Below are 113,154 nucleotides of genomic sequence, written 5' to 3'. Positions count from 1 at the left end.
ACCTGATCGAGCTGCATCCCGGCTTCTACGAGAGCAATCGCAGCTCGGAGATCCAGTCGCGGTTGACCGCCGATACGACGCTGCTGCAGTCGGTGATCGGCTCGTCGCTGTCGATGGCGCTACGCAACCTGATCATGCTGATCGGCGGCAGCGTGTTGCTGGTGATCACCAACCCGAAACTCAGCGGTATCGTCCTGCTGGCCCTGCCGCTGGTGGTGGCACCAATCCTGCTGTTCGGCCGCCGTGTGCGCGCGCTGTCGCGGCAGAGCCAGGACCGCGTGGCCGATGTCGGCAGCTACGTCGGCGAGGTGCTGGGGCAGATCAAGACGGTGCAGGCCTACAACCACCAGAACGAGGATAAGCGACGCTTTGGCGAGTCCGCCGAGGCCGCTTTCGATGTCGCGCGTAAACGCATCGCTCAGCGTTCCTGGCTGATCACTGTAGTCATCGTGCTGGTGCTCGGGGCGGTGGGCGTCATGCTCTGGGTCGGCGGCATGGACGTGATCGCCGGACGCATTTCCGGCGGCGAGCTGGCGGCCTTCGTGTTCTACAGCCTGATCGTCGGCTCGTCCTTCGGCACCCTGAGCGAGGTGATCGGCGAGCTGCAGCGCGCAGCCGGAGCGGCGGAGCGTATTGGCGAACTGCTGCGCTCCAGCAATGCCATCGTCGCGCCGGAGCAGCCTCAGCATCTGTCGCAGCCGGTGCGTGGGCATATCGAGTTGCAGGGCGTGCGTTTCGCCTATCCGTCGCGGCCCGACAGCTACGCCATCGATGGCATCGACCTGCAGGTGGCGGCCGGTGAAACGCTGGCGCTGGTCGGGCCGTCCGGGGCGGGCAAATCGACGCTGTTTGATCTGCTGCTGCGCTTTTTCGACCCGCAGGCCGGGCGCATCCTCATTGACGGTGTGCCGATCGATCAGCTCGATCCGCGCGAGCTGCGCGCCTGCTTCGCTCTGGTGTCGCAGAATCCGGCGCTGTTCTTCGGTTCGGTCGAGGACAATATTCGCTATGGCCGCCTCGGTGCCACTCGGGCAGAGGTAGAAGCTGCCGCGCGGGCAGCGCATGCCCACGAGTTCATCGAGCGTCTGCCGCAGGGCTATCGGACCCACCTGGGTGAAGCCGGGCTCGGGCTGTCGGGCGGGCAGCGCCAGCGTCTGGCGATTGCCCGGGCATTGCTGGCCGATGCGCCGATCCTGCTGCTCGACGAGGCCACCAGCGCCCTGGATGCCGAGAGCGAACACCTGATCCAGCAGGCACTGCCGTCGCTGATGGCCGGGCGCACCACCCTGGTGATCGCCCATCGTCTGGCCACGGTGAAACAGGCGGACCGCATCGCCGTGGTCGAACAGGGGCGCCTGGCGGCCATTGGCAGCCATGCCGAGCTGATCGAAAGCAGTTCGCTTTATGCGCGCCTGGCGGAGCTGCAGTTCGGCAACTAGCGCTTGGGTCTGATGGTGGCGGCAGCGCCGGCCGAGGCGACGATGATCGCGCCGACGGCCAGCCACTGGCCCCAGAGCAGCTTCTCGCCGAGAAAAGCCAGGCCGCACATGGCCGCGATTGCCGGCTCCAGGCTCATCAGAACGCTGAAGGTGCGCGCTGGCAGGCGCGTCAGAGCCACCATCTCCAGGCTGTAGGGCAGGGCTGAGGACAGCACTGCGACGCCTAAGGCAATGGGCAGCAGGTCGAGGCTGAGCAGATCGCCGCCTGCGTGCCAGGCGCCGATGGGCAGCACCAGCAACGCGGCGACCCAGGTACCCAGCGCGACGGTATGGCGGCCATGCTGGGCGCCAGCTTTCTGCCCGAAGATGATGTATAGCGCCCAGCAAACGCCTGCGCCAAGGGCCAGAGCCGCGCCGAGTGGATCGATGGCGCTCTGCGTGGCGCCAGTTGGCAGGAGCATCCACAGGCCGATGACGGCCAGGATCACCCAGACGAAATCCAGCAGGCGGCGCGAGGAAAACAGCGCCAGGGCCAGCGGGCCAGTGAATTCCAGTGCTACGGCGATACCCAGCGGGATGCTCTGCAATGACATGTAGAACAGCAGATTCATGCCGCCCAGCGCCAGGCCGTAGGCAAGCAATGACTGGCACTTGCGCAGGTCCAGCCTGGCGCGCCAGGGCTGCATCACCAGCGACAGAATGATTGCCCCTAGCACCAGGCGCAGGGTGGTCGTGCCTTCGGCGCCGACTATCGGGAACAGGTTCTTGGCCAGCGACGCGCCGCTCTGGATCGAAACCATGGCCACCACGAGCAGCGCGATGGGGGCGAGAAGGGCGGAGCGTGGCATGGGCGGGTGTCCTGATGGTGATCAAAGAAAAAACCGGCCGCTGGGGCCGGTTCTTGAAACGCTTTGCGGCTGCCAGGCCTTTGAAAAAACGTAGGCGAGGCAGGCAAGACAAGGCAAAAACGACCGAAAAAGCGGAGTTTATGAGCTGTAAATGAGCATTTTGAGGTCGTTTTTAACGCGGGATTGCCAACGCAGGTAGTTTTTTAAACGGCCTGTTAGCGGTATTCGCAGAGGTAGGCGGTATCAACGGCCACCTTGAGCTGGAACTTGCTGTTGGCCTCGACGGTGAACTTGCTGCCGGCCTCATAGGTGTTCCAGCTGTCGCTGCCCGGCAGTTTCACGGTCAGGGCACCGGCCACTACATGCATGACTTCCAGCTGGCTGGTGCCGAACTCGTATTCGCCCGGGGCCATCACGCCGATGGTAGCGGGGCCTTCGGCCATGGCGAAGCCGATGGATTTGACGGTGCCGTCGAAGTACTCGTTGACCTTGAACATCTGCGATTCCTCAGAGGGGGGTGAATAGTTTGCCGGGAGCCGTTCGTAACACCGCCTTGCGACGGGACGAAGAGTGGCTGCCATAAGTGGCGGGCCATAAAAGGGTCGCCAGTATGCCCAAGCGGCTTTTCTTCGTCATCAGTCTTTGAGCGGCAGCACCAGCGGCAGCAGGCGCGCGGTATTACGGGCGTCCTCGAGGGCTCGGTGCTGTTGCCCCTGAAACTGCATGCCGGCCAGCTGCAGTGCGCTGTGCAGGCCGACCGGGCGTTGCAGTTGGCGGGCCTTGGCGAATGCCTGTTTCAGATTCAGATGGGGCACGTCAGCCAGCAGGCTGTGCACGTGATGCCGGCGCCATTCCTGCTCCAGCTGGCGGCGGTCGTAGTCGCCCCAACTGCTCCAGCCGACCAGGCGCGGTGCGTGCTGCGTCAGCCAGCGCTCGAACTGGGTCCAGACCTGTGGCATTGGCGCGGCGCTGTCGATATCGGCCTGGGTGATGTGGGTGAGCTCGCGGCAGAAGTCTGTCAGGCATGGGCGCCGCTGTGGTTTGACGAAGCGCTGAAAGTGATCACGCTCGTGGCCGTCAGCGCCGACCAGGCTGGCACCGATCTCGATGATTTCCATTTCTTCCATCGGCCAGCCACCTTCGTCGGTTGTGGCTTCCAGGTCGATGACCAACCAATGTCCCATTGGCGCTCCTAATCGTTCGCAAGGCCTCGCTCGGGGCCGATTGGCAGGCAGTATGGAAGGCCTTTCCGGCCAGGGCAAACGTCGTGTTAGGCTCTGCGGCCTATGTCCGCAGGAGGTTGTTATGGCAAAGGTCGCATTTATCGGCTTGGGCGTTATGGGATATCCGATGGCCGGGCATCTTGCCCGCAAGGGGCATCAGGTGACGGTCTACAACCGTTCGCCGGGCAAGGCCGAGCAGTGGGTGGCGGAATATGCCGGCAGCAGCGCGCCGACCCCGCGCGAGGCGGCGGCAGGTGCCGAGCTGGTGATGTGTTGCGTCGGCAACGATGACGACCTGCGCAGCGTGATTCTGGGTGAGCAGGGCGCCTTTGCCGGTATGGCCCCGGGCGCCATTCTGGTCGATCACACCACCGCTTCGGCCGATGTGGCGCGCGAGCTGGCGGCGGTCGCGGTCGAGCGTGGTCTGGGGTTTCTCGATGCGCCGGTGTCCGGTGGCCAGGCTGGTGCGGTCAATGGCGCGCTGACCGTGATGGTCGGTGGCGAGCAGCAAGCCTATGCAGTGGCAGAGCCGGTGATCCAGTGCTATGCACGGATGATGCGGCTGATGGGGCCGGCTGGCAGCGGCCAGCTGAGCAAGATGGTCAACCAGATCTGCATCGCCGGCCTGGTGCAGGGGTTGGCCGAGGCCTTGAACTTCGCCCAGTGCGCGGGCCTCGATGGCCATGCGGTAGTCGATGTGATCAGCAAGGGTGCTGCGCAGTCGTGGCAGATGGAGAACCGCTACAAGACCATGCTGGCTGGCGAGTTCGACTTCGGCTTCGCAGTCGACTGGATGCGCAAGGACCTTTCCATCGTGCTCGAGGAGTCGCGTCGCAATGGCGCGCAGCTGCCGGTGACGGCGCTGGTCGATCAGTTCTATGCCGACGTTCAGGGCATGGGTGGCGGCCGCTGGGATACCTCCAGTCTGGTGGCGCGTCTGCAGCGTAACCGCTGATCGCAAAAGGCCTCGACGGACGGCGCGCGCCTCATTAGGATCGCCGCCGTTCGTTTGTAGTCGAGGTCGTTTCATGGAGTGTCGTGCCGGTTGCGGTGCCTGCTGCATCGCGCCTTCCATCAGCTCGCCGATTCCAGGTATGCCCAATGGCAAGCCGGCTGGCGTGCGCTGCATTCACCTCAATGCCGAGTTTCTCTGCGCCATTTTCGGTCGCCCGGAGCGTCCCGCGGTCTGCTCCGGGTTCAAGGCCGAGGCTGAGCTGTGTGCCGACGGACGTGAAAGCGCCATTCGCCTGCTGGGTTGGCTGGAGCAGGCCACTGCCTGAGGATCTGAACCGTTTGCGACCCGTTTGGGTCGAATCGCAAACAGTCCCACCGGGAGTTGCTTGAAGATGATGCGTTATTCCGTTCTGGCCATGCTGTTGTGTGCGACTGCTGCCCAGGCTGCCGAAAGGCAGTGGCAGCTGGAGCGTGAAGAGGAGGGCGTCAGCGTGTATCTGGCTGACGTACCGGGTTCGAAATACAAGGCTTACCGCGGTGTGGTGACGATCAGTGGCGATCTGGCTGCCGTGCAGGCTGCGCAGGAGGATGTCGAGGGTTCCTGCGCCTGGATCTTCAGTTGTCAGCAACAGCGCCTGCTGGAAACCAAAGGCGATGTGAGCGAGCTGTACACCCGCTTCGAAATGCCCTGGCCGGTGAAAGCGCGTGATTCGGTGATTCAGGTGACGACTCGAACCGATGCCGATGGCAGTGTTACCCGGCTGCTCAAGGCGGTGCCGGATCGCCTGCCGGAGGAAAAGGATTTCGTGCGCGTGCAGCGCGTCGATGGGCAGTGGCACCTGAAACCTTTGGATGGTGGCAAGGTGGAGGTGACGTACGAGGTGCATACCGAGCCGGGCGGCAGCGTACCGTCGTGGCTGGCCAACAGTTTCGTCGTCGATGCGCCGCTGCAGACGCTGCAGGGTTTGCGGGCGAAAGTGGAAAAGCGCTGAAGCACGAGTTCTTCGCCAAATAAAAAAGGCTGCCAGATTGGCAGCCTTTTTTGTCTCGCGGCGCTATCAGTCGCGGTCGGCGGGCAGGTCGCGCTGCTCGTAACCGGTGTACAGCTGGCGCGGACGGCCGATCTTGTACGGGCCGGAGAGCATTTCCTTCCAGTGCGAGATCCAGCCCACGGTGCGTGCCAGGGCGAAAATCACGGTGAACATCGAGGTCGGAATGCCGATGGCCTTGAGGATGATGCCCGAGTAGAAGTCCACGTTCGGGTAGAGGTTGCGCTCCTTGAAGTAAGGATCGTTACGCGCGATCTCTTCCAGCTTCATCGCCAGTTCCAGCTGCGGATCGTTGATGCCCAGCTCGGCCAGGACTTCGTCGCAGGTCTGCTTCATGACCTTGGCGCGCGGGTCGAAGTTCTTGTACACGCGGTGGCCGAAGCCCATCAGCTTGAACGGATCGTCCTTGTCCTTGGCCTTGGCCACGAACTTGTCGATATTGTCCACGCTGCCGATCTCGTCGAGCATGGTCAGCACCGCTTCGTTGGCGCCGCCGTGTGCCGGGCCCCACAGCGCGGCGATGCCGGCAGCGATACAGGCGAACGGGTTGGCGCCCGAGGAGCCTGCCAGGCGCACGGTAGAGGTGGAAGCGTTCTGCTCGTGGTCGGCATGGAGGATGAAGATCTTGTCCATCGCCTTGGCCAGCACTGGGCTGATCGGTTTGATCTCGCACGGGGTGTTGAACATCATGTGCAGGAAGTTTTCCGCGTAATTCAGGTCGTTGCGCGGGTACATCATGGGCTGGCCCATGGAGTACTTGTAGGTCATGGCGGCGATGGTCGGCATCTTGGCCACCAGGCGCATGGCCGATACTTCGCGGTGCTGCGGATTCTTGATGTCCAGCGAGTCATGGTAGAAGGCGGACAGGGCGCCGACTACACCACACATGATGGCCATCGGGTGGGCATCACGACGGAAGCCGTTGAAAAAGGTCTTCAGTTGCTCGTGAACCATGGTGTGGTTCTTGATGGTGCTGACGAACTTGGCCTTTTCTTCCTTGCTCGGCAGTTCGCCGTTGAGCAGCAGGTAGCAGGTTTCCAGGTAGTCGGACTTCTCGGCGAGCTGCTCGATGGGGTAGCCGCGGTGCAGCAGGACCCCTTTGTCGCCGTCGATGTAGGTGATCTTCGACTCGCAGGAGGCGGTCGACATGAAACCAGGATCAAAGGTGAACCGACCCGTGGCGGTCAGGCTCCGCACATCTATTACTTCGGGACCAACAGTGCCGGTCAGAACGGGCAGTTCGACGGGGGCATTGCCCTCGATGATCAACTGCGCTTTTTTGTCAGCCATATGTGGCCTCCTAGTTATGCTTGAAATCATCAGACAGCCCCCCACGCAGGGCCCGCACCACTATAGTGGGATAAATCCGAAAGTCAATTTGCGAGAACCCTGACAGTAGAAGGGTTTGCGCGGGGTTTTCAGCGAAAAAAGGCCGCTATTTACGCCATTTGTTTAAAGGCTGCAATGCGCTTTTTGGGGTAGGGCATTGCATTGTCATTAGTCTGCTAACTGTCTATACTCTGCGCCCGACCGCCAGGGGCTTTGCGGCCATATCATGGCGGTCGTCACTCCTTGGGTGATGGGTACCTGACCAGTGCACTTCCCAACAACTTTGCCCTGATAGTTAGGGGCTCTCAGTGTGATAAAAAGCCGTGAATAGCCAACGACCTGTAAACCTAGACCTTAGGACTATCAAGCTCCCAGTCACCGCTTACACCTCCATTCTTCACCGTATCTCCGGTGTCATCCTCTTTGTCGGTATCGCCATTTTGCTGTTCGGCCTCGACAAGTCGCTGACCTCCGAAGAGGGCTTCGCCCAGGTGAAAGAATGCCTGGCCAGTCCGCTGGCCAAGTTCGTGATCTGGGGTCTTCTGTCCGCTCTGCTGTATCACCTGGTGGCCGGCGTGCGCCACTTGATCATGGACATGGGCATCGGCGAGACGCTGGAAGGCGGCAAGCTGGGCTCGAAAATCGTCATCGCCGTTGCGGCGGTCGTGATCGTGCTGCTGGGGGTGTGGATATGGTAACTAATGTCACGAATTTCTCGCGTTCGGGCCTCTATGACTGGATGGCGCAACGCGTTTCTGCGGTCGTTCTCGCGGCTTATACGCTGTTCTTGCTGGGCTATGTGATCTGCAATCCGGGCATGGGCTACGCCGAATGGCATGGTCTGTTCTCGCATACCGCAATGCGCATTTTCAGTCTGCTGGCGCTGGTTGCACTGAGTGTGCACGCCTGGGTCGGCATGTGGACCATTTCCACCGACTACCTGACGCCGATGGCGCTGGGCAAGTGGGCGACTGGTGTGCGTTTCCTGTTCCAGGCCGTGTGTGGCATCGCCATGTTCGCGATGTTCGTCTGGGGCGTGCAGATTCTGTGGGGTTTCTGATTCATGGCTAGCATTCGTACTCTTTCCTATGACGCCATCATCGTGGGTGGCGGCGGCGCCGGCATGCGTGCTGCTCTGCAGCTGGCTCAGGGCGGTCACAAGACTGCCGTAGTTACCAAGGTGTTCCCGACTCGTTCGCACACCGTCTCCGCTCAGGGTGGCATTACCTGCGCCATCGCCTCGGCCGACCCGAACGATGATTGGCGCTGGCACATGTACGATACCGTCAAGGGCTCCGATTACATCGGTGACCAGGACGCTATCGAATACATGTGCTCCGTCGGCCCGGAAGCCGTGTTCGAGCTCGAGCACATGGGTCTGCCGTTCTCCCGTACCGAGCAGGGCCGCATCTATCAGCGTCCGTTCGGTGGTCAGTCCAAGGGGCCGGACAATCCGACCCAGGCTGCCCGTACCTGCGCTGCCGCCGACCGTACCGGTCACGCGCTGCTGCACACCCTGTACCAGGCCAACCTGAAGGCCGGCACCTCGTTCCTCAACGAGTGGTACGCCGTTGACCTGGTGAAGAACCAGGACGGCGCCATCGTCGGTATCATCGCCATCTGCATCGAGACTGGCGAAACCGTCTACATCCGCTCCAAGGCCGTGGTTCTGGCCACTGGCGGTGCCGGTCGTATCTATGCCTCCACCACCAACGCCCTGATCAACACCGGTGACGGCGTGGGCATGGCCCTGCGTGCCGGTGTGCCGGTGCAGGACATCGAAATGTGGCAGTTCCACCCGACCGGTATCGCCGGCGCCGGTGTACTGGTTACCGAAGGCTGCCGTGGTGAGGGTGGTTACCTGATCAACGCCCATGGCGAACGCTTCATGGAGCGTTACGCGCCGAACGCCAAGGACCTCGCCGGTCGTGACGTGGTCGCCCGTTCCATGGTCAAGGAAGTGATCGCCGGCAACGGCTGTGGCCCGAACAAGGATCACGTGCTGCTCAAGCTCGATCACCTCGGTGAAGAAGTGCTGCACAGCCGCCTGCCGGGCATCTGCGAACTGTCCAAGACCTTCGCCCACGTCGACCCTGTGGTCGCGCCGGTTCCGGTCATCCCGACCTGCCACTACATGATGGGCGGCGTTGCCACCAACATTCACGGCCAGGCCATCACTCAGGACGCCAACGGCAACGACAAGATCATCGAAGGTCTGTTCGCCGTGGGTGAAGTCGCCTGCGTATCGGTGCACGGTGCCAACCGTCTGGGCGGCAACTCGCTGCTGGACCTGGTGGTGTTCGGCCGCGCTGCCGGTCTGCACCTGGAAAAAGCGCTCAAGGAAGGTGTCGAGGTGCGTGGCGCCAGCGAGACCGACATCGAGCAGTCGCTGGCCCGCCTGGCCGGCGTCAACGAGCGCAGCACTGGCGAAGAAGTCGCGCCGCTCAAGCGCGAGCTGCAACAGTGCATGCAGAACTACTTCGGTGTATTCCGTACCGGCGAATACATGCAGAAGGGCATCCAACAACTGGCCGACCTGCGCGAGCGTATCGCCAAGGTGAAAATCTCCGACAAGAGCCAGGCGTTCAACACTGCGCGTATCGAAGCGCTGGAACTGCAAAACCTGCTCGAAGTCGCCGAAGCGACCGCGGTTGCGGCCGAGGCTCGTAAAGAGTCCCGTGGCGCCCACGCTCGTGAAGACTTCGAAGAGCGCGATGATCAGAACTGGCTGTGCCACTCCCTGTACTTCCCGGGCGAGAAGCGCGTAGCCAAGCGTGACGTGAACTTCGCGCCGAAGACCGTTCCGGCATTTGAACCCAAGGTTCGGACTTATTAAGGGTGACTGATATGTTGCAAGTCAGTGTTTATCGCTACAACCCGGAGAAGGACGCTGCTCCGTTCATGCAGGACTTCCAGATCGACACCAACGGCAAGGACATCATGGTCCTGGACGTGCTGGCGCTGATCAAGGAACAGGATGAAGGCTTCTCCTATCGTCGCTCCTGCCGTGAGGGCGTTTGCGGCTCCGACGGTATGAACATCAACGGCAAGAACGGTCTGGCCTGCATCACCCCGCTGTCCGCAGCTGGGCTGAAAGGCGGCAAGCTGGTAATCCGTCCGCTGCCGGGTCTGCCGGTTATTCGTGACCTGGTCGTTGACATGAGCATCTTCTACAAGCAGTACGAGAAGGTGCAGCCGTTCCTGCAGAACGACACGCCGGCACCGGCCATCGAGCGCCTGCAGTCGCCGGAAGAGCGCGAGAAGCTCGACGGTCTGTACGAGTGCATTCTGTGCGCTTGCTGCTCGACCAGCTGCCCGTCGTTCTGGTGGAATCCGGACAAGTTCCTCGGTCCCGCTGCGCTGCTGCAGGCCTATCGTTTCCTGGCCGACAGCCGTGACACCAAGACCGCCGAACGTCTGGCATCGCTGGACGATCCGTTCAGCGTGTTCCGCTGCCGCGGCATCATGAACTGCGTGAACGTGTGCCCCAAGGGTCTGAACCCGACCAAGGCCATCGGTCACGTGCGTAACATGCTGCTGCAGAGCGGTACCTGATTCGCGACTTGCTATACCTGTAACACCTGCGAGTCCGGCTTCGGTCGGCCTCGCAGTAAAGCCAGAGCCTCAGCCCACAAAGCCGCGGCTCATACTCGAAAAATATGACGACCAGCAGGGGCATCCGGGCTGGTACCCGGACTATCTGCGGGAACCCAATTGGCTTTATCCGAGTCGCAGCAACATGACTTTGATTGGAGCCATGCGGTATTCACGCCGGTGGTGTCCCCTTACCGAGGGTGACCAAGCATGCAAGAAAGCGTGATGCAGCGCATGTGGGACAGTGCCCACCTATCCGGTGGCAACGCTGCCTACGTGGAAGAGCTCTACGAGCTCTACCTGCACGATCCCAACGCTGTGCCAGAAGAGTGGCGCACATACTTCCAGAAGTTGCCGACCGGCAGCGCTGCAACGGACGTGTCGCATTCGACCATTCGCGATCATTTCGTCCTGCTCGCCAAGAATTCGCGTCGTGCCCAGCCGGTTTCCGCCGGGGCCGTCAGCAGCGAGCACGAAAAGAAGCAGGTGGAAGTTCTGCGTCTGATCCAGGCCTACCGCATGCGTGGCCATCAGGCCGCCCAGCTCGACCCTCTGGGTCTGTGGGTGCGCACTGCGCCGTCTGACCTGTCGATCAATCACTACGGCCTGACCGACGCGGATCTGGACACCACTTTCCGCACCGGTGAGCTGTACATCGGCAAAGAGGAGGCAACGCTACGCGAAATCCGCGATGCGCTGCAGCAGACATATTGTCGCACCATCGGTGCCGAGTTCACCCATATCGTCGATTCCGGTCAGCGCAACTGGTTCGCCCAGCGCCTGGAAAGCGTGCGCGGTCGCCCGCAGTTTTCCGCTGAGGTGCAGGCGCACGTGCTCGAGCGCGTTACCGCTGCCGAAGGTCTGGAAAAGTACCTGGGCACCAAGTACCCGGGCACCAAGCGTTTCGGCCTGGAAGGCGGCGAAAGCCTGATTCCGCTGCTGGACGAGATCATCCAGCGTTCGGGTTCCTACGGCACCAAGGAAATCGTCATCGGCATGGCCCACCGTGGCCGTCTGAACGTCCTGGTCAACACCTTCGGAAAGAATCCGCGCGACCTGTTCGACGAGTTCGAAGGCAAGAAGACCGAAGGGCTGTCCTCCGGTGACGTGAAGTACCACCAGGGCTTCTCGTCCAACGTCATGACTGCCGGCGGCGAAGTGCACCTGGCGCTGGCGTTCAACCCCTCGCACCTGGAAATCGTTTCCCCGGTGGTCGAGGGTTCGGTACGTGCCCGTCAGGATCGCCGCAACGACGCCAGTGGCGACAAGGTGCTGCCGATCTCCATCCACGGCGATGCGGCATTCGCCGGTCAGGGCGTGGTCATGGAAACCTTCCAGATGTCGCAGACTCGCGGCTACAAGACTGGCGGTACCATCCACATCGTGATCAACAACCAGGTTGGTTTCACCACCAGCCGTCCGGAAGATGCGCGCTCCACCGAGTACGCTACCGACGTCGCCAAGATGATCCAGGCGCCGATCTTCCACGTGAATGGCGATGATCCGGAAGCCGTGATGTTCGTCACCCAGCTGGCCGTCGATTACCGCATGCAGTACAAGCGCGACGTGGTCATCGACCTGGTCTGCTACCGCCGCCGCGGCCACAACGAGGCTGACGAGCCGAACGGCACCCAGCCGCTGATGTATCAGCAGATCGCCAAGCAGCGCACCACTCGTGAGCTGTACGCCGACGCCCTGATTGCTGCTGGCTCGCTGAGCAGCGATGACGTGCAGGCCAAGATCGATGACTACCGTACTGCGCTGGACAACGGCCAGCACGTGGTCAAGAGCTTGGTCAAGGAGCCCAACAAGGAACTGTTCGTCGACTGGCGTCCGTACCTGGGCCACGCCTGGACCGCGCGTCACGATACCCGTTTCGACCTGAAGACCTTGCAGGATCTGTCCTCCAAGCTGCTGGAAATTCCGGAAGGCTTCCTGGTTCAGCGTCAGGTGGCGAAGATCCTCGAAGACCGTCAGAAGATGGGTGCGGGCGGCTTGCCGATCAACTGGGGCTTCGCCGAAACCATGGCTTATGCCACGCTGCTGGTCGAGGGTCACCCGATCCGCATGACCGGCCAGGACATCGGGCGCGGCACCTTCTCGCACCGTCATGCGGTGCTGCATAATCAGAAGGACGCCTCGACCTACGTTCCGCTGAAGAACCTGTACGAAGGTCAGCCGAAGTTCGAGCTGTACGATTCCTACCTCTCCGAGGAAGCCGTACTGGCATTCGAATACGGCTATGCCACCACCACGCCGAATGCGCTGGTGATCTGGGAAGCCCAGTTCGGCGACTTCGCCAACGGCGCCCAGGTGGTATTCGACCAGTTCATCTCCAGCGGCGAGACCAAGTGGGGCCGTCTCTGCGGTCTGACCGTTCTGCTGCCGCATGGCTATGAAGGGCAGGGGCCTGAGCACAGCTCGGCGCGTCTGGAACGCTACCTGCAGCTGTGCGCCGAGCACAACATGCAGGTTTGCGTGCCGACCACCCCGGCGCAGGTCTACCACATGCTGCGTCGCCAGGTGATCCGTCCGCTGCGCAAGCCGCTGGTGGTCCTGACTCCGAAGTCGTTGCTGCGTCACAAACTGGCCATCTCGACCCTGGAAGATCTGGCCGAAGGTTCCTTCCAGACCGTGATCGGCGAGATCGATTCGCTGGATCCGAAGAAGGTCGAGCGCATGATCCTGTGCAGCGGCAAGGTTTACTACGACCTGCTGGAGAAGCGTCGTGCCGAGGGTCGCGAAGACATCGCCATCGTGCGTATCGAGCAGCTCTATCCGTTCCCGGAAGACGACCTGGCCGAAGCACTGGCGCCGTACAAGAACCTCAAGCACATCGTCTGGTGTCAGGAAGAGCCGATGAACCAGGGCGCCTGGTACTGCAGTCAGCACCACATGCGTCGTGTCGCCACCGCACACAAGAAGTCGTTGTTCTTGGAGTACGCCGGTCGTGATGCGTCGGCAGCGCCGGCTTGCGGTTATGCCTCGATGCACGCGGAGCAGCAGGAAAAACTGCTGCAGGACGCCTTTACTGTTTAACGCCTTCATCCGTCAGGTGGCAGGTGCCACCTGGCGGTAAAACCGAATTTAAGGAAACGCATACAATGGCTATCGAGATCAAAGCCCCAACCTTCCCGGAATCGGTTGCCGACGGCACCGTGGCCACCTGGCACAAGAAGCCGGGCGAAGCGGTCAAGCGCGATGAGCTGATCGTCGACATCGAAACCGACAAGGTGGTGATCGAAGTCCTGGCCGAGGCCGATGGTGTCCTGGCTGAAATCATCAAGAACGAAGGCGACACCGTTCTCTCCAACGAGCTGCTGGGCAAGCTGACCGAAGGTGGCGCTGCCGCCGCTGCTCCGGCAGCCGCTCCGGCCGCCGCCGCTGCTCCAGCCCAAGCCGAGGCTGCTGCTCCGGCTGCCGCCGCAGGCGACGACGCCATCCTCTCGCCGGCCGCGCGCAAGCTGGCCGAAGAGAACGGCATCGACCCGAACAGCATCGCCGGCACCGGTAAAGGTGGCCGCGTGACCAAGGAAGACGTGGTCGCTGCTGTCGAAGCCAAGAAGAACGCTCCGGCTGCCGCTGCCAAACCAGCCGCTGCTCCGGCTGCTGCCGCTCCGGTCGTCGCCACTGGCGATCGCACCGAGAAGCGTGTGCCGATGACCCGCCTGCGCGCCAAGATCGCCGAGCGCCTGGTCGAAGCTCAGTCTTCCATGGCCATGCTGACCACCTTCAACGAAGTGGACATGACCGAAGTCATGGCGCTGCGTTCGAAGTACAAGGACCTGTTCGAGAAGTCCCACAATGGCGTGCGCCTGGGCTTCATGTCGTTCTTCGTCAAGGCTGCTACCGAGGCGCTGAAGCGCTTCCCGGCCGTCAACGCGTCGATCGACGGCAACGACATCGTTTACCATGGCTATGCGGACATCGGCGTTGCCGTTTCCAGCGACCGTGGCCTGGTAGTTCCGGTACTGCGTAACGCCGAGCTGATGAGCCTGGCTGAAATCGAAAGTGGCATCGCCACCTTCGGCAAGAAGGCGCGCGACGGCAAGCTGTCGATCGAGGAAATGACCGGCGGCACCTTCACCATCACCAACGGTGGTACCTTCGGCTCGATGATGTCGACTCCGATCGTCAACCCGCCGCAGGCTGCGATCCTGGGTATGCACAACATCATCCAGCGTCCGATGGCCATCAACGGTCAGGTGGTGATTCGTCCGATGATGTACCTGGCGCTGTCTTACGACCATCGCCTGATCGATGGTAAGGAAGCCGTGACCTTCCTGGTGACCATCAAGAACTTGCTTGAAGACCCGGCTCGCCTGCTGCTGGAAATCTAAAAGCCAGTCTCCTCCACGACGGCCCTGTTTTCAGGGCCGTCCGGTTTATTCGAGAAGGAATACGTTATGACCCAGAAATTCGACGTGGTAGTCATCGGTGCCGGCCCTGGTGGCTACGTAGCCGCCATCAAAGCAGCGCAGCTCGGTCTGAAGACCGCCTGCATCGAGAAATACCAGGGCAAGGACGGCAAGATCGCTCTCGGTGGTACCTGCCTGAACGTCGGCTGCATTCCCTCCAAGGCGTTGCTGGACAGCTCCTGGAAGTACCATGAGGCGAAGGAAGGCTTCGCCGTGCACGGCATCGAAGCCAAGGGCGTCACCATCGACGTTCCGGCGATGATCGGGCGCAAGGCCAACATCGTTAAGAACCTGACCGGCGGCATCGGCGCACTGTTCAAGGCCAACGGCGTGACCCTGCTCGAAGGCCACGGCAAGCTGCTGGCCGGCAAGCAGGTCGAAGTCACCGGTACCGACGGCAAGACCCAGGTGGTCGAAGGCGCCCACGTGATCATCGCCTCCGGTTCCAAGCCGGTCGAGATCCCGCCGGCCCCGGTCGATCAGGACGTGATCGTCGATTCCACCGGCGCCCTGGAATTCCAGAGCGTGCCGAAGAAGCTGGGTGTGATCGGTGCGGGCGTGATTGGTCTGGAGCTGGGTTCGGTCTGGGCCCGCCTGGGCGCCGAAGTGACCGTGCTGGAAGCCATGGACAAGTTCCTTGCCGCCGCCGATGAGCAGATCGCCAAGGAAGCTCAGAAGACCCTGACCAAGCAGGGCCTGGACATCCGCCTGGGCGCGCGCGTCACCGCTACCGAAGTCAAGAAGAAGCAGGTGACCGTCACCTTCACCGATGCCAATGGCGAGCAGAAGATGGTGTTCGACAAGCTGATCGTGGCCGTCGGCCGTCGCCCGGTGACCACCGATCTGCTGGCTGCCGATAGCGGCGTGGATCTGGACGAGCGTGGTTACATCTTCGTCAACGACCAGTGCGAAACCAGCGTTCCGGGCGTATACGCCATCGGTGACGTGGTGCGCGGCATGATGCTGGCTCACAAGGCGTCGGAAGAGGGCGTGATGGTCGCCGAGCGCATCGCCGGCCACAAGGCGCAGATGAACTACGACCTGATCCCGTCCGTGATCTACACCCACCCGGAAATCGCATGGGTCGGCAAGACCGAGCAGCAGCTCAAGGCCGAAGGCATTGCCGTCAATGTCGGCACCTTCCCGTTCGCTGCCAGCGGCCGTGCCATGGCTGCCAACGATACCGGTGGTCTGGTCAAGGTCATCGCTGACGCCAACACCGACCGCGTACTGGGCGTTCACGTGATCGGCCCAAGCGCTGCCGAACTGGTGCAGCAGGGTGCGATCGGCATGGAATTCGGCACCAGCGCCGAAGACCTGGGCATGATGGTCTTCTCCCACCCGACTCTGTCCGAGGCGCTGCACGAAGCTGCCCTGGCGGTGAATGGTGGCGCGATCCATATCGCCAACCGCAAGAAGCGCTAAGCGTCAGAAGTGGCTGGGCCGTCAGCCCAGCCACACAAATTGTTGTAAGCCGCCATGGTAGGCGGGGCGTCGCGTAATCGCCCCATCGCTGCGGCGGTGTTTGCAAGCAGAACCACGTCGGGTGGCCCGCGTCGAGTTCGACTCGCGGCGGAAGGCCCGGCGGACTGCTTCGGCAGTCACAGGTGGCGCGGTATCACAAGTACAGCGCCGAATGCGCAATACCTAAACGAAGACGGTAGACAAGCATGAATCTTCACGAGTATCAGGGTAAGCAGCTGTTCGCTGAATACGGCCTGCCCGTATCCAAGGGCTTCGCGGTAGACACCCCCGAAGAAGCCGCAGAAGCCTGCGAAAAGATCGGCGGCAGCGAGTGGGTCGTCAAGGCTCAGGTCCACGCTGGTGGCCGCGGCAAAGCCGGTGGCGTAAAGCTGGTCAAGAGCAAAGAAGACGCCAAGGCCTTCGCCGCCAATTGGCTGGGCAAGCGTCTGGTGACCTACCAGACTGACGCCAATGGTCAGCCGGTCAGCAAAATCCTGGTCGAATCCTGCACCGACATCGCCAAGGAACTGTACCTGGGCGCCGTCGTGGACCGCTCCAGCCGTCGCATCGTGTTCATGGCTTCCACCGAAGGTGGCGTGGACATCGAGAAAGTGGCCCACGAAACCCCTGAGAAGATCCTCAAGGCCACCGTCGATCCGCTGGTCGGCGCGCAGCCGTACCAGGGCCGCGAGCTGGCTTTCCAGCTGGGTCTGGAAGGTGATCAGGTCAAGCAGTTCACCCACATTTTCGTTGGCCTGGCCAAGCTGTTCCAGGACTACGACCTGGCTCTGCTGGAAGTGAACCCGCTGGTGATCAAGGCTGACGGCAACCTGCACTGCCTGGATGCCAAGATCAACATCGACTCCAACGCCATGTACCGTCAGCCCAAGCTGCGCGCCATGCACGACCCGTCCCAGGACGATCCGCGTGAAGCCCATGCGCAGAAGTGGGAGCTGAACTACGTTGCGCTGGAAGGCAACATCGGTTGCATGGTCAACGGTGCCGGCCTGGCCATGGGCACCATGGACATCGTCAACCTGCACGGCGGTCAGCCGGCCAACTTCCTCGACGTAGGTGGTGGCGCGACCAAAGAGCGCGTGACCGAAGCGTTCAAGATCATCCTCTCCGATGACAACGTCAAAGCCGTTCTGGTGAACATCTTCGGCGGTATCGTTCGTTGCGACATGATTGCCGAAGGCATCATCGGCGCCGTGAAAGAAGTCGGCGTGAAGATCCCGGTGGTCGTCCGCCTGGAAGGTAACAACGCCGAGCTGGGCGCCAAGGTCCTGGCTGACAGCGGTCTGAACATCATCGCGGCAACCAGCCTGACCGACGCTGCCCAGCAGGTCGTCAAGGCCGCGGAGGGTAAGTAATGAGCATCCTGATCAACAAAGACACCAAGGTCATCTGCCAGGGCTTCACCGGCTCGCAGGGCACCTTCCACAGCGAACAAGCCATCGCCTACGGCACCAAGATGGTCGGCGGCGTTACTCCGGGCAAGGGTGGCAGCACTCACCTGGGCCTGCCGGTGTTCAACACCGTCAAGGAAGCCGTGGAAGCCACTGGCGCTGAAGCGTCGGTGATCTACGTTCCGGCTCCGTTCTGCAAGGACTCGATCCTGGAAGCGGCCAACGGCGGCATCAAGCTGATCGTCTGCATCACCGAAGGCATCCCGACCATCGACATGCTGGAAGCCAAGGTCAAGTGCGACGAACTGGGCGTACGCCTGATCGGCCCGAACTGCCCGGGCGTGATCACTCCCGGCGAGTGCAAGATCGGCATCATGCCGGGTCACATCCACCTGCCAGGCAAAGTCGGCATCGTGTCCCGTTCGGGCACCCTGACCTACGAAGCCGTGAAGCAGACCACCGACGCCGGCTTCGGCCAGTCCACCTGCGTGGGCATCGGCGGTGATCCCATCCCGGGTTCCAACTTCATCGACATCCTGAAGCTGTTCCAGGAAGATCCGAAGACCGAAGCGATCGTCATGATCGGTGAGATCGGCGGTTCGGCGGAGGAAGAAGCGGCTGCCTTCATCAAGGCCAACGTCACCAAGCCGGTGGTTTCCTACATCGCTGGTGTGACCGCTCCTCCCGGCAAGCGCATGGGCCACGCTGGCGCCATCATCTCCGGCGGCAAGGGCACTGCAGACGAGAAGTTCGCTGCACTGCAGGACGCGGGTGTGAAAACCGTGCGTTCCCTGGCTGACATCGGCAAGGCCCTGGCCGAGCTGACCGGCTGGGAAGTCAAGAACGCCTAAGCGTTTCTGACCCTCGCAAAAAGGCCACCTTCGGGTGGCCTTTTTGTTGCTGACGCTTTTATGCAAGCCGGCTTTTCTGGCCAGGAGCAGGTTGAGAAGGCAAGAATTGTGCGATTGGCCTTGCGCCAACTGTTATCGATGCGACAGGCAGTTACGCCAGTTCGACAGCTCGCCCCGCAACTGTGCTGCTGCAGAGCGCTTTTCGTTAGTATTCGCGGCTTACCGTGTCCGTGGCGCCACAAGCGCCTGGCGATGCATGCAGTGGTTCGAGCCATACGCTCGGGCGACGTTTCCCGAATCCCTCAAGGAAACCTCCCGCAACTCTTCGATTTCCTGCTTGTGGTATTTCCCCTTATGACTCGTTTGAAAGGCTCGGACCTCCTGGCCCTCGGCTTTATGACCTTTGCGCTGTTTCTGGGCGCCGGTAATATCATCTTTCCGCCCAGCGCCGGTCTGGCGGCTGGCGAGAATCTGCTTCCCGCAGCGCTCGGCTTTCTGTTGACCGGCGTCGGCCTGCCACTGCTGACCGTTGTGGCCTTGGCGCGTGTCGGCGGCGGCATGGACCTGCTCACAGCACCCCTGGGCAGGATTGCCGGCGCCATCCTCGCGGTAGCGGTGTACCTGGCTATCGGCCCGCTGTTCGCCACGCCGCGCACGGCTGTGGTTTCGTTCGAGATGGGCATCGCGCCGTTCACCGGTAACGAAGGCACGCCGCTGCTGATCTACACATTGGTGTACTTCGCTGCGGTGTTGTTCCTCTCTCTCAATCCGGGGCAACTGGTCGATCGCATCGGCAAGTTCATCACCCCGGTACTGCTGGCTGCGTTGCTGGTGCTGGGCGGCGCTGCCTTGTTCGCTCCGGCCGGCGAGATCGGCGTGGTCGCCGAGAATTATCGTGAGGCGCCGCTGGTGCAGGGCTTCCTGCAGGGTTACCTGACCATGGATACCCTGGGTGCACTGGTCTTCGGTATCGTCATCGCCAGCGCCATTCGTGATCGCGGCATCAGCGATGCCGGGCTAGTGACCCGCTACTCGGTGATCGCCGGCATCATCGCCGCCATCGGTCTGTCGCTGGTGTATCTGGCGCTGTTCTACCTCGGCGCCACCAGCCAGGGTATCGCCGGTGATGCGCAGAACGGTGTGCAGGTACTGACCACCTATGTGCAGCACACCTTCGGTACCACTGGCAGCCTGCTGTTGGCTGTGGTCATCACCCTGGCATGCCTGACCACCGCGGTTGGCCTGCTGACCGCCTGTGGCGAGTTCTTCAGCAAACTGCTGCCGGTGTCCTATCGCAGCGTGGTGATCGTCTTTGGGCTGTTCAGCCTGGGCGTGGCCAATCAGGGCCTGACCCAGCTGATCAGTTTCTCCATTCCGGTGCTGGTCGGTCTGTATCCGCTGGCCATCGTTCTGGTTGCCCTGAGCCTGGCCAATCGTCTGTGGCTTTCCCAGGCGCTGGTGTTCATGCCGGTGATGGCCGTTACGCTGGTCTTCGGTATTGCCGACGGTGTTGCCGCGACCCCTTGGGCAGACAAGGTTCCCGCCTGGTTCGGACAATTGCCGCTGGCCGGTCAGAGCCTGGGCTGGCTGGTGCCGGTGGCGGTAACCCTGGCCGTGGTGGTGGTGCTGGATCGCATCCTCGGCCTGCGCCAGAGCGCCACGGCTTAACTCCTGAGCGAAACAAACAAGGCTGCCCACAAGGCGGCCTTTTTTGTGGCGCAAGAAAACGGGGCGGCTGGCTATAATCGGCAGCAGTCTTACAAGGAGTTGGCATGCTCAACAGCTATCCGTACCTGCCTCATATTCTGGCTGCACTCTGGTTCGTCATCTGCTGGGGCGGCTATACCCGCTACGCTTCGGTCAAGGCGCAAACCACCCCGTGCCTTGCCAGCGTCCTGCATCTGTACCGTGAAGACTGGATGCGCCGCATGCTGCTGCGTGACAACCGCATCGCCGATGCCAACGTGATCGGCAACCTCGAGCGCAACGCGTCGTTCTTCGCCTCCAGCACGCTGATCATCCTGGCCGGTATTCTCACCGTGCTGGGTGCCTCCGACCGTGCGCTGTCGCTATTGGCCGACATTCCCTTCGTGCAGCAGGCCAGTCGTGGGCTGTCGGAAATCAAGCTGTTGTGCCTGGGTATCATCTTCGTCTATGCCTTCTTCACCTTCAGTTGGTGCATGCGCCAGTACAACTTTGCAGCGGTGCTGGTGGGCTCGGCGCCGATGGTAGGGGAGCGGCACGTGACCGAGCAGGAACGCAAGGCCTTCGGCGAGCGCACGGCTCGCGTGATTTCCATGGCCGCCAACCAGTTCAACTTCGGCTTGCGCGCCTATTATTTCGGTATGGCGACACTGGCCTGGTTCATCAACCCCTGGTTCTTCATGCTGGTGACTGCCGGTGTGGTGCTGGTGCTGTATCGCCGAGAGTTTCATTCGGATGTGCTGGAAGTGATGGTCTATACCCCAACGCCGGCCGCCGAGGTGGCCAAGGAGAAGAGTGAATGAGCATTCCGTTCTGGTGCGTGTTCATCAGCGCCTTGTTGATCTTCATCGCCAAGGCGCCGCTGGCCAAAGCCATGGCCGAAGAGGGCGGCGGGCGCTATGACAATCATCATCCGCGTGCGCAGCAGGCGCGCCTGACCGGGTTCGGTGCCCGTGCCCTGGCCGCCCATCTCAACAGCATCGAGGCATTTCCCTTGTTCGCGGCTGGCGTGTTGATGGCGCACACCACGCAAACCTACGGCTTTCTGATCGACGCGCTGGCGATCACCTTCGTCGTCAGCCGCGTGCTTTATCTGCTGTTCTACTGGTGGGACCTGCACTGGCAGCGCAGTCTCGTGTGGGTGGTGGGTCTGGCCTGCAGCCTGCTGCTCATGCTCAGTTCGGCGCTGTAAAACGCGATTGGCAGAAACGACAAGGCCCGCTTCGAGCGGGCCTTGTCGTTCCAGCGAAGAAGAGGGGGCTTATCGGCCTTCGGCCGCGTCACTGATCTCGTCACCGGCGTCGTCGATCGCGTCGGCAGCGTCGTCAGCGGCATCCTCGATCTTCTCGCCCGTGGTCGGTTCGGTGCCCATCACTTCATCGGTTTTCTGTTCGATGGCTTCACCGGCTTGCTCAGCTGCTTCACCCATGGATTCGGCCGCTTCGGAAACGGACTCTTTGGCGGACTCCATCTTGTCTTCAGCGGATTGTTCACAAGCCGCCAGGCCTAACATGGCCGCGAGCAGCAGGGCATAGGTAAATGGTTTTTGCACGGTTACGTCTCCAAGTGTGATGCGGATGATGGCATGTGGCGTCATCCGTGCTACTTGGAGCGAGCAAGCGAAGCGAAGTTCCGAGGCGCAGAAAAACCGAACCCGCACAGTGGGTGCGGGTTCGGCGCTGAGTCAGTGCGGATTACTGATTGGCCGGCTCGGCTGGCGCTGCAGATGGGGTGGCCGGCTGTCCCGATTCATTCTGAGGGGCTGGCATCGGCTCCGGAGTTTGTTGGCGTTGCTCCTCGGCCCGTTCCTGGGCCGCTTCGTTACGCTCCTCAGCCGCTTCGTTCAGCGACTCCTGCGCCTCGGACTGCGCTTCACGGGCGTCTTCGGCGGCATTCTCGGAGGGTTTGTCACAGGCAGCCAGGCCCAGGGTGGCAGCTAGCATGACGGCATAAGCGAGTGTTTTCTGCATGTTGTTCTCCTTGGGAAAAATGCCATTACATTTTTTCGAAAGAGCAGAGCGTCATAAGTTCATTGTCGTTGCGTTCGACAGGTCGTGCCGCGTCCGTTACCTGGCGCTATCATGCGCGACCTTGCGTCGCCATCATGAGGTAAGAGGATGAGCACTTCCCCAGTTCTGGATCGCGCCCAGCGCTTTCTGTCGGCCCTGCGCCATTGCCAGGTGCTCGGCCTGCAGGTGCATACGGCAGGCGCCGAGGGCCTGACGCTGCGCCTGCCGTACAGCCAGCATATCGTCGGTAACCCGGACAGCGGGGTGATCCACGGCGGTGCGATCACCACATTGATGGACACTACCTGCGGCATTTCCACCGTGTGCGTGCTGCAGGAGTTCGAGATCTGCCCGACCCTGGATCTGCGCATCGACTATATGCACCCGGCCGAGCCGGGCAAGGATGTGTTCGGTTTCGCCGAGTGCTACCGGGTCACGCCTCATGTCATCTTCACCCGCGGCTACGCCTATCAGGACGATCCCGAGCAGCCCATCGCCCACGTGGTCGGAACCTTCATGCGCATGGGCAAGGTCAGTGCGGGCAAGGGAGCAAAGGCATGAGCGAGCTGAATCTGGAGCAACTGGTGGCGCGCGCCCATCAGGAAAATGACTACGACCCGCTGATCAACCTGATTCCCTATGCCAAGCTGCTCGGCATCGAGTGCCTGCGCCTGGGTGACGACATGGTCTTCCGCCTGCCAGCCAACCAGGACTGTATCGGCAACCCCATGCTGCCGGCGCTGCACGGCGGGGTGATCGCCGGTTTCATGGAGCATGCCGCCATGCTGCATCTGCTGATGTTCATGGGCATTCCACATTTGCCGAAAATCATCGACTTCTCGATAGATTACCTGCGCGCCGGTCATTATCGTGACACCTATGCGCAATGCCAGGTCTGGCGCCAGGGGCGGCGGGTGGCCAACGTGGCGATCACCGCCTGGCAAACCACCCAGACCGAGCCCATCGCCACCGCCCGCGCCCACTTCAAGGTCGATGAACCCTGAGTTGTGCCTGGCAACCTGTGCGGCTTGGCAGCGCAGCAAATAAAGACAAGGACTCTGTAGATGGATGCGTTGCTGATTATTGGTGGCCTGCTGCTGATGCTGGCCGGTCTGGTCTGGCTGGTGATGCGCGCTTTCGCCACCAGTCTGTTGTGGGGGTGGGGCAGTCTGATACCGCCGATCACGCTGTTCTACATCATCCGTCACTGGGCGCGTGCCCGCAGCGCGGTCGCGCTGGTCGGACTTGGCGTCATTCCCCTGGTGGTGGGTCTGACGCTGCTCGCCAGCAAGGACGCCGAGCGTCTGGCAGCGATCATTCGCCTGGACTGGCTCAAGCCGGAAGTACAGGCGCCGGCGGAGTTGGCCATCGATCTGGCCGGTGAGCTCAATGGCCAACCATTTCGACCGCAGCAGGGTGAGCTGATCGACGGCGTGCTGGTGCTGCGCGAGGGGCTCGACTTCTTCGCCCAGCGCGAACTGAACATTCGCCTGCCGCAGCCTGTCGACGGCCCGGTGCGTGTCGACGTCCTGCCGCAGGACAACGGCAACTTGCCGGAGGTGGAGCTGAGCTGGTTGCTGCCGGAGCAGGACTTGCCCGAGGCGCGCCGTCTGAGCCGAGGTTACACCCTACATCTGGATCTGCAGCCCCAGGCGCCGAACCGCCTTGTCGGCGACTTCCATCTGGTATTGCCGCCTCGCTTCAAGACCAGCCTCAGTGGTCGTGTCGAGCTTTACCGTGATCGTCTGCGTTATGTCGATGGCCAGGTCGATGCGCGTTTCGATTCCCGCGACACCATCGCCCATGTGTTGCACGATTACCTGCAACGGCGCTTCGCCACACGCGAAGTGCGCGAGTTGAAGCTGCCGGTATTCACCTTCGAGGGTGATGCTCTGGAGCTGCAGGTCGAGGCGCAGATCGACGGGCGTAGCGAGCGCCTGCCGGTGCGTCTGCAAAAGCGTTCCGAGCAGGGTTGGGCCGTGGATGGGGATCGTTTCCCACCGTTGCCAGCCATCGGCGCGGCCCAGGCCGAGCGGCCGCGGGAAGTGGCTACGGGCGAGGAACGTCTGAGCCGCCCGGCCGACCGTCGGCAGCGCTTCAGCCTGGCGCGTCTGCAGCGCAACCCGGAGCAGTATCGCAACCTCAGCATGCGCCTGAGCCGTGCCAGCGGCGGCACGGTCGAGGGCCGTTTCGTCGGCATCGACGTCGACGGCAGTATTCGTCTGGCCCAGCAGATGGGCAGTGGCGGCGGGCAGGCCAGTTTCAGTTTCCGGCCGGAAGAAATCGGCCGTCTGGAGCTGCTCGAACCCTAAGCCCTTGAAATTGATCATACTGCCCCCATCTGCAGGACATCCGCCGCTCGCGCGGCATAGTCCTGCATGTGGAGTTAGACGACCATGAGTGTGGAAACTCAAAAAGAAACCCTGGGCTTCCAGACCGAGGTGAAGCAGCTGCTGCACCTGATGATCCATTCGCTGTACTCGAACAAGGAAATCTTCCTGCGCGAGTTGATCTCCAACGCCTCCGACGCCGCCGACAAGCTGCGTTTCGAGGCGCTGGCCAAGCCCGAGCTGCTCGAAGGCGGCGCCGAGCTGAAAATTCGCCTGAGCTTCGACAAGGACGCCAAGACCGTCACCCTTGAGGACAACGGCATCGGCATGAGCCGCGAGGAAGTGATCACCCACCTGGGCACCATCGCCAAGTCCGGCACTGCTGATTTCCTGAAGAACCTCTCCGGCGACCAGAAGAAGGATTCGCATCTGATCGGCCAGTTCGGCGTAGGCTTCTACTCGGCCTTCATCGTCGCCGACAAGGTGGAAGTTTTCACCCGTCGCGCCGGTCTGTCGGCCGCCGAGGGCGTGCACTGGGCGAGCCAGGGCGAGGGCGAGTTCGAGGTCGCCACCATCGACAAGGCCGAACGCGGCACGCGTATCGTTCTGCACCTCAAGAGCGGCGAAGAAGAGTTCGCCGATGGCTGGCGCCTGCGCAACATTGTCAAGAAGTACTCCGACCATATCGCGCTGCCCATCGAGCTGCCGAAGGAGCACCACGGTGACGACAAACCCACGGACGTCGAGTGGGAAACCGTCAACCGTGCCAGCGCCCTGTGGACCCGTCCGCGTACCGAGATCAAGGACGAGGAATACCAGGAGTTCTACAAGCACGTCGGCCATGACTTCGAGAATCCGCTCTCCTGGAGTCACAACAAGGTCGAAGGCAAGCTGGAGTACACCTCGCTGCTGTACGTGCCGGCTCGTGCGCCGTTCGACCTGTACCACCGCGAAGCGCCCAAGGGACTCAAGCTCTACGTGCAGCGCGTGTTCATCATGGATCAGGCCGACCAGTTCCTGCCGCTGTACCTGCGCTTCATCAAGGGTGTGGTCGATTCCAACGACCTGTCGCTGAACGTTTCCCGCGAAATTCTGCAGTCCGGCCCGGTCATCGATTCGATGAAATCGGCGCTGACCAAGCGCGTGCTGGACATGCTGGAGAAACTGGCCAAGGACAAGCCGGACGACTACAAGACCTTCTGGAAGGCATTCGGTCAGGTGCTCAAGGAAGGCCCGGCGGAAGACTTCGCCAACAAGGAGAAAATCGCCAGCCTGCTGCGTTTCGCCTCCACCGCTGGTGAGGGTGACGAGCAGTCCGTATCGCTGGCCGATTACCTTGGCCGCGTCAAGGAAGGCCAGGACAAGATCTACTACCTCACCGGCGAAAGCTACGCGCAGATCAAGAACAGCCCGCATCTGGAAGTCTTCCGCAAGAAGGGCATCGAGGTGCTGCTGCTCACCGATCGCATCGACGAGTGGCTGATGAGCTACCTGACCGAGTTCGACGGCAAGCAGTTCGTCGACGTGGCGCGCGGCGATCTGGATCTGGGCAAGCTGGACTCGGAAGAGGACAAGAAGGCCCAGGAAGAAGTCGCCAAGGCCAAGGAAGGGCTGATCGAGCGCCTCAAGGGTGCGCTGGGTGAGCAGGTTGCCGAGGTGCGTGTTTCGCATCGCCTGACCGACTCGCCGGCGATCCTCGCCATCGGCGAGCAGGACCTGGGCCTGCAGATGCGCCAGATCCTCGAGGCCAGCGGCCAAAAGGTGCCAGACGCCAAGCCCATTTTCGAGTTCAACCCGGGCCACCCGCTGATCGAGCGTCTGGACGCCGAGCCAGATGAGGATCGCTTCGCTGATCTGTCGCACATCCTCTTCGATCAGGCTGCACTGGCCGCAGGAGACAGCCTGAAAGACCCGGCCGCTTATGTGCAGCGCCTGAACAAACTGCTGGTCGAACTCTCCGCCTGATCGACAAAGCTACAGACAAGCCCGCTTCGGCGGGCTTTTCTATGGGTGCGATAGATCAGCTTTGATTGACAAGCGCGGCCCCGTCGTTTCAGATGCTGGCAATTAGCCGGCGTCCTGTCGCTTCCTGGGGTTGTATGTCGATTTTCGAGCTGTTCTTCATCATGGGCGCGGATCCCGGTGTCCTCGTGCTCAGTCGTTACGACACCTCACTGGTGCTGCTGTCGCTGGCCATTGCCGTGTTCGCTGCCGGCATGGCCTTGCAACTGGCCGGCGAGGCGCGTGACAGTTCGCACCCGCTCGCTCGGCAGGTCACCATCTTCACCGGCTCACTGGCTCTGGGCGGCGGTATCTGGTCCATGCACTTTCTTGGCATGCTCGCATTCGAGCTGTGCGCAGCCGTGCGTTTTGACCTGGGTATAACCCTGCTTTCCATGTTGCCTAGCCTTGGCGCCTCCTGGGTTGCCCTGAGTCTTCTGGCGCGGCGTGATTTGACCCTGCTGCAACTGTGCGTCGGCGGCGTGCTGGTTGGAGCCGGTATCGGTGCCATGCATTACAGTGGCATGGCAGCGATGCAGATGGCACCGCTGCTGCGCTATGACCCCTGGATGTTCGCATTGTCGATTGTCGTGGCTGTAGCCCTGGCGATTCTGGCGCTATGGGTGCGTTTCGGCCTCGAAGGACGCTTGCCGGCACGCTGGACGCTCGTCCTGAGCGCCTTGGTGATGGGGCTGGCGATCAGCAGCATGCACTACACTGGCATGGCGGCGGCGCGTTTCGTAGGCATGCCTGAATCGTCAGCGCCGATGGCCGTGGTCGACAGTGGTTATATCGCCATCGCCATTACGCTATTGACGGTTGCGCTCACGGTCTTCGTCGTGGCCGTCAATACGCTGTTGCGCTATCGACGCATGAGCCTTCAGCTCAAGGCCAGCGAACAGCATTTGCGCTCGATCTTCGATACGGCACTGGATGCCATCATCACCGTCGATCACAGAGGCACGCTGCGTTCGGCTAACCGTGCGGTATCGCGTCTGTTCGGCTGGACGCCGCAAGAGCTCGTAGGCATGCATATGAGCTTGCTGATGCCGGCTCGCCATGTCGGTCAGGTGGAAGGATTGATGGCTGACTACCTGCGAACGGGGCAGCTGACCTTACCCGCGGGTGAGCAGGAGCTGGTCTGCCTGACCAGGGATGGCCAAGAGAAGCCGGTGCGCATCAGCGTCGGCGTCACGCATGCCGGTAGCCGTCCTCTATTCGTGGTGTTCGTTGCCGATATCAGCGACAGACAATCCATGGAGAAGGCGCTGCGTGACAGTGAGCTGCAGTACCGCTCGTTGATCAGCAATATTCCGGGGGTCTCGTTTCGCTGTCTGCTGGATCGGGACTGGAGCATGCTTTTCATCAGCGATGCGGTGCAGGCGCTGACGGGGTGGAGCGCCGAGGATTTCATCAGCCGTCGCTGCTCGATCTCCGACATGTATCACCCTGACGACTACTCGCGCGTCGCCATGGAGGTCACGCAAGCCATCGAACAGGGGCAGAACTATTCCGTCGAGTATCGCTTGTTCGACCGCCAGGGTACCGAGCACTGGGTCTGGGAAAGCGGCAGTGCCGTATGCGACGAACAAGGCATCCCGCGCTGGATCGACGGCGTGCTGATCGATCAGTCAGAGACCAAACGGCGTAATGCCGAATACGAAGGCAAGGTCACGGCCATCAGCAAGGCCATGGCGCTTATCGAATTCGACCTCGACGGCAACATCCTCGATATAAACGATAACGCCCTGGCGCTGTTTGGCTACGAGCGTGATGAGGTGGTCGGGCACCATCACGCCATATTCTGCGACCCCGAGCTGGTTGCCAGTGACACCTATCGCCAGGTTTGGCAGGATTTGCGCGCCGGACAGTTCCGCACGGGCGAATACCGCCGTATCAGCAAGGGCGGCGGTGAGGTCTGGATTCAGGCCAGCTACAACCCGATCCTCGACACCGACGGCAAACCGTTCAAGGTGGTGAAGCTGGCGACCGACCTGACGCCCCGCCGTGTAATGGAGCAGGAGCTGCGTACCGCGCGTGATCGTGCCGAAGCGGCGGCTGCCGCACGCAGCAGCTTCCTGGCCAATATGAGCCACGAAATTCGCACGCCGATGAATGCCATCATCGGCTTTACCGATCTGCTGCTGGAAACGCCCTTGTCCCCGGAGCAGCGCCGCCACTTGAGCACCGTGCAGCATTCTTCGCGTTCGCTGCTGGGGCTGCTCAATGACATTCTCGACACAGCCAAGCTCGACCGTGGTGCCATCGAGCTGGAGCAACTGGATTTCTCCCTGCGCGAACTCTGCGAACAGGTGCTTGCAACGCAGCGCCTGACGGCAGAAAGCAAAGGACTGCAGCTGTATCTGGATTATCCGCCAGCGGTCTGCGAGTTCTTCAATGGCGACCCGTTGCGGCTGCAGCAGGTGCTAGCCAACCTGCTGGGCAACGCGGTCAAGTTCACATCGCAGGGTGAGGTATGCCTGAAGGTGTCCGGCGAGCCGGGGGCGATGCGCCTGGCGGTGAGGGACACCGGCATCGGCATCGCTGCCGACCGCCTGGAGAAGATCTTCGAGCCTTTCGCGCAGGCTGACGCGTCGATGAGCCGGCGCTTTGGCGGTACTGGCCTCGGTACCACCATTTCGCGGCAACTGGTCGAGCTCATGGGCGGACGCCTGAAGGTAGAAAGCAGCGAAGGGCAGGGCAGCTGCTTCAGCGTCGAGCTGCCGCTGCGTGCCGGCAAGCGCCTGGCGTCGCAGCCGCGTGCGCAACTGCCTGAGCTGGGCCGGCTGCGTATTCTGGCCGCCGATGACGTGCCGCAGAACCTGGAGCTGTTACAACTGTTGCTGGAGAGCCTCGGCCATCGTGTGCGGGGTGTCGCCGACGGCGAGGCAGCGCTGCAGGCCTTCACCGAAGAGCGCTTCGACCTGATCCTGATGGACGTACAGATGCCTGGCGTCGACGGCCTGGAAGCCTCGCGCCGGATTCGACAACTTGAAGCTGCCGGCGGTGGCGCGCCAATACCAATCATCGCGCTGACCGCCAGCGTGCTTGACCACGACCGCCAGGCAGCGCTCGATTCGGGCATGAACGGCTTCGCCTCGAAGCCGCTGGATATCAGTGCGCTGCTCTGGGAAATCGCGCGCCTGCTCGGGCCCACAGCAGTAACCGGTGCGGTGAGCGGCGCCACGCCGGTCATCGAGGATGGCCTGTTCGACTGGGTACGCGGCAGCAGCCTGTGGGGTGGGCCGTTGCGTATGGCTCAGGCGATCAAGGCCTTCATTGACGAGCAGCAGGACCTGGCCTTGCGCCTTGGTCAGCTTCTGGCTGTACGCGACTGGGAGGCGGGCAGGGCCCTGGCGCATCGTCTGCACGGTGCGGCCGGCAACCTGGCCATGAACAATCTCGCCGCCCTGGCGCGCTCCATAGAGCGGGCGTTCGAAGCGCAGGATGAGCGCGTGCTGCATGCCTTGCTCGAAGAGCTCGAGCAGTCCCTGAGGACGGTCAGGGAAGTAGTGCCGCAGGTGCCGGAGGCGTCAAGCTCGGCCAACAGCTCGGCCGTCGATCTTTCCCTCTTGCGTGAGCAGGCGAACCACTTGCGACGTGCGCTACAGCGTGGCGGTCTGGACGACGAAACTCTGGCTGCAATGGTGCATGCTACGGTTGCTACACCCTACTACGCTGTCCTGAATGACCTGCGTCAGGTGCTGGATGACTTCAATTTTGACCAGGCACTGCGGCTGCTCGATCAACTGTTGCTGCAATTGCAGGACGAGGAAACCACTCCATTATGACCTTGGCTGCCGATACTCGCCCGCTGTTGCTGCTGGTCGATGACGAACCCACCAACCTGCAGGTGCTGCGTCATATCCTGCAGGACGACTATCGCCTGCTGTTCGCCAAGGAAGGCGCACGGGCGCTGGAAATGGCCGAGCGCGAGTTGCCTGATCTGATCCTGCTCGATGTGATGATGCCGGGCATGACCGGCTACGAGGTGTGCGAGACGCTCAAGGCCAATCCGCTAGTGCAGGCAATTCCGGTTATCTTCGTCACTGCGCTGGGCGATGTCGACGACGAAGCGCGCGGCTTCGAGGTCGGCGCGGTGGACTACATCACCAAGCCGGTCAGCCCGCCCATCGTTCGTGCTCGCGTGCGGACTCATCTGTCGCTGGTGCGTGTCGATGAGCTCAAGCAGACCCGCCTGCAGATCGTCCAGCGTCTGGGGATGGCCGCCGAGTACAAGGACAACGAGACCGGCCTGCACGTCATTCGCATGAGCCATTTTTCCAAGGTGCTGGCGTTGGCCGCAGGCTTCAGTGAAAGCGCCGCCGAGGAACTGCTCAACGCCGCACCGATGCATGATGTCGGCAAGATCGGCATTCCCGATGCCGTGCTGCGCAAGCCTGGAAAGCTCAACGACGAGGAATGGCAGGTGATGCGTCAGCATGTCGAGATCGGTGCGCGGATCATCGGCGAGCACAGCTCCGGGCTGCTGCGCACGGCGCAACGGATCGCTCTGTCGCACCATGAGAAGTGGGACGGCAGCGGCTATCCCAACGGTCTGCGTGGCGAAGACATTCCGCTTGAGGGGCGTATCGTCGCCATCGCCGACGTGTTCGATGCGCTGACCAGCGTGCGTCCTTACAAGCAGGCCTGGCCCGTGGACGATGCCGTAGCTTTCCTGCGTGAACAAAGCGGTCGCCACTTCGATCCGCGGCTGGTTGAGCTGTTCATTGGCTGCCTGCCGGAAATCCTGCTGATCAAGGAACGTTGGGCTGAGCAGCCTTCTGCTTGAAACCTCCTGTGTGAATCCTGCTGGCGGCGCATTTGGCGATTGTGCTGCGCGCGGCTATTGTTAGGGGCCTACCATTGCCAAGGGCAGGCCTCACCATGCAGAAGAAGACACTGGTTCCCCTGTTGTGCGCCGCTTTCGCCGGTCTTGCCGATGCGGCCGTCGTGACCAAGACGATTCCCTACGAGATCGATGGCGAAGCCTTCGAAGGCGTGCTGGTATACGACGACTCGGTGACCACGCCGCGGCCCGGGCTGCTCGCCGTTCCCAACTGGATGGGAGTGAACGAGGACACCGTGGCCAAGGCTGCCCGCGCAGCGGGCGACAAGTACGTGGTGTTCGTCGCCGATATGTACGGCAAGTCCATTCGCCCCAGCAATGCCGAAGAGGCTGGTGCTGCGGCCGGCAAGGTACGCGCCGATCGCCCGCTGATGCGCAAGCGCGCCCAGGCCGCAGTGGACGTGCTCAAGGCGCAAAGCAACGAGGTGGCGCTGGACCTCGACCGGCTGGGCGCCATTGGTTTCTGCTTCGGTGGCGGTACGGTACTGGAACTCGCGCGTTCGGGCGCGCCGTTGAAAGGCTTCGTGTCCTTCCACGGCAATCTGGATACGCCCAACCCGAGTGATGCGAAGAACATCAAGGCGCCAGTGCTGGTGCTGCACGGGGCAGATGACCCGGCCGTGCCGCAGGAGCAGGTCGACGGTTTCATTGCCGAGATGAAGGCGGCCAAGACCGACTGGCAACTGGTCAGCTATGGCGGCGCGGTGCACTCGTTCACAAACCCCAAGGCCAATGTTCCCGGGCGCAACGAGTACCATCCGGTGGTGGCCGCGCGGGCATTCAAGGCGATGAACGATCTGTTCGATGAGGTGTTCGCCGAGCAGTAACAGCGGTTTGTCACGCGTTGCACAAAAGGCTGCGCCCGCTGAGCGCAGCCTTTTTCATCTTACTTCGCGGGCAATGCGGCGATGTCGATGATGCCCTCCGGAAGATCGGCGATGTCACCCAAGGTGGTGGGCTTGCCGCTGGTCAGATCCAGCTGATGCAGGGTCTTGCCGGTCAGCACGTAGGCGGTGTTGCCACCCTTGCCATCGCTGACGATGTCCATGGCGGCCGCCTCGAGGCCATCGGCGATCTTGCCGACTTCCTGCTGCACGCCATCGTTCGGCGGGTTCTGCAACATCAGGCTGCCGCTGGCCAGGTCGATATTATACAGCGCCGTGCTCTTCGTTCCGGCATAGGAGTTGGTGTAGGCGCCCGCCACGACTTTTGCCTGCTTGCCGGCGTAGGGGCCATCGGCTGCATAGGCCAGCTTGCCGTCCACGGCCGCTTCTCCGGTGTCGACATTCACCCTCAGGTTGGTGCCGTCCGGGCTCATCAAGCGCAGACGGTCGGCCACCGGATTGAAGTCGACCACCGCCTGGCCGCTGCCTGGCAGCGCGGTTTGCAGCTTGCTGCCTGCGGTTGCCTTACCGCTGGCTGCGTCCAGGGTATAGAGCTGATCGGTGCCGCCGAGGAGGTAGACCTGGCCGCTGGCCGGGCGCACATCCAGGCCGCGCAGATCGCTGGCGCCGCTGACCTTCATGCTGGCAGTGACCTTGAGGCTGGCGACATCGACCTTGAACAGCTTGCCATCGGCGCTCAGTGCGAGCAGTTCGGTGGCGCTGGCGGCACCTGCGCTCAGGGTCAGCAGGCCGGCGGCGCAGAGGGTAGTGATGCTTTTCATGGTTGTTCCTCATAAAAGGTTTAGCATCGAGACGAAACCGGCGAGCCGGTTTCGCAGGTGCCTCGACGAAACACCTGTGAGCTATACCCGCGAGGAACGGTGCTGGATGTCGGGAGATGAAAATATTTTCTCGCTGAGCGCTTGGCTGCTTGAAAGGCTGCCGGCCGCCTGGCCGGCAACTTCCTCAGTTGGCGCTGGACAGTACGGCTCGACCGATGTACAGCACCGGGCCGCTAGGCCGGTCGTATGGCGAGCCACCGGCCGGTTCCAGGGTCAGCTCGAAGAGCTGGCCGGCCTGCACGGCGCCGATTTGCTCGGCTGACAGGCGCAGCGGCTGGCCGGCTTCGACCAGGCCCAGCGAACGCGGGCCGTCGGCCGGATCGATCAGCGTCCAGAACTGCAAGGTGCGCCCTTCAGGCACCTGGTCGGCAACCAGCGGATCGAGCAGCAGCGCGCCATCGCGATCGACCTGGATGACCCAGCCTGGCTTGGCCGCTTCGCCCGGTTGCTGCAGCACCACGGTAAAGCGTTCGCCGGTGATATCCGGGGTGCGCAGCAGCGGCATCAGCACGGCGACCAGCAGTGCCATCGCCAGCGCGGCGGCGGTCAGGCGCCAGGTCAGCAGGCTGTTCCACCAGTGAGCCAGCGGGCTGGCGCGTGGCGCATCGCGAAGGCCCAGACTTTGCCGAATGCGCGGCCAGAGTGCCGATGAGGGGGCTTGTGCCGGCACCTGGTCGCTCAGTTCGAGAAAGTACCGTTCCCATTCCAGTGCCATACGGGCGGCCTGTTCATCCTCTTCGAGCAACTGGCGTAGCTCGGCCGCCTCCTGCCCATCGAGCAGACCTAGCAGGTACTCGCCGATCAGGGCGCGACGTTCTTCGGGGTCATGCGGAATCATGCTTGCAGACACTCCTGCAGCGCGCGCAGGCCGGCGCGAATACGGCCTTTGATGGTGCCCAGCGGTGTGCTCAGGCGGCTGGCGATCTGCTCGTGGGTCAGGCCACGGTAGAAGGCCAGCAGAATCGGATGGCGGCGGGGCTTTTCCAGACGTTGCAGGCAACTGCGCAGCAGGCGTCGCTCGGATTGCTGCAGCGCCTGTGCTTCGGCCTGCGGGCTGTCGTCCAGCACGCGCTCGATGAACTCATCGTCGACCTCGGCATGTCGGCCGCCACTGCGCAGGGCATTGAGCACGCGGTAGCGCAAGATGCTGTGCACCCAGGCACGGCCGCTGCCCAGATCGCGTCGATAACGCGCAGCGTGTTGCCAAATGCGTACGAAGGCGTCGTGCAGACAGTCCTCGGCAAGGTCGCGTCGGCCCAGCATACTGATGGCCAGGCCGAGCAGTTGTCCGGCCTCCTGCCTGTAGAGAGCCTGGAAGGCATGCTCGTCTGCACGTGCGCAGGCTTCCAGGGTACTTTCGTAATCGAACTCGCGATCTGCCATGGGTCATCCGTTGGCCTGGGAAATCCGCATGCAGCTTATACCCTTGAGCGCGCGTCCCGGATCACGCAGTCGTAACAAAAAAGACGATCACCGTTCACCGCTCATAAGCCTCATCGAGTGACACCCAGCGCTCCAGCGTGCCCTTGCGCGAGTCGTAGCGGATCAGCAGCCAGTTTCCTTGCTGGTCCAGCACCTCGCAGACATCGCCCTCGATCAGGTAGGCCCTGCTCCGACTCGCTTCGTCCGGGCGCTCATGCAGGTACAGGCGCGCGTTGGGTACCGTCCAGGTTTGCGGGCGGTCATCGTCGTCGAGGGCGCGACTGGCGATGATCCTGCCTTGAGGGTCGAGCGTTTTCTCGAACACTGGAAAGAACACCGGGACGTCAGGGTCGTAGCCTTGGTTGACGTGCAGGGTCTTGTACAGCCATGGGGCGCCCGATTCATCGAAACGATAGGCGTCGTAATACCAGCGCGGCCCGCTGCGGCAGTGACTGTAGAGCGCTCGTTCCTCATTGTTGGGCTGCAGTTCCGACAACCACGAACAGTTGGCGCGCTCCATCAGCGCCGACGGCATCTGTAACTGCTCGAAGCGGCGCAGGGCCGGACGGTAGAGATAAACGTGGTAGGCAGAGTTGACCATCCCGACTGGCACGCGGATCGCCAGGTCCGGGTAATCGTCGAAGTCGTAGTCCTCGATATCGAAGCTTGGCGCCTCCTCTGCATCGTTGCCTTCGGGAATGCTCAGTTCGAGGCGGCTGCCGTCGGGTTGCTGCAGAAAATAGCGTTCGCCTTGCTGCTGTACCTGGGCAAGGTGTCCTGGTTCAGGTTCGAATCGGGGAAGGTCGGCCAGGGCCAGCGTGGGCAACAGCAGCAGGCCGAAGAAAGGGCGATAGAGGGGCAAGAGGGCAGTCCTTTGCGAGTGACAGGCGCTTTGTGCGCCTGTCGCCATTGGCGTCAGCGCGGCAGTTCGATGCGCGTGGTTTCACCGGGTACCTGTGGCCAGTCGCCTGCGGCCCAGCGCTGGCGCGCCTGGTCGATCAGCTCTGGAGTGCTGGCGACGAAGTTCCAGTTCATCCGCCTTGGGCCGATGGGCTCGCCGCCGATCAGCGCCAGATGGCATTCACCGCAGGCGCTGAGCAGTGGCGTTGCGCCGGCTGGTATAACCGCCATGGCGTGCGCGGGCAGGGGTTCGCCGTCGAGCTCGGCTTCGCCGTCGATCAGGTACAGGGCCCGCTCGCTGTACTCGTCCGGGATCAGCAGGCTGGCTCCGGCAGTCAGGCGCAGTTCGGCATAGAGCGTCGGAGAGCGAACCGGCACCGGCGACGCGAGGCAGAAGCCGCTGCCGGCGATCAGGGTGATCTGCACGCCCATGGCATCGCTGCGTGGCAGCGACGCGGCAGGATGATAGCTGTAGGCCGGTTCGCACTGTTCCTCGGCTTCCGGCAGCGCCAGCCAGACCTGCAGGCCGTGCGCGCGCTTGTTCTGCCCGAGCTGTGACGGTGGTGTGCGTTCGACATGCGCTACCGCACGTCCGGCGGTCATCCAGCTGACGTCGCCAGGGCCGACCAGTTGATCGGAGCCCAGGCTGTCCTTGTGCTGCAGCTGGCCTTCGAACAGATAGGTGAGGGTGGACAGACCGATATGCGGATGTTGGGCAATATTGAGGCCGCTGCCGGCCGGGTAGTCCTGCTCGAGCATATGGTCGAAGAAGACGAAGGGGCCAATGCTGCGAAAACGCGCCGAGGGCAGTGGGCGCAGAATCGGCTGGCCGGCGATGTCTTCGGCGCGCGGGCGGATCAGCTGCAGCTCGCTCATGCCTCGGCTCCGCTCAGGCGGGTTTCCACCTGGATATCGGTGGTGGTCATCAGCTTGTGGATCGGGCACTTGTCGGCCACGCGCAGCAATTGCTGGCGCTGTGCCTCGTCCAGCGGCCCCTTGAGCGAAAGCTCGATGATCAGGCGGTAGTTACCTTCACGCTCCTCGCTGTCGTCACGTTCGACGCTGACGTCGATGCCTTCCAGCGGCAGGCCGCGCTGGCGTGCATAGAGCAGAAGGGTCATGGCCTTGCAGGTACCGAGCGAGGCGTCGAAGAGATCGTGCGGATCGGGGCCCGCGCCGTCACCGCCAAGTTCGGTCGAGACATCGCCGAGGAGCTGGTGGGTACCGATTTCGATCTGCTGCTGCAGGCCTTTGCTGTTGTGGATACGGATCATGGGGCTTCCTTGTAGGCGTGACGGCGATGCCGCCAGCCTAGCCCAGGCAGGCCCGATCATACCAGCGGCGGTATTCTACAAAGTTAGTTGGTTTGTGATGTTCGTTGCGGCGCGCTGTTTACCGACGCCCATGGGGCGCGAACTTGCGCTGCGGGTTGGCGGTCTATGCTGCTCGTACTGTCAGGAGGACTCGCCTTGCTCAAATCTCGTTCGATGCCATGGATACTCGCGCTCAGTGCGATGCTCGCCTGCGGCGCTCAGGCCAGGGAATACCGCTACAGCGATGCTCACCTGCACTACGTCGACTTCTTCCAGGAAAGCGCTGGCATGGACGAGTTGCTGGAAAAGATGGCAGAGAATAACGTCGATCATGTGATGTTTTCCGGCATTCCGGTGGCCAAGAAGTGGGACGAGGACGAGCCCAAACGTCCGCGCTATTACGCGGGTGACGACGCCAATGCCTACTGGTACAGCGCGACCGACGTGTTCATCGCGGCGGCCTACAAGCGCCTGCCAGCCGAGCAGCGCAAGCGCTTTCATCCGTTTCTTTCCGGCTTCAACCCCAACGACAAGAATGCCGATGCGCATATCCGCCGCATGCTGGAACTGGATCCCGGCCTGTGGCAGGGCATCGGCGAGATCTTCACTCGCCATGACGATCTCACCGCGTTGATTCATGGCAGTGCGCCGCGTGCCAACAACGAGGCGCTGGCGCGGGTCTTCCATCTGGCTGCCGAATACGATCTGCCGGTGATGCTGCATTCGAACATCACCTCCAAGCGTGAGCGCGAGCCTATCTATCTGGAAGAAATCGAGGCGCCGCTGCGTAATCATCCGCATGTGCGTTTCATCTGGGCGCATGCCGGCACCAGTGCCGAGATTCATCGCCATCAGGAGAAGCTCGACTTTCTGCTCGATACGGTAGAACGCATGCTGGGCCAGTACCCGAATCTGTATATCGACCTGTCCTGGACCATGCTACGGCCCTATCTGCTGGACGCGAATGGCAAACCCGACGAGAAATGGGTGCATCTGGTCAGCAGCTATCCGGAGCGCTTCATGCTCGGCTCCGACGTGGTTGGGCGCTTCGGTAACCTGGGCGAGTACATGAAGGGCTTCGATCCCTTCCTCGATGCACTGCCCGAGGACGTCGCGCACAAGGTCGCGCGTGACAACTTCCTTTCCATTCTGCCGCGCCGCGTGCAGGCCGAGCTGGATCGTTAGCAGGGCTGTCATCAGGCTGTCACTCAGGCGTCATAGGCTCGCGCTCATCTCAACGAGGAGCGCACCATGCATTACACCCGAGTGGCCATGATGGCCGGTCTTTTCGCCTTTGCCGGCCTGGCTCAGGCCGAGGTTCGCGTAGAAGGGCCGGTGGAATACGGCATCTTCACCAGCCAGTATCAGGACTACCAGCCGGGCGAGCGCGTGCTGACCCGCAGCAACCAGGATATCGAACGCACCGAACAGATTCCCGCCAAGCTCGGTACCAAGTTCGGCATGCGCTACAGCCTGGCCGGCAAGCGCGAAGGCGATGCACCGCTGACATTGCTGTACCTCACGCCCGGTGTGGTCACCCCGGATGGTCAGCGCCACGACAAGTTCGAGGTGCAGCAGAAGCTGGTGGTCGGTGCTCCGCAGGACGTGATGGCCTTCGAATTCACCGAACACCACGAGGTGGTACCCGGTGAGTGGCATTTCATCGTCTACCAGGGCGACCGCAAGCTGGCCGAACAGCGCTTCATGGTGCGTTGATCAGAGCAGGATGATCGCCCAGGTCAGGGCGATCATCAGCAGCGCGACCATCTGCGCCGCGCTGCCCATGTCCTTGGCCTGCTTGGACAGCGGGTGCAGGTTCAGCGAGATGCGGTCGACCACCGCCTCGATGGCGGAATTGAGCAGCTCCACCACCAGTGCCAGCAGCGGCACTATTACCAGTAACGCGCGTTCGGCGCGGCTGACATCGATCAGGCAGGCCAGCGGCAGCAGGAGCAGATTCAGCCAGACCAGCTGACGAAAGGCCGCTTCGCCCTGATAAGCCGCACGCAGCCCGGCCAGCGAGTAGCCGGTGGCATCGAGGATGCGCGCCAGGCCGCGGCGCCCCTTGAAGGACAGGGCGTCCAGATCGGAACTGTCGTTCATGGTTGCAGCCCACCCCAGGGATCGTTCAGGGCCTGCTGATAGGCCTGGCGCAGGTAACTCAGGTCGACGTCGGGCATGGCGCCACGATGTCGGTCCAGCTGGCGCAGGTCGCGCCGTGAGGCGCTGGCGACGCGCAAGCGTCGGCGGCTTTTTTCCAGATCCAGCAGGGCGATATCCACGTCGCCATCGCTACGGGCTTTGACGAACAGGTGCTTGGCATAGCAGCAGCCGTGTTGCCAGCCGCCCAGGTGCAGACGTGCAAGTGTTACCGCCAGGCGTCGCAGCATGACCTGATTGAGCTGCGCCACACGGGGCTCGCTGTACCACTGCTCCAGGCTGACGAACCCCGGCAACGCCTCGGTGACCAGTAGTGCCTGCCACTGCCCGGCCTGTTTGCGCGCTGAGCAGTAAACGATGTTCGGTGTGCGAATGCCGAGGCGGGCGAAGGCGCGATAGGCCTGTAGCTCACGCACAATGGTAGGCCTGCCCAAAGGATGGCGTAGCGAGCGGTAGGTGTGCCCGCTCTGGCGTTTGCAGTAGAGCAGCGGCCTGCTGCTGTCCCAGTGTTGCAGCAGGCGTACACCGCTTTCGCCGCCGCGCCGCTGGTTGGCCGGCTCGACCCATTGACCAGGGCTGTGCCACCAGCGATCGAACTCGGTAGAGGGCAGGGCGGCCAGTGCCTGTTCGCTGAGAACCCCCATTTCAGGCCACCTTGCGCAGCACGTAGGTGCGCCACATGGCATAGCCGGGCAGGAAGTCCAGGTGGCCGAGTATGGCGAAGCCGGCCTGACGGAACTCATCCTCCAGCGTCTTGCGGGGAACGACGAAGCGGTTCTGGTTCTGCGCCGCACGGCCCTGAGCGGCGCGCCTGGCCTCCAGGCGCCGACGTTTCCAGGCCTTGTAGTTGCCGTCGACCCACAGCGAGACGATCACCGTGTCGCGGCTGACGCGGTGGAACTCGCGAAGGATGGCCAGACGGTGTTCGGCCGATTCGATGTGATGCAGCAGGCGAATGCAGAAGATGCAGTCCACTGCATTGGCACTCAGATCGATAGCGAAGGCCGAGGTGCGAAAGCTGTTGACCCTCGCCACCACCTCGGGCACCTGCGCGGCACGCGCGGTGGCGAGCATGTCGGCGGAGTTGTCGGCGGCGAAGATCACCCGGTTCGGCTGTTCGCAGAGCATTGGCCAGAAGCGGCCGGCGCCGCAGGGCAGGTCGAGTACCAGGTTCGGCTGATCGGCCAGCTGCAGCGCGCGGCGCGCCACCTGCACGTCGCGCCAGTGGGACAGGCGCCGAAACAGGCCGTCCTGGTGCTTGTGCAGGTATTGCTGGGCGTGCTCGAAATCGTACTTGCGGGAAAAATTCAGTTCGATGGGGCTTGGCTTGGGCATGACGAACGTCCCTTGATGGCTACGTTCGCCACCTTAGAGAGCCGCGCATCAAGGTCCCGTCAAAGGGACGTGAAAATTTCGTCAAGCGCCATTGTTGAGTGTCACGCGAAAGCGCGTATGGCCCGGCTCACTCTCCAGGCTGACCTGCCAGCCCTGTTTGGCGCAGATGCGCTTGACCAGCGACAGGCCAAGGCCGAGGCCCTCGCCGCGGGCCTGGGCGCCGCGTACGAACGGCTGGAATATCCGCTCGTGCTGCTCGGCAGGAATGCCGGCACCACTGTCCTCGATGCGAAAGGCGCCGGATTCGAGAATCAGACGCACCTCGCCGTGCTCGGTGTAGTGCAGGGCGTTGCGCAGCAGGTTGCTCATCACCGTGGCGAGAAAGGTGGCGTTGTACAGACCAGCGTCCTGGCCTTCCTCCATCACCCGGAAATCCAGCCCCTTTTCCTTGATCAGGTCGCCCCAGCGGCTGGCTTGTTCATTGGCGATGGCGGCCAGGCTGCGGTCGCCAACGAATGCCGCTTCGTTGCTCTTGTCCCGCGCGAGCTGCAGGAAGGTCTGTACCAGCTCACGCATCTCTTCGCTGGCGCGGGCAATGCGTGCCACCTGTTCCTTCTCGCGCGGGCTCAATGGCGCCTCGGCGAGCAGCTCGCAGGAGGAGGCGATGACCATCAGCGGCGTGCGCAGCTCATGGCTGACATCGCTGGTGAACAGGCGCTCGCGTTCCAGGGACTGGCGCACCTGGCCCAAGGTGCTGTCGAAGGCAGCGGCCAGCTGACCGATCTCGTCGTTGGGGTAGTCGGGGGCCAGGGGCGGCGCCAGCGGGTGCAGCTGGTCGCGGTGGCGTACCTGCTGGGCCAGGCGGCTGACAGGCGCCATGACCTTGCGTGCGGTGATCAGGCCCAGGCCCCAGGCCGCGACCACGGTGAGCAGAAAGCCAGCCAGGACCACACTGAAAAGAGCGCTCTCCCTGGCTTCGAACTCCTGTTGGTCCTCCACCAGGAGGTAGGTTTCGCCATTGATGTTCTCCACGTACACGTAGAACGCCTGTTCGCCGCTGACCACCTCGTTGAATCCTTCCGACAACCCCTGGTAGTCAGGCGGGATCGCGTAGTCCGGGTATGCCGAGGAAAAGAAACGGGTGCTGCTGTCGAGCCGTGGCGAGCGCCCCTGACGGATATCCTCGTTCAATGTTTCATGCAGCTCTCGGCTCAGCTCCTGCGATACCAGGTGTTCCTCGATGAAATGCACCACCGCGACGATGCTCAGGGAAAACAGCCCGCTGACCACCGTGGTCATCAGCACGAAGGCGATCAGGATGCGCCGCTCGAACGGCTGCTTAGAGAGCATCGGCGCTCTCCGCAAGGCGATAGCCGACGCCGTGAATGGTGTGTAGCAAAGGCGTGGGGAAGGGTTTGTCGAGCACCTGGCGCAACTGGTGAATGTGGCTGCGCAGGCTGTCGCTGTCCGGGCAGTCGTCGCCCCACAGCGCTTCTTCCAGCGCCTCACGGCGCACCACGGCCGGGCTGCGCTGCATGAGAATGGCCAGCAGCTTGAGGCCCAGCGGGTTGAGTTTGAGCGCTTGGCCGGCGCGGCTGACGTGCAGGGTGTCGAGGTCGTAGTTGAGGTCGGCGACCTGCAGCTGGCGTTTGCGGCTGCCGCGGCTGCGGCGCAGGATCGCCTCGATGCGCGCCACCAGTTCGGACAGGGCGAAGGGCTTGATCAGGTAATCGTCGGCACCGGCATTGAGTCCTTTCAGGCGATCATCCAGGGCATCTCGCGCAGTGAGCATCAGGATCGGTACTTCGCTGCGGCCATCCTCGCGCAGGCGCTTGCATACCTGATAGCCGTCGATGCCCGGCAGCATGATGTCCAGCACGATCAGGTCGTAATGACCGCTGCTGGCCAAGTGCAGGCCGCTCAGGCCGTCTTGCGCGCAGTCCACGGAAAAGCCCTTGAGCTGCAGGTAGTCGAGCACGTTGGCGAGAATGTCTCGGTTGTCTTCGATGACCAGAATGCGCATCGCGGTTTATTCCTGGGTTTGACGATTTTTTCACACGGCTTTGACGAGAAGCTCACGGTGCGCCTCGCAGACTGCGGCTCGTTCATCCTGGAAGAATCATACGATGCCACGGCTTCATTACGCGCAACTTCGTTATCTGTCGATTATTCTGCTGGCTTGGCTGGCAGTGTTTTTCCTCACCCGCAGCCTATTGCTGCTCGGGCACCTGGGCGATGCCGGCGTGACGCTGGCGGGGCTGCTTGGCCTGTATGGCGTCGGCCTTGTGTACGACTTAAGCTTCCTGGTGTACGCCGCGCTGCCGCTGGCCCTGTACCTGATGCTCTGTCCGGCCTGGTTATGGCGCCGTCACTGGCATCAGCGCCTGCTGGTCGCCCTGGTGGCCGTCAGTCTGTTCGCGATGTTCTTCACCGCAGTGGCCGAATGGCTGTTCTGGGACGAGTTCGGCGTGCGCTTCAACTTCATCGCCGTCGACTACCTCGTCTACTCCAAGGAGGTGGTCGACAACATTCTCGAGTCCTATCCGATCTATCCGTTGCTGGCCCTGCTGGCTGCCCTGGCCATAGGCCTGACGCTGGCGCTGCGACGGCCGCTGCGGGCCGCACTGGAGGCACCGCGCCTGCCTGCGCTGCAGGCTGTCAGTACGCTGGTCATGCTGGCGTTGCTGGCAGGCCTGTGCAGTGGCCTGGTCGGGCAGGACGCGCCGCGTGGCCTGGGTGGCAACACCTACCAGCGGGAACTGGCCAGCAACGGTCCGTACCAGTTCTTCGCCGCATTCCGTAACAACGAACTGGATTATCAGGAGTTCTATGCCACCTTGCCTGATACGCTGGTGGCTGCGCAGCTGCGCGCGGAGGTGGCCGAGCCCAATGCCCGTTTCATCGGCAGCGATGCGCAGGACATCCGCCGGCTGATCGACAACCCCGGCTCGCCGCGCAGGCTCAATGTGGTGCTGGTGACCATCGAGAGCCTGAGTGCCAAGTATCTGGGCAGTTTCGGCGACACCCGCGGGCTGACCCCGAACCTTGACGAGCTGCGCAAGCACGCCCTGATTTTCACCAACTTCTACGCCACCGGCACGCGCACCGACCGCGGCCTCGAAGCGCTGACCCTGTCGGTGCCGCCGACACCGGGGCGCTCCATCGTCAAGCGCATCGGCCGTGAGTCCGGTTACGCCAGCCTGGGCCAGCAACTGAGTGCTCAGGGCTACGACAGCGTCTTCGTCTACGGCGGCCGCGGCTATTTCGACAACATGAACGCCTTCTTCGGCGGCAACGGTTATCGCGTCGTCGACCAGAGCAGCGTCGACGAGGCCGAGATGAGCTTCCAGAACGCCTGGGGCATGGCCGACGAAGACCTCTATCGCCAGGCGATCAAGGTGGCCGACGCCGATCATGCCGCCGGCAAGCCGTTCCTCCTGCAACTGATGACCACCTCCAACCACCGTCCCTACACCTACCCGGACGGGCGCATCGACATTGCTTCCGGCGACGGCCGTGAAGGCGCGGTGAAGTACACCGATTACGCCATCGGCCAGTTCCTCGCCGAGGCGCGCAGCAAGCCCTGGTTCGATCAGACGCTGTTCGTCTTCGTCGCCGACCATACCGCCGGCAGTGCCGGGCGTGAGGATCTGCCGGTGGCCAACTACCACATCCCGTTATTCATCTACGCTCCTGGGTACGTCGAACCGGGCGAGTACAACGATGTGGCCAGCCAGATCGACGTGGCGCCGACGCTGCTCGGCCTGCTCAATCTGGATTACGTCTCCACCTTCTTCGGTCGCAACCTTCTCCGCGCGGATCATCCAGCAGGCCGCGCGCTGCTGGGCAACTACCAGCATCTTGGGCTGTTCGACGGCAAGGACCTGGCGATTCTCAGCCCGCGCCGGGGCATGCGCCGCCATGACGACGCCCTGGGGCTGAGCCATGAGTCGCGCAGCGATGGCGACGATCCGCTGCTGCGTCGCGACATCGCTTACTACCAGGGCGCCAGCCATGCCTTCAGTAAACACCTGATGGCCTGGCATCCAGATAGCCAATCCAGCCAGCAACTCAGTGAGCGCTAGGAGTGCAAATGTCGTCTCGTTATTTCGACTTTCGTCTGGCGCTCGGCATGCCGGTACTGCTCATGGCGCTGCTGCTGGCGTTCGACCCCGGCCCGGTGGATTTCGCCCTGGCGCGGCTGTTCTACGAACCCGGACAAGGTTTCATCGGGCGTAGCAGCTTCTGGCTCGAGGACATCCTGCATGACCGCGCCAAGCAGGCGCTGATCCTGCTCGGTGTGCTGGCCATCGCAGGCTTTGCGCTCAGCCTGCTGCCCACGCGACTACGCCCCTGGCGCCGGCAGCTTGGCTATCTGGTGCTGGCGCTGGGGCTGTCGACTTCGCTGGTCACCCCGCTGAAAACGCTCACCGGTATGCACTGCCCCTGGAGCCTGAGCGAGTTCGGCGGCCAGGAGCAATTCACGCCGCTGCTGGCCGAGCGCGCACCGACCGCCAATCCCGGCCGCTGCTGGCCGGGCGGCCATGCCTCGGCGGGGTTCTCGCTGCTGGCACTGTTCTTCGTCCTGCGTGACCGCAGGCCGCGGATGGCACGTATCGCTCTGGTGGTGGCGCTTGGGCTCGGCTCGCTGTTTTCCCTGGGGCGCATGCTGCAAGGGGCGCACTTTCTCTCGCACAACCTGTGGACGCTGCTGATCGATTGGACAATCTGCGCGCTGACCTACCGCTGGCTGCTCTATCGCGCACCTGTCGAACGGCCATCGCGCAACTCGCTTGAATGGGGAGAAACCTGCCGATGAACAGATTTTTACAGGGCCTGCGTCTGGCGTTGGCCGCGCTGGTGTTTTTTGGCGCGCTGCTGGCGCTGCCGTTGAGCATGGCCTGGGCCGCCACCACTGCGCCAGTAGCCGGGCAGAGCGCGCGTCCAGTCAACTGGGCGCAACCGCTGGACAGCCGCATCAACCTCTATCGCATGGCGCCTGACCTCTATCGCAGCGCCTTGCCAAGTGCCGGGGACTTGCCACAGCTGCAGGCCCTGGGCATCGCCACGGTGATCAACTTCTATCAGCGCGGCGATGAGCAATGGCTGAAGGATCCCAAGGTTGTCCGGGTGCATCTGCCGCTGCGCACCGACCGTATCGACGATGCCGACGTCATCGAAGTGCTGCGCAGCATTCGCCAGGCGCAAAGCCGTGGCCGCGTTCTGATTCACTGCAAGCACGGACAGAATCGTACGGGTCTCATTGCCGCCATGTACCGGGTGATCTACCAGAACTGGAGCAAGGAGCAGGCACTGGCGGAAATGCGCGGCGGTGGCTTTGGTGGCCAGGAGCGCATGGACGACGCCGAGCGTTACCTGCGCGATGCCGATATTCCGGCGCTGCGTTTGGCACTGGCCAGCGGTGCATGCAGCACAAGCCCGTGGGCACTGTGTGCATTCAGGCAGCGCTTGCTGGGCATGATCGAGGGCGCGTGATCCGATGTAACTTCCGCGCCTGTTGCTAGGCAGCCTCGTTTCTCTGGCTGCGGGTGGCTGTCAAAGCCTGCGTGAGCAGTTGCCGGCAGCCAACTGCCCGCCGACCTTCGACGATGGTTTCGAAGCCGGCTGCAGCAGCGGTCGTTCGGCGGCGGGGCCACTCGGACATTTCGGCAAGGATACATCGCGCTACCAGCACGAGCCTCTGTATGCGCAGGGGTGGGATGGTGGCTTTCAGCAATGCGAACGTGTCCCGCGCATCTATGGTTGGAAAGAGTACGGAGATGAGCAGTGGCGCGATCAAGAGTGGTGCCAGCATATCCACCAGGCGACGGCCAGAACGCTGCGTCGTTGGAAATTTCTTCTTTTCGTTATCAAGAGCCTGTGAATAGCGTCGATAAGAAAGCAGGGATTAGCGCAATCTCCTAAGGTCCTATGCCAGGTACGGCAATGGACGTCTTGATTTATGCGCGCAACGGGAGTTTCACGAAATGTCACTGCGTAGTCTTTCTATCGCCCCTCGGGCGGCACTCGGGTTCGGATTGGTTGCTCTGCTGGTTGTACTGCTTGGAGTTTTTTCATTGACGCAAATGGGCGAAATGGAAGAGCGCTCCGATGAAATCAACGAAAACTGGTTACCGAGCGTGCTAGCCATCGGCGATGTGTCCAAGGACATTTTGCGTTTGCGTGCCATTAGCCTGCGGCTGATGCTTAACCGCGATCCAGCTCAGGTGCAAAGTAATCTGCGCCTGGCGGAGGAGCTGCGCGCATCCCTCGCAAAGAATCAGGGCACATATGAGCAGCTGATTTCCAGCGCTGAGGAGCGTGGCATTTACGAGGAATTCAAGCGTGCCGAATCGGCTTACCTGCAAGAGCAGAGCCGAATAGTGGAGTCGGTGCGCCAGGGTAATTTCGATGCGGCTATCGAAGTTGCAGGCGGCTCGCTCAATCAACATGCTGATGCGATGTTGCAGGGTCTTGGCAAACTGACCGAGCTCAATCGTGTGGGCGCTGTGGCTGCGGGAGAGGCGGTCAATGATGTGACGGAATCTGCACGTATCTGGGTCATCGCCATGATTATCCTGGCGACCTTGGTTACCGTGGCGTTGGCGTTGCTACTGACGCGCAGCATCGTTAAGCCGTTGAGCGAGGCCGTGCGAGTGGCTGAGGTGGTGGCGTCAGGCGATTTGACCCAGACGATTCATGTCGAGGGTGCAGACGAGCCGGCGCGCCTGTTGGCCGCGTTGAAAACCATGCAGCAGAGCCTGCGTTCGACTATTCAGAGCATCGCCGATTCGTCCAATCAGTTGGCCTCGGCGTCCGAGGAGCTTCATGCAGTGACCGAGGACTCGACGCGCGGTCTGCACCAGCAGAACACCGAGATCGAGCAGGCGGCTACTGCCGTGAACGAGATGACCGCAGCGGTCGAGGAAGTGGCACGCAATGCGGTGAGCACCTCCGAAGCCTCGCGCGAGTCCAATACCACCGCGCAGCAGGGCCGTGAGCAGGTCCGTGAGACCGTGGAGTCCATCGGCCAGCTGGCGGCCGATGTCACCAGTACCTCGCAGGAGGTCGAGCAGCTGGCGCAGCGCGTGCACGAGATCAGCAAGGTGCTCGATGTGATCCGTTCGATTGCTGAACAGACCAACCTGCTGGCGCTCAACGCTGCCATCGAGGCGGCGCGTGCCGGTGATGCGGGGCGCGGGTTTGCGGTGGTGGCGGACGAGGTGCGTGCGCTGGCGCACCGCACGCAGCAGTCGACTCAGGAAATCGAGCAGATGATCGGCGGCATCCAGAGCGGTACCGACCGTGCTGTCACTGCCATGCAAAGCAGCAATGGCCGCGCCCGATCCACGCTGGAAGTGGCCCAGGCCGCAGGCGTCGCTCTGGAACACATCACCCAGGCGATCTCCTCGATCAACGAGCGCAATCTGGTGATCGCCAGCGCGTCGGAAGAGCAGGCTCAGGTGGCAAGGGAGGTCGATCGCAACCTGGTCAACATTCGCGATCTGTCGCTACAGAGTTCGGCGGGCGCCAACCAGACCAGTGCTGCCAGCCAGGAGTTGTCGCGTCTGGCGATCGATCTGAACAACCTGGTCGCGCGCTTCAAGGTCTGAGGCGGGGCATAAATGAAAACGGCGCCTGGAGGCGCCGTTTCTTTACCGCAGCAGCAAAATTACTTGCCGGCCCAGCGTTTGAGCACGAGGGTGGCGTTGGTGCCGCCGAAGCCGAAGCTGTTGCTCATCACGGTGTCGAGCTTGGCGTTCTCGACGGTGGTCAGCTGGATCGGCATGTCGGCCACTTCCGGGTCGAGCTCGTCGATGTTGGCCGAGCCGGCGATGAAGTTGCCTTGCATCATCAGCATGCAGTAGATCGCTTCCTGCACACCGGCAGCGCCGAGGCTATGACCGGACAGGCTCTTGGTCGAGCTGATGGCCGGGGCCTTGTCGCCGAACACTTCGCGGATGCCGCGGATTTCGGCGACGTCGCCGACCGGGGTGGAGGTGCCGTGGGTATTCAGGTAATCGATCGGGGTGTCGACGGTGGCCAGCGCCTGCTGCATGCAGCGGATGGCGCCTTCGCCGCTCGGGGCGACCATGTCGTAGCCGTCGCTCGTGGCGCCGTAGCCGACGATTTCCGCGTAGATCTTGGCGCCGCGGGCCAGGGCATGTTCCAGCTCCTCGACCACGACCATGCCGCCGCCACCGGCGATGACGAAACCGTCACGCTTGGCGTCGTAGGCGCGCGAGGCCTTCTCCGGGGTTTCGTTGTACTGGGTGGAAAGGGCACCCATGGCGTCGAACAGGCAGCTCTGGCTCCAGTGTTCCTCTTCACCGCCACCGGCGAAGACCACGTCCTGCTTGCCCAGCTGGATCTGCTCCATGGCCTGGCCGATGCAGTGTGCGCTGGTGGCACAGGCCGAGGAGATGGAGAAGTTCACGCCCTTGATCTTGAACGGGGTGGCCAGGCACGCCGATACGGTGCTGCCCATGGTGCGGGTCACGCGGTACGGGCCGACGCGCTTGACGCCTTTCTCGCGCAGGGTGTCGATGGCTTCCATCTGGTTGACGGTGGAAGCGCCACCGGAACCGGCGATCAGGCCGGTGCGCGGGTTGGAGATCTGCTCTTCGCTGAGGCCGGAATCCTTGATCGCCTGCTCCATAGCCAGGTAGGCGTAAGCCGCAGCGTCACCCATGAAACGGAACAGCTTGCGGTCGATCAGCTCTTCCAGGTTCAGGTTGACCGAACCGGAAACATGGCTGCGCAGCCCCATTTCAGCGTAGGACGGGTTGAAACGGATGCCGGATTTGCCCGCGCGGAGGCTGTCGGCAACGGCTTCTTTGTCATTGCCCAGGCAGGAAACGATGCCCAGACCGGTAATCACGACACGACGCATGTGCAAGTCCTTCAGAAACTGTCGGTAGAGGTGAACAGGCCAACGCGCAGGCCTTCGGCACTGTAGATCTCGCGGCCATCGACGCTGACGCTGCCATCGGCGATGCCGAGGATCAGCGAGCGATTGATGGTGCGCTTGATATGGATGTTGTAGGTGACCTTCTTGGCGGTCGGCAGTACCTGACCGAAGAATTTCACCTCGCCGCTACCCAGGGCGCGACCGCGGCCCGGGTTGCCTTGCCAGCCGAGATAGAAGCCGACCAGCTGCCACATGGCATCAAGGCCGAGGCAGCCTGGCATGACCGGGTCGCCTTCGAAGTGGCAGCCGAAGAACCACAGGTCCGGGTTGATGTCGAGCTCAGCGACAATTTCGCCTTTGCCGTGCTTGCCGCCGGTTTCGCTGATATGAACGATGCGATCGATCATCAGCATGTTCGGGGCGGGCAGTTGCGCGTTCCCGGGGCCGAACAGTTCGCCGCGACCGCAGGCGAGCAGATCTTCCCGAGAGTAGGCGTTTTGTTTTGTCATGCGAGCTCCTCAATTGTCCCCATGCTTCTAAGGCTGGGCGAATCGTCCTGGCCGGCGCGCCTGAAAAATAGGGGGCGACTGCCGGCAGCCTAGTCATAGACTGTTGCGTTGTGGTGAAAGTCACAGCGCAGTGAGTACAGTTGTACTCTGCTGTACTGGCATTGTCACAGGCACAGCAGTTTCCCCTTGTAACGCCGGCTTGTCACGGGTTCCACTCGCCTATGGTCGGGCTGGCAGCCAACGCAGCAAAATGCGTTGCAGATCTGCTCTTTTGAACGGTTTTGCCAGGTAATCGTTCATTCCCGCTTGCAGGCAGGCTTCGCGATCGCCCTGCAGGGCGTTGGCGGTCAGGGCGATGATGGGTACCTGTCGCCCCCGCTCGAGCTGGCGGATCTGCCGCGTCGCTTCATAGCCGTCCATCAGCGGTAGGCGGCAGTCCATGAGGATGGCAGCGTAATCCTGCTGGCTGCAGCTGTGCACGGCCTGCTGACCATCGCCGACCAGGCTGACCTGATAACCGAGGCTGCGCAACATGGCCTCGATCACCGTCTGGTTCACCGGGTTGTCCTCCACTAGCAGTACCGGCTGGCCATCGCCGCCGCCCAGAGCCGGGCTGTCGCTGTTTTGCGCCTGTTCGCTGTAAGGGCGAAAAGGCAGGGGGATTTCCAGGGTGAAGACCGAGCCCGCGCCCAGCTGGCTTTCCGCCCGCAAGGTACCGCCCATGCGTTCGGCCAGGGTGCGGGCGATCGGCAAGCCGAGACCGGTACCGCCGTAGCGCCTGGATATGGAAGTGTCCGCCTGCTGGAAGGCATCGAACATATGCTCCAGGCGTTCGGCGTCGATGCCGATGCCGCTGTCGCGTACGGCGCAGGTGAACCACAGAACCTGATCGTCCAGCGGTTGCCAGTGGGTTTCCACGCGAATATGACCTTCTTCGGTGAACTTCAGCGCATTGCCGATCAGGTTCACCAGAATCTGCCGGATGCGTGTGGGGTCGCCGCGCACCTCCAGTTGCTCCAGCCCCGGCTGGGCATCCATCAGCAGCTGCAGGCCCCGCTGGTGGGCACTGTGCTGGAAGACCTGAATCGAACCCTGCAACAGCTCCGGCAGATTGAAGGGAATGGCTTCCAGTTCCAGCGCCCCGCGTTCGATGCGTGAGAAATCGAGAATGTCGTTGATCACCTTGAGCAGATGCTCGGTGGACTCGGTTGCCAGCGCTGCGTATTCGCTCTGCTCGTCGTTCAGGCTGGTGGTTTCCAGCAATTGCAGCATGCCCAGCACGCCGTTCATGGGGGTGCGCAGCTCATGGCTCATCATGGCCAGGAAGTCCGACTTGGCGCGATTGGCCTGCTCCGACTCCTCGCGGGCCTGGATCAGCTCGGCCATCGCCCGCTGCTGTTGCTGGCCGCTTTGCTCGAGTGCGCAGGCCAGGTTGTTGATATGCCTGGCCAGGTCGGTCAGCTCGTCGTTGCCACGCTCGACCAATGACGGGCGATAGTCGCCGCTCTGGATACGTTCCAGCGCCTGCCCCATGGCGCTGAGCGGTTGTGCCAGGCGCCTGGCCAGACGACGGGCCAGCAGGAAGGTCAGCAGCAGAGCGAACAGCGAGAGAACCCCGGCCTTGAGCAGAATTTCCTGTTGGCGGGTATTGAAGGTGTCGTTGGACATGCCGACCACGACCCGTCCCAGATAGCCGTCGCCAATCGCCTTGCCCAGAGGAGGCAAGGTCAGCCCGCGGCCTGGCGGCCCTTGCAGATGAATCGGCGCCTGAAATACCTCTACCTGCGGAGTGCTGAGGCCTTGCTCCTTGGGGCGTTCGACGTAGACCAGAATATTGTCGTCACGGTCGCGAACCTCGGCAAAGCGCACGTCGGCAGTGCTCAGGGTCGCGCGCAACAGGCTTTCCAGAGTGTCCAGGTTGCCATTGAGCACGCCGTACTGAGTGGCTGGCGCGAGTTGGTTGGCGATCAGTTGACCGGTGTGACCCTGCTCCTGACGCAGGTCCTGCAGGCGGGTGAAGGTAAGAAAACCGGTCAACAGCAGCGTCAGCAGCAGTGCCGGTCCGACGCTGATCAGCTGGGTACGGGTATGAATGTTCCAGCCACGGCGCTGGCCAGTGGTTGTACCGTCCCTGGTGGCCTGCGGCTCTGCTGCCTGCTGGCGAGAGGGGCAGGGCGGGGGCAAGGGGCTGCCTGTTGGCACGAGTCGTCCTTGGCAATTAACGTCGATCCGGCATGTTAACCGACCCGTCGAGCTTTGCCAGTGCCAGGCGCGCGCACTCTGCGGTAATTCTCGTTTATGCCCCTTAACGGGCAGCCGCCTCTGAACTTTTGCCCTGACCGGGCACTCTCGGCTCCGTATAATGCCCGCAGACCGCCATCATGCATGGCCTCATTCGGAAGACCTATGACACAGCTCCAACCCATTGCCGTCCTCGGCGGCGGCAGCTTCGGCACCGCTCTGGCCAACTTGCTGGCGGAGAACGGCCAGCGCGTCCTGCAATGGATGCGCGATCCCGAACAGGCCGAGCAGATGCGTCAGAGCGGCGAAAACCCGCGCTATCTGAAGGGTGTCAAGCTGCACCGCGGTATCGAGCCGACCAGTGACCTTGGTGCTGCACTGCAGCAAGCCGAGCTGGTGCTGGTGGCATTGCCCTCCAGCGCCCTGCGCGAAGCGCTGCAACCCGTGGCGGGGCAGCTGGCGGGCAAGATGCTGATCAGCACGACCAAGGGCATCGAAGCCAAAACCTTCAAACTGATGAGTCAGATCCTCGAAGAGATCGCTCCTGACGCGCGCATTGGCGTGCTGTCCGGGCCGAATCTGGCCAAGGAAGTGGCTGACCACGCGCTGACCGCGACGGTCATCGCCAGTGAGGACGAAGAACTGTGCCTGCGCGTGCAGCAGGCGCTGCACGGCAGAACCTTCCGCGTCTACGCCAGTGCCGACCGTTTCGGCGTCGAACTCGGCGGTGCGCTGAAGAACGTCTACGCCATCATGTCCGGTATGGCGGCCGCGCTGGGCATGGGCGAAAACACCAAGAGCATGCTGATCACCCGCGCCCTAGCGGAAATGACCCGTTTCGCGGTCAAGCTCGGCGCCAATCCGATGACCTTTCTCGGCCTGGCTGGCGTCGGCGATCTGATCGTCACCTGTTCCTCACCGAAGAGCCGCAACTACCAGGTCGGTTTCGCCCTGGGCGAGGGGCTCAGCCTGGACGAGGCGGTGCAGCGACTCGGCGAAGTCGCCGAGGGGGTCAATACGCTCAAGGTGCTCAAGGCTCGTGCCGAAGAGCTCGAGGTATACATGCCGCTGGTCGCCGGCCTGCATGCCATCCTTTTCGAGGGGCGTACGCTGGCTCAGGTCATCGAACTGCTGATGCGTGGTGAGCCCAAGACCGACGTCGATTTCATCCCTACCGCAGGTTTCTGAACGCTGCGGCCAATCAAGGAGAGTGACTCATGAGCGATGAAAAGCAGGAATTGGAGCGCGAATCGATTCTGCTGCGCGTTCTGTGGATGGTGATTTTCCTCATCGTCTGGCAACTCGCCGAGTTGCTGCTCGGTGCCGTGGTTTTGCTGCAGCTGGGCTATCGCCTGTTCTACGGTGCGCCGAATGCCGGGCTGCTGAGTTTTGGCGACAGCCTTAGCCAGTACCTGGCACAGATCGGCCGTTTCGGCACCTTCAATACCGATCAAAAGCCCTGGCCATTCGCCGATTGGCCGACGCCACGGGCGCCTGAGGGTGAAACCGCGCACAGCATTCCGCCGGCGCCGCATCCGGTTCGCGACGAGGAACCCAAGCTGTGAGGCTATGGCTATTGCGCCATGGCGAGGCCGAGCCGCAGGCCGCCAGCGATGCCGCCCGCGAGCTTACCGCCAATGGTCGCAAGGAAGTTCAGCAGGCTGCAGTGCAGCTTGCCGGACGCCCCCTGACCGCCATCGTCGCCAGCCCTTACGTGCGTGCTCAGCAGACGGCAGAGCTGGTGCGCAGCGCGCTTGGGTTCGCCGGCAAGATCAATACCGTACCCTGGCTGACGCCGGACAGTGATCCGCGTGACGTCCTGAAATTTCTCGATGAACGAGAAGGTGCCGAGACGCTGCTAGTCAGCCACCAGCCGCTGATCGGCGCGCTGGGCGGCTTGCTGGTGCACGGGCATCGACAGGACCCGCTGCCCATGCGCACCGCCAGCCTGGCAGAGCTGGAGGGCGATATCCCGGCGGCAGGGCTGATGGAGTTGCTGGCGCTGATTCATCCGCGTTGAGCGGGCCGCGCTGTCGCGCCGTGGGCGTTTCGGCTTCGTACAAGCGCCGGCCGGGAATGTTTCCGGGCGAGAAACATTTCTTAACTTGCGCCTCTTTTGTCTGCGTGGAATAGTCGACCAAGCAAGTGCTTGGTCGATTCCTACAAAAACAACAAAGGAGGAAGCCCTGTGGCTGATGCAATCCGTTTGCCGCTCGAGCTGTTCTACGAACGTGAAGCAAGGCACCCGAACAAACGTTACATGGTGCAGCCGCTGGGGAGCGGCCAGCTGCTGGAACTGAGCTGGGCCGATGTGGGCGAGCAGGCACGACGTGCGGCCAACTGGCTGCGCAGCCGCGAACTGCCGCCCGGCAGTCGCATCGCTATCATTTCCAAGAACTGCGCGCACTGGATCGTTGCCGATCTGGCAATCTGGATGGCCGGCTACGTCTCGGTACCGCTCTATCCCAACCTCACCGCCGACTCCATGCACCAGGTGCTGGAGCATTCCGAGGCCGCGCTTGTTTTCATCGGCAAACTCGATGACTGGGCCTCGATGGCGCCTGGTCTGCCGCAGGGCATGCCGACTGTCAGCCTGCCACTGCATGCGCATGGCGTTTTCGATTACAGCTGGGATGACCTGCAGCGCTGCGCGCCGATTCAGGATGATCCCAAGCCGGCGGCCAACCAGCTGGCCACCATCATCTACACCTCCGGTACCACCGGCACGCCCAAGGGCGTGATGCACAATTTCTCCAACTTCGGTTTTGCCGCCAGCAACGCCATCAAGCTGTTCGGTGTGGGCGAAGACGACCGGCTCATTTCCTACCTGCCGTTGTGCCACGTGGCCGAACGCATGTTCGTCGAGCTGGCCTCGCTCTACGCCGGGCAGACGATTTTCTTTGCCGAGAGCCTGGAGACCTTCCTCGAAGACCTCAAGCGCGCACGGCCGACCGTGATGTTCGGGGTGCCACGCATCTGGACCAAGTTCCAGATGGGCGTATACAGCAAGATGCCGGCGCAGAAGCTGGACCGCTTGTTGCGGCTGCCGATCATCGGTCGTTTCATCGGCCGCAAGGTGCTCGCCGGGCTGGGTCTGGACGCCATCCGCTACGCGCTGTCCGGCGCCGCACCGGTGCCCGAGGCATTACTCAACTGGTATCGCCGATTGGGCATGGAGATCCAGGAAGTCTATGGCATGACCGAGAACTGCGGTTATTCCCATGTCTGCCTGCCAGGCAGGTTCAAGCAGGGCTGGATCGGCCAGAACAACCCAGGGGTGGAGGTGCGCATCGCCGAGGATGGCGAAGTCCAGGTGCGCAGTGGCGCAACCATGCAGGGCTACTACAAGGATCCGATAAAGACCGCCGAGGCACTGACGGATGACGGCTTTCTGCGTACCGGTGACAAGGGTGAACAGGATGCCGACGGCAACCTGCGCCTGACCGGGCGCATCAAGGAGATCTTCAAGACCAGCAAGGGCAAATACGTGGCACCTGCCCCCATCGAAAATCGCCTCGGTGAGCATTCGCGCATCGAGCAGGTTTGTGTGGTCGGCGACGGTTTGCCGCAACCCATCGCGCTCTGCGTGCTGTCCGATGTCGGGCGCCAGGAGGCGGCCAACGACAGTCGCGATGAGCTGGAGAGCAGCCTCAAGGCGTTGCTTGCCGAGGTCAATGGCCGTCTCGACCAGCATGAGCGGCTGCAGGGACTGGTGCTGGTCAAGGAAGTTTGGGCCGTCGAGAACGGATTCCTCACGCCGACGCTGAAAATAAAGCGTGCGGTGATCGAAGGCACCTACGGCGAGCGATTCGCCGAGTGGCAGCAGCGCAGTGAAGCGGTGCTCTGGCACGACTGAGTATCGCCGGGCCGGCGTCGCCGGCCCTGTCTCTCTACCGCTCAAGGAAAAGGTCCATGGCTCTCTGGCAACGAACCCCCGATCTCGCGGCGCTCAACGCCACGCTCGACAACAGCATCGGCGAGGTGCTGGACATCCGTTTCGACGCCTTCGACGACGAATCGCTCAGTGCCAGCATGGTGATCGACTCGCGCACTCATCAGCCTTACGGCCTGCTGCACGGCGGCGCCTCGGTGGTGTTGGCGGAAACCCTCGGCTCCACCGCCAGCTACCTGTGCATCGACAGCAGTCGCTTTTATTGCGTCGGTCTGGAGGTCAATGCCAACCATCTGCGCGGTTTGCGCAGCGGGCGCGTGCATGCCGTGGCGCGGCCGGTGCATCTGGGACGTACCACGCACGTCTGGGATATTCGGCTCAGCGGCGACGACGGCAAGCCCAGCTGCATTTCACGGCTGACCATGGCCATCGTACCGTTGGGCGAGCAACCGCCGAAGCTTTGAGAGCAAAGGCTGCTGCGCGTCGGCTACGCTGTGTTGAAACTAGCCTCATATGCTCATTTACAGCTTGTAAAATGGGCTTTTTCGCCTGGTTCGCCTTGCCTGGCGCTAGCTCGCTAGCCTTTGACCAGGCTATATGATCTGCAATTTCATCCAAGATTTGCCTGCTGCATGGCGCTACAGTACGCGCCATGGACCAGATCACTCACATCCAGAGCAGTTTGCCCGGCGTTCGCCTGATCGACGCGGAATATCGCCGCTTTGCCTTTCCCCGGCACTTTCACCTGGAGTACCACGTCGGCCTGCTGATCCAGGGGCAGCATCGCTACGTCTATGGTGGTGAGCGCCGGCATGTCGGGGCAGGGGACGTGCTGCTGATGGCGCCGGAAGGGATTCATGACGGCGCCTGTCTGGACGGCGAGAGTTACCGCATTCGGGTGATGGCCTTCGATCCGTTCTGGCTGGATGAAGCCAGTCGAACCCTGAGCGATGGCCGCCAGGGGGCGCCGAGGCTGACCACCAGCAGCTTGCGCCATCCTCTGCTGTCGCAGCGCCTGCAGCATTTTCATGCAGCGATGCTGGGAGGATCACAGCTGGCTCAGGAAGAGGCGCTCTGGCTGGCGCTGGCCCATCTGCTGGAGATGGGCTCGACCTTGCGCGTCAGCGAGCCGCATCGCGTTTTCGATCAGTGCACCTGGCAGCGGCTGCGCGACTGGCTGGAAAGTCGCCTGGATCAGCCGCCCTCGCTGGAGGAGATCGCTGCGTTCTGCGCCATGAGTCCGTGGCAGGCGCTGCGGCGTTTTCGCCAGCACACCGGCTTGCCGCCGCATCAATGGCTGACCCAGCTGCGCCTGCAGCGGGCATTGCCGCTGGTGCTGGCAGGACAGCCCCTGAGCGAGATCGCGCTGCGCCTGGGCTTCTATGACCAGGCGCACTTCTCGCGGTTGTTCCGCCGCACCTACGGCCTGCCGCCGGCGCGACTGCGCCAGGGCTGATTCAGCCGCACCTTCCATCCTTCAATTTCCTGGAGAACGTCATGCAGGAGACGTCCGTCTTGCTGTCGCTGGCTGCCGTGTTCGCGGTGGCCCTTGTTAGTCCCGGCCCCGATGTGGCGTTGGTGGTGCGTACTTCCCTGCATCAGGGCCAGCGTGCGGGTCTGCTCAGCGCATTGGGCCTGGCCTGCGGCATTCTTTTGCATGGCACGCTGGTGCTCAGCGGCGTGGCCTTGCTGCTTAGCCGCACCGAGTGGCTGTTCGATCTGGTGCAGGTCGGCGGCGCGCTCTATCTGGGGTGGCTGGGTTTTGGCGCGGTGCGGGCCTGGTGGCGTGGTAGTGCCGGCCCCAGGCGTCTGGATGGCGAGCTGGCGCCTTCGCTGTTCGGCCCCTGGTTGCGCGGTGTATTGACCAATCTGGGCAACCCCAAGGCACTGGTGTTCTTCCTGGCGCTGCTCAGCAGCCTGGTGCCGGCCGACATGTCGCTGCCCGGCAAGGTCGCCTGTGCGGCGCTGCTGTTCGGCCTCAGTCTGTTCTGGTTCGGCCTGCTTGGCATGACCCTGAGCCGCCCGCTGATGCGTCAGCGGCTGCTGCAGGTGGCGCCGACCATCGACTTCGTCTGCGGCCTGGTGTTCCTGCTGGTAGCCGTGAGCATCATCGGCAGGCTTGTGTTATAGCGCTGACCGTTGCGCCGCCATCAATGGCAGTTACGGTCATTGCCGCATGCCGACGGCTGCCGGAGAATCTCGGCATATTCGTCTTCCGAGTTTGATGCATGCCGCAGCCGATCTTCTTTGCCCACGCCAACGGCTTTCCATCTGCTACCTACGGCAAGCTGTTCGCTGCGCTGGCACCGGATTTTCAGGTGCAGCATCTCGAGCAGCATGGCCACGACCCGCGTTTTCCGGTCAATGACAACTGGTCGAATCTGGTCGATGAGCTGATCCATCACCTCGAGGGCGGTGACGAGCCGGTCTGGGGCGTCGGTCATTCCCTCGGCGGTGTGCTGCACTATCACGCCGCCTTGCTTCGCCCCGAGCTGTATCGCGGCGTGGTGATGCTCGATTCGCCCGTGCTGACCCTGGCCGACCGTATGGTGATCCGTGCCGCCAAGCGCTTCGGCTTCATCGATCGCATCACCCCGGCCGGGCGTACGCTGGGGCGCCGTGAAGCGTTTACCGACCTGCTCGAAGCGCGTGATTATTTTGCCGGCAAGAGCCTGTTCCGGCGTTTCGATCCCGAATGTCTGGATGCTTATGTCAGCCACGGTCTGCAGGCGGGAGCGCAGGGTTTGCGTTTGAAGTTCGATCCTGCCACCGAAATCAGTATCTATCGCAGTGTGCCGCACACCGCGCCGGGCCGGCCGCAGCAGCTTGCCGTACCGCTGGCCATGGTACGGGGGCGCCACAGCCGCGTCGTACTGCCGCATCATGCGCGTCTGCTCAAGCGCATGCCGCGAGCCGAATACCATCATCTGCCCGGTGGCCACATGTTTCCGCTGGAGCGCCCGCAGGCCACCGCCGAGCTGCTGCGTCAGCTGTTCAGCCGTTGGGGCACCAATCAGGAGCAAAGCGCATGAACGCAGGTTTCGAGGAAGTTCGTCTGAGCTTGCCGCATATCGAACTGGCGGCGCATCTCTACGGGCCGGAGGAGGGTTTGCCGGTGCTGGCCCTGCACGGTTGGCTGGATAACGCAGCGAGTTTCGCGCGCCTGGCGCCCAAGCTGGAGGGGCTGCGTATCGTCGCGCTGGATTTTGCCGGCCATGGCCACTCCGATCACCGTTCGGCCGGCGCCGGCTATGCGCTGTGGGACTACGCCTTCGATGTGCTGCAGGTCGCTGAGCAGTTTGGCTGGCAGCGATTTTCCATCCTCGGTCATTCCATGGGCGCGATCACTGCGGTGTTGCTGGCCGGCGCGATGCCCGAGCGGATCGCGCGCCTGGCGCTGATCGACGGCCTGGTCCCCTATACCGGTGAAGCCGAGCAGGCCCCGGCCAAGCTCGGCGAGGCGTTGCGCGCCAGGCAGTCGCTCAGTGACAAGCGCAAGCCGGTGTATGCCGAGATGGCGCGCGCCGTCGAGGCGCGGATGAAAGGTGTCGGTGCCGTCAGCCGTGAGGCGGCCGAGCTGTTGGCCCAGCGTGGCCTGATGCCGGTGCCGGGCGGTTACACCTGGCGTACCGACAGTCGCCTGACGCTGCCGTCGCCGCTGCGTCTGAGCTGGGCGCATGCCAAGGCGTTCGTGCATGCGCTGCAGTGCCCGGTCAGTCTGGTGGTGGCCGAGCAGGGCATGATGGGGACGCAGCCTGCAGTGCAGGCGCTGCTGCAGGGTCTGCCGTTCGAGATGCATCGTCTGCCGGGTGGCCATCATCTGCACCTGGATGACGACGCGGGCGCGCAACGTGTAGCGGATTGTTTCAATCCATTCCTGCGCATTCCTTGACTTGCCTGCGGCCCTGGGGAAAGGTGTGGCGGTCTGCCATGGAGGATCGCATGATCGACCCGTTCAACCACGCCACCCACTGCTTCGCAACCTCGCCTGCACAAGGATCTTCTCGATGACGGTGCGCGTGAAGCTGTTGTGCGCAGCGCTGGCCACCTTCTGCAGCGGTACCGTACTGGCGGCCGACTTACCTGGTAGCCGTGATCTTGAAGTGCTGCCGCGTTTCCCTGCCAGCCAGATCGTTGCGTTCAAGCAGGCGTCCGACGTCGAGCGTATTTATCCGCAGGGTTCGGTTCGCCGCATCAGCGGGCGCTTGCGCTACGAGCGGGAGATTCTCGTGCAGGGCCAGCACAGCGCAGTGACCTATGAATTACCGCGCACCCACAGCGCCGATCAGGTATTCACCGCGGCGCGGGAAACGCTGTTGGAACAGGGAGCCGAACTGCTCTACTGGTGCCATGGGCGCGAGTGCGGTGCGAGCAACTTGTGGGCCAATGCGGTGTTCGGCAATGCCACGTTGTATGGCTCCGATGATCAGCAAGCCTATGCGCTGTTGCGCCTGGCCGAACCGAATCATGAAAGCCTGCTGGCGCTCTACAGCATTACCCGCGGCAACCGCCGTGCCTACCTGCACGTCGAGCAGCTGGACGCCGAAGCGCCTCTGGGGGTCTTGCTGCCGACCCCTGCGACCCTGCTGCGTCAGCTGCGCACCGATGGCCAGTTGAAGCTGCCCGATGATGCCAAGGCCGACAGCGCCTGGGTGGAGGTGCTGGCACGCAGCCTGAACCTCGACAGCACCCTGCGCGTAACCCTGGCCGGCAGCCAGGCCGAAGCCTGGCGTGAGGCGCTGATCGAGCAGCGCGTGCGCGAAGCGCGCCTGGAGTTGGGTGAGGGTGCCGGGGAGGCACTGAGCGTGCGTCTGTTGCGTTAAGCTAGCATCCGCAATTGCCCGTAGCAGAGCGCCCGCAAGGGCGCTCTGTCGTTTCGTCGAAGGGAGTTTCGCTCGATGGCCACCAATGATCGTCTGCTGGTACAGATTCTCCTGCTCGGCTTGCTGGCAGCCAGCCTCTGGGTGCTGGCGCCATTCTGGTCGGCGCTGTTCTGGGCTGCCGTGCTGGCCTTCGCCAGCTGGCCGCTGATGCGCCTGCTGACGCATTTACTCAATGGTCGCCTGTCGCTGGCGGCGGGCATCCTGACCGGCGTCTGGGTGGTCATGGTGGCGGTGCCGCTGGTGTGGCTGGGTTTCAACCTGGCCGATCACATCAAGGACGCCAATGCCCTGATCAGAGACCTGCAGGTGGAAGGCCTGCCGCCACCGCCCAGCTGGTTGGCCAGCATTCCGCTGATTGGCGATCGCCTGGTGGAGCTGTGGCGCACCATCGACCAGCAGGGCGCGGCCTTCTTCGATACCCTCCGTCCCTATCTGGGGCAGGTTGGCAACTGGCTGGTGGCGCGCAGCGCGAAGATCGGTGCGGGCATGGTCGAGCTGGCCCTGAGCCTGGTGCTGGTGTTCTTCTTCTACCGTGACGGACCGCGCCTGGCGGTGTTCGTGCACAGCCTGCTGGAACGGCTGATCGGCGAGCGTGCCGATCATTATCTGGAACTGGTCGCCGGCACCGTGCAGCGTGTGGTCAACGGTGTGATCGGAACCGCCGCAGCGCAAGCCGTGCTGGCTTACATCGGCTTCGTCATCGCCGGCGTGCCGGGCGCGCTGGTACTCGGCCTGCTGACCTTCGCCTTCAGCTTCATCATGATTCCGCCGCTGATCTGGGGCCCGGCGGTGGCCTGGCTGGTGTGGCAGGGGGAGATCGGCATGGCGATCTTCCTGGGCATCTGGGGCTTCTTCATCATCAGTGGCGTGGACAACATCCTCAAACCCTACCTGATCAGCCGTGGTGGCAACCTGCCACTGGTAGTGGTGCTGCTGGGCGTGTTCGGCGGCATCCTGGCCTTCGGCTTCATGGGCCTGTTTCTCGGCCCGACCTTGCTGGCGGTGGCCTACAGCCTGCTCAGCGACTGGGTCGCGAACAAGACGCCACCGGCCGAGGCCCTGGTGGACAAACCCCTGCCAGGCGAGGAACCACGCGGCTGATCAGCCGCGTTCACTTTCGTACTTGTCGAGGGTATCGCGGGCGATCTGCCTACCCAGCATGATCAGCTCCGGCGCCTTGTAGAACTCGAAGAAGCGGCAGGCGCGCTTGGGTACGTTGATCAGAATGTCCGGTGGGTAGCCGGCGATCTTGTATTGCGCCAGCGAGGTCTGCATCACCTCGAAGCTCTGGTTGACCAGCTCCAGCAATGACGCCGGCCCACTGAACTCGGCGACCCGCGAGCCGCTGGCAGACTTCGGCGTGGCTTCCTGATCGTCCTTGCGACTTGGCGCTGCGGCCGGGCTGACGTCATCGGCAAGTCGTTGCTCCTCGGCAAGCAGCAGGGCCTCGTCCTCGCTCTTGCGGCGGAAGCTCGGCAGGCGAGAGCCGAGCGAGGTCATCAACTGGTCGATGCGGCCCTTGAGCGCGGCTGGACGCTCGATCACCGGCAACTGGTAGTGGTTCTGGTTGGTGGCGTTGAGATTGACCGCGATGATCAGGTCGCAGTGGCTGGAAACCACCGGCACGATCGGCAGCGGATTGAGCAAGCCGCCGTCGACCAGCATGCGCTTGCCCTGAATGACTGGCGTGAACAGGCTGGGAATCGCCGCCGAAGCGCGCATCGCCTGATGCAGGCAACCTTCCTGAAACCAAATTTCCTGCTGGTTGGTCAGGTCGGTGGCGACAGCGGTGAAGGGAATGTTCAGGTTTTCGATATCCACCTCGCCGACGATTTCCTGAATCCGCCCGAACACCCGCTCGCCACGGATGGCGCCGAGACGGAAGCTGACGTCGAGCAGGCGCAGCACATCGAGATAATCCAGGCTCTCCGTCCATTCACGGTATTCGCGCAACTTGCCTGCAGCGAAGATGCCGCCGACCACCGCGCCCATCGAGCAGCCGGCGATGCAACCGATTTCGTAACCGCGTGCCTGCAACTCCTCGATCACGCCAATGTGCGCATAACCGCGCGCGCCGCCCGACCCCAGCACCAGTGCCACTTTCTTGCTCATTCGCGGTTCTCCCCCTGTCGAGCTTCGACCTTACTCGGGCAGCGAAGCGGAGCCAAGGCAGTCTTTGCTAGAATCCGCCGCCAGTCATCGCGGTGAGAGTGAAACCATGAGCGAACCCATTCGTTTGACCCAATACAGCCACGGCGCCGGTTGCGGCTGCAAGATTTCGCCGAAGGTGCTCGAAGTGATCCTCGCCGGCAGCGGCGCACAGAATCTCGATCCCAAACTCTGGGTCGGCAATGCCTCGCGCGATGACGCCGCGGTCTACGCCATCGATGAAGAGCGCGGCGTGGTTTCCACCACCGACTTCTTCATGCCGATCGTCGATGACCCCTACGATTTCGGCCGTATCGCCGCCACCAATGCCATCAGCGACATCTACGCCATGGGCGGCGATCCGCTGATGGCCATCGCCATCCTCGGCTGGCCGGTCAACGTACTGGCGCCGGAAGTGGCCCGCGAGGTGATCCGCGGTGGCCGCGCCGTGTGCGACGAAGCCGGCATCCCGCTGGCTGGGGGGCACTCGATCGATGCGCCTGAACCGATTTTCGGCCTGGCCGTGACCGGCCTGGTGAGCAAGGCCAATATGAAACGCAACGACACCGCCACGGCCGGCTGCAGGCTTTACCTGACCAAGCCGCTGGGCATCGGCATCCTCACCACGGCGGAAAAGAAGGCCAAGCTGCGCAGTGCGGATATCGGCCTGGCGCGTGACTGGATGTGCACCCTGAACAAGCCCGGCAGCCGCTTCGGCAAGCTCGCCGGCGTGCGCGCGATGACCGACGTGACCGGCTTCGGCCTGCTCGGCCACCTAGTGGAAATGGCCGATGGCAGCGGCCTCAGCGCGCGTGTCGAGTTCGCTCGCGTGCCGCGTCTGGACAGCGTCGAGCATTACCTTGAGCAGGGCTGCGTGCCCGGCGGCACCTTGCGCAACTTCGACAGTTACGGTGACAGGATCGCGCCAGTGCCGGAGCTGGCCAAGCTGCTGCTATGCGACCCGCAGACCAGCGGTGGCCTGCTGATTGCCGTGGCGCCGGAAGGCGAGACCGAGTTTCTATCCGTGGCCACCGAGCTGGGGCTGCAGCTGGCGCCTATCGGCGAGATGGTCGAGCGACAGCGTTACGCGGTCGAGGTGCTCTGATGCGCGACAACTGCACCGACTACCGCGATCTGTTTCTGTACGACCGGCCGATGATGGATGCCCGGGCGCCCGTCGAGTTCATCAAGGGCGCCTTCCCGGGGGTGGTCAATCTGCCTCTGATGAACGATATCGAGCGGCAGAAGGTGGGGACGTGCTACAAGCAGCACGGCCAGCAGGCGGCCATCGAACTCGGGCATCAGTTGGTCAGCGGCCGTACCAAGGCCGAGCGCATCGAGGCCTGGGCGGCCTTTGCCAGGGCCAATCCCGACGGTTATCTGTATTGCTTCCGCGGCGGTCTGCGTTCGCAGATCGTCCAGCAGTGGCTGAAAAGCGAGGCGGGTATCGACTATCCGCGCGTGGTCGGCGGTTACAAGGCGATGCGCAACTTCCTTCTGCATACCGCGGAACAGGCGGTGCAGGAGTGCGATTTCGTGCTGGTGGGTGGCATGACCGGCACCGGCAAGACCGAGGTCCTGGGACAGCTCGACAATGCCGTGGATCTGGAAGCTCATGCCAATCATCGCGGCTCCAGTTTCGGCAAGCGCGCCAGCGCCCAGCCGGCGCAGATCGATTTCGAGAACGTTCTGTCCATCGACCTGCTCAAACGCCGCGCCAAGGGGCAGCAGCAGTTCGTCCTGGAGGACGAGGCGCGCCTGATCGGCCGTTGTTCCTTGCCGTTGCCGCTGTTCCAGGCCATGCAGCACTACCCGCTGGTGTGGCTGGAAGACAGCGTGGCCAATCGCGTGGAGCGCATTCTCCAGGCCTATGTGGTGGAACTGTGCGCCGAGTTCGTCGCGGTTCAGGGTGAGGAGCAGGGGTTCAGCGCCTTCGCCGCGCGCCTGCGCGAGAGTCTGGCCAACATCACCCGTCGTCTGGGCGGCGAGCGTTACCAGCGCCTGGCCGCGATCATGGATCAGGCGCTTGAGGAGCAAGCGCGCGATGGTCAGGTGGATACCCACCGAGGCTGGATCGAAGCCTTGCTGGTGGAGTACTACGATCCCATGTACGTATTCCAGCGCGAGAGCAAATCCGGGCGTATCGAATTCGCCGGCGAGCAGCAGGCTGTGGTGGAATATTTGCGTAAGCGAAACGGCGGTTGAGTCAGGCACTTTCGCTCTGCCGAAGCGTCATAGTCTGGGCCAACCCGTAGTCCTATCCCTCCGAGGAGTGTGGTCGATGAAACACTGGATCTGTTTGCCGCTGCTTGCGGTGGCGCTCACCGGCTGTGCCGGCAAGACCGTTTACCGCGAGACCTGCGCCAATCAGCTGGACGCTGCCTGGAAAGAGCTGAGCATCGCCGAAGCCGAAGGCTTCGCCGGTACCGTCAGCTATTCCAAGGCATTCTCGCTGCTGACCGCCGCCAAGACCCAGCAGCAGTTCGAAGCCTATGAAGGCTGCGTGAGCAAAGCCGAACGTGCGCGTTTCTATATCCGCGAATCGCGAGCGGGGCGTTGATGCAGCTGGATTTCACCGATCTGAGTCCGCTCGAGGCTTATCGCTGGCTGGCAGCCAGCGTCACCCCGCGTCCCATCGCCTGGGTTTCGACCCGTTCAGCCGACGGGGTGGCCAACCTGGCGCCGTTCAGTTTCTTTCAGGTGATCAGTGACAACCCGCCGACCCTGTTGATCAACGTCAGCACCCGCGACGATGGCAGCCTCAAGGACAGCCTGCGCAATGCCCAGGCCAGCGGCGAACTGGCGATTCAGCTGGTCAGCTTCGCCCAGGCCGAAGCGATGAACGCCAGCGCCGCGATCCTGCCTCATGAGGTCAGCGAGTTCGCCCACTGCGCCATCGCCAGTCAGCCGTGCGAGCGCATCGACGTGCCGCGTGTCGTCGGTGCCCCGGTGACCTTCGAATGCCGGGTGGCGCAGATTCAGCCTTATCCTGCCCAGCAGCCCAACTGCCACCTGATCTTTGCCGAGGTACTGCTGGCACATATCGACGATGCCGTGCTCAACGAGCAGGGGCGTCTCGACCCGTTCAAGCTCGATCTGATCGGACGTCTGGGCGGCAGCGCCTATTGCCGTACGCGGGATCTGTTTCAGATGCAACGTCCCTGAATCCGTTCTGAAAACGACACCCATTTAGCTGTTCCGGCCATCTTGCTGCTTGCTGGCTTGTCGCCAGTAGCATTGCGCTCCTATGTTCCAGAACTGGGGCTGGCTGCGGTAGGCAGGGGGATGTCATGGGTGGCTCATTGGGCAAGCGCTTGGCCAGTCTGAGTACGGCCAGCAAGCTGATGCTGGGGTTTGCTCTGGTCTTGATTCTGACCGCTCTGGTGGCCGCAACCGGTCTGCTGGCGTTGCGCGAGGTCAGCGCCGGCGCCGAATTGCAGCAGCGCATGAGCGCCCTTGGCGAGCAGGTACTGCGCATGCGCCAGAGCGAACAGGCGTTTGCCCTGAGTGGCGACAAGCAGCATGCCGAGCGCCTGGCGCAGCAGGCCGAGGCGATTCTGCAGGCCGGCCAGGCCCTGCAGGCCGAGCTGGATAGCGACACGGCCGCGGTCATGGCGCAGGTCGAACCTGCTCTGGCCGACTATCGCAGCGCCTTCGCCCGCTACGTCGAACTCACCGACAACATGCAGCTGTCGCTGCAGGCCGCCGACTGGCTGGTGGTCAGCGCCGCCAATAGCCTGGATCTGCTGCAGGAAGGACTGTCCGAAGACGGCGTCGACCTGCTCAAGAGTTCCCAGGGCGAGCAGGGCGGCGATTCGGTATTGCAGGCCGGCAAGGTCGGCAAGATTCACCAGTTGCTGCTGCAGGCGCTGGATCAGGCCCGCCAGCGTCTGGAGGCCAGCCGACGCGGCGATGGCGAAGAACAGAGCGAAATTGCCCAGGCTGGCGAGGCACAGGCTCTGGCTGCCGAGTTACGCGATGAGTTGAATGATCCCGGTTATGCCGCCGTGCTCGGCGAGGTGGTGGTCAACGTCGACTCCTTCAACGAGCGACTCAAGGAATACGCCGGCCAGTTGCAGCAGCAAAAGCAGGTCTATGGGCAACTGGTCGCTCAGATCGAACAGCTGTAGCAGCGTGTCGATCTGGCTCTGGACACCCAGCGCCAGGCCATGCATGCCGAGCGCCAGGCCAGCAGCGGCCTGATCATCGCGGCCGCGGCCCTGGCGCTGCTGTTCGGCCTTGGCGCGGCGATCCTGATCAGCCTGGCCATCGTGCGCCCGCTCAAGCGGGTGATCGGCCTGGCCGAATCCATCGCTGCCGGCGACCTCAGTGTGCACATCGAACAGGATCGGCGCGACGAGATCGGCCAGCTGCTCTCGGCCATGCAGCGCATGGCCGGCAACCTGCGGGAGATGGTCGGCCGCCTGCAGGGCGGTGTGGCGCAGATATCCAGTTCTGCCCAGACGCTTTCGGCAACGGCCGAGCAGACGCGCCAGGGAGTAAACGGTCAGAAGCTGGAGACCGATCAGGTCGCCACCGCCATGAGCCAGATGACTGCCACCGTGCATGAGGTCGCGCGTAATGCCGAAGCAGCAGCTGCTTCCACCGAGCAGGCCGATCAGCGTGTCGACGCCGGCAGTCAGGTGGTGCGTCAGACCCTGCAACGCATCGAGCAGTTGGCCCGTGCGATGGAGGCCACCACGCAGAGCATCCAGCGCCTGAGCCAGGATACCCAGCGCATCGATGCGGTGCTCGATGTGATCAAGAGCGTCGCCGAACAGACCAACCTGCTCGCGCTCAACGCAGCCATCGAGGCAGCGCGCGCCGGTGAACAGGGGCGCGGTTTCGCGGTGGTCGCCGATGAGGTGCGTGCGCTGGCCAAACGTACCCAGCAATCCACCGCGGAAATCGAGTCGCTGATCGCGGCCCTGCGAGAAGGCAGCCGCCGCGCCGTGACCGATATGGAACAGAGCGCCAGCCTGGTGAGCCTGACCGTTGGCGATGCCAATCAGACCGAGGGTGCCTTGGCGGCCATTGCCGAGGCGGTGAGCCTGATCTCGGAGATGAACCAGCAGATCGCTGCTGCGGCCGAGCAGCAGAGCGCCGTAGCCGAGGAAATCAACCGCAGCGTTACCTCGATCCGCGATATCGCCGATCAGTCGGCCACGGCGATGGACGAAACCGCCGCGTCGAGTATCCAGCTGGCCGAACTGGGGCGCGAGCTGCAGGGCATGGCGGGGCAATTCCGACTGGCATAGCGGTCAGTCTCACAGTTTCGTGAGCAAAGATTACTTGGCGCTATGCCGCATGCCGGCGCCCCAGTAGCATCGACGTTCTGCATAAGGAGCGAACGATGCGAAGCAAACTCGATGCCTGTCTCGACTCGGTCAATCAGGTGCTGCTGGGTAAAGAGACACAGGTGCGTCTGGCGCTGACTTGCCTGCTGGCGCGGGGTCACCTGCTGATCGAAGACCTGCCCGGCATGGGCAAGACCACTCTCAGCCATGCCCTGGCGCGCGTGCTGGGACTGAGCTTCCAGCGTATCCAGTTCACCTCCGACCTGTTGCCTGGCGATATCCTCGGCACCTCGGTGTTCGACAAGGACAGCGGCCAGTTCGTCTTTCATCCCGGGCCGATCTTCGCCGAGCTGGTGCTGGCGGACGAGATCAATCGCGCCACACCGAAGAGCCAGAGCGCGTTGCTCGAAGCCATGGAGGAAGGGCAGGTGACCATCGAGGGCGCAACCCGCCCGCTGCCCGAGCCGTTCTTCGTCATCGCCACGCAGAACCCGGTCAGCAGCGGTGGCACCTTTGCCTTGCCCGAATCTCAGCTCGACCGCTTTCTCATGCGTCTGTCGCTCGGGTATCCGGCCCAGGCCGCCGAGCGCGCCTTGCTGCTGGGCGACGCCCGGCGCGACCTGCTGCCGCGCATCGAGCCGATTCTCGACCATGCCGAACTGGCGCGCCTGCAGGCGGCGGTGCCCCAGGTGCGCGCCAGCGATGCGCTGGTTGATTACGTACTGCGTCTGGTCGAGGCGACGCGCAGCCAGCCGCAGTTCGCCTGGGGCCTGTCGCCACGTGCCAGCCTGGCGCTGCTGGCCGCGGCCCGGGCCTGGGCGCTGCTGGCAGAGCGCGATTACGTGATTCCCGAGGACGTACAGGCTGTTCTGCCCTCGGTAGTCGGCCACCGCTTGCGCGAGCGCGCCGATCCCACCGGCCATGGCGGGGGCAGTCTGGTGCAATGGCTGCTGCGCGAAGTGCCGGCACTCTGATGCGCGCAGCGCTGAAACCGCTCTGGCGCCGTTGGCTGGCCAGGCGCATTCCGCCGGCAGCCAGCGTGCGCCTGAATCAGCGGCGCATCTTCATTCTGCCCAGCCGGGTGGGCGCGGCCTTCGCCGTGGCGCTGCTGCTGATGTTGCTGGTGGGCATCAATTACCAGAACAGTCTGGCCTATGGTCTGACCTTTCTGCTGATGTCGGTATTCGTCGTGACCATCCTGCATACCTACCGCAACCTGGCCGGGCTGGTGCTCAAGGCGGGTGGCGGCGGGGCGGTATTCGTCGGTGAGCAGGCGCGTTTTCGCGTACGTCTGGAAAGCCGCGAGCGCGAGCATCAGGCCATCGCGCTTGGCTGGCCGCCGGCAGAGCTGGTGATGCGCGATGTACCGCGTGAAGGCCAGACCGAAGTGGATCTGAATCTTCCCGCCACCCGGCGGGGCTGGCTACGGCCCGAGCGTATGCGGGTGGAAAGTCGCTTTCCCCTGGGTTTGCTGGTGGCCTGGAGCTGGGTCGACCTGGACCAGGCAGTGCTGGTTTATCCGCGGCCGCTGGAAGGCGATCTGCCGTTGTCGGCGGGCCTGGGTGACGAGGAGGAGGAAGAGGGCATGCGGGCCCGTGGTCAGGGCGCCGACGATTTTCAGGGGCTGCGCGAATATCAGCCGGGTGACTCGAAGCGGCGCCTGGACTGGAAGGCCTACTCGCGTGGTCAGGGCCTGTTGGTCAAGGATTTCGCCATGCTCAGCGGGCGTGATCTGTGGCTGGACTTCGACAGCCTGGGTGGCGACAGCGAAATGCGCCTGTCGCTGCTCTGCCACTGGGTGTTGCAGTTTTCCGAGCGGCAGCAGGCATTCGGCCTGCAACTGCCGGGACAGGTGATCGCCCCGGATTACGGCGACGGCCATCGCGAGGCCTGTCTGCGTGCCCTGGCGCTGTTCGGAGGGCACTCATGAGCAGTCTGCCGGGGATTCCGCGCGTCGCCCTGATCTGGCTACTGGTCGCGCAGGTGTTGGTGATCCTGCCGCACCTGGTTCATCTGCCGCTGTGGATGATCGCGCTGTGGCTCGGCGCTGCAGGTTGGCGCGTGCAGATCTTCCGCATGCGTGCGCGCTATCCCAATGGCTGGGCCAAGGGTGGCCTGGTGCTGTTGGTGTTGGCCGGTATCCTGCTGTCGCGCGGCACCTTGGTGGGGCTGGATGCGGCGACGGTGCTGCTGATCGCCACCTTCACCCTCAAATTGCTGGAGATGCGCACACGGCGTGACGCGCTGGTGGTGATCTTCCTCGGCTTCTTCTGCGTGGTGACCGCCTACCTGTTCGAGGATGGCATCCTGGCCGCGCTCTACAGCCTGTTACCGGTGACTGCGCTACTGGCTGCGCTGGTCGGTCTGCAGCACAGCGGCTTCGCCGAGCGCCCCTGGCCGACCCTGCGCCTGGCCGCAAGCCTGATGCTGCAGGCCATACCGCTGATGGTGCTGCTGTTCGTGTTCTTCCCGCGCATGGGGCCGCTGTGGTCGCTGCCGCTACCGAGCGACAAGGGCGTCACCGGTCTGTCGGACAGCATGGAGCCAGGCGATATCGCCGAACTCAGCCGCTCTTCGGCGTTGGCCTTTCGTGCCAGCTTCGAGAGCGAAGTACCGCCGCGCGTGCAGCTGTACTGGCGGGCACTGACGCTGGAGCGCTTCGATGGCCGGCGCTGGTCGCAGTCCACTTACGCTGATGTGCCAGTAGCGCCGCAGTGGAGCAAGGCCGGCGAACCGCTGGATTACAGCATCATCATGCAGCCCAGTGGCAAGCGCTGGCTGTTCGCCCTGGATGTGGGCGAGATGGCTCAGGAAAACGGGCGCATGATGAGTGACTTCCGTTGGCAGCGGCTGCGCCCGGTGGATCGGCCTCTGCTTTACCAGGTGCGCTCCTGGCCGAATGCCGCGCGTGAGGCTCAGGCCGAGCCGCCTGGCCTGCGCCAGGCGCTGCAGCTGCCCGAGCGGGGTGACCCGCGTAGCCGTGCCTGGGCGACCGAGTTGAAGGCGCAGTACCCGCAGAGCGATGCATTGGTGGCGGCAGTGCTGCGGCATTTCAATCGCGAGCCCTATGTTTATACCTTGCGTCCGCAGCCGCTGGGGCGTGACAGCATCGATGAGTTTCTGTTCGACACACGGCGCGGTTTCTGCGCCCACTACGCCGGCGCGATGACCTTCGTCTTGCGTGCGGCGGGCATCCCTGCGCGGGTCGTCGCCGGGTACCAGGGCGGTGAACTCAATCCCAACGGCAATTACATCCAGGTGCGCCAGTTCGACGCCCATGCCTGGGTCGAGTACTGGCAACCCGGGAAGGGCTGGCGCAGCGTCGATCCCACCTTCCAGGTCGCTCCCGAGCGCATCGAGCAGGGGCTGGAAGAGGCCCTGACCGAGGAAGATGGCTTTCTCGACGACCAGCCGTTCTCGCCTTTGCGTTACCGCGAACTGGCCTGGCTCAACCAGTTGCGCATGAGCTGGGAGAATCTCAATTACGGTTGGCAGCGCTGGGTGCTGGGTTATCAGGGCGAGCAACAGTTGAAACTGCTGCAGAACTGGTTCGGCAGCCTTGACTGGCAGCGGCTGGCCTTGGCCCTGGTGGGCACGGGTGGATTGTTGCTGGGGCTGCTGGCCCTGTGGTTGCTCAAGCCCTGGCAGCAGCGCGCCGATCCGCAGCGTCAGGCCTTTCGCAAGTTCGAGCGCCTGCTGGCGCGCCATGACATACGACGGGAAGCGGGCGAGGGCGTGCGCTCCTTCGCCTCGCGTGCGTCGCGGCGGTTGCCGGAGCAGGCGGCGCAGATCGAGGCATTCGCGCGCTGCTTCGAGCAACAGCGTTATGCCGGCAAGCCTGCGTCGCGTGCCGCCTTGCTGCGAGCATTGAGCGATTTGCGCAAGGCGTTGCCCTGGCGCTTGTCGCGTTAGCGACCATTGGTCACTTGTATGAAGGGATGGTCTGGCTGTTAGTTTGGCGTATCGACTTCGAGGGGAGCGAGCATGAGCGATTTCATCGAGCATTGCCTGGAGCGCGTCCTGGCCCTGCAGGTACGTCTTTACGCCTGCCAGGCGCGGCTGACTGACTGCACCGACGCCGAGGCGCTGCACGATCTGCGCATCGCCCTGCGCCAGCTGCGCAGTCTTTTGCGGCCGTTGCGCGGCCTGGCAACCGTCGATGCTCTGGAGCAGGGCGCGGCGGTATTGGGACGACTCAGCGGGCCACTGCGTGATCGTGAAGTATTGGCAGCCGAACTGCAGCGTCTCGGCTTGGCGCATCTGGCGCCGAGCGATGAGACCCAGCGCGCCCTGGGATATGTGGCGATTGCACGCAGCGGTGAGTTTGCGGATCTGATGCTGTTGCTCGACGCCTGGCCAATGAGTTGGCGTGAAGCTGCAAGGCAAGGCCAGCTGCGCGATCTGGACAGGCGTATTCGTCGCCGTCTGAGGCGCCAACAACGCAAGCTGGCCCACGCATTGCGCGATCCTGCGCATGACCGCCATCGCCTGCGGTTGTTGATCAAGCGCGTGCGCTATGGCGCTGAGACCTATCCGGCGCAGAGTCGTCTGGGCAAGGCGGCGCAACAGCGGCTCAAGCGTGCGCAAAGCGCCCTGGGTGATTGGCACGACCACCTTCAATGGCTGGCGCAGGCCGAAGCGCTGATGTCGCTGAGTCCCTGTCGGGACGCCTGGCTGCAGGCGCAGCACGCTGCCGAAAAGCGTGCCGACGATGCCTTGCTGGCGCTGTATGGCGATTTTCCCTGCAAGGACAGTACGCGATTCTAGCCGGCCATATGGCCGAATCGGCGTGCCCGCGGGCTATCGTACAGTCGCCGCCATCCCCTAAGATCGTTGCCATCGTTGAGTCCTGAGGTGCGTATGATCTTTTCCGAAATGCTCGAAGCGGTGCGCCGCGATCCCGATACCGTGGTGATTCCGGCCGAGTGGGGGCAGGGGCGCGCCAGCTTCGGTGGTCTGGTGGCCGCGCTGGCGTTCGAGGCGATGCGTGCCAAGGTGCCCGACGGGCGCCCGGTGCGCTCGCTGGCGATCACCTTCGTCGGTCCGGTGGCGTCGGATGTGCCGGTCAGCTTCCAGGCTGAAGTGCTGCGTGAAGGTAAAGCGGTCAGCCAGATGCTGCTACGCGCGGTGCAGGATGGTCAGGTGGTGACGGTGGTGCAGGGCAGCTTCGGTGCGTCGCGCTCTTCGTCAATTACCGTGGAGGCACTGGCTGCGCCGCAGATCAAGCCGGTCGAACAGTGCCAGGAACTGCCCTACGTGCGTAACGTGACACCTGAGTTCACTCGCTTTCTGGCCATGCGCTGGGCAATTGGCGGCATGCCATTTACCAACAATCGGTCACGGCAGATGGGCGGGTGGGTGCGCCTGCGCGGGGAGAGTGAGGCGCAAACGCTCAGCGAGGCGCATCTACTGGCTCTGGTCGATGCCTGGCCGCCGGCAGTGCTACCGCATCTGAAGAGCCCGGCGCCGGGCAGTTCGCTGACCTGGACCATCGAGTTCGTTCAGCCCCTGCAAAGCCTCAGCAGCGAGGACTGGTGCCTGTATCGCGCGGACATCGAGCACGCCCGCGATGGCTACGGCCACGTAGCGGCGGCAATGTGGAGTCCGGCAGGCGAGTTGATCGCGCTGAGCCGGCAGACCGTGACGGTGTTCGGTTGACGTCGGCGCGCCCCGGACGCCCGCGGTAAGCGCGTGCAGCGACGTCGCCGGCTACTTTCGCTTGCGCCAGGCGCGCCACCAGCCGCCGCTGAACAGAAACCTCGGGAAGGTCACGCACTGCTCCAGCAGCAGGCGTTTCACTGCGTCGCGTTTGCCGCTGAAGGGCTCGGGTGACTGCTGCTCCAGGCGGTGGCCATGCGCCTGCAGCGCCAGGGCGGCGATCAGGCCGATGATGCCCAGTACCAGAGGCACGAACCTCAGTTGCCACAGCCCGATCAGCAACAGCCCCAGCGACAGCAGAAACAGCGGTACGGCTATCAGGTGCAGCAGCAGATTGGCGGGATGCTTGTGCTGGTCGGCGTAGTGGCGCCATTGCCAGGCCAACAGGTTGGGATGACGTTTGCTCATGATGCGGTCCTCGACTCGATGGATCGAGTCTAGGACCCTCATCGCCGCGCGGCGAATTGCCCCTGACTATGGGGCAGATAGCTTCATCCGGGGCCGTGCCGATTACAGGCGCAGTTGACCGATCGCCTTGTTCAGTTCGCCTGCCAGCTGCGCCAGTTGCTGGCTGGTAGCGGCCGATTCCAGGGTCTGACCGACCGTTTGCTCGGTCACGTCGCGGATGCCGACCACCGAGCGGCTCATCTCCTCGGCGACCTGGCTCTGCTGGGTGGCGGCCACGGCGATCTGCGTATTGCTGTCGCGCATCAGCGCCACGGCGGCGGTGATCGCCGCCAGCGACTCGCCGGCTTCCTGTGCCAGTTGCACGCAGTGGTTGGCGCTCTCCGAGCTTTCGCGCATGAATTCAACGGCGTCACGGGTACCGCCCTGCAGGTTGCCGATCATTTGGGTGATTTCGTCGGTGGAGTCCTGCACGCGCTTGGCCAGATTGCGCACTTCGTCGGCGACCACGGCGAAACCGCGGCCCATTTCACCCGCGCGGGCGGCCTCGATGGCGGCATTGAGGGCGAGCAGATTGGTCTGTTCGGCGATGCCGTGGATCACACCGACCACGCGGCTGATGTGCTGGCTGTCTTCAGCCAGACGCTCGATGCTGCCGGCACTTTGTTGCACGCCGCGTGACAGCGCTGCGATGGACTGTTCGACACGTTCGACCACCTGCTGACCCGCGCGCGCCAGCTGATCGGCGTTGCGTGACTGGTCGCGGGTGGTGCCGGCGTGATCGGCGATATGCTGAACCGTTGCCGACATCTCGTTGATCGCGGTGGCAGCCTGATCGGTTTCGCTCTGCTGGCTGAGCATGCCCTGGCGCACGGCACCCATGCGCTCGGCCATGTCGCGGGTACCGCTGTTCAGTTCACTGGCGACCTGGCCGACAGTACCGACCACGCGCTGATAGCCGGCCTGCATGGCGTTGAACGCGGCAGCCATCTGGCCGACCTCGTCGCGGCTGTCCAGCGGCACGCGCAGAGACAGGTCGCCGCTGCGTTCGGCCTGCAGCATGACGTCCTTGAGGGTGTTGAGATGGCTGAGCAGAAAGCGGATCAACAGCTGCGAGGCGGCCAGCAGCAAGAGCATGAGTACGGCGACTGCGACGGCGTAGGTGAGCGCGTGTTGGGTGAACAGATCGAACAGGCTGGGCGCGCGGGCGATAACTGCCAGGCGGCGGCCATCACTGAGGGTGGTGAGCTGTGCACCGATCACCGGCGAGTCGCCGAACCAGGCGTCGTGCTGCATGGCTTGCCAGCCGCTGGCATCCGGCGCGCCCTGGGCGCCGGGCAAGCTGCTGCCCTGCAGCACCTGGATATTGGCTGCGCTGGGTAGCGCCGCCTGCTGCGGCCACTGTTGCAGCACGCGCGACTGCTCGGCCGCGGCCCTTATGGCATCAGCGCTGCGAGCTTGCTGCTCGGTGTTAAGAGCGAACAGCACCAGCATCAGACTGATGACGAAGGCAACGGCATTGACCGCCCAGAATTTGTACTTGAGAGAAAGATCGCTGATCCAGGCGCCCATGCTGTTGTATCCGTCTCGCTGCGTTCACTATTGGCTATTTGCCAGCAGTATGCCGTGGAAAACAGCCGGAGTCTTGACGTCAATCAAGACTCCGGTGCTGCTTCCTCTAGTATGGCCGGCATCTTGAAGAACGCCCGGGCGCAGGCCGTGGTTTGCGCTGCCAGTGCCTGTTCGCTCTGGGCACGATGTAGCGCCACCTCGCGCAGTACCTCAACGAGATAAGCCGGCTCGTTACGCCCGTTCCTGGGCTTTGGCCGCAAGCTGCGCGGTAGCAGGAAGGGCGCATCGGTCTCCAGCATCAGACGCTCGCCCGGGATGTCCTTGAGCAGCGGGTGCAAGTGCGTGCCGCGGCGTTCGTCACAGACCCAGCCGGTGATGCCGATATGCAGGTCGAGATCGAGATAGGCGTAGAGCGCACGGCGCTCGCCAGTGAAGCAGTGCACCACCGCCGCGGGCAGCTGGTCGCGATAGTTACGCAGAATCTCCAGCATGCGCTAGCTGGCTTCGCGCTCGTGGAGAAACACCGGCATCTGCAGTTCGACGGCCAGCGCCAGCTGCTCTTCCAACGCTTTTTCCTGTGCGGGGCGTGGAGAAAAGTCACGATCGAAATCCAGCCCGCACTCTCCGACGGCGCGCACTTGCGGCTGCGCCAACAGCGACTTGAGGGATGCGCTGCTTGCGTTGTTCCAGGTGCTGGCGTCGTGAGGGTGGACGCCAGCGGTGCAGAACAGGCGCTCGCCGCTGGCGTCCAGCTGTCGGCAAAGCGCCAGGCTGGCCTCGCTTTCGTTCAGACTGGTGCCGGTCAGCACCATCTGGCACACGCCGGCTGCGTAGGCGCGCTCGAGTAGAGCCTCGGCTTGCACGGCGAGACTGGGGTGAGTGAGATTGACGGCAATATCGATGAGCTGCATGGTGCCACCTGTTGAACGCGAAGCAGCAGGATAGCAGATGCCGTCCGTTCGTCAGGAAGTCGATCTAAAACAATAAGTTGGTGGCTGTTTTTAAGGTTGATGCAAGTTTGTGGGGTGGCGCTCTGGCGCTCCGCTGTGCCAATCTCCGCGCCCCTGCCAGCCTTGGGCCGTGTCCGCGGTCAAGCCGTCTGTCGCGCATCGGCGAGCAGTAGGTCACCAAGGGTTCGGCGGCCAACCGCCTTTTCTGGAGAATCGATGTCGCGATTGCTGCTGATCCTGTGTCTGCTGGCCATGCTGCCGCTGCCGGTCAGTGCGCGCCTGGCCGGTCCGCCCGAGGTCGGTGCCCAGACTCGCAGCACTCGTGACCTGCCGGCGATCCGCAGCAGTGGTGAATTACGCGTACTGGTCAATCAGAGTCGCAACAGCTCCGGCTCGGTCAAGGGGCAAAGCATCGGCGTCGAGTACCACCGCCTGCGTGCTTTCGAGCAGTACCTCAATCGCAACGCCCGGGATGGCCGCAACCTCACGCTGAAGATCATTCCCAAGGCCAAGGATCAATTGCTCGGCGCATTGCAGCGCGGTGAAGGTGATCTGGTCGCTCCCGGTGAGCTGCTCAACGTGCGCACCGGGCACGATGTCAGTGCCAGCACGGCGATTCGCCGGGAGGTGCCACTGGTGCTGGTTTCCAAGCAGGGCAACCGGCAATACCGCAGTCTCGAGCAGCTGGCCGGGCGCAGTCTGTCGCTGCCGGCAGGCAGCGCCGTAGGCGAAGCGCTACGGCGCATCAACCAGCAACTCGCCGACCGCAAGCTGCCACCGATAGTGGTCGAGTGGGTCGACCCCACGCTGGCGGTCGAAGATGTGCTGGAAATGGTTCAGGCCGGTATCTTCGAACGCACCGCGGTGGAGCTGCCGATAGCCGAGCGCTGGGCCAAGGTGATGCCCAAATTGCGCGTCGACAAGCATCTGGTCCTGGCGCGTGAGGGCGATATGAAATGGTTCGTGCGCCCAGACGCGCCGATGCTGCGCGCCAGCATCGACCGTTTTTTCAGCGGCTATCAGTCTCCTGCCGATCAGGATGCGGCATTCCAACGCGTCTATCGTCGTCTGTACAAAGTGCATTCGCCGTTGGGGCGCGCCGAGCGACAGCGCCTGGAGAAGGTACGCCCGGTTTTGCAGCAACATGCCGAGCAACAGGGCTTCGACTGGCTGATGCTGGCAGCACTGGCATTCAAGGAATCGACCTTGAACCCGTCGGCGCGAGGCGCGAGCGGAGCGACCGGGCTGATGCAGATCACCCCGGCGGCGGCGCGCACTGTCGGAGTGAGCAACATTCAGAACATCGATGGCAATGTGCAGGCGAGCAGCAAGTACCTGGCGATGATCCGACGCAACTATTTCAACAGCCCGCAGCTCAACGAGCGAGAGCGTATGGCCTTCGTCCTGGCCGGTTACAACCTGGGCCCGCAACGGGTGCAGAGTTTGCGGGCCGAAGCGCGCAGGCGGGGCCTAAATCCCAATCAGTGGTTCTTCCAGGTCGAGCGTGTGGCCATGGAGCAGATGGGCATGGGTGTGGTGAGCTATGTGAATGCGGTGAATAAGTACTACCTTGCTTATGACCGTGAGCGTTATTTGCTCGAGCCGCAGGGGCGGCGGCTGACGGCCAATTAGATATCTATTTTTTCGATTTGTATAAGCGGTATTTTCTTGTTTTTTAATCGAATAAATTGGATATTCTGTGCGCCATCCAACCCACACACCAAAGGAAGCCTTGCAATGTCTAATCTGATCAAAAACATCACTGCCAGCCAGGCAGGTTTCGGCATCACCATTTTGCGTATCGTCGCCGGTATCACCTTCGCTGCCCACGGCGCGCAGAAGCTGTTCGGCTGGTTTGGCGGTTATGGCCTGGAAGGTGTCGCGCAGTGGATGGAAAGCATCGGCCTGGCCCCGGGGTACCTGATGGCGTTGATGGCCGGGAGTGCCGAGTTCTTCGGTGGTGTGGCGCTGATCATCGGTCTGCTGGTACGCCCGGCGGCTGCGGTGCTGGCGGTGACCATGCTGGTGGCGATCTTCACCGTGCACCTGGCTAACGGCTTCTTCATGAGCAACAACGGCTACGAGTTCGCCCTGGCGCTGCTGGCCATCAGCGTAGCGCTGGTGTTCGAAGGTGCCGGCAAGCTGTCGGTCGATGGCAAGCTCGCTCGCTGAGTGATCAAGTCACGACAAGAAGGCCCGCAGATGCGGGCCTTTTTCTTGCGTTAAGCAGCGAACGATCAGGCGGTAGCTGCTTGCTCGGCTTTCTTCTCCTGCAGGGTGACCTGCTGCGCCAGTTCGATCATCTGCTCGCGCATCCAGCGGTTGGCTGGGTCCTGGTCGGTGCTTTCGTGCCAGTACAGGTGGGTTTCCAGCGCCGGTACATCGCCGACCGGTAGCGCCACGTGGTGCAGATTGTGGCGCCGGGCGAAGCGCGCCGGCACGGTCATCACCATGTCGGTCTGCTGCATCACGCTGCTGGCCATCAGGTAATGCTGCGAGCGCAGGGCAATCTTGCGCTGGATGCCCATCTTGCCCAACGCCAGGTCGACGTAACCGAGACCGCTGCGGCGGCTGGAAATATGGATATGAGAGAACGACAGGTACTCGTCGAGGCTGATCTTTTCCTTGGCCAGCGGATGGCCGGGGCGCATGGCGCAGACGTAGTGATCATCCAACAGCTTGACGTGCCGGACCTGAGGATCGGTGTTGAGCGGCGCATCGACGGCAAAATCGAGGCGGCCGGCGGCCAGCTCCTTGGTCGTTTCGCGGCGCTTGGCCAGGAAACTTTCGATGCACACGTTCGGCGCCAGCCGACGCAGGCGTTGAAACAAGGGCGGCAGGAGAATCTGCTCGGAAAGGTCGGTCATGCTGATGCGATAGGTCTTGCCGGCCTGCTGCGGATTGAAGGTGCGGCTTTCCTGTACGGAAACGCGCAATAGCTGCAGGGCGTTGCGCACCGGGCCGATGATGTTCTGCGCCATGGGCGTCGGCACCATGCCCTGGGCGGTACGCACGAACAGCGGGTCGTTGAAGGTTTCGCGCAGGCGGGCGAGGGCGTTGGATACCGCCGGTTGGGTAATGCCGACGATCTGTCCGGCGCGGGTCAGGTTGGCCTCGGTGTAGATGGCGTCGAAGACGATGAAGAGGTTCAGGTCCACCTTGGTCAGGTTCATGCCGGCAGTGCTCCAGGGGCGTCGATATCAATCGATCATATATCGGTTATGAATGTTCATACACGCTGAAAATAGGTTCGATAAATCTTAAGCGCTGTTCTAGCATCATTTCCACAACGTCACACCCTTTGTCACAAACCGACCCGTCAGAAGGTATCTCCATGGATTTCGCCTATTCCTCGAAGGTTCAAGAGCTGCGTGAGCGCGTCACCGCGTTCATGGAAGCGCACGTCTATCCGGCCGAAGCGGTGTTCGAGCAGCAGGTGGCCGAGGGCGACCGCTGGCAGCCGACCGCGATCATGGAAGAACTGAAGCGCAAGGCCAAAGCCGAGGGACTGTGGAACCTGTTCCTGCCCGAATCGGACTACGGTGCGGGCCTGACCAACACCGAGTACGCACCGCTGGCCGAGATCATGGGCCGCTCGCTGATCGGGCCGGAACCTTTCAACTGCGCCGCGCCGGACACTGGCAATATGGAAGTGCTGGTGCGCTACGGCAACGAGGCGCAGAAGCAGCAGTGGCTGGAGCCGCTGCTCTGCGGCGAGATTCGCTCCGCCTTCGCCATGACCGAGCCAGGCGTAGCATCGTCGGATGCCACCAACATGCAGGCCAATGCCCGTCGCGAAGGCGATGAGTGGGTCATCAACGGTCGCAAGTGGTGGACTTCCGGGGCCTGCGACCCGCGTTGCAAGGTGATGATCTTCATGGGCCTGACCAATCCCGACGCGCCGCGCCACCAGCAACACTCGATGATTCTGGTGCCGATGGATGCGCCAGGAGTCACCGTGCTGCGCCCGCTGCCGGTGTTCGGCTACGACGATGCCCCGCATGGCCATGCCGAAGTGCTGTTCGAGAACGTGCGCGTGCCCTACGAGAATGTGCTGCTCGGCGAAGGTCGCGGCTTCGAGATCGCCCAGGGGCGCCTTGGCCCGGGTCGTATCCACCATTGCATGCGCTCGATCGGCATGGCCGAACGCGCCCTGGAACTGATGTGCAAACGCGCCGTTTCGCGCACCGCCTTCGGCAAGCCGCTGGCGCGCTTGGGCGGCAACATCGACCACATCGCCGATTCGCGTATGGAGATCAACCAGGCTCGCCTGCTGACCCTGAACGCGGCTTACATGATGGACACCGTCGGCAACAAGATCGCTGCCAGCGAGATCGCCCAGATCAAGGTGGTCGCGCCGAACGTCGCACTGAAGGTGATCGACCGGGCGATCCAGATGCACGGCGGGGCCGGTGTTTCCAATGACTTCCCGCTGGCCTACTGGTACGCCATGCAGCGCACATTGCGCCTAGCCGATGGCCCGGACGAGGTGCACCGCGCCGCCATCGGCAAGTATGAAATCGGCAAGTACGTGCCGCGGGACGTGATGAAAGCCAGTCGCTGATGCGGTGGCTCCATATAAAGAAGAGGCCCGCTTGTGCGGGCCTCTTCTTTTCGGTTCTTCGCACAGTTCGGAGGAAAGTGCAGGTTGAGACCGGACTGGCAATTAAGTGTTAGCTGCCGGTGCTGGCACCATCCGTTAGCGCGTCGTCTGATCTGAAGGGTTTCGCCCCTTACGGGCGAGTCACTTTCTCTTGCTTGCCCAAGAGAAAGTAACCAAAGAGAAGGGCACCCCGCCATCCGGCCCCGGCTGCGCCGGGGTTCCCTCGTTCCATCAACGCTCCAGGGGCACGCCACGAAGGGCCATCCCTGGCCCATCGTGGCTCTCGCGACATCCATGTCGCTCAACCCCTTCCACGGTGATTCCACTCGGCCTCCTGAAGGGGACTTTTGGGCGTCGCCTGCGTGATCGCTACCTAAAAACAGACGCCGCCGAGCTTAAGCCTGTGGAAATCTTGCAAGCTCGCGTCCCGGTCCCCTTCAGGAGGCCGAGCAGAGGTGTTGCGTAGGGGAGTGAGCCGCATGGATGCGGCGAAAGGCTTAATGGGCCATGGATGGCCCATGTAAGCCGCCCCCCGGAGCAGCGCCGGAGCGAGGGAAGTTTCGCGCAGCGAAACCCGAATGTCGGGGTGCCCTTCTTTGGCACACCTTTCTTGGGCAAGCAAGAAAGGTGTGGCGCCCGTAAGGGGCGCAACCCAAGCGCTCAGCGCACGCGGTAACGAATAGTGCTAAGCCAGTAAGCGACACGCACACAAACTTGCCAGTCCGGTGTCAAGCGCATCCTCCCCGCGAGAATACGAAGAGTCTTCTTTTATGCCTGCAAGATCAGGGCAGTCTGTCGTCCGAGCGCTGCTCCTGGCCCAGCCAGCCGAGGCGCATATGCAGTTGCGCAGCGAAGGTGCGTGCCGCCAGTTCTTCCTGAAAGGTCAGTGCGCGTCGCCCGAATCGTACCTGCCAGAGCCGCTGGCCCTGGCGTTCGATGAGTTCTATGCAGACTTCGCGCATTGCCTCTCCTCAGATGGAGCTGGCCCTGTCTCGCGTTTTCAACAGCGACAGCAGCACGCCACCGGCCAGCAGACCCAAGGTTACGCCAAGCGAGAGCAGGGCGGGGACCTTGATCAGATCATGCAGGAAAATCTTGCCGCCGATGTACATCAGCACCAGGGCCAGGGCGTATTTCAGGTAGATGAAACGGTGCATCAGCGCAGCCAGGGCGAAGTACAGCGCACGCAGGCCGAGAATGGCGAAGATGTTCGAGGTGTAGACGATGAACGGATCCTGCGAAATGGCCAGCACGGCCGGCACGCTGTCCACGGCGAAGACCAGGTCGGCCAGCTCGATCAGCACCAGCGCCAGCAGCAGCGGGGTAGCGTACAGCAGTGGCTTGCCGCTGACCTTGTCCTGCAGGCGTACCAGGAACTTGCCTTCGTGCAGGTCGTCGGTCACGCGAATGTGCTTGCGCACGAAACGGATCACCGGATTCTGCGCCAGGTCCGGGTGAGCTTCTTCGTCGTTGCTGCGCAGCATCTTGATGCCGCTGAACAAAAGGAAGGCACCGAAAAGGTAGAGGATCCAGTCGAACTGCTGCACCAGTGCCGTGCCCAGACCGATCATGATGGCGCGCAGCACGATCACCCCGAGGATGCCCCAGAACAGCACGCGGTGCTGGTACTTACGCGGGATGTTGAAGTAGCCGAGGATCATCGCCATGACGAAGACGTTGTCCATCGACAGCGATTGCTCCACCAGAAAGCCGGTGTAGTACTCCATCGCCTTGGTGCCGCCGAGCTGCCACCAGATCCAGCCGCCGAAGGCGACGCCGACGCTGAAATAACCGGAATACAGCAGCAGGCTTTCGCGCATCTCGATCTCATGTTGATCGCGATGCAGCACGCCGAGATCGAGTACCAGCAGGAAGATGATCAGTACCAGAAAAGCCAGCCAGAACCAGCCGGGCGTACCGAATATGGGGGATGAAAAATAGGCAAGTAGAGCGTCCATGAGCCCTCCTGATGTCTGCCTGAGTTGAAAGAAATCGACTCAGTGACTCCGACATCACGGTGAGGAACTCACCGCCAGAGGGGCCCGGCGTCACGCGAAGCAAAGGCTAACGCTGCGCCGAGAAACTGCCAAGCCCCCTGGCAAGGAATATTTTCGTCGTCAGTAGACCCAGACTTCGACGCGTCGGTTACGAATACGACCGCTGTCCTGATCATTGGCGGCCACTGGCAGCTCGCTCCCGAGACCGGTGATCTCACGGAACATCACACCCTGCTTGGCCAGTTCCCGGCGCACCGCCATCGCCCGCAGCTTGGACAGTAGCTCGGCGCGCTCCGGGTCGCTCTTGGCATCGCCGAAGCCGACCAGCACGACTTTATCTTTCAGCTTGTCATGTTGCTTGAGGTAGTCCAGCACGCGCTGCAGGTCGCGGTAGGCCTTGTTGTCCAGAGTGGCGCTGCCTTCCTGAAAGCGGAAGTTCACCGACAGGCGTTGCGCCTGTTCGGCAAGCTGGCGGTAATTCGCAGGCATCTGAGCTTCCGGGGTGACCTTCACGGCCTGAACGGTTTGCGCGATGAAACCGCTGCCGTCCACGATCGCCTGGCCTCGGGGGCTTTGCGCGAAGTCGATGAGAGCACGCGCCCAGGGGTTTACCAGCTGTGGGTCGTTGTAGATGAACAGTCGGCGCGCCAACGGGTAATCCTCGGTGGCGATCAGGGTGGTGCTCGGCGCCATCGGCTGAGAGTTGCCCGCTGCTACCGCGACCGCCTTGGCCTGGCGAATGTAGGGCAGACCAATGAAGCCGATACCGTTGGGGTCGCTGCTGACCAGATCGGAAAGTTCGGAGCTGGACTCGAAGCGCCGTGCGTTTGCAGCCAATGTCCGCCCACCCGCAGCCAGCACCAGTTCCTTGAAGGTGTCGTAGGTGCCGGAATTGTCGTCGCGTGCATACGGCTGCACCTTGCCGGGCTTACCGCCCAGGGCGGCCCAGTCGCTGATTTCGCCGGAGAACAGTTGAGCGATCTGATCCACGCTGAGGGCGCTGATCGGGTTGCCGGGGTGGACGATGATCGCCAGACCGTCGATGGCGATGATCTGCTCGCTTTGCGGGCTGCGCAGATCGCCGAGGTTGGCCAGACTGCTGGCTTCGCCGTCCTTGATCGGGCGTGAGGAGGCAGCCAGGTCGGTGCTGCCATTTTGTAGTGAGGCGAAGCCGGTGCCGGAACCATGGGCGGCCACTTCGACGATCACATTACGGCCATCGGCCTGACGGCCGATGATGCGCTGCTCGTTTTCCCGGGCGCCAGCCTCGCTACGGATATCGCGCAGGCCCTGGGCTTCGAACAGGCCCTTGATCAGCTCCGGGCCAAGTTTCGCGCCAATGGTGTTGGAGCCCTGGATGCGCAACACGGGCTGATTGCCTTGAGAGGCCGGTAGTGCGGCGAAAACCGACAGCGGAAGGGCGTAGCAGATGAAACCGATGACCAGCAAAGACAGCGTGCGACCCCAGAGGTCGCAATCGAGTTGGGGCAGGGCGCGCGGCATGCGGCAGGCACCTTCTAGTGGGTGGGACAGGATGCCGCGCAGATTAAGTCGGTCAGGTTGCGGTTATATGACAGGCAGGTTGTGCCTGGGCGCAAGTGAGGACCGGCCGGCTCTGCCTTGCGCGACGCCGCGCTTGAGGCGTCGCACAGGGTGATGCCTATCAGGTCAGGGTCGGTCCCTACGCCGTCTTTCCTGGAAGAGCGCCCCGGGGGCGTAGCTTTTTCGAATCGGCAGCGCCCGGGGTCGCAGCGGGGTGCCGCTTTTACAGGTTCGGCGAATCAACGGGTTTTTCAACGGACTGTCAGCCCAGCTCCAGCCAGACCGGCGCGTGATCCGAGGGCTTGTCCATGCTGCGCAGGTCATAGTCGATGCCGGCGTCCTTGAAGCGTTTCTGCAGTGGCTGGCTGGCAAGGATCACGTCGATGCGCAGGCCGCGCTTGGGTTCGTCCTCGAAGCCACGGCTGCGGTAGTCGAACCAGCTGAAGCGATCATTCACCTCGGGGTTAAGGTGGCGGAAGCTGTCCACCAGGCCCCAGTTCTTCAGGGTAGCCAACCATTCACGCTCTTCCGGCAGGAAGCTGCACTTGCCGGTTTTCAGCCAGCGCAGACGGTTGGGCTCGCCGATGCCGATATCGCAATCTTCGGGACTGATATTGATATCGCCCATCACCACAAGCGCCTGCTGCGGGTCGAAGCGCTCCACCAGCAATTGCTGCAGATCGGCATAGAAGCGTTGCTTGGCCGGGAACTTCACCGGATGGTCGCGGCTCTCCCCTTGCGGAAAGTAGCCGTTCATCACGGTGATGGGGTTGCCATCGGCGTCGGCGAAGGTGCCGTAGATGAAGCGCCGCTGGGAGTCCTCGCCATCACCGGGGAAACCCTTGTGCAGGCTCAATGGCGCCTGGCGCGAAAGCAGGGCGACACCATAGTGGCCTTTCTGACCGTGGTAATGCACGTGGTAACCGAGCTGGCGGATCTCCGCCTCAGGGAACTGGTCATCGGCCACCTTGGTTTCCTGCAGGCCGATCACATCCGGCTGGTGCTTTTCGATCAACGCCTGCAATTGATGAGGGCGCGCACGCAGGCCATTGATATTGAAGGAGACGATTTTCATGGGCAGCGGGTCCTGGGCTGGCGGGCATGCCACGCAAGGCACCCCGGATGATAAGAGCCTACGCGGCACGCTTTCCCTCATCCGGCGTTTCACGCCGCGTTCTCCGGAAGGAGAAGGGTACAAGGAAGGCGTCGCGGTGCGACTCTTGGATTAGGTGGCGATGCTAGCCGATCCTCGGCGCTGGCGGCCAGCGCCTGGCAGGTGCCTGGCGGTGGTGCTAAGTTGGCTATACCGCATCTGACCCACACACAACCTATAACAACAGAGGTCCGCCATGCCCCATAACACCCCAGCAGAAGTGCGCATGCTCGATGGTGGTTACGCGCGAGAGGTTCGTTCGCTGCTCTACCATGCCTACCGCCACGAGCCGACCTTTGCCTATCTGTTCGAGGCCGAGCGCCCCGGCTTCGACCAGCGTGTGCGCGCAACGATTCGCGAGCTGGTACAGCAGCATTTTGCCGAGGAGCTGCCAGCCATCGGTCTGCTGATCGACGACCGTCTGATCGGCGCGGCGCTGATCGCACCGCCGCAGCGGCGCCTGGACATCACCGAGAGCTGGGGCTGGCGCTTGCGCATGCTGCTGAGCACCGGCTTCGGCTGCACCAAACGCTATCTGGAGTACCACGATGCGGTGCTCGCCTGCCTGCCACCGGGTCCCTATCACGTGTTGCCGCTACTGGGCATTCATCCGGAGTTTCAGGGCCAGCACCGTGGCGAACAACTGCTCGAGGCGCTGCATGACTGGTGCGCGCAAGACAGCGGGTCGCAGGGTGTGGTGCTGGACACCGGCAACGCCCGCTATCTGGAGTTCTACCGGCGTCAGGGCTATGAGGAGGTCGGTGAGCTGGCCATCGGCCCGGTGGTCGAGCACGTGTTCTTTCATCCGAACCCGCAACCCGTGGTGCGAGCCAGCGCCTGAACTCCGGCTGTCTGGCATGAACGCAGCAGCTCTGGCGTAGGCTCCGCTCCGTGGTAGCATCCTTCGCCATGAGCGTATATGGATATTTTCAGCGCAGCCTGGCGCTGCTGCTGATCAGTACGGGCGCCTTGGCCGCCAGCGAGCTGGACGTACGGATCACCCCAAACAATTCGGCTCTCAAGGCCAATATCGAAGGTTACGTCGGCAGCCTCGATGGCCGTGATGTACAGTCGTTACGGCGTTTGCGGCGTATCGCCGAAAACGAGGCGGACAAGGCGGCTCAGGCCCTGGGGTATTACCAGGCGCGCATTCGCAGCCGTATCGAAGAGGGCGAAACACCGCGTCTGGTACTCGAAGTCGAGCCGGGCGAGCGTGTTCGCCTGCGCAACGTGGACATTCGCATCGAAGGGCCGGCCAGTGAGCTATCGGCCTTTCGTGTCCCCCAGGCCAGTCGCCTGCAGCCAGGCTCGGTGCTCAACCACGGGCGCTACGAGGATGCCAAGCGGCTGATTCAGAACCAGGCCTCGCGCTATGGCTTCTTCGATGGTCGTTTCACCCGCCAGCGTCTGCAGATCGATCCGGCAGCCGGGGTGGCTGACATCGAGCTGGTGTTCAGCAGTGGCCCGCGCTACAGCCTGGGGGATATCGCCTTCAGCGGTGATTTCCCGTTCGATGAAGAACTGCTGCTGCGCATGGTGCCGTTCGATCCCGACACACCTTACGACTCCGAGCTGATCGCCGAGCTGTACCAGGCGCTACAGTCCAGCGGCTATTTCGAATCCGTAAGGGTCGATGCCATTCCCACCCAGGCCGATCAGCTGCGCATTCCGGTTGCGGTGGCGCTGCAGGTGCGCGAGCCGCGCACCATGGGGCTGGGGCTGGGCTTTTCCACCGATGTCGGGCCGCGCCTGCGCGCCAACTGGACACGTCACTGGCGCAACCCGCAGGGGCACAGCTATGGGGTGGAAACCGAGCTGTCCGCGCCGCGGCAAAACGTCGGACTGTGGTACGACATTCCCGGTGATCCACCTTTGACCGACAAGCTGCGTCTGGCCGGTGGCTATCAATATGAAGAGCTGGCCAGCAAGGACAGCCTGAGTCGTCTGCTCACCCTTGGCCCGGAATGGCACAGCCAGCGTCCCGGTGGCTGGCAGCGCGTGCTGTCGGTGAAGTGGCAGCGCGAGGAATACCGGCTGGGCGACGATTCCGGACTGAGCACCTTGCTGATGCCGGGCGTCAGCTATTCGCTGCTGCGCAGTGACAATCGTCTCGATCCGAACCAGGGCTACCGCGTGCAGTTCGATCTGCGTGGCGCCGTCGACGGCGTGCTTTCCGATGCCAATGTGTTGCACGGCAACGTCATGCTCAAGGGGCTGACTACGGTGTTCGACAATCACCGTCTGCTCGGCCGCGTGCAGTTCGGCGGCACCGAAACCAACGGTTTTTCGGCGGTGCCGCCATCGCTGCGTTTCTTCGCCGGCGGCGATCAGAGCGTGCGCGGCTACGACTACCAGAGCCTGTCGCCGGAGAACAATCGCGGCGACAAGATCGGCGGCCGCTACCTGTTCGCCGCCAGTGCCGAGTATCAGTACAGCCTTACCGACAAGTGGCGCCTGGCGACCTTCATCGACCAGGGCAATTCCTTCAACTCGCTGGAGTTCCCCACCCTCAAGACCGGGGTCGGCTTCGGCGTACGCTGGGTTTCGCCGGTCGGTCCGCTGCGCCTGGATCTGGCCCATGCGCTGGATGATGACGGCGGCGTGCGTCTGCATTTCTCGATGGGGCCTGAACTATGATCCGGCGCCTGCTGAAATGGTTGGCTGCCGGTGTGCTCGGCCTGATACTGATGATTGGCGCCGCGCTATGGGCGATTCTCGGTACCCAGACGGGTAGCCGCTGGTTGCTGGCCCATGTGCCTGGCCTGCAGGTCGACAACTTCACGGGACGCCTGGGCGGTGCCTGGCAGGCCGATGCGCTGACCTGGCAGCAGGACGAGACGCATGTGGAGCTGCAGCAACTGGACATGGCCTGGTCGCCGTCCTGCCTGTTACGCCTGACGTTGTGCATTGACCGCCTGCATCTGCAACAGGCAGCGCTCGGTCTGCCGCCAAGCACTGAGGCCAGTGGTGAGCCGCTCAGCCTGCCGAGCCTGAACCTGCCGCTGCGCCTGCAACTGGGTGACATTCAGCTGGGTGAGTTGCGCGTGGATGGCCAGGCGCAGTTGAGCGATCTGCAGCTGATAGCAAGCTGGAACGAGCAGGGCGTCGGGCTGCAGCGCCTGGCCCTGCAACGTGATGACCTGCGCCTGGATGTCAGCGGCAGCCTGACTCCGCAAGGCGACTGGCCGCTGGCATTGAGTGGGCGCCTGCAATTACCGGAAGTCGACGGCAAACCCTGGCAGGTGGCGCTGCAGATCGGCGGCGAGCTGCAGCGCAGCCTGGAAATCGAAGCGGATAGCAGTGGTTATCTCGACGCACGCCTGCAAGGCAAGGTGCAGGCCCTGGCCGAGAATCTGCCGGCCGAGCTGCGCCTGACCAGCCGCGACTTCCAGGCCAGCAGCGCCTTGCCAGCGACCCTGCGCCTGCAGGATGTACAACTGCAGGCCAAAGGCGACCTGGCGGCCGGCTATCGCGTCGACGGCACAGCGAGCCTGCCCGCCGAGCAGGCGCCGATGCCGTTGCAACTCAAAGGGCGGGTCGATGCTGCCGGCGCGGATGTAGAACTGCTGCGTATCCAGGCCGAAACGCAGCATGTGCAGGTCGAGGGCAAGCTCGCCTGGAGCGAAGCGCTCACCATCGATGCGCAACTGGACTGGCTGGATTTTCCCTGGCAGCGCCTCTACCCGATGGACGAGCCGCCACCGGTGGCGCTGCATACCTTGCAGGCCGAAATCAGCTACAGCGAAGGCAACTACCTGGGTAACTTCGCCGCGCAACTGCAGGGGCCTGCGGGTGACTTCAGCCTGAGCAGCCCGATCAGTGGCGATCTTGGCCAGGTCAGCCTGCCGCAACTGCAGCTGATAGCCGGCCAGGGCCGGGCCGAAGGGGTGCTCAAGCTGGGGTTTGCCGAGGGCATCGAGTGGCAGGCCATGTTGCAGCTCAGCGCTCTGGACCCCGGTTACTGGCTGGCGGAAATGCCGGGCAATCTGGCCGGCCCGCTGAACACATCGGGTAGCTTCGACGCCGGTGCGCTGCAGGCGCAAGCCGATATCGACCTCAATGGCCGCCTGCGTGGCCAGCCGGCGCAGTTGCAGGTGCAGGGCGCAGGCAACGGAGAGCGGTGGCAGCTGGAGCGGTTGCTGGTACGCCTTGGCGACAATCGGGTCAGCGGCCAGGGTGCGCTGGATCAGCGCCTGCGCGGCCAGCTTGAGCTGGCCCTGCCGCGCCTGGGACAGCTCTGGCCCGGTTTGCAGGGCCAGGTGCAGGGGCAGCTTTCCCTGGCCGGGACCTTGCAGGCGCCGCAAGGCCAACTGGCGCTGACGGGCGAGCGCCTCGCGTTCGGCGACCCCAGCCTGCGTCGCCTGAAGCTGGACGCGATACTGGATGCTCGGCAGCAGGCGCGTATCGACCTGAATCTGCGCGGTATCCGTATCGGCGATACCTATCTCGGACGCCTGCAGGCCGAGGGGCGTGGCGACCAGCGGCGCCAGGCGCTGGATATCGACCTGCAAGGTCCGCTGCTGCAACTGGCGCTGGCCCTTGACGGTAACTTGAGCGAGCAGGGCGACTGGCGCGGGCGCATCGCCAGTGGCCGGGTGCAGAGTGGCGGGCAGGATTGGCAGCTGCAGCAGGCCGCGAGCCTGGAGCGCCTGGCCAGTGGCCGGCTCAACCTGGGCGCACATTGCTGGCAGTCTGGCGATGCCAGCCTGTGCGGTGGCCAGCAGCGGCTGATGCCGCAGCCCAGCCTGGACTGGCGCCTGGAGAACTTCCCGCTGGCCAGCCTGCAGCCCTGGCTGCCAGAGGATTTCGCCTGGCAGGGGCGCCTGAGTGGTCGGCTCAAGGTCGAGCTGCCCGACAGCGGCCCCAACGGCCAGGTCACGCTCGACGCCAGCGGCGGCAACCTGCGTATTCGCCAGCCGGATGACGAGCAGTGGCTGGATTTCCCCTACGACAGCCTGCGTCTGGACAGTACGCTGCGCCCGCAGCGTGTGGACAGTGAATTGCGCTTCGTCAGTGGGCGTCTGGGGGAGCTGGTGTTGCAGGCGCAGATCGACCCGCGTCCGGCGAACAAGCCGGTTAACGGCCAGTTTCGCCTGAGCAGCTTCGATCTTGCTGTGCTGCGACCCTTCGTGCCAATGGCGGAGAAGCTCGAGGGCACGCTGTTGGGCAGCGGCAGCATAGGCGGCCATCTCCTAGCACCGCAGATCAACGGTCAGCTGCGTTTGGAAGGCGGCGAGCTGTCCGGCAGCGAACTGCCGGTGAGCGTGGAGGGCTTGCAGCTGCAGGCGCTGATCGCGGGGGAGCAGGTGCAGCTCTCCGGGGACTGGCGCAGCGGCGAGCAGGGGCGAGGCAACCTGCGTGGCGAATTCAACTGGGCCGACGGCCTTACCGGCGACCTGTCGGTGCAGGGGCAGCGCCTGCCGGTGAAGGTCGAGCCTTATGCCGAGCTGGAAGTCGAGCCTGATCTGCAGTTGCAGCTGCGTGCCCGGAGTCTGGCGGTCAGTGGCAAGGTGGGCGTGCCGCGCGGACTGATCAGCGTACGTGAGCTGCCGCCATCGACAGTGAAGGTCTCGGGCGACGCGCGAGTGGTCGGTCGCGAAGTGCCCGAAGCCGAGCAGGGCCTGGGCATCGCCATGGATGTCGATGTCGAGGTGGGGCAGGACAAGCTGGCCTTCAGCGGCTTCGGTCTGACTGCGGATCTGCGCGGGCGTGTGCATATCGGTGATAACCTCGATACGCGCGGCGAGCTGGAACTGGCCAACGGTCGCTATCGCGCCTACGGTCAGCGCCTGACCATTCGCCGCGCGCGCCTGTTGTTCACCGGGCCCATCGATCAGCCGTTCCTTGATGTGGAGGCTATTCGCCGGGTCGACACGGTCGTCGCCGGGATTCGTCTGTCCGGCAATGCCGAGCAACCTACGACCACGGTGTTCGCCGAACCGGCCATGAGCCAGGAGCAGGCATTGTCCTATCTGGTACTGGGTCGACCCTTGGGGCAAAGCTCGGGCGATAACAACATGCTCGGCCAGGCTGCGCTGGCGCTCGGTCTGGCGGGCAGCAGTTCGCTCACCACCGGCTTGGCCAACAGCCTGGGCATTCAGGATTTCCAGCTCGACACCGAAGGCAGCGGCGTGACCACCAGCGTAGTGGCCAGCGGTAACATCACCGAGCGTCTTAGCCTGCGTTATGGCGTTGGGGTATTCGAGCCGGCCAATACCATTGCCCTGCGTTACGAACTGAGCCGGCGCCTGTATCTGGAAGCGGCCAGCGGGCTGGCCAGTTCGCTCGACCTGTTCTACCGGCGGGATTTCTGATGGCCGCCCGATCGTTCGCTAAATCCCTACTTGGCCCCGGGTGTATCGGCGCCGCTTCTGCGCTAGGCTGCACTCGTGGTCGGGCCGTGACCTGCCATTCTACGGGCCGTTGGCCCCTTCAACTCCCTGAACGATAAGGAAACTCCCATGGCGCAAGTCACTCTCAAAGGCAATCCGGTGCAGGTCGACGGTCAACTGCCGCAGGCCGGTCAACAGGCGCCGGCTTTCAGCCTGGTCGCCGGCGACCTGAGCGACGTCACCCTGGCCAGCCTGGCCGGCAAGCGCAAGGTGCTTAACATCTTCCCGAGCGTCGATACCCCGACTTGCGCCAGTTCCGTGCGCAAGTTCAATGCCGAAGCCAGCCAGTTGGACAACACCGTGGTGCTGTGCATTTCCGCCGATCTGCCGTTCGCCCAGGCACGTTTCTGTGGCGCCGAAGGTCTGGACAGCGTGGTCAACCTGTCCACCCTGCGCGGTGCCGACTTCCTCAAGAACTACGGCGTTGCCATCGCCAGCGGCCCGCTGACCGGCCTGGCTGCACGCGCCGTGGTGGTGCTGGACGAGCAGGACAAGGTACTGCACAGCGAGCTGGTTGGTGAAATCGCCCACGAACCGGACTACGCTGCGGCCCTGGCAGTACTCAAGTAAGTCGCCTGTCACACTCGGAAACGGCCTGCCTTGCGCAGGCCGTTTTCGTTTGTGCAGATCATTTGTTCAGCGCTGCAGTGACCAGCCGGCGCAAGCGATTGGCCACTGGCGACAGTTCACGCCCTTTGACCAGCAACAGGTAGTAGGGCGACATCTCGATGACCACGTTCAGCGGCAGCACCTTGAGCTTGGCGCCGACCTGATCGCCGAGCAGCAGGTCCGACACTTCGCTGGCGAGCGGCGCGATGGCCGACGACGACACCAGGATGGCGATCATCGCCAGCAGTGAAGTGGTGTTGGTGATGTTGGTCGGCAATGGTGCGCCAACGCTGAGAAAGGCGGTTTCCATCGCCTCGCGAATCGGCGTCCGGTGGCTCTGCATTACCCATTCGTAGGGTGATAGATCGTGGAGCGTCACCTGGTCGACGTTGGCCAGCGGGTGATCCTGACGCACGATCAGTTTCAGGGTTTCGGTGCGCGCCGGATAGATCTCGAAATCTGCCGGGTTGACGCCGCGGGGCAGGCGGGCCAGCACGAAGTCGTTCTTGCCGGCCGCCAGGTCGTGCACCAGTTCGTCGCTGGCGGCCACGTTGACATGCACGTCGGCGCGCGGCGACATCGCCTTGAGCTGGCGGATGGCGGGAATCACGAAGCCCACCGCCGCACCGGTCACGGCACCGACCGTGGTCATGCCGCCTTCGCCGCGCTTGAGCTCCTCGACGTCCTGGGCCAGGTCGCGCAGTTCCACCAGCATGTTGTGCGCGCGGCGGGCCAGGGCGCGGCCGATCAGCGTCGGTACCATACCCTTGGCATGACGTTCGAACAGCCGCGCGCCGAGGGTGTGTTCGATCTCAGCCAGCATGCGCGAGGCGGCAGGCTGGCTGACGGTCAGCTCGTCTGCGGCCAGGCCGAGCTGGCCGTGTTCGGCGATGGCCGCGATCAAGCGTAGTTGGGGAATCTTCAGGTGGCGGGCGATGCCGATGTCCATGGTGGCGCTCGTTATTGGGGTGAAGGCGGCGTGGAAGCGCCTGTTTGACGAACAACAACATACCAGCATTGGTATGTAACTGCGCAAAATACGAATTTGCTTGATATGGGGTGCGCTTCTATCGTCAGGGCTGCTTTGAGCTCTTCGTTGAACCAACAACAATAATCGCGAAGTCGCGCGCTCCTGAGTGCGCCAGGCGTCGCCAGGAGAAGCTGAATGAACGCAGTCCGTAAACTTGTGGCCGCCGTGGCCATGGGCGCCACCCTGATCAGTGCCGCTTCCGTCGGCGCGGCCGAAAAGGGCTTCGTCGGAATCGCCATGCCGACCAAGTCATCCTCTCGCTGGATCAATGATGGCGACAACATGGTCAAGCAGCTGGAAAAAGCCGGCTACAAGGCCGACCTGCAGTACGCCGAAGACGACATTCCCACACAGGTCTCGCAGATCGAGAACATGATGGTCAAGGGTGTCAACGTTCTGGTCATCGCCGCCATCGACGGCACCACCCTGACCAATGCCCTGGAAAACGCCAACGCCGCGGACATCAAGGTGATCGCCTATGACCGCCTGATCCGCGACAGCGAGTACGTCGACTACTACGCCACTTTCGACAACACCAAGGTCGGCGTGCTGCAGGCCGAATCTCTGCTCAAGGGCATGCAGGCGCGCGGCCCTGGCCCCTACAACGTCGAGCTGTTCGGCGGCTCGCCGGACGACAACAACGCCTACTTCTTCTATGACGGCGCCATGTCGGTGCTGCAGCCTTTGATCGACAAGGGCGAGATCAAGATCCTCTCCGGGCAGACCGGCATGGGCAAGGTCGGCACCCTGCGCTGGGACGGCGCCACCGCCCAGGCACGCATGGATAACCTGCTGTCCGCCAACTACACCAAGGAGCGCCTCGACGGCGTGCTGTCGCCCTACGACGGCATCTCCATCGGTGTGCTGTCGTCCCTGAAGGGCGTCGGTTACGGCTCCGGCGACATGCCGATGCCGATCGTCACTGGCCAGGATTCGGAAGTGCCGTCGGTGAAATCGATCCTCGCTGGCGAGCAGTATTCGACGATATTCAAGGACACCCGCCAGCTTGCCGAGGTGACCGTCGGCATGGTCAGGGCGCTGCTTGAGGGCAGCGAGCCGCAGATCAATGACACCAAGACCTACGACAACGGCAAGAAAGTGGTGCCGGCCTACCTGCTGCAGCCGGTCACGGTCGACAAGAGCAACTGGGAAAAGGTGCTGATCGACAGCGGTTATTACACCAGGAACCAGATCCAGTAAGCGTCCCTGCCGGCAGCGCGGCCCGCTGCCGGTCCCTTACCCCTTGTTTACCTGAGCATGGCGCGCGCGCTGCGGTTGGCGCGTGCCTAGCGGACGGATAAAACCATGCAGCAAGACATCATTCTGGAAATGCGCGGTATCACCAAGACGTTTCCGGGCGTGAAGGCGCTCGACAACGTCAACCTCAAGGTGCGTCGTGGCGAGATTCACGCGCTGTGCGGCGAGAATGGCGCCGGCAAGTCGACTCTGATGAAGGTGCTCAGCGGCGTCTATCCGCACGGCAGCTACGACGGCGAGATCATTTACGAAGGTAAGCCGCTGGCGTTCACCGGCATTCGTGACAGCGAGCGTGAAGGCATCATCATCATCCACCAGGAGCTGGCGCTCGTGCCGCTGCTGTCCATCGCCGAAAACCTGTTTCTCGGTAACGAAATCACCAGTGGCGGCGTGATCGACTGGCCCGAGGTGTACCGGCGCACCGAGGTGCTGCTGGGCAAGGTCGGCCTCGACGAGATCGCCACCACGCCGGTGGAGAAGCTCGGCGTGGGCAAGCAGCAACTGGTGGAAATCGCCAAGGCGCTGGCCAAGGACGTCAAGCTCCTGATCCTCGATGAGCCCACCGCGGCGCTGCAGGAAAACGACAGCCAGAAGCTGCTCGACCTGCTGCTGGAGTTCCGCGCCCAGGGCATTTCCTCGATCCTGATTTCCCACAAGCTCAATGAAGTCAGCCGCGTTGCCGACAGCATTACCGTGCTGCGCGACGGCGCCTCGGTGAGCAGCATGGACTGCCACACCGAAGCGGTCAGTGAAGAAACCATCATCCGCGGCATGGTCGGTCGCGATATGGAGAACCGCTACCCGGAGCGCACGCCGCAGATCGGCGAGACGCTGCTGGAAATCCGCGACTGGAACGTCTGGCACCCGGAGTCGGCTTCGCGGCAGATGATCCGCAACGTCAACCTGCGCGTTGCCGCCGGTGAGGTGGTCGGCATCGCCGGGCTGATGGGGGCAGGGCGCACCGAGCTGGCCATGAGCGTGTTCGGCAGGAGCTACGGGCGCAATATTTCCGGTTCCGTGCACCTGCGCGGCAAAGAGATCGACGTGTCGACCGTGCGCCGCGCGGTGGACAACGGCATCGCCTACGTCACCGAAGACCGCAAGTCCCTGGGACTGGTGCTCGACGAAAGCATCCAGTGCAACACCACCCTGGCCAACCTGCCGGGTGTCTCCAGCCACGGCGTGATCGACGAGCACGAAGAGCGCCGGGTTGCCGAGCAGTACCGCGAGGCCATGCACATCCGCACGCCGGGGGTATTCCAGAAGGTGCTCAACCTCTCGGGCGGTAATCAGCAGAAGGTGGTGCTCAGCAAATGGCTGTTCGCCAAGCCCGAAGTGCTGATTCTCGACGAGCCCACCCGCGGCATCGACGTGGGCGCCAAGTTCGAGATCTACAGCCTGATCAACCAGCTCGCCGCTGACGGCAAGGGCGTGATCATCATCTCGTCGGAGATGCCCGAGCTTTTGGGCATGTGCGACCGCATCTACGTAATGAACGAAGGCGCCTTCCTGGGCGAACTGGCACGTGAAGAGGCGAGCCAGGAAAAGATCATGTCGATGATCGTCAAGGCGTGAGCGAGGACAACGCAATGGAAACCAACACTCAAACCGCTCAAACCCAACACCTAGCGCGACCCTCGCTGTTGGGCCACATGAAGAGCCATATCCGCGACTACGGCATGCTGTTGACCCTGGTGGTCATCATGGGGCTGTTCGAGGTGCTCACCGATGGCACGCTGATGCGCCCGATCAACCTTACCAACCTGCTGCTGCAGAACAGCTACATCATCATCATGGCACTGGGCATGTTGCTGGTGATCGTCTCCGGGCACATCGACCTGTCGGTGGGCTCGGTGGTCGGCTTCGTCGGCGCTGCGGCGGCGGTGATGATGGTGCAGTGGGGCTGGTCGACCTCGGTGGTGGTGCCGGTTTGCCTGTTGATGGGCTGCCTGATCGGCGCAGCCCAGGGCTACTGGATCGCCTACTGGCAGATTCCCTCGTTCATCGTCACCCTGGCCGGCATGCTGGTGTTTCGCGGCCTGACCCTGGCGGTACTGGACGGTCAGTCCATCGGCCCTTTCTCCAGCAGTTTCCAGCTGATGAGCAACGGCTTCATCCCGGACATCTTCGGCGTCAAGCGGCCCAACGTGACCGCCATAGTGCTCGGTGTGTTCGCCGCTGCGATGATCATCTACCTGGCGCTGCGCGGGCGTCGGCGCGCCAAACGCTACGGCATCGTCGACGAGCCTGGGGTGTTCTTCGCGGTCAAGAACCTGCTGATCGCCGGCGCCATCGTCTACATCGCCTACCTGCTGGCCACCTACCGCGGTCTGCCGAACGTGCTGATCATCATGGCCCTGCTGATCAGCGCCTACACCTTCCTGACCAACCGCACCACGCTGGGCCGGCGCATCTACGCCATCGGCGGCAACGTCAAGGCGGCCAAGCTGTCGGGCATCAACACCGAGCGCCTGACCTTCTTCGCCTTCGTCAACATGGGCATGCTCGCGGCCCTGGCCGGCATGATCTTCGCCGCGCGGCTCAACACCGCGACGCCCAAGGCCGGCGTGTCGTTCGAGCTGGACGTGATCGCAGCGGTGTTCATCGGCGGCGCGTCGATGTCCGGCGGCGTCGGCAAGATCATCGGCGCGGTGATCGGTGCCCTGATCATGGGGGTAATGAACAACGGCATGTCGATTCTCGGCATCGGCATCGAATGGCAGCAGGTAATCAAGGGCCTGGTGCTGCTGGCCGCGGTGATCTTCGACGTTGTCAACAAGAGCAAGTCCCGTTAACGGACGCTGAGCCGCCATAGCCAACCATTTCCGCAGTACCGCTGGCGCCGGGCACAACCGGGCGCCGCGGGATGAACACGAGGTAGCAGGCCATGAACAGCCACAATCAACCTTCGGGCAAGGCGGTTTACGCCGACCTGGCCGGGCGCACCGTGCTGATTTCCGGTGGCGCCACCGGCATCGGCCGCGCGCTGGTCACGGCGTTCGCGCGGCAGGGCGCGCGTACCGCCTTCGTCGACATCGACGACAAGCATGGCATGGCCCTGGCGAGTGAGCTGACAGAAGCAGGGCATCAGGTACTTTTCCTGCGCTGCGACATCACCGACGTCAAGGCCTACCAGGCTGCCATTCACAAGGTCGCCGAGCAGTTCGGGCCAATTACCGTGCTGCTCAACAACGCCGCCAATGATGTACGCCACGCGCTGGATTCGATCAGCATGGAACGCTTCGACAATCTGATTGCCGTGAACCTGCGCCACGCCACCTTCGCCGCCCAGGCGGTGGTGCCGATGATGCGCCAGGCCGGCGGGGGCTCGATCATCAACTTCGGCTCGGTGGGCTGGATGATGGCCTCGGCCGGCTACCCGGTGTACGCGGCGAGCAAGGCCGCCACCCACGGGCTGACCCGTGGCCTGGCGCGGGATCTGGGTAAGGATCGCATCCGCGTCAACACCCTGGTGCCGGGCTGGGTGATGACCGAGAAGCAGTTGGCCATGTGGGTCGACGAAACGGCCAAGGAGCAGATTCGCCAGAACCAGTGCATGCCCGGCCAGCTCCTGCCCGAGCATATCGCCGACATGGCGCTGTTTCTGGCATCCGACGCGGCGGCCATGTGCACCGCGCAGAATTTCATCGTCGACGGAGGTTGGGTATGAGCACCTTCAAACCGGCAGCCTGGCCCCGCAAGCTGCGCTCCACCGAATGGTACGGTGGCGACTCGCGTGATCACATTTACCATCGCAGCTGGATGAAGAACCAGGGCCTGCCGGCCGACCTGTTCGACGGCCGCCCGGTGATCGGCATCTGCAACACCTGGTCGCAGCTCACGCCCTGCAATGCGCACCTGCGTGACCTGGCCGAGCGGGTCAAGCATGGCATCTACGAGGCCGGCGGCCTGCCGCTGGAATTTCCGGTGTTCTCGGCCGGCGAAAGTTCGCTGCGCCCGACCGCGATGATGTACCGCAATATGGCGGCGATGGACGTGGAGGAAGCGCTGCGCGCCAACCCGCTGGATGGTGTGGTGCTGCTGGCCGGTTGCGACAAGACCACCCCGGCGCTGCTGATGGGCGCCGCCAGCGTCGACATTCCGGCCATCGTGGTGTCCGGCGGGCCGATGCTCAACGGCTGGTTTCGTGGCGAGCGTGTCGGTTCCGGCACCGCGCTGTGGCAGATGTCCGAAGACATCAAGGCCGGCAAGATGAGCCGCGAAGACTTCCTCGAGGCCGAGCAGTCGATGTCGCGCTCGCCGGGCTCGTGCAACACCATGGGCACCGCCAGCACCATGGCCAGCATGGCCGAAGCGCTGGGCATGGCGCTGTCCGGCAACGCGGCGATTCCCGCGGTGGACAGTCGCCGCCGGGTGATGGCTCACCTGACCGGGAGACGCATCGTACAGATGGTCAAGGACGACCTGAAACCCTCCGACATCATGACCCGCCAGGCTTTCGAAAACGCCATCCGCGTCAACGGCAGCATCGGCGGCTCGACCAACGCGGTGATACACCTCTTGGCCATTGCCGGTCGCGTCGGCGTCGACCTGACCCTGGACGACTGGGACCGCCTCGGCCGGGACATCCCGACCATCGTCAACCTGATGCCCTCGGGCAAATATCTGATGGAAGAGTTCTTCTACGCCGGTGGCCTGCCGGTGGTGATCCGCATGCTTGGCGAAGGCGGCAAGCTGCACAAGGATGCGCTGACCGTGTCCGGAGAGACCATCTGGGAGGAGGTAAAGGGCGTACGCAACTGGAACGAAGACGTCATCCGCCCGGTCGATAAGGCACTGACCGCAAAGGGCGGGATCGCCGTGCTGCGCGGCAACCTGGCGCCGCGCGGTGCGGTGCTCAAGCCGTCGGCCGCATCAAAGCACCTGATGCAGCACCGGGGCCGCGCCGTGGTGTTCGAGGACATCGACGACTACAAGGCGAAGATCAACGACGAGAGCCTGGATATCGACGAAAACTGTGTGATGGTGCTGAAGAGTTGCGGCCCGCGTGGTTACCCGGGCATGGCTGAAGTGGGCAACATGGGCCTGCCGCCCAAGGTACTGCGCAAGGGCATCACCGACATGGTGCGTATTTCCGATGCGCGCATGTCCGGCACCGCCTATGGCACCGTGGTGCTGCACACCACGCCGGAAGCGGCGGCTGGCGGGCCGCTGGCGGTGGTGCGCAATGGCGACATGATAGAACTCGACGTGGAGGCGCGGCGCATTCACCTGGATATTCCCGAGGCCGAGCTGCGCCAGCGCCTGGCTGAGTGGCAGCCGAGCGTCAAACCGCCGGCCAGCGGTTACATAAAGCTGTTCCATGACCACGTGCAGGGCGCCGACAGCGGGGCGGACTTCGATTTTCTCAAGGGTTGCCGTGGCGCCGGTGTTCCCAAGGATAGCCATTAAGCAGGAGTTGGCCTGCCTGGCGGCTGCTCACCAGCACATTTGAGGAGGCACCTGGACATGACCGCTAATCCCCACGGCAGTAGCGCCGCGCGCATCGCCGATTCACGGGCCTGCACCCTGGGCGAGGGCGTGTTCTGGCACCCGCTGCGGGAGCAGTTGTTCTGGTTCGATATCCTTGGCAGGCGTCTGTTGAGCCGGCGCGATGGCCAGTCGCTGGAGTGGTCGCTGGATGAGCGTGCCTCCGCGGCTGGCTGGATCGACAACGACCGCCTGCTGATGGCCAGCGAAACGGCACTGTCGATCTTCGATTTGCGCAGCGGCGCGCGCGCGACGATCTGCGCCCTGGAGGCAGACAACCCGCTGACCCGCTCCAACGATGGACGCGCCGACCCCTGGGGCGGTTTCTGGATCGGCACCATGGGCCTCGAAGCCCAGCCCCGGGCTGGCGCCATCTATCGCTATTATCGGGGTGAGCTGCGTCGGCTGTTCGCCGATATCACCATCAGCAACGCCATCTGTTTCTCGCCGGATCGCCGCTTCGCCTACTTCGCCGATACCCATCGCCAGCAGATCTGGCGCCAGGCGCTGGACGAGCAGGATGGCTGGCCAAGCGGCGAGCTGCAGCCGTTCGTCGATTGTCGCGCGGCCGGTTTGAATCCCGATGGCGCCGTGGTCGACGCACAGGGACGGCTGTGGAACGCGCAATGGGGCGCTTCGCGGGTGGCCTGTTACGACAGCAATGGTCAGTTCCTGCAGGCCCTGGCTTTTCCCGCCTCACAGATATCCTGCCCGGCATTGGCAGGGCCCAACCTGTCGACGCTGTTCGTCACCTCCGCACGCGACGGTCTGGATAACGACCAGCTCGCCGCTGAACCCCACGCCGGCAAACTGTTTGCTGTGGAAGTATCGATCCGGGGGCAGGCCGAGCATCAGGTGATTCTCTAGGCCTTGGAAATACAAGGTAATACCTGCACAGTCGTCCCGAAACACTCGAGGTAGAGACGTTGTCAGCGTTCGCTTGGGCTTTTTTTCGTCTTGAATCACCTGTGGAGGTAAATAGCCGGTAAAGAGGCTTTGCTTCGTGCTGAGCAGTGCTTATCGTTCACGCTCCTTACACGAAGCGATTGGCTCATGTCCGAAGTAAAAACAACGCCCAGCACCCCATCTTCCAAACGTCAGTGGTTTATCGGTCTCCTTCTGCTGGCGTTGATCATCGTCCTGATCTGGTGGTTCTGGCCGAGCGAACCGCAGTCCCAACAGATGGGCCGTGGCCGCTTCGGTGACATGGGACCGGTGCCGGTTCGTGTGGCTGAAGTCGAGCAGGGCGAGTTCGCCATCGAGCTCAAGGCGCTCGGCACCGTGACCGCCTACAACACGGTCAATGTCCGCTCGCGGGTCGACGGCGAGCTGGTCAAGGTGCTGTTCGAGGAGGGGCAGCAGGTCAAGGCTGGCGATTTGCTCGCGGTGATCGACCCGCGCTCCTATCAGGTCGCGTTGCAGCAGGCGCAGGGCGCGCTGCAGGAGAATCAGGCGCAACTGAAGAACGCCGAGCTGGATCTGCAGCGCTACAAGGGGCTTTACGCTGAAGACAGCATCGCCAAGCAGACCCTCGACACCCAGCAGGCACTGGTCAATCAGTACCGGGGCAGCCTGCAGAGCAATCAGGCGGACGTCGCCACGGCCAAGCTGAACCTCGACTTCACCCAGATTCGCGCGCCCATCGCCGGTCGCCTCGGCCTGCGCCAGCTGGATATCGGTAACCTGGTCAGCAGCGGCGACACCACGCCGCTGGTGGTGATTACCCAGACCGATCCGATTTCGGTGGTGTTCACCATTCCCGAGGGCGATCTGCCTGCCGTGCTGCAGCGCCGCCGCGACGGCGCTACGCTGGCAGTCGAGGCCTGGGATCGTGGCGAACGCCTGAAACTGGCCGAGGGCGTGCTGGAAAGCCTGGATAACCAGATCGACACCACCACCGGCACGGTCAAGCTCAAGGCGCGCTTCGATAATGCCGAGCAGATGCTCTTCCCCAATCAGTTCGTCAACGTGCGCCTGCGTGTGAAAACCCATGAGGCGGCCACCATCATCCCCTCCGCTGCGGTGCAGTTCGGTACCCGCGGCACCTTCGTCTATGTGGTCGACGGTGATAACAAGGTGAACATCCGCCCGGTCACCGTCGTGGCCAGTGATGCCGAGCGCAGCATGGTTGACGAGGGCGTGCAACCTGGCCAGCGGCTGGTCACGGAAGGCACCGACCGTCTGCGCGACGGCAGCGAGGTGCAGGTAGTCGACCCGCAGGCCGCACAGAAGACCGGTGAGCAGGGCGACCAGACCGCACCGCGGAACGACGCATGAATATCTCCCGCCCCTTTATCCTGCGGCCGGTCGCCACCACGCTGTTGATGGTGGCGATCTTCCTCAGCGGTCTGATCGCCTACCGGCTGCTACCGGTATCGGCGCTGCCGGAGGTGGATTATCCGACTATCCGCGTGCTGACTCTCTATCCAGGCGCCAGCCCGGATGTGATGACCAGTGCGGTGACGGCGCCGCTGGAGCGCCAGTTCGGGCAGATGGCCGGGCTCAAGCAGATGTCCTCGACCAGCTCCGGTGGCGCCTCGGTGATCACCCTGCGCTTCAATCTGGATGTTTCCCTGGCAGTGGCCGAGCAGGAAGTGCAGGCGGCGATCAACGCGGCGAGCAACCTGCTACCGGGCGACCTGCCGGCACCGCCGGTGTACAACAAGGTCAATCCGGCCGATACGCCGGTGCTGACCCTGGCGGTGAGCTCGAAGACGCTGCCGCTGCCGCAGGTCAACGATCTGGTCGATACCCGCCTGGCGCAGAAGCTCGCGCAAACCAGCGGTGTCGGCCTGGTGACCCTGGCAGGCGGGCAACGTCCCGCCGTGCGCATTCGCGTCAACCCCGAGGCGCTGGCGTCCTATGGTCTGAGCCTGGCCGACGTGCGCAACCTGATCACCGCCAGCAACGTCAATCAGCCCAAGGGCAATTTCGATGGCCCCACGCGGGTTGCCCAGCTCGATGCCAACGACCAGCTGAAATCGGTCGATGAATACCGTGAGCTGATCTTGAGCTATCAGAACGGCGCGGCACTGCGCCTGAAGGATGTCGCCGAGATCATCGACGGCGCCGAGAACGAGCGGCTGGCCGCCTGGGCCAACCGCAACCAGGCGGTGCTGGTCAACGTGCAGCGCCAGCCGGGTGCCAACGTCATCGACGTGGTCGATCGTATCCAGACCCTGCTGCCGCACCTGACCGAAGGCCTGCCGGCCAGCGTCGAGGTCAAGGTGCTCACCGACCGTACGCAGACCATTCGTGCTGCCGTGCGCGATGTACAGCACGAGCTGCTGCTGGCCATCGCTCTGGTGGTGATGGTGACCTTCCTGTTCCTGCGCAAACTGTCGGCGACCATCATCCCCTCGATCGTCGTGCCGCTGTCGCTGATCGGCACCTTTGGCGTGATGTACCTGGCCGGCTTCACCATCAACAACCTGACGCTGATGGCGCTGACCATTGCCACCGGCTTCGTGGTCGACGACGCGATCGTCATGCTGGAGAACATTGCCCGTCATCTGGAGGAGGGCGAGACGCCGCTCAACGCCGCACTCAAGGGGGCGCGGCAGATTGGCTTCACCCTGGTCTCGCTGACCCTGTCGCTGATCGCGGTACTGATTCCGCTGCTGTTCATGGCCGATGTAGTCGGCCGCTTGTTCCGCGAGTTCGCCATCACCCTGGCGGTGGCCATCCTGATTTCCCTGGTGGTGTCGCTGACCCTGACGCCGATGATGTGCGCGCGCCTGCTCAAGGCGGAAAGACCCGAGAGCGAAGGGCGGTTCTACAAAGCTGCCGGCGGCTTCATCGATGCCATGATCGAGCGCTACGGTGTCGCTCTGCAATGGGTGCTCAGGCATCAGCCGCTGACGCTGCTGGTCGCCGTAGCCACGTTGGGCCTGACCGTGTTGTTGTACCTGGCGGTGCCCAAGGGTTTCTTTCCGGTGCAGGACACCGGCGTGATCCAGGGCATTTCCGAGGCGCCACAGTCGATTTCCTTCGCCGCCATGAGCGAACGTCAGCAGCGCCTGGCCGATGTGATCCTGCGTGATCCGGCGGTGGCCAGCCTGTCCTCGTCGATTGGTGTGGATGGCGACAACCCGACGCTCAACAGCGGCCGCCTGCTGATCAACCTGAAGACTCACGCCGAGCGCGACGTGACCGCCAGCGAGGTGATCGATCGCCTGCGCCCGGAGCTGGCGAAGATTCCCGGTATCGAACTGTACATGCAGCCGGTGCAGGACCTGACCATCGAGGATCGCATCAGCCGCACCCAGTTCCAGTTCACTCTGGAGTCGCCTGACAGCCAGTTGCTGGAAACCTGGACGCCGCGCCTGGTCGAAGCGCTGCGTGAGCAACCGGAGCTGACCGATGTGGCCAGCGACCTGCAGAACCGTGGCCTGCAGGTGTACCTGGATATCGACCGCGACGCTGCAGCGCGCCTTGGCATCAATGTCGGCAACATCGACGATGCGCTATATGACGCCTTTGGCCAGCGCCAGATCAGCACCATCTACACCCAGGCCAGCCAGTACCGCGTGGTGCTGGAAAGCCGCGATGGCGGGCGCATCGGCCTGGCCGCGCTGCGCCAGATCCACGTGGCCACCGGTGACGGCCAGCAGGTGCCGCTGTCATCCCTGGCGCACATCGAGGAGCGTCCGGCCAGCCTGCTGGTCAACCATATCGGCCAGTTCCCGGCAGTGACCCTGTCGTTCAACCTGGCACCGGGCGTGTCGTTGGGCGAGGCGGTCGAGGTCATTGAGCGGGTCGAGCAGGAAATCGGCTTGCCGTTGTCCATCAACACCCAGTTCCAGGGCGCTGCCGAGGCGTTCCGCGCCTCGCTGAGCTCCACGTTGCTGCTGATCCTGGCCGCCATCGTCACCATGTATATCGTGCTCGGCGTGCTCTACGAGAGTTACATCCACCCGATCACCATCCTCTCCACGCTGCCTTCGGCGGGCGTCGGTGCCTTGCTCGCGTTGCTGCTGACGGGGAATGATCTGGGGTTGATCGCCATCATCGGCATCATCCTGCTGATCGGTATCGTCAAGAAGAACGCCATCATGATGATCGACTTCGCCCTGGAGGCCGAGCGCAACCAGGGCATGGCACCGGAGGCGGCGATCTACCAGGCGGCGCTGCTGCGCTTCCGGCCAATCCTGATGACCACCCTGGCGGCATTGTTCGGCGCCATCCCGTTGATGCTCGCCTCGGGCTCGGGTGCCGAGCTGCGTCAGCCGCTGGGGCTGGTGATGGTCGGCGGCCTGCTGGTCAGCCAGGTGCTGACGCTGTTCACCACACCGGTGATCTACCTGTACTTCGATCGCCTGTCGCGGCGCTTTAGTGGTCGCAGTGCCGCGGGGGTGGCGGTATGACTCCGGCCCGTAGGAGCGGCCTTGGCCGCGAACAGGCCGGTGCAGAGGATTCGCGGCTGAATCCGCCCGTACAAGATTGGCGGAGCCTTGGCGGGACCAATCGTTCATGAACCTCTCCGCGCCCTTTATCCGCCGCCCGGTGGCCACGCTGCTGCTGAGCCTGGCGATCATGTTGCTCGGCGGCGTCAGCTTCGGCCTGCTGCCGGTATCGCCATTGCCGAACATGGACTTTCCGGTGATCACCGTGCAGGCCAACCTGCCTGGCGCCAGCCCGCAGATCATGGCCTCTACGGTGGCCACGCCGCTGGAGCGCTCGCTGGGCAGCATCGCCGGTGTCAACCAGATGAACAGCAGCAGCAGCCAGGGCAGCACGCGGATCATGGTCGAGTTCGATCTCGACAAGGACATCAACACCGCGGCCCGTGAAGTGCAGGCGGCGATCAATGCGGCGCGCGAGCTGCTGCCCAGCGGTATGCGCACCATGCCCAGCTACCGCAAGATCAACCCTTCGCAAGCCCCGATCATGGTCATCTCCTTGACCAGCGATACCCTGAACAAGGGCCAGCTGTACGACGTTGCCTCGACCATCCTGGCGCAGAAACTGTCGCAGGTCACCGGCGTTGGCGAAGTGCAGGTGGGCGGCAGCTCGCTGCCTGCTGTGCGGGTGGCGCTGGAGCCGCGCTTGCTCGACCAGTACGGCATCGCCCTGGACGAAGTGCGCCAGGCCATCGCTGCCAGTAATGCCTTGAAACCCAAGGGCGCGGTGGAAGACCCGCAGCGCCGCTGGCAGGTGCAGGCCAGCGATCAGTTGGCCAGGGCCGCCGATTACATGCCGATGATCATTCGCTACCAGAATGGCGCGGCGGTGCGTCTGGGCGATGTGGCGACCGTCACCGATGGCGTCGAAGATCGCTACAACAGCGGCTTCTACAACGACCAGGAAGCGGTGCTGCTGGTGATCAACCGGCAGAGCGGGGCGAACATTCTGCAGACCATCAGCGATATTCGCGCCGAGCTGCCGGCCTTGCGCGAGGTAATGCCGGCCAGCGTCAAGCTGGAAGTGGCCATGGACCGTTCGCCGGTGATCCGCGCCACCCTGCACGAGGCCGAGCAGACCCTGCTGATCGCCGTGGGCCTGGTCATCCTGGTGGTGCTGGCCTTCCTCGGCCGCTGGCGGGCGGCGCTGATTCCGGCGCTGGCGGTGCCGGTGTCGCTGATCGGTAGTTTCGCCGCCATGTACCTGCTGGGTTTCTCGCTGAACAACCTGTCGCTGATGGCGCTGATCATCGCCACCGGGCTGGTGGTGGACGACGCCATCGTGGTGCTGGAGAACATCGCCCGGCACATCCGCAATGGCGAGAATCCGCTGGAGGCGGCGCTCAAAGGCACGCGTGAAGTGGGTTTCACTCTGCTGTCGATGAACCTGTCGCTGGTCGCGGTGTTCATCTCCATCCTGTTCATGGGGGGCATCGTCGAGCGTCTGTTCCGGGAGTTCTCGCTGACCCTGGCGGTGGCAGTGGTGATTTCCCTGCTGGTGTCGCTGACCCTGACGCCGATGCTCTGCGCGCGCTGGCTCAAGGCCGAGGAAGAACAGTCGCGCAGCCGCCTGCAGCAGTGGGGCGACCGCGTGCAGGTGCGGGTGCTGGCCTTCTACGCGCGCAGCCTGGATTGGGCGCTGCGTCATTCGTTGCTGATGCTGTTGAGCTTCCTCGCCACCATCGCGCTGAACGTCTACCTGTTCGTCAGCGTGCCGAAAACCTTCATGCCGCAGCAGGATACCGGCCAGTTGATCGGCTTCATCCGCGGTGACGACGGTCTGTCGTTCCAGGTCATGCAGCCGAAGATGGAGATCTTCCGCAACGCGGTGCTGGCCGATCCGGCGGTGGAGAGTGTGGCCGGTTTCATCGGTGGCAGCGGAGGCATCAACAACGCCTTCATGATCGTACGTCTGAAGCCCATCGCCCAGCGTAGCGACTCTGCGCAGGACGTGATCAACCGTTTGCGCAACACGGTGCCCAAGGTGCCCGGTGGACGCATGTTCCTCATGCCGGATCAGGACCTGCAGATGGGCGGGCGCCAGGGCCGTAGTTCGGAAAACGAATACATGCTGCTGTCCGATGACCTCGACGCGCTGCGTACCTGGTTGCCGAGGGTACGCGAGGCGTTGCGCGCGCTGCCCGAGCTGACCGGTATCGATGCGCGGGAAACCGAGGGCGCGCAGCAGATTCGCCTGGTGGTGGATCGCGAGACGGCGCGCCGCCTGGGCGTGGACATGGACATGATCACGGCGGTGCTCAACAACGCCTTCAGCCAGCGTCAGGTGTCGACCATCTATCAGGCCCTGAATCAGTACAGGGTGGTGATGGAAATCAATCCCAAGTACGCCCAGCACCCTGAGGCGCTGGATCAGATCCAGCTGATCACCGACGATGGCGCGCGTGTACCGCTGTCGGCCTTTGCCCGCTGGGAGCGCAGCCTGGAGAACGATCGGATCAGCCACCAGGGCCAGTTCGCGGTGGAGAACATCGGTTTCTCCCTGGCCGAGGGCGTCAGCCTGGATCAGGCGACCCGCGCCATCGACGTGGCCATCGCCCAGCTCAACCTGCCGACCGAGGTGCAGGGTACGCTGGGTGGCACCGGCGCAGCCTTCCGCACCGCTCAGGACAACCAGCCGCTGATGATCCTGCTGGCGCTGGTGGTGGTGTACCTGGTATTGGGTGTGCTCTACGAAAGCTACGTGCACCCGCTGACCATTCTTTCGACCTTGCCGTCTGCCGGGGTTGGTGCCTTGCTCGCTTTGCAGCTGGTGGGCATGGAGTTCAGTCTGATCTCGCTGCTTGGCCTGTTCCTGCTGATCGGCATCGTCAAGAAGAACGCCATTCTTATGGTCGATCTCGCCCTGCAACTGGAGCGCGGCGAGCGCCTGAGCCCGCAGGAATCCATCCGTCAGGCCTGCCTGCTGCGTTTCCGCCCGATCATGATGACCACCCTGGCCGCGATTCTTGGCGCCTTGCCGCTGGTGCTGGGCAGCGCCGAGGGGTCGGAGATGCGCCAGCCGCTGGGTATCACCATCGTCGGCGGCCTGGTACTGAGCCAGATGCTGACCCTCTACACCACGCCTGTGGTCTATCTCTACTTCGACCGCCTGCGCCATCGCGTCAACCGCTGGCGCGGCGTACGTACCGATGCTTCATTGGAAAATCCGTTATGACCCGAGCTCCCTTCGCCCGAACACTCGTCTCCCTGCTGCTGGTTGGCGCACTGGGCGGCTGCGCCCTGGGGCCTGACTATCAGCGCCCCCAGCTGGTTGCGCCTGCGCAGTTCAAGCAGGTCGAGGGCTGGAAGAGTGCCGCACCGGCAGATGCCCTCGAGCGCGGCAACTGGTGGTCGCTGTATGGCGATGCCGAGCTCGATGCGCTGGTCGAGCGTCTGCAGGTTTCCAATCAGAACCTGGCCGCTGCCGAGGCCCAGTACCGCCAGGCACGCGCGCTGGTGCGCAGTGCACGGGCCAGCTTCTACCCGACGCTGTCCGGCAGCGCCGGGGTGACCCGGTCCGGGCAGGGCGGCGGTGACAGTACCATCCGTACCGCCGATGGCGTTACCGTCAGCGGTTCGGGGGCCTCGCGAATATCCAAGAGCTACGATCTGAGCCTGAATGCGGCCTGGGAGCTGGATATCTGGGGCAAGCTGCGCCGCGGCCTGGAGGCCAGTCGCGCCGAGTTCCAGGCCAGCGCCGCCGACCTGGCTGCGGTGCGCCTGAGCCTGCAGAGCGAACTGGTGCAGAACTACCTGCAACTGCGCATTCTCGATGAGCAGAGGCGGCTGCTGGATGCTACGGTCGACGCTTATGCACGCTCGCTGCGCCTGACCGAGAACCAGTACCGCGCCGGCATCGTGCCCAGGTCCGATGTGTCCCAGGCCACCACGCAGCTCAAGAGCACCCAGGCCCAGGCCATCGACCTGCAGTGGCAGCGCGCGCAGCTCGAACATGCCATTGCCGTGCTGGTGGGCGTGAGTCCGGCCGAACTGTCCATCGCGCCGCGCGAGAGCCTGCCGGCGCTGCCCGAGGTGCCGGTGGCGCTGCCTTCGCAGTTGCTCGAACGCCGCCCTGACGTTGCTGCCGCCGAGCGCCGGGTGATGGCGGCCAACGCGCAGATCGGTGTCGCCGAGGCAGCCTGGTTCCCCGATCTGACGATCTCGGCCAGCGGTGGTTACCGCGGCAGCAGCTTCGCCGACTGGATCGAGGTACCGAATCGTTTCTGGTCGCTGGGCCCGCAACTGGCCTTGACCCTCTTCGACGGTGGCGCACGGCGTGCGGAGCTGGAACGCAGCGAAGCCGCCTACGACCAGACGGTGGCGCAATACCGCCAGGCGGTGCTGGACAGCTTCCGTGAAGTGGAGGACTACCTGGTGCAGTTGCGCGTGCTGGAGCAGGAAAGTGACGTGCAGCAGGAAGCGCTGGACGCGGCGCGCGAATCGCTACGCCTGATCGAGAACCAGTATCGCGCCGGTACCGTCGATTTCAACAGTGTGGTCAACGTACAAGCTACTGCACTGAATAATGAGCGCAGCAATCTTACCTTGCTGGGCAGCCGTCTGACTGCCAGCGTCCAGTTGATCGCTGCGCTAGGCGGGGGCTGGCAGGTGGAGCAATTGCTCCAGCCAGAGCCGCAGCAGGCGACAGAGTGAAACAGTCGGCGTGGCGGTTTTCCGCCATGCCGGCTTCCGGTCAATTGCGCTGCTTGCGATTGACGGTTTGTGCTGCCTTGACCACGTCGCTGCCGATCACCGATTCGAATTGTTGCCACACCGGGCGCATGGCGTCACGCCAGGCTTCGCGCTCTTCGCTGCTGAGGGTGATCAACTGGCTGCGGCCCGAGTCGATGATGCGCTGGCGGTCGGCCTGATTGGCGGCTTCGGCCTGCTTGTTCACCGCGTAGGTGACTTCATCGATGATGGCTTCCAGCTCCACGCGCATCTGATGCGGAATGCCGTACCAGAAGCGTGAGTTGCTCACCAGCATGTAGTCCAGCACGCCATGGTTGGTTTCGCTGATGAAGGGCTGCACTTCGTGCAGTTTCTGGCTGTAGATGTTCGACCAGGGGTTTTCCGCGCCCTGTACCTGGCCACTCTGCAGCGCCTTGAAAACCTCCGCGAACGGCAGTTTCTGAGTGCTGGCGCCAACCTGGGCGAATTGCGCCTCCAGCACCGCCGACGGCTGGATGCGGAAACTCAGGCCGTTGGCATCGCCGGGGGTATGCAGGGCACGGGTAGCCGACAGCTGCTTCATGCCGTTGTGCCAATAGGCCAGGCCGACGATATTGTGATCCTCCATCGAGCGCAGCAGCTGGCGGCCCTTGGAGCGCTTCTGAAAGCGGTTGACCGCCTCGATGTCATCGAACAGGAAGGGCAGGTCGAACACCTGCAATTGCTTGGTGTATTGCTCGAACTTGGCCAGCGAAGGCGCCAGCAGCTGTACCTCGTTGTTGCGCAGCGCTTCCAGCTCGTTGGCGTCGCCGTAGAGGCTGGAGTTCGGATAGACCTCGACCTTCACCTTGCCGCCCAGGCGCTCCTCCACCAGTTGCTTGAACATCAGCGCCCCCTGACCCTTGGGGGTGCCGTCGGCGACTACGTGGGAGAACTTGATCAGGATAGGTTCATCGGCCAGTGCCGTGGCGGCACCGAAAGAGGCTAACGCCAGGGCGCAGGCGGCCAGGGCGCGGACTGGATTGAACATACTGCTTCCTTTTCTTCTTGTCGGTTGCGGTGCCTTGGCAGGCGCCTCGTGTTGGTCGCTCCGCTGTTCTGTTGGGGATAGGCAGCACCCCGGACAGCTCCGAGCTGGGTCTTGCATGGCAAGGGTTATGCCATTGTGGCGAATTTCCGCCAGCCTGCTTGGGTCGTTAAAAAGCATGTGATCTGGCGCACAGTGGGTGGCGGATAACCGCCATGTGCCAATTCTTGGGCGGCGGAAAGTTGCCGGCGTGCTGGCTGCTCGTAGTCGCCTGTTATTCTGTGCCGATCATCTGAACCCAGGAGTGCCCAATGAGTTGGTCTGCGCAGCAGTATTCCCGCTTCGAACGCCAGCGTACCCGTCCGGTGCATGACTTGCTGGCGGCGGTGCCTCGCGACGGTATCGAGCTGGCCGTGGATCTGGGTTGCGGCCCCGGAAATTCGACTGCCGTATTGCAGGCGCATGCGCCACAGGCGCAAGTGATCGGTATCGACAGCAGCGAAGACATGTTGCTTGCTGCGCGTGAGCGCCTGCCACAGGTCAGCTTCCGGTTGGCGGATATCCGGCACTGGCAGGCCGAACGCGCGCCGCAGCTGATCCTGGCCAACGCCTCGCTGCAATGGTTGCCCGATCACGCGCAGCTCTATCCGCGCTTGCTCGCTCAGTTGTCGCCCGGTGGCTGGTTGGCGATCCAGACGCCGGATAACCTGCATGAGCCGGCGCATCGTCTGGCCCGTGAAGTGGCGGCCGATGGGCCCTGGGCTGCACGTATCGCTCAGGTGCGTCATGCCGAGCGGCACAGTGCGCAGACCTATTACGACATCCTCGGCGCGCATGCCAGCGCGCTGGACATCTGGCGCACCACCTATTTCCATGTGCTGGACGATGCGGCAGCGGTGGTGGAGTGGTTCAAGTCGACTGCGCTGCTGCCGTTCCTGCAACCGCTGGAGGCTGAGCAGCAGCTGGCATTCCTGGCGCGTTACCAAGCGGCGGTAGCCGAGGCCTATCCGGCGCAAGCTGATGGTCGGGTACTGTTGCCGTTTCCACGGCTGTTCCTGGTTGCTCGGCGCTAGCGCAGCAAGCTGTCGCGGCTAAAGCCCCTCCCACAGGTTTGTGGCAACCGGTGGGAGGAGCTTTAGCCGCGATCCTTAAACGAAAAGCCCCGCATTCAGAGCGTGTGAAAACGCA

100 protein-coding genes and 2 pseudogenes (1 of these 102 only partly in view) are annotated in these 113,154 nt (G+C 63.2%); 71 read left to right on the top strand and 31 right to left on the bottom strand.

Translation table 11 applies throughout. The features are described from left to right. On the top strand, window positions 1-1,439 hold the 3' portion of the coding sequence (locus tag GYB81_RS11920) for an ABC transporter transmembrane domain-containing protein (protein ID WP_161865457.1). The gene continues 319 nt to the left of window position 1, outside the view; 1,439 of the gene's 1,758 nt are visible here — the last part of the coding sequence; the start codon falls outside the window, past its left edge; it ends in the stop codon at window positions 1,437-1,439. Here the strand turns inward: GYB81_RS11920 and rhtA are convergent. The 3 genes from rhtA to GYB81_RS11905 all read right to left on the bottom strand — a co-directional run bounded on the left by rhtA (window position 1,436) and on the right by GYB81_RS11905 (window position 3,471). Next, a complete protein-coding gene (rhtA, locus tag GYB81_RS11915; protein ID WP_161865458.1) occupies window positions 1,436-2,287 on the bottom strand; it encodes a threonine/homoserine exporter RhtA in 852 nt (283 codons plus the stop codon). The genes GYB81_RS11920 and rhtA overlap by 4 nt on opposite strands. Before the next feature lie 215 nt (window positions 2,288-2,502). Next, complete coding sequence (gene ppnP / locus GYB81_RS11910; protein WP_161865459.1) at window positions 2,503-2,784, bottom strand: pyrimidine/purine nucleoside phosphorylase; 282 nt, start codon at window positions 2,782-2,784, stop codon at window positions 2,503-2,505. Between the two features lie 138 nt (window positions 2,785-2,922). Further along, window positions 2,923-3,471 (bottom strand): 3'-5' exonuclease, encoded by a 549-nt coding sequence (locus GYB81_RS11905; RefSeq protein ID WP_161865460.1) that lies wholly within the window; start codon window positions 3,469-3,471, stop codon window positions 2,923-2,925. A 121-nt stretch (window positions 3,472-3,592) separates the two neighbouring features. On the opposite strand from GYB81_RS11905, the gene GYB81_RS11900 reads away from it, so the two are divergent. The 3 genes from GYB81_RS11900 (at window position 3,593) to GYB81_RS11890 (ending at window position 5,456) form a co-directional block, all read left to right on the top strand. After that, complete coding sequence (locus tag GYB81_RS11900; protein WP_161865461.1) at window positions 3,593-4,465, top strand: NAD(P)-dependent oxidoreductase; 873 nt, start codon at window positions 3,593-3,595, stop codon at window positions 4,463-4,465. A gap of 73 nt (window positions 4,466-4,538) precedes the next feature. Beyond that, on the top strand, window positions 4,539-4,790 hold the full coding sequence (locus GYB81_RS11895) for a YkgJ family cysteine cluster protein (protein ID WP_161865462.1): 252 nt from the start codon (window positions 4,539-4,541) through the stop codon (window positions 4,788-4,790). Window positions 4,791-4,856: 66 nt separating this feature from the next. After that, the gene (locus tag GYB81_RS11890) at window positions 4,857-5,456 is read left to right on the top strand and encodes an START domain-containing protein (RefSeq protein ID WP_161865463.1); all 600 of its coding nucleotides are present in this window, start codon (window positions 4,857-4,859) and stop codon (window positions 5,454-5,456) included. A 66-nt stretch (window positions 5,457-5,522) separates the two neighbouring features. On the opposite strand, the gene gltA is transcribed toward GYB81_RS11890, so the two are convergent. Continuing rightward, entirely contained in the window at window positions 5,523-6,803 is a 1,281-nt protein-coding gene (gene gltA, locus GYB81_RS11885; protein WP_161865464.1) for a citrate synthase, read from the bottom strand. Between the two features lie 362 nt (window positions 6,804-7,165). Here gltA and sdhC point away from each other — a divergent pair, with 362 nt between their 5' ends. From sdhC to GYB81_RS11825, 12 genes are all read left to right on the top strand, one after another. Further along, complete coding sequence (sdhC, locus tag GYB81_RS11880; RefSeq protein ID WP_161865465.1) at window positions 7,166-7,540, top strand: succinate dehydrogenase, cytochrome b556 subunit; 375 nt, start codon at window positions 7,166-7,168, stop codon at window positions 7,538-7,540. Continuing rightward, entirely contained in the window at window positions 7,534-7,902 is a 369-nt protein-coding gene (gene sdhD / locus GYB81_RS11875) for a succinate dehydrogenase, hydrophobic membrane anchor protein (RefSeq protein WP_024308045.1), read from the top strand. The genes sdhC and sdhD overlap by 7 nt, the downstream gene beginning before the upstream one ends. Window positions 7,903-7,905: 3 nt before the next feature. Beyond that, on the top strand, window positions 7,906-9,678 hold the full coding sequence (gene sdhA, locus GYB81_RS11870) for a succinate dehydrogenase flavoprotein subunit (RefSeq protein ID WP_161865466.1): 1,773 nt from the start codon (window positions 7,906-7,908) through the stop codon (window positions 9,676-9,678). Between the two features lie 11 nt (window positions 9,679-9,689). After that, window positions 9,690-10,397: a succinate dehydrogenase iron-sulfur subunit gene (locus GYB81_RS11865; protein WP_161865467.1), complete on the top strand. Its 708-nt coding sequence runs from the start codon at window positions 9,690-9,692 to the stop codon at window positions 10,395-10,397. Window positions 10,398-10,646: 249 nt separating this feature from the next. Then, complete coding sequence (locus tag GYB81_RS11860) at window positions 10,647-13,475, top strand: 2-oxoglutarate dehydrogenase E1 component (protein WP_161865468.1); 2,829 nt, start codon at window positions 10,647-10,649, stop codon at window positions 13,473-13,475. A gap of 65 nt (window positions 13,476-13,540) precedes the next feature. After that, the gene (gene odhB, locus GYB81_RS11855) at window positions 13,541-14,776 is read left to right on the top strand and encodes a 2-oxoglutarate dehydrogenase complex dihydrolipoyllysine-residue succinyltransferase (protein WP_161865469.1); all 1,236 of its coding nucleotides are present in this window, start codon (window positions 13,541-13,543) and stop codon (window positions 14,774-14,776) included. A gap of 66 nt (window positions 14,777-14,842) precedes the next feature. Continuing rightward, entirely contained in the window at window positions 14,843-16,279 is a 1,437-nt protein-coding gene (lpdA, locus tag GYB81_RS11850) for a dihydrolipoyl dehydrogenase (RefSeq protein ID WP_161865470.1), read from the top strand. 245 nt (window positions 16,280-16,524) lie between these two features. Next, window positions 16,525-17,691 carry an ADP-forming succinate--CoA ligase subunit beta gene (gene sucC / locus GYB81_RS11845; RefSeq protein WP_013715386.1) on the top strand — a complete coding sequence of 389 codons (1,167 nt, stop codon included), beginning with the start codon at window positions 16,525-16,527 and terminating at the stop codon, window positions 17,689-17,691. After that, on the top strand, window positions 17,691-18,578 hold the full coding sequence (sucD, locus tag GYB81_RS11840; RefSeq protein WP_003240843.1) for a succinate--CoA ligase subunit alpha: 888 nt from the start codon (window positions 17,691-17,693) through the stop codon (window positions 18,576-18,578). Before sucC ends, sucD begins: the two co-directional genes overlap by 1 nt. Before the next feature lie 354 nt (window positions 18,579-18,932). Beyond that, window positions 18,933-20,246, top strand: a complete 1,314-nt coding sequence (gene brnQ, locus GYB81_RS11835) for a branched-chain amino acid transport system II carrier protein (protein WP_161865471.1) — start codon at window positions 18,933-18,935, stop codon at window positions 20,244-20,246. A gap of 104 nt (window positions 20,247-20,350) precedes the next feature. Further along, window positions 20,351-21,085, top strand: a complete 735-nt coding sequence (locus tag GYB81_RS11830) for a DUF599 domain-containing protein (RefSeq protein WP_161865472.1) — start codon at window positions 20,351-20,353, stop codon at window positions 21,083-21,085. Beyond that, the gene (locus GYB81_RS11825; protein WP_161865473.1) at window positions 21,082-21,474 is read left to right on the top strand and encodes an MAPEG family protein; all 393 of its coding nucleotides are present in this window, start codon (window positions 21,082-21,084) and stop codon (window positions 21,472-21,474) included. The genes GYB81_RS11830 and GYB81_RS11825 overlap by 4 nt, the downstream gene beginning before the upstream one ends. A gap of 69 nt (window positions 21,475-21,543) precedes the next feature. Here GYB81_RS11825 and GYB81_RS11820 read toward each other — a convergent pair whose 3' ends face one another. After that, complete coding sequence (locus GYB81_RS11820) at window positions 21,544-21,879, bottom strand: hypothetical protein (protein ID WP_233787560.1); 336 nt, start codon at window positions 21,877-21,879, stop codon at window positions 21,544-21,546. Window positions 21,880-21,976: 97 nt separating this feature from the next. Then, window positions 21,977-22,252: a hypothetical protein gene (locus GYB81_RS11815; RefSeq protein ID WP_161865474.1), complete on the bottom strand. Its 276-nt coding sequence runs from the start codon at window positions 22,250-22,252 to the stop codon at window positions 21,977-21,979. Between the two features lie 147 nt (window positions 22,253-22,399). Here GYB81_RS11815 and GYB81_RS11810 point away from each other — a divergent pair, with 147 nt between their 5' ends. From GYB81_RS11810 to GYB81_RS11780, 7 genes are all read left to right on the top strand, one after another. Beyond that, the gene (locus GYB81_RS11810) at window positions 22,400-22,852 is read left to right on the top strand and encodes a PaaI family thioesterase (protein ID WP_161865475.1); all 453 of its coding nucleotides are present in this window, start codon (window positions 22,400-22,402) and stop codon (window positions 22,850-22,852) included. Then, on the top strand, window positions 22,849-23,295 hold the full coding sequence (locus tag GYB81_RS11805) for a PaaI family thioesterase (RefSeq protein ID WP_024308057.1): 447 nt from the start codon (window positions 22,849-22,851) through the stop codon (window positions 23,293-23,295). Before GYB81_RS11810 ends, GYB81_RS11805 begins: the two co-directional genes overlap by 4 nt. Window positions 23,296-23,355: 60 nt before the next feature. Continuing rightward, complete coding sequence (locus GYB81_RS11800) at window positions 23,356-24,603, top strand: MFS transporter (protein WP_161865476.1); 1,248 nt, start codon at window positions 23,356-23,358, stop codon at window positions 24,601-24,603. 84 nt (window positions 24,604-24,687) lie between these two features. Beyond that, entirely contained in the window at window positions 24,688-26,586 is a 1,899-nt protein-coding gene (htpG, locus tag GYB81_RS11795; RefSeq protein ID WP_161865477.1) for a molecular chaperone HtpG, read from the top strand. Between the two features lie 134 nt (window positions 26,587-26,720). Next, on the top strand, window positions 26,721-30,413 hold the full coding sequence (locus GYB81_RS11790) for a PAS domain S-box protein (RefSeq protein WP_161865478.1): 3,693 nt from the start codon (window positions 26,721-26,723) through the stop codon (window positions 30,411-30,413). Continuing rightward, complete coding sequence (locus GYB81_RS11785) at window positions 30,410-31,414, top strand: response regulator (protein ID WP_161865479.1); 1,005 nt, start codon at window positions 30,410-30,412, stop codon at window positions 31,412-31,414. The genes GYB81_RS11790 and GYB81_RS11785 overlap by 4 nt, the downstream gene beginning before the upstream one ends. 95 nt (window positions 31,415-31,509) lie before the next feature. Then, window positions 31,510-32,298, top strand: coding sequence for a dienelactone hydrolase family protein (locus GYB81_RS11780; RefSeq protein WP_161865480.1), 789 nt, complete (start codon window positions 31,510-31,512; stop codon window positions 32,296-32,298). 59 nt (window positions 32,299-32,357) lie between these two features. On the opposite strand, the gene GYB81_RS11775 is transcribed toward GYB81_RS11780, so the two are convergent. The 6 genes from GYB81_RS11775 to GYB81_RS11750 form a co-directional block, all read right to left on the bottom strand. After that, window positions 32,358-33,137: a DUF4394 domain-containing protein gene (locus tag GYB81_RS11775; RefSeq protein ID WP_161865481.1), complete on the bottom strand. Its 780-nt coding sequence runs from the start codon at window positions 33,135-33,137 to the stop codon at window positions 32,358-32,360. A gap of 184 nt (window positions 33,138-33,321) precedes the next feature. Next, window positions 33,322-34,035 carry an anti-sigma factor gene (locus GYB81_RS11770; RefSeq protein ID WP_161865482.1) on the bottom strand — a complete coding sequence of 238 codons (714 nt, stop codon included), beginning with the start codon at window positions 34,033-34,035 and terminating at the stop codon, window positions 33,322-33,324. Beyond that, window positions 34,032-34,580: a sigma-70 family RNA polymerase sigma factor gene (locus GYB81_RS11765; RefSeq protein ID WP_024308065.1), complete on the bottom strand. Its 549-nt coding sequence runs from the start codon at window positions 34,578-34,580 to the stop codon at window positions 34,032-34,034. Before GYB81_RS11765 ends, GYB81_RS11770 begins: the two co-directional genes overlap by 4 nt. 94 nt (window positions 34,581-34,674) lie before the next feature. Beyond that, window positions 34,675-35,481, bottom strand: coding sequence for an XAC2610-related protein (locus tag GYB81_RS11760; protein WP_161865483.1), 807 nt, complete (start codon window positions 35,479-35,481; stop codon window positions 34,675-34,677). A 53-nt stretch (window positions 35,482-35,534) separates the two neighbouring features. Then, on the bottom strand, window positions 35,535-36,395 hold the full coding sequence (locus GYB81_RS11755; RefSeq protein WP_161865484.1) for a pirin family protein: 861 nt from the start codon (window positions 36,393-36,395) through the stop codon (window positions 35,535-35,537). Continuing rightward, window positions 36,392-36,793 carry an OsmC family protein gene (locus tag GYB81_RS11750; RefSeq protein WP_161865485.1) on the bottom strand — a complete coding sequence of 134 codons (402 nt, stop codon included), beginning with the start codon at window positions 36,791-36,793 and terminating at the stop codon, window positions 36,392-36,394. The genes GYB81_RS11755 and GYB81_RS11750 overlap by 4 nt, the downstream gene beginning before the upstream one ends. Window positions 36,794-37,006: 213 nt before the next feature. Between GYB81_RS11750 and GYB81_RS11745 the strand changes: the two genes are divergently transcribed. Together GYB81_RS11745 and GYB81_RS11740 are read left to right on the top strand one after the other, a co-directional pair. Further along, on the top strand, window positions 37,007-38,017 hold the full coding sequence (locus GYB81_RS11745; protein ID WP_161865501.1) for an amidohydrolase family protein: 1,011 nt from the start codon (window positions 37,007-37,009) through the stop codon (window positions 38,015-38,017). Between the two features lie 66 nt (window positions 38,018-38,083). Further along, window positions 38,084-38,548 carry a DUF3859 domain-containing protein gene (locus tag GYB81_RS11740; protein WP_161865486.1) on the top strand — a complete coding sequence of 155 codons (465 nt, stop codon included), beginning with the start codon at window positions 38,084-38,086 and terminating at the stop codon, window positions 38,546-38,548. Here the strand turns inward: GYB81_RS11740 and GYB81_RS11735 are convergent, their stop codons facing one another. The 5 genes from GYB81_RS11735 to GYB81_RS11715 form a co-directional block, all read right to left on the bottom strand. Next, the gene (locus GYB81_RS11735; RefSeq protein ID WP_161865487.1) at window positions 38,549-38,935 is read right to left on the bottom strand and encodes a diacylglycerol kinase; all 387 of its coding nucleotides are present in this window, start codon (window positions 38,933-38,935) and stop codon (window positions 38,549-38,551) included. It lies immediately after the preceding gene. Next, window positions 38,932-39,636, bottom strand: coding sequence for a lipopolysaccharide kinase InaA family protein (locus tag GYB81_RS11730; RefSeq protein WP_161865488.1), 705 nt, complete (start codon window positions 39,634-39,636; stop codon window positions 38,932-38,934). Before GYB81_RS11730 ends, GYB81_RS11735 begins: the two co-directional genes overlap by 4 nt. Before the next feature lies 1 nt (window position 39,637). Further along, complete coding sequence (locus tag GYB81_RS11725) at window positions 39,638-40,327, bottom strand: class I SAM-dependent methyltransferase (RefSeq protein ID WP_161865489.1); 690 nt, start codon at window positions 40,325-40,327, stop codon at window positions 39,638-39,640. Window positions 40,328-40,408: 81 nt separating this feature from the next. Beyond that, window positions 40,409-41,677 carry a sensor histidine kinase gene (locus GYB81_RS11720; protein WP_161865490.1) on the bottom strand — a complete coding sequence of 423 codons (1,269 nt, stop codon included), beginning with the start codon at window positions 41,675-41,677 and terminating at the stop codon, window positions 40,409-40,411. Beyond that, on the bottom strand, window positions 41,667-42,350 hold the full coding sequence (locus GYB81_RS11715; protein ID WP_161865491.1) for a response regulator transcription factor: 684 nt from the start codon (window positions 42,348-42,350) through the stop codon (window positions 41,667-41,669). The genes GYB81_RS11720 and GYB81_RS11715 overlap by 11 nt, the downstream gene beginning before the upstream one ends. A gap of 103 nt (window positions 42,351-42,453) precedes the next feature. On the opposite strand from GYB81_RS11715, the gene GYB81_RS11710 reads away from it, so the two are divergent. The 5 genes from GYB81_RS11710 to GYB81_RS11690 all read left to right on the top strand — a co-directional run bounded on the left by GYB81_RS11710 (window position 42,454) and on the right by GYB81_RS11690 (window position 47,940). Continuing rightward, window positions 42,454-44,412 (top strand): LTA synthase family protein, encoded by a 1,959-nt coding sequence (locus GYB81_RS11710; protein WP_161865492.1) that lies wholly within the window; start codon window positions 42,454-42,456, stop codon window positions 44,410-44,412. Between the two features lie 8 nt (window positions 44,413-44,420). Further along, on the top strand, window positions 44,421-45,146 hold the full coding sequence (locus tag GYB81_RS11705) for a phosphatase PAP2 family protein (protein WP_161865493.1): 726 nt from the start codon (window positions 44,421-44,423) through the stop codon (window positions 45,144-45,146). Further along, a complete protein-coding gene (locus GYB81_RS11700) occupies window positions 45,143-45,823 on the top strand; it encodes a dual specificity protein phosphatase family protein (RefSeq protein ID WP_161865494.1) in 681 nt (226 codons plus the stop codon). Before GYB81_RS11705 ends, GYB81_RS11700 begins: the two co-directional genes overlap by 4 nt. Before the next feature lie 22 nt (window positions 45,824-45,845). Next, window positions 45,846-46,211: a hypothetical protein gene (locus tag GYB81_RS11695; protein WP_233787558.1), complete on the top strand. Its 366-nt coding sequence runs from the start codon at window positions 45,846-45,848 to the stop codon at window positions 46,209-46,211. A 103-nt stretch (window positions 46,212-46,314) separates the two neighbouring features. Next, window positions 46,315-47,940: a methyl-accepting chemotaxis protein gene (locus GYB81_RS11690; protein WP_161865495.1), complete on the top strand. Its 1,626-nt coding sequence runs from the start codon at window positions 46,315-46,317 to the stop codon at window positions 47,938-47,940. 59 nt (window positions 47,941-47,999) lie between these two features. On the opposite strand, the gene fabB is transcribed toward GYB81_RS11690, so the two are convergent. The 3 genes from fabB to GYB81_RS11675 all read right to left on the bottom strand — a co-directional run bounded on the left by fabB (window position 48,000) and on the right by GYB81_RS11675 (window position 51,841). After that, complete coding sequence (gene fabB / locus GYB81_RS11685; protein WP_161865496.1) at window positions 48,000-49,220, bottom strand: beta-ketoacyl-ACP synthase I; 1,221 nt, start codon at window positions 49,218-49,220, stop codon at window positions 48,000-48,002. Window positions 49,221-49,231: 11 nt separating this feature from the next. Further along, entirely contained in the window at window positions 49,232-49,747 is a 516-nt protein-coding gene (gene fabA / locus GYB81_RS11680; RefSeq protein ID WP_090428845.1) for a 3-hydroxyacyl-[acyl-carrier-protein] dehydratase FabA, read from the bottom strand. 219 nt (window positions 49,748-49,966) lie between these two features. Then, on the bottom strand, window positions 49,967-51,841 hold the full coding sequence (locus GYB81_RS11675) for an ATP-binding protein (RefSeq protein ID WP_178106596.1): 1,875 nt from the start codon (window positions 51,839-51,841) through the stop codon (window positions 49,967-49,969). A 312-nt stretch (window positions 51,842-52,153) separates the two neighbouring features. Between GYB81_RS11675 and GYB81_RS11670 the strand changes: the two genes are divergently transcribed. From GYB81_RS11670 to GYB81_RS11620, 11 genes are all read left to right on the top strand, one after another. Continuing rightward, window positions 52,154-53,176 carry an NAD(P)H-dependent glycerol-3-phosphate dehydrogenase gene (locus GYB81_RS11670; protein WP_161868025.1) on the top strand — a complete coding sequence of 341 codons (1,023 nt, stop codon included), beginning with the start codon at window positions 52,154-52,156 and terminating at the stop codon, window positions 53,174-53,176. A gap of 29 nt (window positions 53,177-53,205) precedes the next feature. Continuing rightward, window positions 53,206-53,553: a DUF4389 domain-containing protein gene (locus GYB81_RS11665; protein WP_161868024.1), complete on the top strand. Its 348-nt coding sequence runs from the start codon at window positions 53,206-53,208 to the stop codon at window positions 53,551-53,553. Continuing rightward, on the top strand, window positions 53,550-54,008 hold the full coding sequence (gene sixA / locus GYB81_RS11660) for a phosphohistidine phosphatase SixA (RefSeq protein ID WP_161868023.1): 459 nt from the start codon (window positions 53,550-53,552) through the stop codon (window positions 54,006-54,008). The genes GYB81_RS11665 and sixA overlap by 4 nt, the downstream gene beginning before the upstream one ends. Window positions 54,009-54,176: 168 nt before the next feature. After that, a complete protein-coding gene (locus GYB81_RS11655) occupies window positions 54,177-55,844 on the top strand; it encodes an AMP-binding protein (protein WP_161868022.1) in 1,668 nt (555 codons plus the stop codon). 56 nt (window positions 55,845-55,900) lie between these two features. Next, entirely contained in the window at window positions 55,901-56,344 is a 444-nt protein-coding gene (locus GYB81_RS11650) for a hotdog fold thioesterase (protein ID WP_161868021.1), read from the top strand. A gap of 188 nt (window positions 56,345-56,532) precedes the next feature. Beyond that, complete coding sequence (locus GYB81_RS11645; RefSeq protein WP_161868020.1) at window positions 56,533-57,336, top strand: AraC family transcriptional regulator; 804 nt, start codon at window positions 56,533-56,535, stop codon at window positions 57,334-57,336. A gap of 41 nt (window positions 57,337-57,377) precedes the next feature. Beyond that, the gene (locus GYB81_RS11640) at window positions 57,378-58,010 is read left to right on the top strand and encodes a LysE family translocator (protein WP_161868019.1); all 633 of its coding nucleotides are present in this window, start codon (window positions 57,378-57,380) and stop codon (window positions 58,008-58,010) included. A 98-nt stretch (window positions 58,011-58,108) separates the two neighbouring features. Further along, the gene (locus GYB81_RS11635) at window positions 58,109-58,912 is read left to right on the top strand and encodes an alpha/beta fold hydrolase (protein WP_161868018.1); all 804 of its coding nucleotides are present in this window, start codon (window positions 58,109-58,111) and stop codon (window positions 58,910-58,912) included. After that, window positions 58,909-59,772: an alpha/beta hydrolase gene (locus tag GYB81_RS11630; RefSeq protein WP_161868017.1), complete on the top strand. Its 864-nt coding sequence runs from the start codon at window positions 58,909-58,911 to the stop codon at window positions 59,770-59,772. The genes GYB81_RS11635 and GYB81_RS11630 overlap by 4 nt, the downstream gene beginning before the upstream one ends. Window positions 59,773-59,887: 115 nt before the next feature. Continuing rightward, entirely contained in the window at window positions 59,888-60,703 is an 816-nt protein-coding gene (locus GYB81_RS11625) for a DUF4892 domain-containing protein (RefSeq protein WP_161868016.1), read from the top strand. 75 nt (window positions 60,704-60,778) lie between these two features. Further along, a complete protein-coding gene (locus GYB81_RS11620; RefSeq protein WP_161868015.1) occupies window positions 60,779-61,864 on the top strand; it encodes an AI-2E family transporter in 1,086 nt (361 codons plus the stop codon). Here GYB81_RS11620 and GYB81_RS11615 read toward each other — a convergent pair whose 3' ends face one another. Further along, complete coding sequence (locus tag GYB81_RS11615) at window positions 61,865-62,875, bottom strand: patatin-like phospholipase family protein (RefSeq protein ID WP_161868014.1); 1,011 nt, start codon at window positions 62,873-62,875, stop codon at window positions 61,865-61,867. Between the two features lie 106 nt (window positions 62,876-62,981). On the opposite strand from GYB81_RS11615, the gene selD reads away from it, so the two are divergent. From selD to GYB81_RS11565, 12 genes and pseudogenes are all read left to right on the top strand, one after another. After that, window positions 62,982-64,016, top strand: a complete 1,035-nt coding sequence (selD, locus tag GYB81_RS11610; protein ID WP_161868013.1) for a selenide, water dikinase SelD — start codon at window positions 62,982-62,984, stop codon at window positions 64,014-64,016. Beyond that, window positions 64,016-65,116 carry a tRNA 2-selenouridine(34) synthase MnmH gene (gene mnmH / locus GYB81_RS11605; protein ID WP_161868012.1) on the top strand — a complete coding sequence of 367 codons (1,101 nt, stop codon included), beginning with the start codon at window positions 64,016-64,018 and terminating at the stop codon, window positions 65,114-65,116. Before selD ends, mnmH begins: the two co-directional genes overlap by 1 nt. A 76-nt stretch (window positions 65,117-65,192) precedes the next feature. Further along, the gene (locus GYB81_RS11600) at window positions 65,193-65,471 is read left to right on the top strand and encodes a hypothetical protein (protein WP_161868011.1); all 279 of its coding nucleotides are present in this window, start codon (window positions 65,193-65,195) and stop codon (window positions 65,469-65,471) included. Continuing rightward, entirely contained in the window at window positions 65,471-66,076 is a 606-nt protein-coding gene (locus tag GYB81_RS11595) for a flavin reductase family protein (RefSeq protein ID WP_161868010.1), read from the top strand. Before GYB81_RS11600 ends, GYB81_RS11595 begins: the two co-directional genes overlap by 1 nt. A gap of 125 nt (window positions 66,077-66,201) precedes the next feature. After that, window positions 66,202-67,041, top strand: a complete 840-nt coding sequence (locus GYB81_RS25215) for a hypothetical protein (protein WP_438810707.1) — start codon at window positions 66,202-66,204, stop codon at window positions 67,039-67,041. Between the two features lie 39 nt (window positions 67,042-67,080). After that, window positions 67,081-67,311: pseudogene (locus GYB81_RS25210) on the top strand (HAMP domain-containing protein); the annotation flags it as partial. Further along, the gene (locus GYB81_RS25205; RefSeq protein ID WP_438810708.1) at window positions 67,294-68,169 is read left to right on the top strand and encodes a methyl-accepting chemotaxis protein; all 876 of its coding nucleotides are present in this window, start codon (window positions 67,294-67,296) and stop codon (window positions 68,167-68,169) included. The pseudogene GYB81_RS25210 and the gene GYB81_RS25205, both read left to right, overlap by 18 nt. Window positions 68,170-68,264: 95 nt before the next feature. Further along, the gene (locus GYB81_RS11585; RefSeq protein WP_161868008.1) at window positions 68,265-69,182 is read left to right on the top strand and encodes an AAA family ATPase; all 918 of its coding nucleotides are present in this window, start codon (window positions 68,265-68,267) and stop codon (window positions 69,180-69,182) included. Further along, complete coding sequence (locus GYB81_RS11580; protein WP_161868007.1) at window positions 69,182-70,138, top strand: DUF58 domain-containing protein; 957 nt, start codon at window positions 69,182-69,184, stop codon at window positions 70,136-70,138. The genes GYB81_RS11585 and GYB81_RS11580 overlap by 1 nt, the downstream gene beginning before the upstream one ends. Beyond that, complete coding sequence (locus GYB81_RS11575; RefSeq protein ID WP_161868006.1) at window positions 70,135-72,120, top strand: transglutaminase TgpA family protein; 1,986 nt, start codon at window positions 70,135-70,137, stop codon at window positions 72,118-72,120. Before GYB81_RS11580 ends, GYB81_RS11575 begins: the two co-directional genes overlap by 4 nt. Window positions 72,121-72,192: 72 nt before the next feature. Further along, window positions 72,193-72,975: a CHAD domain-containing protein gene (locus GYB81_RS11570; RefSeq protein ID WP_161868005.1), complete on the top strand. Its 783-nt coding sequence runs from the start codon at window positions 72,193-72,195 to the stop codon at window positions 72,973-72,975. A 93-nt stretch (window positions 72,976-73,068) separates the two neighbouring features. Next, on the top strand, window positions 73,069-73,866 hold the full coding sequence (locus GYB81_RS11565; RefSeq protein ID WP_161897825.1) for an acyl-CoA thioesterase: 798 nt from the start codon (window positions 73,069-73,071) through the stop codon (window positions 73,864-73,866). A 51-nt stretch (window positions 73,867-73,917) separates the two neighbouring features. On the opposite strand, the gene GYB81_RS11560 is transcribed toward GYB81_RS11565, so the two are convergent. The 3 genes and pseudogenes from GYB81_RS11560 to GYB81_RS11550 all read right to left on the bottom strand — a co-directional run bounded on the left by GYB81_RS11560 (window position 73,918) and on the right by GYB81_RS11550 (window position 76,754). Then, a complete protein-coding gene (locus tag GYB81_RS11560; RefSeq protein WP_161867810.1) occupies window positions 73,918-74,274 on the bottom strand; it encodes an Mpo1-like protein in 357 nt (118 codons plus the stop codon). A 102-nt stretch (window positions 74,275-74,376) separates the two neighbouring features. After that, on the bottom strand, window positions 74,377-75,843 hold the full coding sequence (locus GYB81_RS11555) for a methyl-accepting chemotaxis protein (protein WP_161867811.1): 1,467 nt from the start codon (window positions 75,841-75,843) through the stop codon (window positions 74,377-74,379). Between the two features lie 83 nt (window positions 75,844-75,926). After that, a pseudogene (locus tag GYB81_RS11550) lies at window positions 75,927-76,754 on the bottom strand (TatD family hydrolase). A gap of 255 nt (window positions 76,755-77,009) precedes the next feature. Here GYB81_RS11550 and GYB81_RS11545 point away from each other — a divergent pair. Next, window positions 77,010-78,425 carry an MltF family protein gene (locus GYB81_RS11545; RefSeq protein WP_161867812.1) on the top strand — a complete coding sequence of 472 codons (1,416 nt, stop codon included), beginning with the start codon at window positions 77,010-77,012 and terminating at the stop codon, window positions 78,423-78,425. Window positions 78,426-78,530: 105 nt separating this feature from the next. Beyond that, on the top strand, window positions 78,531-78,965 hold the full coding sequence (locus tag GYB81_RS11540; RefSeq protein WP_161867813.1) for a DoxX family protein: 435 nt from the start codon (window positions 78,531-78,533) through the stop codon (window positions 78,963-78,965). 65 nt (window positions 78,966-79,030) lie between these two features. On the opposite strand, the gene GYB81_RS11535 is transcribed toward GYB81_RS11540, so the two are convergent. Then, complete coding sequence (locus GYB81_RS11535) at window positions 79,031-79,966, bottom strand: LysR family transcriptional regulator (protein WP_161867814.1); 936 nt, start codon at window positions 79,964-79,966, stop codon at window positions 79,031-79,033. A 161-nt stretch (window positions 79,967-80,127) separates the two neighbouring features. On the opposite strand from GYB81_RS11535, the gene GYB81_RS11530 reads away from it, so the two are divergent. Further along, window positions 80,128-81,357: an acyl-CoA dehydrogenase gene (locus tag GYB81_RS11530; RefSeq protein WP_161867815.1), complete on the top strand. Its 1,230-nt coding sequence runs from the start codon at window positions 80,128-80,130 to the stop codon at window positions 81,355-81,357. Between the two features lie 821 nt (window positions 81,358-82,178). Here GYB81_RS11530 and GYB81_RS11525 read toward each other — a convergent pair. The 4 genes from GYB81_RS11525 to xthA all read right to left on the bottom strand — a co-directional run bounded on the left by GYB81_RS11525 (window position 82,179) and on the right by xthA (window position 86,010). Further along, complete coding sequence (locus tag GYB81_RS11525; RefSeq protein ID WP_161867816.1) at window positions 82,179-82,358, bottom strand: hypothetical protein; 180 nt, start codon at window positions 82,356-82,358, stop codon at window positions 82,179-82,181. A 9-nt stretch (window positions 82,359-82,367) separates the two neighbouring features. Then, window positions 82,368-83,354, bottom strand: a complete 987-nt coding sequence (locus GYB81_RS11520; RefSeq protein WP_161867817.1) for a TerC family protein — start codon at window positions 83,352-83,354, stop codon at window positions 82,368-82,370. 159 nt (window positions 83,355-83,513) lie between these two features. Then, window positions 83,514-84,896, bottom strand: a complete 1,383-nt coding sequence (locus tag GYB81_RS11515) for a substrate-binding domain-containing protein (protein WP_161867818.1) — start codon at window positions 84,894-84,896, stop codon at window positions 83,514-83,516. 301 nt (window positions 84,897-85,197) lie between these two features. Beyond that, the gene (gene xthA, locus GYB81_RS11510) at window positions 85,198-86,010 is read right to left on the bottom strand and encodes an exodeoxyribonuclease III (protein WP_161867819.1); all 813 of its coding nucleotides are present in this window, start codon (window positions 86,008-86,010) and stop codon (window positions 85,198-85,200) included. Between the two features lie 274 nt (window positions 86,011-86,284). Here xthA and GYB81_RS11505 point away from each other — a divergent pair, with 274 nt between their 5' ends. The 4 genes from GYB81_RS11505 to tpx all read left to right on the top strand — a co-directional run bounded on the left by GYB81_RS11505 (window position 86,285) and on the right by tpx (window position 93,050). Next, window positions 86,285-86,929 (top strand): GNAT family N-acetyltransferase, encoded by a 645-nt coding sequence (locus GYB81_RS11505; RefSeq protein ID WP_161867820.1) that lies wholly within the window; start codon window positions 86,285-86,287, stop codon window positions 86,927-86,929. A 68-nt stretch (window positions 86,930-86,997) separates the two neighbouring features. Then, window positions 86,998-88,725, top strand: a complete 1,728-nt coding sequence (locus GYB81_RS11500; protein WP_161867821.1) for an autotransporter assembly complex protein TamA — start codon at window positions 86,998-87,000, stop codon at window positions 88,723-88,725. Continuing rightward, window positions 88,722-92,402: a translocation/assembly module TamB domain-containing protein gene (locus tag GYB81_RS11495; RefSeq protein WP_161867822.1), complete on the top strand. Its 3,681-nt coding sequence runs from the start codon at window positions 88,722-88,724 to the stop codon at window positions 92,400-92,402. Before GYB81_RS11500 ends, GYB81_RS11495 begins: the two co-directional genes overlap by 4 nt. Before the next feature lie 147 nt (window positions 92,403-92,549). Then, on the top strand, window positions 92,550-93,050 hold the full coding sequence (gene tpx, locus GYB81_RS11490) for a thiol peroxidase (RefSeq protein WP_161867823.1): 501 nt from the start codon (window positions 92,550-92,552) through the stop codon (window positions 93,048-93,050). Between the two features lie 58 nt (window positions 93,051-93,108). On the opposite strand, the gene GYB81_RS11485 is transcribed toward tpx, so the two are convergent. Then, complete coding sequence (locus GYB81_RS11485) at window positions 93,109-94,038, bottom strand: LysR family transcriptional regulator (protein ID WP_161867824.1); 930 nt, start codon at window positions 94,036-94,038, stop codon at window positions 93,109-93,111. 216 nt (window positions 94,039-94,254) lie between these two features. Here GYB81_RS11485 and chvE point away from each other — a divergent pair, with 216 nt between their 5' ends. The 10 genes from chvE to GYB81_RS11435 all read left to right on the top strand — a co-directional run bounded on the left by chvE (window position 94,255) and on the right by GYB81_RS11435 (window position 110,921). Beyond that, window positions 94,255-95,319: a multiple monosaccharide ABC transporter substrate-binding protein gene (chvE, locus tag GYB81_RS11480; RefSeq protein ID WP_161867825.1), complete on the top strand. Its 1,065-nt coding sequence runs from the start codon at window positions 94,255-94,257 to the stop codon at window positions 95,317-95,319. Between the two features lie 105 nt (window positions 95,320-95,424). Beyond that, on the top strand, window positions 95,425-96,951 hold the full coding sequence (gene mmsA / locus GYB81_RS11475) for a multiple monosaccharide ABC transporter ATP-binding protein (protein WP_161867826.1): 1,527 nt from the start codon (window positions 95,425-95,427) through the stop codon (window positions 96,949-96,951). Window positions 96,952-96,965: 14 nt separating this feature from the next. Next, window positions 96,966-98,171 (top strand): multiple monosaccharide ABC transporter permease, encoded by a 1,206-nt coding sequence (gene mmsB, locus GYB81_RS11470; RefSeq protein ID WP_161867827.1) that lies wholly within the window; start codon window positions 96,966-96,968, stop codon window positions 98,169-98,171. Between the two features lie 92 nt (window positions 98,172-98,263). After that, a complete protein-coding gene (locus tag GYB81_RS11465; RefSeq protein ID WP_161867828.1) occupies window positions 98,264-99,046 on the top strand; it encodes an SDR family NAD(P)-dependent oxidoreductase in 783 nt (260 codons plus the stop codon). Beyond that, window positions 99,043-100,788, top strand: a complete 1,746-nt coding sequence (gene araD / locus GYB81_RS11460; protein ID WP_161867829.1) for an L-arabinonate dehydratase — start codon at window positions 99,043-99,045, stop codon at window positions 100,786-100,788. Before GYB81_RS11465 ends, araD begins: the two co-directional genes overlap by 4 nt. 57 nt (window positions 100,789-100,845) lie before the next feature. Further along, entirely contained in the window at window positions 100,846-101,733 is an 888-nt protein-coding gene (locus tag GYB81_RS11455) for an SMP-30/gluconolactonase/LRE family protein (RefSeq protein WP_161867830.1), read from the top strand. Between the two features lie 186 nt (window positions 101,734-101,919). Continuing rightward, on the top strand, window positions 101,920-103,143 hold the full coding sequence (locus GYB81_RS11450) for an MdtA/MuxA family multidrug efflux RND transporter periplasmic adaptor subunit (protein ID WP_161867831.1): 1,224 nt from the start codon (window positions 101,920-101,922) through the stop codon (window positions 103,141-103,143). Beyond that, complete coding sequence (locus GYB81_RS11445; protein ID WP_161867832.1) at window positions 103,140-106,232, top strand: MdtB/MuxB family multidrug efflux RND transporter permease subunit; 3,093 nt, start codon at window positions 103,140-103,142, stop codon at window positions 106,230-106,232. The genes GYB81_RS11450 and GYB81_RS11445 overlap by 4 nt, the downstream gene beginning before the upstream one ends. Window positions 106,233-106,338: 106 nt before the next feature. Next, on the top strand, window positions 106,339-109,443 hold the full coding sequence (locus GYB81_RS11440) for a multidrug efflux RND transporter permease subunit (RefSeq protein WP_161867833.1): 3,105 nt from the start codon (window positions 106,339-106,341) through the stop codon (window positions 109,441-109,443). After that, entirely contained in the window at window positions 109,440-110,921 is a 1,482-nt protein-coding gene (locus GYB81_RS11435) for an efflux transporter outer membrane subunit (protein ID WP_161867834.1), read from the top strand. The genes GYB81_RS11440 and GYB81_RS11435 overlap by 4 nt, the downstream gene beginning before the upstream one ends. A 40-nt stretch (window positions 110,922-110,961) precedes the next feature. On the opposite strand, the gene GYB81_RS11430 is transcribed toward GYB81_RS11435, so the two are convergent. Beyond that, complete coding sequence (locus GYB81_RS11430; RefSeq protein ID WP_161867835.1) at window positions 110,962-111,969, bottom strand: TRAP transporter substrate-binding protein; 1,008 nt, start codon at window positions 111,967-111,969, stop codon at window positions 110,962-110,964. Window positions 111,970-112,277: 308 nt separating this feature from the next. Here GYB81_RS11430 and tam point away from each other — a divergent pair, with 308 nt between their 5' ends. Beyond that, a complete protein-coding gene (gene tam, locus GYB81_RS11425) occupies window positions 112,278-113,039 on the top strand; it encodes a trans-aconitate 2-methyltransferase (protein WP_161867836.1) in 762 nt (253 codons plus the stop codon). The last annotated feature ends 115 nt before the right edge of the window (window positions 113,040-113,154 follow it).

The organism is Pseudomonas yangonensis (assembly GCF_009932725.1).
Lineage (GTDB): Bacteria > Pseudomonadota > Gammaproteobacteria > Pseudomonadales > Pseudomonadaceae > Aquipseudomonas > Aquipseudomonas yangonensis.
The sequence above is the reverse complement of the archived record's forward strand: the minus strand, read 5'-3'. Positions and strand labels throughout refer to the sequence as shown.

Excerpts from the sequence above, each read along its gene's own strand:
- GYB81_RS11615 (WP_161868014.1), bottom strand. The coding sequence starts at position 62,875 with ATGAGCAAGAAAGTGGCACTGGTGCTGGGGTCGGGCGGCGCGCGCGGT.
- GYB81_RS11740 (WP_161865486.1), top strand. The coding sequence starts at position 38,084 with ATGCATTACACCCGAGTGGCCATGATGGCCGGTCTTTTCGCCTTTGCC.
- GYB81_RS11555 (WP_161867811.1), bottom strand. The coding sequence starts at position 75,843 with ATGGGCGCCTGGATCAGCGATCTTTCTCTCAAGTACAAATTCTGGGCG.
- tam (WP_161867836.1), top strand. The coding sequence starts at position 112,278 with ATGAGTTGGTCTGCGCAGCAGTATTCCCGCTTCGAACGCCAGCGTACC.
- ppnP (WP_161865459.1), bottom strand. The coding sequence starts at position 2,784 with ATGTTCAAGGTCAACGAGTACTTCGACGGCACCGTCAAATCCATCGGC.
- GYB81_RS11525 (WP_161867816.1), bottom strand. The coding sequence starts at position 82,358 with ATGCGCGAAGTCTGCATAGAACTCATCGAACGCCAGGGCCAGCGGCTC.
- GYB81_RS11790 (WP_161865478.1), top strand. The coding sequence starts at position 26,721 with ATGTCGATTTTCGAGCTGTTCTTCATCATGGGCGCGGATCCCGGTGTC.
- GYB81_RS11520 (WP_161867817.1), bottom strand. The coding sequence starts at position 83,354 with ATGGACGCTCTACTTGCCTATTTTTCATCCCCCATATTCGGTACGCCC.
- araD (WP_161867829.1), top strand. The coding sequence starts at position 99,043 with ATGAGCACCTTCAAACCGGCAGCCTGGCCCCGCAAGCTGCGCTCCACC.
- GYB81_RS11565 (WP_161897825.1), top strand. The coding sequence starts at position 73,069 with ATGATCTTTTCCGAAATGCTCGAAGCGGTGCGCCGCGATCCCGATACC.
- GYB81_RS25215 (WP_438810707.1), top strand. The coding sequence starts at position 66,202 with ATGGGTGGCTCATTGGGCAAGCGCTTGGCCAGTCTGAGTACGGCCAGC.
- GYB81_RS11455 (WP_161867830.1), top strand. The coding sequence starts at position 100,846 with ATGACCGCTAATCCCCACGGCAGTAGCGCCGCGCGCATCGCCGATTCA.
- sucD (WP_003240843.1), top strand. The coding sequence starts at position 17,691 with ATGAGCATCCTGATCAACAAAGACACCAAGGTCATCTGCCAGGGCTTC.
- GYB81_RS11515 (WP_161867818.1), bottom strand. The coding sequence starts at position 84,896 with ATGCCGCGCGCCCTGCCCCAACTCGATTGCGACCTCTGGGGTCGCACG.
- rhtA (WP_161865458.1), bottom strand. The coding sequence starts at position 2,287 with ATGCCACGCTCCGCCCTTCTCGCCCCCATCGCGCTGCTCGTGGTGGCC.
- sdhA (WP_161865466.1), top strand. The coding sequence starts at position 7,906 with ATGGCTAGCATTCGTACTCTTTCCTATGACGCCATCATCGTGGGTGGC.
- GYB81_RS11445 (WP_161867832.1), top strand. The coding sequence starts at position 103,140 with ATGAATATCTCCCGCCCCTTTATCCTGCGGCCGGTCGCCACCACGCTG.
- fabA (WP_090428845.1), bottom strand. The coding sequence starts at position 49,747 with ATGACAAAACAAAACGCCTACTCTCGGGAAGATCTGCTCGCCTGCGGT.
- GYB81_RS11710 (WP_161865492.1), top strand. The coding sequence starts at position 42,454 with ATGCCACGGCTTCATTACGCGCAACTTCGTTATCTGTCGATTATTCTG.
- GYB81_RS11860 (WP_161865468.1), top strand. The coding sequence starts at position 10,647 with ATGCAAGAAAGCGTGATGCAGCGCATGTGGGACAGTGCCCACCTATCC.
- lpdA (WP_161865470.1), top strand. The coding sequence starts at position 14,843 with ATGACCCAGAAATTCGACGTGGTAGTCATCGGTGCCGGCCCTGGTGGC.
- GYB81_RS11780 (WP_161865480.1), top strand. The coding sequence starts at position 31,510 with ATGCAGAAGAAGACACTGGTTCCCCTGTTGTGCGCCGCTTTCGCCGGT.
- gltA (WP_161865464.1), bottom strand. The coding sequence starts at position 6,803 with ATGGCTGACAAAAAAGCGCAGTTGATCATCGAGGGCAATGCCCCCGTC.
- GYB81_RS11890 (WP_161865463.1), top strand. The coding sequence starts at position 4,857 with ATGATGCGTTATTCCGTTCTGGCCATGCTGTTGTGTGCGACTGCTGCC.
- GYB81_RS11595 (WP_161868010.1), top strand. The coding sequence starts at position 65,471 with ATGCAGCTGGATTTCACCGATCTGAGTCCGCTCGAGGCTTATCGCTGG.
- GYB81_RS11770 (WP_161865482.1), bottom strand. The coding sequence starts at position 34,035 with ATGATTCCGCATGACCCCGAAGAACGTCGCGCCCTGATCGGCGAGTAC.
- GYB81_RS11635 (WP_161868018.1), top strand. The coding sequence starts at position 58,109 with ATGCCGCAGCCGATCTTCTTTGCCCACGCCAACGGCTTTCCATCTGCT.
- GYB81_RS11545 (WP_161867812.1), top strand. The coding sequence starts at position 77,010 with ATGTCGCGATTGCTGCTGATCCTGTGTCTGCTGGCCATGCTGCCGCTG.
- mmsA (WP_161867826.1), top strand. The coding sequence starts at position 95,425 with ATGCAGCAAGACATCATTCTGGAAATGCGCGGTATCACCAAGACGTTT.
- GYB81_RS11905 (WP_161865460.1), bottom strand. The coding sequence starts at position 3,471 with ATGGGACATTGGTTGGTCATCGACCTGGAAGCCACAACCGACGAAGGT.
- tpx (WP_161867823.1), top strand. The coding sequence starts at position 92,550 with ATGGCGCAAGTCACTCTCAAAGGCAATCCGGTGCAGGTCGACGGTCAA.
- GYB81_RS25205 (WP_438810708.1), top strand. The coding sequence starts at position 67,294 with ATGCAGCGCATGGCCGGCAACCTGCGGGAGATGGTCGGCCGCCTGCAG.
- GYB81_RS11895 (WP_161865462.1), top strand. The coding sequence starts at position 4,539 with ATGGAGTGTCGTGCCGGTTGCGGTGCCTGCTGCATCGCGCCTTCCATC.
- htpG (WP_161865477.1), top strand. The coding sequence starts at position 24,688 with ATGAGTGTGGAAACTCAAAAAGAAACCCTGGGCTTCCAGACCGAGGTG.
- GYB81_RS11800 (WP_161865476.1), top strand. The coding sequence starts at position 23,356 with ATGGATGCGTTGCTGATTATTGGTGGCCTGCTGCTGATGCTGGCCGGT.
- GYB81_RS11690 (WP_161865495.1), top strand. The coding sequence starts at position 46,315 with ATGTCACTGCGTAGTCTTTCTATCGCCCCTCGGGCGGCACTCGGGTTC.
- GYB81_RS11755 (WP_161865484.1), bottom strand. The coding sequence starts at position 36,395 with ATGAGCGAGCTGCAGCTGATCCGCCCGCGCGCCGAAGACATCGCCGGC.
- GYB81_RS11725 (WP_161865489.1), bottom strand. The coding sequence starts at position 40,327 with ATGCCCAAGCCAAGCCCCATCGAACTGAATTTTTCCCGCAAGTACGAT.
- GYB81_RS11785 (WP_161865479.1), top strand. The coding sequence starts at position 30,410 with ATGACCTTGGCTGCCGATACTCGCCCGCTGTTGCTGCTGGTCGATGAC.
- GYB81_RS11575 (WP_161868006.1), top strand. The coding sequence starts at position 70,135 with ATGAGCAGTCTGCCGGGGATTCCGCGCGTCGCCCTGATCTGGCTACTG.
- GYB81_RS11665 (WP_161868024.1), top strand. The coding sequence starts at position 53,206 with ATGAGCGATGAAAAGCAGGAATTGGAGCGCGAATCGATTCTGCTGCGC.
- GYB81_RS11440 (WP_161867833.1), top strand. The coding sequence starts at position 106,339 with ATGAACCTCTCCGCGCCCTTTATCCGCCGCCCGGTGGCCACGCTGCTG.
- chvE (WP_161867825.1), top strand. The coding sequence starts at position 94,255 with ATGAACGCAGTCCGTAAACTTGTGGCCGCCGTGGCCATGGGCGCCACC.
- brnQ (WP_161865471.1), top strand. The coding sequence starts at position 18,933 with ATGACTCGTTTGAAAGGCTCGGACCTCCTGGCCCTCGGCTTTATGACC.
- GYB81_RS11620 (WP_161868015.1), top strand. The coding sequence starts at position 60,779 with ATGGCCACCAATGATCGTCTGCTGGTACAGATTCTCCTGCTCGGCTTG.
- GYB81_RS11700 (WP_161865494.1), top strand. The coding sequence starts at position 45,143 with ATGAACAGATTTTTACAGGGCCTGCGTCTGGCGTTGGCCGCGCTGGTG.
- GYB81_RS11645 (WP_161868020.1), top strand. The coding sequence starts at position 56,533 with ATGGACCAGATCACTCACATCCAGAGCAGTTTGCCCGGCGTTCGCCTG.
- GYB81_RS11500 (WP_161867821.1), top strand. The coding sequence starts at position 86,998 with ATGAGCGTATATGGATATTTTCAGCGCAGCCTGGCGCTGCTGCTGATC.
- GYB81_RS11630 (WP_161868017.1), top strand. The coding sequence starts at position 58,909 with ATGAACGCAGGTTTCGAGGAAGTTCGTCTGAGCTTGCCGCATATCGAA.
- GYB81_RS11810 (WP_161865475.1), top strand. The coding sequence starts at position 22,400 with ATGAGCACTTCCCCAGTTCTGGATCGCGCCCAGCGCTTTCTGTCGGCC.
- GYB81_RS11435 (WP_161867834.1), top strand. The coding sequence starts at position 109,440 with ATGACCCGAGCTCCCTTCGCCCGAACACTCGTCTCCCTGCTGCTGGTT.
- GYB81_RS11865 (WP_161865467.1), top strand. The coding sequence starts at position 9,690 with ATGTTGCAAGTCAGTGTTTATCGCTACAACCCGGAGAAGGACGCTGCT.
- selD (WP_161868013.1), top strand. The coding sequence starts at position 62,982 with ATGAGCGAACCCATTCGTTTGACCCAATACAGCCACGGCGCCGGTTGC.
- GYB81_RS11775 (WP_161865481.1), bottom strand. The coding sequence starts at position 33,137 with ATGAAAAGCATCACTACCCTCTGCGCCGCCGGCCTGCTGACCCTGAGC.
- GYB81_RS11430 (WP_161867835.1), bottom strand. The coding sequence starts at position 111,969 with ATGTTCAATCCAGTCCGCGCCCTGGCCGCCTGCGCCCTGGCGTTAGCC.
- GYB81_RS11465 (WP_161867828.1), top strand. The coding sequence starts at position 98,264 with ATGAACAGCCACAATCAACCTTCGGGCAAGGCGGTTTACGCCGACCTG.
- GYB81_RS11580 (WP_161868007.1), top strand. The coding sequence starts at position 69,182 with ATGCGCGCAGCGCTGAAACCGCTCTGGCGCCGTTGGCTGGCCAGGCGC.
- GYB81_RS11485 (WP_161867824.1), bottom strand. The coding sequence starts at position 94,038 with ATGGACATCGGCATCGCCCGCCACCTGAAGATTCCCCAACTACGCTTG.
- GYB81_RS11540 (WP_161867813.1), top strand. The coding sequence starts at position 78,531 with ATGTCTAATCTGATCAAAAACATCACTGCCAGCCAGGCAGGTTTCGGC.
- odhB (WP_161865469.1), top strand. The coding sequence starts at position 13,541 with ATGGCTATCGAGATCAAAGCCCCAACCTTCCCGGAATCGGTTGCCGAC.
- GYB81_RS11815 (WP_161865474.1), bottom strand. The coding sequence starts at position 22,252 with ATGCAGAAAACACTCGCTTATGCCGTCATGCTAGCTGCCACCCTGGGC.
- GYB81_RS11495 (WP_161867822.1), top strand. The coding sequence starts at position 88,722 with ATGATCCGGCGCCTGCTGAAATGGTTGGCTGCCGGTGTGCTCGGCCTG.
- GYB81_RS11650 (WP_161868021.1), top strand. The coding sequence starts at position 55,901 with ATGGCTCTCTGGCAACGAACCCCCGATCTCGCGGCGCTCAACGCCACG.
- xthA (WP_161867819.1), bottom strand. The coding sequence starts at position 86,010 with ATGAAAATCGTCTCCTTCAATATCAATGGCCTGCGTGCGCGCCCTCAT.
- GYB81_RS11765 (WP_024308065.1), bottom strand. The coding sequence starts at position 34,580 with ATGGCAGATCGCGAGTTCGATTACGAAAGTACCCTGGAAGCCTGCGCA.
- sucC (WP_013715386.1), top strand. The coding sequence starts at position 16,525 with ATGAATCTTCACGAGTATCAGGGTAAGCAGCTGTTCGCTGAATACGGC.
- GYB81_RS11640 (WP_161868019.1), top strand. The coding sequence starts at position 57,378 with ATGCAGGAGACGTCCGTCTTGCTGTCGCTGGCTGCCGTGTTCGCGGTG.
- GYB81_RS11820 (WP_233787560.1), bottom strand. The coding sequence starts at position 21,879 with ATGACGCCACATGCCATCATCCGCATCACACTTGGAGACGTAACCGTG.
- fabB (WP_161865496.1), bottom strand. The coding sequence starts at position 49,220 with ATGCGTCGTGTCGTGATTACCGGTCTGGGCATCGTTTCCTGCCTGGGC.
- GYB81_RS11720 (WP_161865490.1), bottom strand. The coding sequence starts at position 41,677 with ATGCTCTCTAAGCAGCCGTTCGAGCGGCGCATCCTGATCGCCTTCGTG.
- GYB81_RS11625 (WP_161868016.1), top strand. The coding sequence starts at position 59,888 with ATGACGGTGCGCGTGAAGCTGTTGTGCGCAGCGCTGGCCACCTTCTGC.
- GYB81_RS11530 (WP_161867815.1), top strand. The coding sequence starts at position 80,128 with ATGGATTTCGCCTATTCCTCGAAGGTTCAAGAGCTGCGTGAGCGCGTC.
- GYB81_RS11600 (WP_161868011.1), top strand. The coding sequence starts at position 65,193 with ATGAAACACTGGATCTGTTTGCCGCTGCTTGCGGTGGCGCTCACCGGC.
- GYB81_RS11585 (WP_161868008.1), top strand. The coding sequence starts at position 68,265 with ATGCGAAGCAAACTCGATGCCTGTCTCGACTCGGTCAATCAGGTGCTG.
- GYB81_RS11735 (WP_161865487.1), bottom strand. The coding sequence starts at position 38,935 with ATGAACGACAGTTCCGATCTGGACGCCCTGTCCTTCAAGGGGCGCCGC.
- GYB81_RS11830 (WP_161865472.1), top strand. The coding sequence starts at position 20,351 with ATGCTCAACAGCTATCCGTACCTGCCTCATATTCTGGCTGCACTCTGG.
- mmsB (WP_161867827.1), top strand. The coding sequence starts at position 96,966 with ATGGAAACCAACACTCAAACCGCTCAAACCCAACACCTAGCGCGACCC.
- GYB81_RS11535 (WP_161867814.1), bottom strand. The coding sequence starts at position 79,966 with ATGAACCTGACCAAGGTGGACCTGAACCTCTTCATCGTCTTCGACGCC.
- GYB81_RS11805 (WP_024308057.1), top strand. The coding sequence starts at position 22,849 with ATGAGCGAGCTGAATCTGGAGCAACTGGTGGCGCGCGCCCATCAGGAA.
- GYB81_RS11715 (WP_161865491.1), bottom strand. The coding sequence starts at position 42,350 with ATGCGCATTCTGGTCATCGAAGACAACCGAGACATTCTCGCCAACGTG.
- GYB81_RS11450 (WP_161867831.1), top strand. The coding sequence starts at position 101,920 with ATGTCCGAAGTAAAAACAACGCCCAGCACCCCATCTTCCAAACGTCAG.
- GYB81_RS11570 (WP_161868005.1), top strand. The coding sequence starts at position 72,193 with ATGAGCGATTTCATCGAGCATTGCCTGGAGCGCGTCCTGGCCCTGCAG.
- GYB81_RS11560 (WP_161867810.1), bottom strand. The coding sequence starts at position 74,274 with ATGAGCAAACGTCATCCCAACCTGTTGGCCTGGCAATGGCGCCACTAC.
- GYB81_RS11705 (WP_161865493.1), top strand. The coding sequence starts at position 44,421 with ATGTCGTCTCGTTATTTCGACTTTCGTCTGGCGCTCGGCATGCCGGTA.
- GYB81_RS11745 (WP_161865501.1), top strand. The coding sequence starts at position 37,007 with ATGCCATGGATACTCGCGCTCAGTGCGATGCTCGCCTGCGGCGCTCAG.
- GYB81_RS11670 (WP_161868025.1), top strand. The coding sequence starts at position 52,154 with ATGACACAGCTCCAACCCATTGCCGTCCTCGGCGGCGGCAGCTTCGGC.
- GYB81_RS11505 (WP_161867820.1), top strand. The coding sequence starts at position 86,285 with ATGCCCCATAACACCCCAGCAGAAGTGCGCATGCTCGATGGTGGTTAC.
- GYB81_RS11730 (WP_161865488.1), bottom strand. The coding sequence starts at position 39,636 with ATGGGGGTTCTCAGCGAACAGGCACTGGCCGCCCTGCCCTCTACCGAG.
- GYB81_RS11825 (WP_161865473.1), top strand. The coding sequence starts at position 21,082 with ATGAGCATTCCGTTCTGGTGCGTGTTCATCAGCGCCTTGTTGATCTTC.
- mnmH (WP_161868012.1), top strand. The coding sequence starts at position 64,016 with ATGCGCGACAACTGCACCGACTACCGCGATCTGTTTCTGTACGACCGG.
- GYB81_RS11750 (WP_161865485.1), bottom strand. The coding sequence starts at position 36,793 with ATGATCCGTATCCACAACAGCAAAGGCCTGCAGCAGCAGATCGAAATC.
- sdhD (WP_024308045.1), top strand. The coding sequence starts at position 7,534 with ATGGTAACTAATGTCACGAATTTCTCGCGTTCGGGCCTCTATGACTGG.
- GYB81_RS11900 (WP_161865461.1), top strand. The coding sequence starts at position 3,593 with ATGGCAAAGGTCGCATTTATCGGCTTGGGCGTTATGGGATATCCGATG.